The sequence below is a fragment of the Enterobacter sp. IF2SW-B1 genome (assembly GCF_001743375.1).
GTDB lineage: Bacteria > Pseudomonadota > Gammaproteobacteria > Enterobacterales > Enterobacteriaceae > Enterobacter > Enterobacter bugandensis.
In genome coordinates, this window is sequence record NZ_MJAA01000008.1 from 56,500 (window position 1) to 171,842 (window position 115,343).

The following is a 115,343-nucleotide window of genomic DNA, read 5'->3' on the forward strand; positions in this document are numbered from 1 at the left end:
ATTGGGATTGAAGCCGACGGCGATATCGACGACATCATTCAGGCGGCGGGAAGCGTGGCCACCGACACGCTGCCGGGCGATGAGCCGATCGATATCTGTCAGGTGAAAAACGGTGAGAAGGGCATCAGCCATTTTATTACCGAGCACATCACGCCGTTCTACGAGCGTCGCTGGGGCGGCTTCCTGCGCGATCTCAAGACCAACCGCATCATCTGATTACGGCGGGGTGAATGTCACCCCGTTGCCTCCAGCAGCAGTAAATCCATCAGCAGCACCAGATTCGACTCAAACGACGTCACGCCCGCGGCTTCGGCAGCGAAGTGCACCGCCTCGTCATACAGCGCAAAGTGCACGTCCGCCATGCCCGCCAGCGTATTGGCCGAGGCGCGGGTAAAGGCGACGACCGTCATGCCGACGTTTTTGGCAATCCGCGCCTTATCCAGCACCTGTTCCGTTTCGCCGCTGCGGGAGACGGCAATAAATACCTGATAACGCGCAGCGTTGCTAAGAAAAATGTTTCGGCTGTCCCCCGGCCCGGAGATGAACGCCGTTTTGCCCAACACCTGCAGCTTCTTGGTCAGGTATTCGGCAAAGAGATAGGAAAACCCGGCGCCGTAGAGAAAGAAGCTCTCTTTCTGGCGCAGCAGGCTGGCAAACTGCTGGCGTTTGGCCTGGGTGACCCACTGAAAGGTGTGCTGATAGTTAGCGATAAACTGATTAAACAGCGCCGGGAGCTCAGGAAGGGATTGCGCCTGAGCGGCAATATGCGGCGTGTCGGAGAGCAGTTGCTTGCAGTGCCAGATAAACTCGCTAAAGCCGCTAAACCCCAGCTTCTGACACAGCCGCATAATGGTGGCGGTAGAAACAAACGTCGCCTGCGCCAGCTCGCGCACCGTGATGTTGCCCACCAGCAGCGGATGCTCCGTCAGGTGGGCGAGGACGCGATACTCCGCGCGGGTCAGGGACGCCCCGCGCGTTAACAGCGTGGCCAGGCGGTTATCCATTATTTCGCCGGTTCAACTGGCAGATCGTCACGCGCCCCCCATTCGCTCCAGGCGCCGTCGTAGAGCGTAACGTCGTTGACGCCGAGGGTGGCGAGCGCCAGGATCACCACGCAGGCCGTCACGCCGGAGCCGCAGCTGGCAATAATCGGGCGATGTAAATCCACGCCCGCGCGGTCAAAAATGGCACGCAGCTCGTCGGTAGTTTTCAGCTCGCCCTCAAACACCAGGTCGCCCCACGGCACGTTCAGCGCACCTGGAATATGGCCTCGTCTCAGCCCTGGACGTGGTTCATCCGCTTCAGCGTTAAAGCGTGGTGCAGGGCGCGCATCGACGATTTGCGCCGTCTTTTCATGGCTCGCGACCAGTACGTCGGTCAGGCGCTTCACCACGTTGACGTCGAACGTCGCGTCGAACTCGCCTTCCGGCAGCGTCACGTCGCCCTGCTGGAGCGGCAGCTCGTCACGCTTCCAGCCCGCCAGACCGCCCGCCAGAATCGAGACTTTTTCCACGCCAAACTGTTTCAGCATCCACCATGCGCGCGGCGCGGAGAACAGATTGCCTTCATCGTAAACAACAAGATGTTTGTCTTTGCTGACGCCCAGCTCGCGCATCGCCACGGAAAACGCTTCCGGGCGCGGCAGCATGTGCGGCAGGGGAGAGGTATGATCGGAGAGGGCTTCGATATCAAAAAATACCGCGCCAGGCAGATGCCCGGCGCGGTATTCACCGGGAACGTCACGATGTTCCTGGCCCGGCGGGGCCATACGCGCGTCAATAATCTGGACTTCCGGATCGTCGCCGTGCTCAATCAGCCAGTCGGCGGCGACAAAATATGAGGTGGACATGGGTTGCCTCCATTCTTTTCCGTAAAAAAGGATTGTCGGTGTTTTTTCTGACACCGACAAGCAAACCACGTTCAACTCGCGAGCAAGCCCCTATTTTTTCACCGTTTCGCCGTCCTGCCAGGCTTTTTGCAGCGCAGGCCAGTAGTCGCGGTTGGCTTCTATCATCTCATCCAGAATCGCTTTTGCGTGCTCCATGGTGGGCACGGTGCGGTTGAGGGTGAACGCCTGAAGCGCTTTCTCATAGCTGCCTTCGATGGTCGCCTCTACCAGCAGTTGTTCAGACGCCAGCTGCTGTTGCAGCAGGGTCTGGTGGAACAGCGGTACCAGCCCCACGCGCACAGGCTCCGGCCCTTCGGAGGTGATGTAGGCGGGTACTTCCACCACCGCATCGTATGGCAGATTAGTAATCGCCCCACGGTTCTCCACCATTACCAGATGGCGTTGGCGCAGGTTAAAGGCCAGCGAGCAGGCGACATCGACGATAAACTCGCCGTGAACGCCCACGTGGAAGGCATCCGGTAAAATCCCGGTGTGCTTGTACTCTTCGGCGGCGGCGAACAGCTTTTTCTCACGCCCGTTCATCACTTCGTTGGCGCGGGTATAGTCCGGGTTCTGATGCTCCACAATTTGGTTTGGCATCAGGTAGTACTGCAGGTACGGGTTCGGCAGGTACTCCGGGAAGTTATCCATAATCGGCTTGATGTTGCGCCAGGTTTTAACCCACGAAGGATCCGAGTGCTGCGGATCGGTTTTGGCCGCATCTTCCGTCAGCAGGCCAAACTTCGCGATATGTTTACGCAGCTCCGGTAATTTGTCCTCGCCGTCCACCAGCACGCGGGTAAACCAGCCGAAGTGGTTCAGGCCAAAGTAGTCCACCTCCAGTTTGCGACGATCGACACCCAGAATGGCCCCCATATTACGCATCGCCGCGACCGGCATATCGCAGATGTTCAGCACGCGAGCATTTGGTCGCAGGCGTCGCACGCCCTCCGCGACGATCGCCGCCGGGTTGGAGTAGTTCACGATCCAGGCTTTCTCATGCGCGTAGCGATCCACCAGATCGATAAGCTCGACCATCGGCAGGATCGTGCGCAGTCCGTAGGCCAGCCCGCCGGGGCCGCAGGTCTCCTGGCCGACCACGCCGTGACGCAGCGGGATCTTCTCATCCTGCTCGCGCATTTTGTACTGGCCGACGCGCATCTGGGCGAAAACGAAATGCGCGCCGCTGAAGGCCACTTCCGGGTCACTGGTGACGGTAAATTTGATGCTCTGGCTGTGGTCGCGAATCACTTTCTCAACCACCGGCGCAATGGTGTTCTGACGCGCCTCGTCGATGTCATAGAGGCGGATTTCGGCCAGCGGAAAATCCTGCAGGCGCACCATCAGGCTTTTCACAATACCCGGCGTGTAAGTGCTGCCGCCGCCGGCAATCGACAGAATGAATGGGGGTGTAAACATCTTTAGCTCCTTTCAGAGAAACGTCTCAACGGCTTCTCGCATTTTTTTGACGTGCAGCCCGTAGACCACCTGAACGTTGTTACCTTGTTTGATAACCCCTTTCGCGCCGGTCGCCTTCAGGCGCGGCTCGTCGATGATGGCAACATCCTTCACCGTGACGCGTAAGCGGGTGTAGCAGTTATCCACAACCTCAATATTTTCCCGGCCGCCCAGGCCCACCACGATGGACTCGCCCAGCCCGTCGTTATTGCCTTTCGCCTGGTACTCCTGCTTGCTGTAGAGGCGTGTCTCCTGATCTTCATCCTCACGGCCCGGCGTTTTCATGTTGAAACGCAGGATCAGGAAGCGGAACACCACGAAGTAGAGGGCAAACATGATCAGCCCAACCACGATGTACATCGGCCAGTTGGATTTCTCGGTGCCGAGCGGCAGGTTGTAGAGAATGAAATCGATAATCCCGTTGGCGCCGATGGCATGAACGCCCAGCAGCGAGAACAGCATCATGCCAATACCGGTCAGGACCGCATGCACCACGAACAGTAGCGGGGCGACGAACAGGAAGGAGAATTCAATCGGTTCGGTCACGCCGACCAGCAGCGAGGTTAGCGCCGCCGGGATCAGAATGGCTTTCGCAATCGCCTTACGCTCCGGCTTCGCGGTCATGTACATCGCCAGCGCGGCGGCGGGCAGGCCGAACATCTTGCTGATGCCGCGCGCGTCCCACACTACCGTGCTGCTGAGCTGCTTCACGTCCGGGCAGGCCATCTCGGCGAAGTAGATATTGCGCGCCCCCTGGTAAGCCGTGCCGCACACCTCCTGCGTGCCCCCCAGTTCGGTATACAGGAACGGCGTATAAACCAGATGGTGCAGGCCGGTCGGCACCAGAATGCGCTCAAGGAAACCGTAGATCGCCACCCCGAACGGGCCAGAGCCTTTAATTGCCAGCGCCAGCGCGCTAATCCCATGCTGGGCAAACGGCCAGAGTTCGCTCATTACCACGCCGAGCAGCATAGAGACGGGCAACATGACAATCGCCACAAAACAGTGGCCGGAGTAAATTGCCATCGCGCCGTTAAACTGTACGCCGGAGTATTTGTTATACAGGTAACCGGAGAGCGCCCCGGTCAGGATCCCGGCGAAAACGCCCATCTCCAGCACCTGAACGCCCAGCACCATGCTTTGTCCGGCGGCTTTCATCTGCTCAGCAGGGGCCAGCTCGCCCTGCAGCTGCAGCGTCACGTTCATGGCGTTGATAAAGACCACGAAAGTCACCAGACCAATCAGCGCCGCGTAGCCTTTATCGCGCGTCGCCAGACCAATCGGGATCCCGACGGCAAACACCAGCGCTAGGTTGACCAGCACCGACACGGCAGATTTGGCGATCAGCTGGCCGATACTCTGGATAAGCGGATGACCAAGGAACGGCAGGTATTCGGCCAGGTTACCGTTGCCCAGCACATTGCCAAAGGCGATAAACAGACCGACAATCGGTAAGATAAGTACCGGTCCGTATAATGATTTTCCGAAATTTTGTAGGGCGTTCACGGCTCGTTTCATGGCTTTCTCTCTTTTTGAACCGCGCACTCGGGGTGCGTCATGGTCATAAAACTAGCAGGCTCTGAGCGAACATATCCAGCTATCTTCTTGTTTTAAAAACAAATGACGTAAAAGGTAACATGTGACGTTATGCGTTGTGATCGCGGTTCCATCCCGGTGTAGCGGCGTGATGCCATTCTGCGAGGCGCTTTCCAGATTCTTAAAATGGACTTTTTGTATTAACGAAACTTGCGGATAATACTTATCCGGACGACGACCAACAGGCCCCCTCAGGCCAGGGACACAGGATGAAACCGTTTCGCTTAGCCGCGATCTCTCTCGCGCTGCTCACCACCTTTACGCTTGTCGGCTGTGATAACAGCGACGATAAACCTCAGGCTGCGGCTCCCGCAGCATCCACCGCATCAACACCGAAAGCCGCGGAAAAGCCCGACGCTGAAAAGCTGGCTAAAATGGCCGCCCAGAGTCAGGGAAAAGCGCTGACTCTGCTTGATGCGTCTGAAGTGCAACTGGACGGCGCCGCTACGCTGGTGCTGACCTTCTCTGTCCCGCTGGATCCGGAACAGGATTTCGCGAAGACGGTTCACGTCGTGGATAAGAAAAGCGGCAAAGTTGACGGGGCGTGGGAACTTGCGCCTAACCTGAAAGAGCTGCGCCTGCGCCATCTGGAGCCAAACCGTAATCTGGTTATCACCGTGGATCGTGGCCTGGTGGCGCTAAACAAAGCGACCTTTGGCATTGATTATGAAAAAGCCCTCACCACGCGAGATATAGAGCCGTCGGTCGGTTTCGCCAGCCGCGGCTCGCTGCTGCCGGGCAAAGTGGTGGAAGGGCTGCCGGTGATGGCGCTTAACGTCAACAATGTGGACGTCAATTTCTACCGCGTGAAGCCCGAATCGCTGGCCTCGTTTGTCAGCCAGTGGGAGTACCGCAACTCGCTGACCAACTGGGAATCTGACAATCTGCTGAAGATGGCGGAACTGGTCTATACCGGTCGTTTTGACCTCAACCCGGCGCGCAATACGCGTGAAAAACTGCTCCTGCCGCTTAAAGATATCAAGCCGCTTCAGCAGTCCGGCGTTTATATCGCCGTCATGAACCAGGCAGGGCACTACAACTACAGCAATGCCGCAACGCTCTTTACCCTGAGCGATATCGGTTTGTCTGCTCACCGGTATCATAACCGGCTGGACATTTTCACCCAGAGCCTGGAAAACGGTGCGGCGCAGTCCGGCGTCACCGTCACGCTGCTGAATGATAAAGGTCAGACGCTCGCCGAAGCCAGCAGCGACGCCGACGGCCATGCGAAGCTTGAAACAGACAAAGAAGCCGCGCTGATCCTCGCCAGCAAAGACGGCCAGACTACGCTGCTCGATCTCAAGCTCCCAGCGCTCGACCTGGCAGAGTTCGACATCGCCGGTAGCCCCGGCTTCAGCAAGCAATTCTTTATGTTTGGCCCACGCGATCTCTATCGTCCGGGTGAAACGGTGATCCTTAACGGCCTGCTGCGCGACAGCGACGGAAAACCGCTTCCTGATCAGCCCGTGAAGCTTGACGTGCTGCGCCCGGACGGGCAGGTGGCACGCACGATCGTTGTTCAGCCTGAGAACGGCCTCTACCGCTTCAATTACGCGCTGGATAGCGGTGCCCAGACAGGCATGTGGCATATTCGCGCGAATATCGGTGATAACCAGCAGCGCCTGTGGGATTTCCACGTCGAAGATTTTATGCCCGAGCGTATGGCGCTCAATCTGACGGGACAAAAAGCACCGGTTTCCCCACAGGATGAGGTGGACTTCAACATCGTGGGCTATTACCTGTATGGCGCTCCGGCCAACGGCAATTCTCTTCAGGGCCAGCTTTTCCTGCGTCCGCTGCGTGAGGCCGTTGCTGCGCTGCCCGGCTTCCAGTTTGGTGATATTGCGGAAGAAAACCTGAGCCGCAGTCTGGATGAAGTGCAGCTTACGCTGGATGAGCAGGGTCACGGGCAGGTCACCATCGAAAGCCAGTGGAAAGAGGTACACTCGCCTCTGCAGCTGATCCTGCAGGCGAGCCTGCTGGAATCAGGCGGTCGTCCGGTGACGCGCCGCGCGGAGCAGGCTATCTGGCCGGCGGCGCAACTGCCGGGTATCCGTCCGCAGTTCGCCAGTAAGGCGGTCTACGACTACCGTACCGATACCACCGTCAACCAACCGATCGTCGACGAGAACGGCAACGCCAGCTTTGACATCGTCTATGCCGATGCCAGCGGCGCGAAAAAAGCGGTATCCGGCTTACAGGTACGCCTGATCCGTGAACGCCGTGACTATTTCTGGAACTGGTCCGAGAGCGAAGGCTGGCAGTCTCAGTTTGATCAAAAAGAGCTGATTGAGGGCGAGCAGGAGCTTAGCCTTAAGGCCGATGAAACCGGCAAAGTCACCTTCCCGGTGGAGTGGGGCTCATACCGTCTGGAAGTGAAAGCGCCTGATGATGTGGTCAGCAGCGTGCGCTTCTGGGCAGGTTACAGCTGGCAGGATAACAGCGACGGCACCGGGGCCGCGCGCCCTGACCGCGTGACCCTGAAACTGGATAAACCGGCCTATCAGCCAGGCGATACCATCCAGCTGCACATTGCAGCGCCAGCCGCAGGCAAGGGCTATGCGATGATCGAGTCCAGCGAAGGGCCGCTGTGGTGGAAAGAGATCGACGTACCGGCAAACGGGCTCGATCTTTCCATTCCGGTGGATAAAGCCTGGAAACGTCACGATCTCTATCTCAGTACGCTGGTGGTGCGTCCTGGCGATAAATCCAAATCCGCCACGCCGAAGCGCGCGGTTGGTCTGCTGCATCTGCCGATGGGCGACGAAAATCGCCGCCTGAACATAGCACTGGATAACCCGCAGAAAATGCGTCCAAACCAGACGCTCTCCGTGAAGGTGAAGGCCAGCGTGAAAGAGGGGGCGGTTCCGCAGAAAGTGAACGTGCTGGTCTCGGCGGTGGACAGCGGCGTGCTGAACATTACCGATTACGTTACGCCAGATCCATGGCAGGCCTTCTTCGGCCAGAAGCGTTACGGCGCCGATATCTATGATATCTACGGCCAGGTCATTGAAGGGCAGGGCCGCATGGCCGCGCTGCGTTTCGGTGGTGACGGCGATGAACTCAAGCGCGGCGGTAAACCGCCGGTGAACCACGTCACCATTATTGCCCAACAGGCTCAGCCGGTTACGCTGGATGCCAACGGAGAAGGCACCGTTACGCTGCCGATTGGTGATTTCAACGGCGAACTGCGTCTGATGGCGCAGGCGTGGACGGAAGATGATTTCGGCAGCAGCGAAAGCAAGGTTGTGGTGGCCGCGCCGGTTATTACCGAGCTTAATACTCCGCGCTTCCTGGCAAGTGGAGATACCTCACGGCTGACGCTGGATCTCACTAACCTGACCGACAAACCGCAATCGCTGAACGTCGCCTTGAGCGCGACAGGAAAAGTGTCGCTGGAAGGTGCACAGCCGCAGCCGGTTCAGTTGCCGCCGGGCGCGCGCAGTACCCTGTTTATTCCGGTGCGTGCGCTGGAGGGTTATGGTGACGGTGAGGTGACGGCGCAGGTTACCGGCCTGGAGCTTCCGGGCGAAACCTTTGCCCCGCAGCAGAAGAGCTGGAAAATTGGCGTACGTCCGGCATTCCCGGCGCAGACGGTCAATACCGGTGCCATGCTGAACCCCGGCGAGTCCTGGACCGCACCGGCGCAGCACAGCAACGGTTTCTCTCCTGCCACCCTGCAGGGGCAACTGCTGCTGAGCGGCAAACCACCGCTCAACCTGGCGCGCTATATTCGTGAACTGCAGGCGTATCCGTATGGCTGCCTGGAGCAGACCACCAGCGGCCTGTTCCCGTCACTCTATACCAACGCCGCGCAGCTTACCGCGCTTGGTATAAAAGGAGATACCGATGACCAGCGCCGTGCTGCCATTGATATTGGGATCTCCCGTCTGCTGCAGATGCAGCGTGATGATGGCGGTTTTGCCTTGTGGGATAAAAACGGCCCTGAAGAGTACTGGCTGACCGCCTATGTGACTGACTTCCTGGTGCGCGCGGGCGAGCAGGGTTATAGCGTACCTGCCGATGCGGTGAACAACGCCAACAACCGTCTGCTGCGCTACCTGCAGGATCCGGGCATGATGTCTATCCGCTACAGCGACGACGCCAAGGCCAGCAAATTTGCCGTGCAGGCGTATGCCTCGCTGGTGCTGGCGCGTCAGCAAAAAGCCCCGCTGGGCGCGCTGCGTGAAATCTGGGAGCGCCACGGGCAGGCGGCTTCCGGGCTGCCGCTGATGCAGCTGGGCATGGCGCTCAAACTGATGGGCGATGCGCCGCGCAGCCAGCAGGCGCTGGATCTGGCGCTCAAAACACCGCGTAACGACAGAAAAACATGGATGGCCGATTACGGCAGCCCGCTTCGCGATAACGCGCTGATGCTCTCCCTTCTGGAGGAGTATAAATTGCTGCCGGATGCGCAAAATACGCTGCTGAATGCTCTTTCTGAACAGGCATTCAGCCAGCGCTGGCTATCCACCCAGGAGAGCAATGCGCTGTTCCTGGCCGGACGTTCGCTGCAAACCCTGTCAGGTGCATGGCAGGCGAAAACCACGTTGTCTGATACCGCATCAGGCGGCGATAAGGCGCAGGTACAAAACGTAAGCGGCGACCAGCTTGGTGCGCTTCAGGTAACCAATACCGGCACGGCACCGCTGTGGGTACGTCTGGACAGTACCGGCTATCCGGAATATGCGCCTCAGCCGAGTTCCAACGTGCTGCAGGTTGAACGTCATATCCTGGCAACCGATGGCAGCAGCAAATCGCTCTCTTCGCTGAAGAGCGGTGAGCTGGTGCTGGTCTGGCTTGAAGTGAAAGCCAGCCAGAACGTGCCAGATGCGCTGGTTGTGGATCTCCTCCCGGCTGGTCTGGAGCTGGAAAACCAGAACCTGGCGAGCAGCAGCGCAAGCCTGCAGGACAGCGGCAGCGAAGTGCAGAACCTGCTCAGCCAGATGCAGCAGGCGGACATTCAGCACATGGAGTTCCGCGACGACCGCTTTGTGGCCGCCGTGCCGGTAAACGAAGGTCAGCCGGTTACGCTGGTTTATCTGGCCCGTGCCGTAACGCCGGGCACCTACCAGGTGCCGGTTCCGATGGTGGAGTCTATGTACGTTCCGCAGTGGCGGGCAACGGGTGCGGCCAGCGGCCCGCTGATTGTTGTTCCGTAATATGTTGATAGCGCGTCTGACACGCTCCCGCTGGCTTTGGCTGGCGGGAGCGCTTCTCGTTTTAGGGGGGCTGATTGTCGCCGCAGACCGCCTGTGGCCGCTGCCTCTGAAAGAGGTTAACCCCGCACGAGTTGTGGTGGACGAGAAGGGCGCGCCGCTCTGGCGTTTTGCCGACAGCGAAGGCATCTGGCGCTACCCGGTGACCATTGAAGAGGTTTCTCCCCGTTATCTTGAGGCTCTGATCCAGTACGAAGATCGCTGGTTCTGGGAGCATCCGGGCGTAAACCCGCTCTCTGTCCTGCGCGCCGCCTGGCAGGATCTCAGTTCCGGAAGAGTGGTTTCGGGAGGAAGCACGCTTACCATGCAGGTGGCACGCCTGCTGGATCCGCATCCGCGCACCTTTGGCGGCAAAATTCGCCAGCTCTGGCGGGCGATGCAGCTGGAATGGCACCTCTCTAAGCGTGACATTCTTACGCTCTATCTCAATCGTGCTCCGTTTGGCGGCACGCTGCAGGGCGTGGGAGCAGCAAGCTGGACCTACCTTGGGAAACCCCCGTCGCAGCTGAGCTACTCCGACGCGGCGTTGCTGGCGGTACTGCCGCAGGCACCCAGCCGTCTGCGCCCGGATCGCTGGCCCGAGCGGGCCGAAGCGGCACGCAACAAAGTGCTCGATCGCATGATGATTCAGGGCGTCTGGTCAGCAAAGCAGGTGAAGGAGTCCCGTGAAGAGCCTGTATGGCTGGCTCCCCGGCAGATGCCGCAGCTGGCGCCGCTCTTTGCACGCATGATGCTCGGCAAAAGCCGCGACACAAAGATTGTCACTACGCTGGATGCCGGACTGCAACGGCAGCTGGAAGAGCTGGCGATGAACTGGAAATCCCGCCTGCCGGCACGCAGTTCGCTGGCGATGATCGTGGTCGATCATACCGACATGAAGGTGCGCGGCTGGGTCGGCTCGGTGGATATCAATGATGACACGCGTTTCAGCCATGTGGATATGGTTAACGCGATCCGATCCCCGGGTTCGGTATTGAAACCGTTTATCTACGGTATGGCGCTGGATGATGGCCTGATCCATCCCGCCTCGCTGCTTCAGGACGTGCCCAGAAAAACCGGTGATTATCGCCCGGGAAATTTTGACAGCGGGTTCCACGGGCCGGTCAGCATGAGTGAAGCGCTGGTGCGCTCGCTCAACCTGCCAGCCGTCCAGGTGCTGGAAGCCTACGGTCCCAAACGGTTTGCCGGGATGCTGAGTAACGCAGGCCTGCCGCTGATCCTGCCTGCCGGAGCGCAGCCGAATCTGTCGCTGATCCTGGGTGGCGCAGGCGCGAGGCTGGCAGATATCGCCGCCGCGTACAGCGCCTTTGCAAGGCATGGCAAGGCGGGCCGGCTGCGCTTACAGCCGGGCGACCCGCTAACTGAACGCCCGCTGTTATCGCCAGGTTCGGCGTGGATTATTCGCCGTATTCTGGCGAATGAAGCGCAGCCGCTGCCGGACAGTGCGCTGCCGCAAATTGCGCCGCTGGCGTGGAAAACGGGCACCAGCTATGGCTACCGCGATGCCTGGGCCATCGGTCTGAATGCCCGTTACGTCATCGGCATATGGACCGGACGACCTGACGGCACGCCGGTAGCGGGGCAGTTTGGTTTTGCCAGCGCGGTTCCGCTATTAAACCAGGTGAATAACCTGCTTCAGTCACGCTCGACAATAGACGAGGCCCGCCTGCCGCGCGATCCGCGCCCGGAAAGCGTTGGGCGGGGCGTGATCTGCTGGCCGGGCGGCCAGTCGCTGCCGGAAGGCAGTGAAAACTGTCGGCGTCGTCTTTCGACCTGGCTGCTGGAAGGGAGTGAACCACCCACGCTGCTGCTGCCGGAACAGGAAGGCATTCGCGGCATTCGTTTCCCGGTCTGGCTGGATAAAACGGGCAAGCGTGTGGCGGCAGATTGCCCTGATGCCACAGAAAAAGTTCTCGACGTCTGGCCGCTGCCGCTGGAGCCGTGGCTGCCCGCAGCGGAAAAAAGGGCTGCGCGTCTTCCTGCGAGATCGACGCTCTGCCCGCCGCTGGATAATAACAATGCAGCACCGCTTATGATTTCGGGTATCAGAGAGGGGGCTGTTATTAAGCGACTCCCTGGTGAAGGGAACGTGACGCTATCTGTTATTACGACTGGAGGAGAAGGTGGGCGCTGGTGGTTTTTAAATGGAGAACCGTTAGAAGGCCGCAATAATACTCATTCATTAAAATTATATTTGCCTGGCGAATATCAATTACTTGTAATGGATGACTCAGGACAAACGGCGACGGTGAATTTTGAATTAGACCGTTAAGTGTTACCCCCGAAGAGTTAGTTTGATAATTATCAATATTCGTTCCTGAAAAAAAACGAGAATGCGTTTTTATTTTAAGGAACGAGCAATGAAGAAAAATAAAAATCAGGGAGAGGGGCTTATTCCCGCGCTATCCCGGCGTCATTTTATTCAGGCAGGGTCGGCGCTCGCCGCCCTTCCTTTTGTAGCGACAACAGGTAAAGCACAGCCACAGAGTACGGCGGCAACACACGCGACGCCTGAAGAAAAAGTGGTGCAAACCTGCAGCACGTTTGACTGCGGCGGTAAATGTGATATTCGCGCTCACGTCAGTGAGGGCGTAGTCACAAGAATTTCAACGCGTCCGGATAATGAACTGGATCCTCAAATGCCTGTTATGCGCGCCTGCGTTCGTGGCCGCGCTTATCGGAAATTTGTTTATCATCCCGATCGGCTTAAATATCCAATGAAACGCGTGGGTAAACGTGGCGAAGGAAAATTCGAGCGTATTACCTGGGATGAAGCCACCACGCTTATTGCGAATCAATTAAAAACGATTACGCAAAAATACGGCGCTGCCTCACGCTATGTGCATGTGGGCACTGCGGTATCCGGCGGAACGTTTTCCGGCGATAAAATGGTTCGTCGTCTGCTCAACTTAACCGGCGGCTATCTTGAAAGCTATCACTCGGTCAGTATGGGCAACACGGCGGCAGCCACGCCGTATACCTACGGCACCGCCGCCAGCGGCAGCTCTCTGGACACGCTGCTGGATACCAAACTGGTCATTCTCTGGGGACATAACCCGACGGAAACGATCTTTGGTCACAGCAACTACTTCTATCAGAAGATGAAGCAAAACGGCACACGCTTTATCGTTGTCGATCCGCGCTATTCCGATACGGTTTCCTCCCTGGCTGACCAGTGGATCCCGCTGCTTCCCACAACAGACAACGCCCTGATGGACGCCATGATGTACACGATCGTCACGGAGAATCTGCACGATCGCGACTTCATTCAGCGCTATACCCTGGGCTTTGACGAAGCATCCATGCCGGAAGGCGTTCCGGCCAATGAATCCCTGATGGCTTATCTGAGCGGCGCAAAAGATGGCGTGGCGAAAACGCCCGAGTGGGCAGAGAAAATCACCCACGTGCCTGCGCAGACCATTCGTCAGCTGGCGCGCGACTACGCAACCACCAAACCCGCCGCGCTGATTCAGGGCTGGGGACCGCAGCGCCATAACTGCGGCGAGCGCACCGCGCGCGGCTCGACGTTACTGGCAACGCTGACGGGTAACGTTGGGGTGAAGGGCGGCTGGGCGGCAGGCTATGGCGGCTGCGCTAATCGTAAATTTGCTACCGGGCCGGAGATGCCGGATAACCCGGTAAAAGCCAAAATATCGGTGATGAACTGGGTGCAGGCCGCCGATGATGCTTCTAAGGTAACGGCGGAAGACGGCCTGAAGGATGCAGAGAAGCTGGACAGCAATATCCGCATCCTCTTCTCGCTGGCGGGAAATTATCTGGCTAACCAGAACCCGGATCTGCATCAGGCGACGCGCGTGCTGGAAGACGAGTCGAAAATCGAGTTTATCGTGGCAAGCGATCTGTTTATGACGCCGAGCGCCCGATACGCCGATCTTCTCCTGCCGGAAACCAGCTTTATGGAACGCTGGAATATTGGCGAAACCTGGGGTACGGCAAGCTATCTGATCCTGTCGGAAAAGCTGATTGAACCTGAATTCGAACGCCGTTCAGACTACGACTGGCTGCGGGAAGTTGCTGCTAAGCTTGGCGTCGAACCTGCATTCAGCGAGGGCCGTGACGAAAAAGCGTGGATTGAGCACATCTGGGAGCAGACGCGGCTCTCCATGCCAGATGAAAACCTGCCGGACTTCGCGACGCTACAAAAGACGCGCCAGCATCTTTTCAAAAGCGCGCCGTTCGTCGCTTTTGAAGACAATATTCGCGATCCGCAAAATCATCCGTTCCCGACGCCGTCCGGGAAAATTGAGATCTTCTCGAAGCGTCTGTACGACATGCACCATCCGGAGATTCCGGCGCTGTCGCACTACGTGCCCGCCCACGAAGGGCCGGAAGACGAACTGGCGAAAACCTTCCCGCTGCAGCTGATCACCTGGAAAGGGAAAAACCGTGCTAACTCAACCCAGTACGCCAACCCGTGGCTGATTGAGGCGCAGCAGCAAAAGCTGTGGATCAACCCGCAGGACGCGCAAAAGCGCGGCATTTCCCAGGGGGATACCGTGCGCATTCATAACGCGCGCGGCATTTGTGAAATTCCGGCTGAAGTCACGCCGCGCATCATTCCGGGCGTTGTTGCCATGCAGGCAGGCGCCTGGTGGCAGCCGGACGAACAGGGCGTCGATAAAGGCGGCTGCGCGAACGTGCTCAGCTCTGCCCGTATTACCGCGCTTGCGAAAGGGAATTCCCATCAAACCATGCTGGTGGAGGTAGCTAAAGCATGAGTCAGTTTAAACACTACGCGCCGGTGAGCGATAAACAGCTGGGTTTCTATATTGACTCTTCCCGCTGCTCGGGCTGCAAGGCATGCCAGGTGGCGTGCAAAGACAAAAACAACCTTGAGGTCGGACGTCGTTTCCGTCGCGTATACGAAGTCAACGGCGGGAATTTCATCCCAACCGGGCAGGGCGGCGTTAGCAACAACGTTTTTGCCTACACGCTCTCTATTTCCTGTAACCACTGTGCGGACCCGATCTGCACCAAAAACTGTCCGACCACCGCAATGCACAAGCGTCCGGGCGACGGCATCGTGCGCGTTGATACGGACAAGTGCGTTGGCTGCGGCTACTGCGCGTGGTCTTGCCCTTACGGCGCGCCACAGCTCAACGAGCAGACCGGGCAGATGTCCAAATGCGATTTTTGCGTGGATCTGCAGGCGAAGGGCGAGCAGCCCGTCTGCGTGGCAACCTGTCCGCTTGAGGCGATCAAATTTGGGCCTATTGATGAACTTCGGGCGAAATACGGTGCGGTATGCGATGTGAAGGGCTTGCCTGATTCCTCGATTACAAAACCGAACCTGGTGATCAAAGCGCATCAGGGCGCAGAGAAAGAGGGGAAACGTCATGCATGAGTTACCGCTGCTGATTTTTACGCTGTTCCTGCAGGGATCGGTTGGCGTGACGCTCTGGCTGGCGTTCGGAGGGGCGCATACTACACCGCGTAGCGCGCTGCTGCCTGCCGCTGGGGCGTTTGTACTGGCGAGCCTGGGGCTGCTCGCCTCAGCGCTGCATATGGGCTATCCGCTCAACGCCCTGAACGCGCTACGCCACGTCTCCAGCTCATGGCTGAGCCGCGAGATTATCTTCGCCAGCCTTTACCTGGCGGCGCTTGGCCTCGCCGTGCTGCTGATGTTTTCCAATAAGCCTGGCTGGAAGCTGCTTTTGGCCGTGGCGGGTCTTGTCGGGCTGGTGGACGTGTTCTGCATGGCACAAATCTACATGCACGCGTCCGTGGTGACCTGGCAGCACATTAACACGCTGGTACTGTTTATCGGCTCGGTGGGTATCATCGGTTCAGCCTGCATGGCAGTTGGGATGCGTTCCCAGACTACCCTGCGTGCGGCGGTTGTCATTATCACGCTGGTGGTGCTTGTGCGTCTGGTGATGCAGCCCGTCTGGCTGGCAGACATCACTGCCATGGACAATACCGTGGTGACGTTCCCTCACGCCCCGCTACGGATGCTCGAACAGCTGCGCGCGGTACATCTGCTGAGCTGGTGCGTGTCCGTTGCAGGTATGCTCTGCTTTGCTGCGGGCGGCCTGAAAGCGGCGCGCGGCACGCTGCTGCTGGGCAGCGCCTTGCTGATTGTGGGTGAGCTGATGCTGCGCTTCGTTTTCTTCAGTATTGGCTGATGGGCAGATTGACGTTTGCCCCGGCGATGGACGTGACGCATGCGTGCGTCCGTCGCCGTTTTCGCCACGCTTCCTGCTGCGCCTGCGCGGACGTTTGTCCAGCGCAGGCTTTTTCTTTTACGGAAACCGGCGTCTCGGTTGATGAAAATCGCTGTATTGAATGCGGTGACTGCCTGTTCGTCTGCCCCTCCGGGGCCATTACCGGCATCGCGCCGCGAAAGCGATTTCTGCGTGGAGATACCCTTGTTGGGCCTTTTACTGAACGCGCACCTGGGGTGAATGAACTGCTGCTGTGGCACGCGCAACGCCAGGTTCGTTTTATCAGTATCGACGCAGAGCAATACCCTGACTGGCTGCTGGCGCTTGCCCGGCTTAATCTTGCGCTTCGTCGCCGTGGTGAAGCGGAGTGGGGGTTTAAGCTCATACCGATCGGCGAGGTGAATATCGCTCGCCGTGCGCTGATGTACGTTCCCCGCGAGGATGTAAAAGCCTGTCGCGTTTCCCCGGGGCCGCGGGAGCTGCGCAGGGCATTCTCGACGTTTAGCGAGTCAGATATCGCACTCGATATTAATAAGTGCGTGCTGTGTGGTGCGTGCTGGCGAAGCTGCCCGGAAAACGCGATTCGGTTTGAGAACGCCGCGCTGGTGGTGGAGACCGGGCGCTGTACCGGCTGCGGTGGCTGTGAGGCAGTATGTCAGCACGAGGCCATAAACGTCGCAGAAACAGATGGACCGGCAAAAAACGTGTCCACTCCCGCATATAAAGCAGTTTGCCTGACGTGCCAGCGCCAGTTCTGGTCATTTACGCCTGATGAAAAGCAGTGCCCGCTCTGTTTACGCCATCAACACGGTATGCGAAATCCGGCCTGTTGCTAATCTTCGTCTCATTTTAAAAAAATGTTATGCAGAACCATAGGCAATGGCGCTATTGCTCTTTATAATCCGCGCCACACCATACTCAGGTATGCAAAACAACAGAACATTTTACAGAGGTTATCATGGCTATTGAACGTACTTTTTCCATCATCAAACCAAACGCGGTGGCAAAAAACGTTATTGGCAGCATCTTCGCTCGCTTTGAATCAGCAGGGTTTAAGATCGTTGGCACCAAAATGCTGCACCTGACCGTTGAGCAGGCTCGCGGTTTCTACGCTGAGCACGAAGGTCGTCCATTCTTTGACGGCCTGGTGGAGTTCATGACCTCCGGTCCAATCGTGGTCTCCGTGCTGGAAGGCGAAAACGCAGTACAGCGTCACCGCGATCTGCTGGGTGCAACCAACCCGGACAACGCGCTGGCAGGTACCCTGCGCGCTGACTACGCGGACAGCTTCACCGAGAACGGCACCCACGGTTCCGACTCCGTTGAGTCTGCCGCGCGCGAAATCGCGTTCTTCTTCGCTGAAGGCGAAGTGTGCCCGCGCACTCGCTAATAATTTCGTAAATGCCGCGTGCAAACGTGGCATCCCTGCGCCAGACTTTGTACAATGCAACGCCCCGGACGAGCAGACCGCTTTCCGGGGCGTTTCTTTTCAACCCACCAAGGGCCACAACGTGTAACAACGAGGCCGGAAAAAATTATGTCTGAACTAGTGAATACCTCCGAAGTCGCCATTCCTGCGGTTCCCAATAAAAATGGAAAAATTAACCTGCTGGACCTGAACCGTCAGCAGATGCGCGAGTTCTTTAAAGATATGGGTGAGAAGCCGTTTCGTGCCGATCAGGTAATGAAATGGATGTACCACTACTGCAGCGACAACTTTGATGAGATGACCGACATCAACAAAGTGCTGCGCAACAAGCTCAAAGAAGTGGCTGAAATCCGCGCGCCGGAAGTGGTGGAAGAGCAGCGCTCGGCAGACGGCACCATCAAATGGGCGATTGCCGTAGGCGATCAGCGCGTTGAAACCGTCTACATCCCGGAAGACGATCGTGCCACGCTGTGCGTCTCTTCTCAGGTGGGCTGTGCGCTGGAGTGCAAATTCTGCTCTACGGCTCAGCAAGGTTTTAACCGTAACCTTCGCGTGTCTGAAATCATCGGTCAGGTCTGGCGCGCCGCGAAAATCGTGGGTGCAGCAAAAGTGACCGGCACGCGTCCAATCACCAACGTGGTAATGATGGGGATGGGCGAACCGCTGCTGAACCTGACCAACGTGGTGCCGGCGATGGAAATCATGCTGGATGACTTCGGTTTTGGCCTGTCCAAGCGCCGCGTGACGCTGTCTACCTCAGGCGTTGTGCCTGCGCTGGATAAGCTCGGCGACATGATTGACGTTGCGCTGGCTATCTCCCTGCACGCGCCAAACGATGAAATTCGTGACGAAATTGTACCGATTAACAAAAAGTACAATATCGAAACCTTCCTCGCTGCCGTGCGTCGCTACCTGGAGAAATCCAACGCAAACCAGGGCCGCGTCACCATCGAGTACGTGATGCTTGACCACGTCAACGACGGTACTGAGCACGCGCATCAGCTGGCTGAACTGCTGAAGGATACGCCATGCAAAATCAACCTGATCCCATGGAACCCGTTCCCGGGCGCGCCGTATGGCCGTAGCTCGAACAGCCGTATCGACCGTTTCTCCAAGGTGCTGATGGAGTATGGTTTCACCACCATCGTGCGTAAAACCCGCGGTGATGATATTGATGCTGCATGCGGACAGTTGGCCGGTGACGTCATTGACCGTACCAAACGTACCCTGCGTAAACGCATGCAGGGTAAGACCATTGCAGTTAAAGCTGTTTGATTATTATGCATCACGGCGCATTATCTACGCTGTGATGCATAATCTGACTGAATAATCAGTCAGATTCGTGACGTTTGATTAATAATTACGGTGCGTTTCATATGAGTTTCGGGCAGTATGTAACGACGTAACAACAGTTTAGCCACGCGGGCAGAGCTGCACTGTCATCTACCGGCTGACAGTCTTATACTGTCTGTTCAAGGTTAACTGACCTGAAGTTTCGCGGTGCGGGCGGCATTGTGACTCACCGGCACCTGAACCCTTTTTTTCACGTACCAGTAGTTGTAGCGAATGAATACTGAAGCCACTCACGACCAACATGAAGCACTCTCCACTGGCGTTCGTCTTCGCAACGCCCGTGAACAACTCGGACTCAGCCAGCAAGCTGTTGCAGAACGCTTGTGCCTGAAAGTTTCCACGGTTCGCGATATTGAAGAAGATAAGGCGCCTGCCGATCTGGCTTCAACATTTCTGCGCGGCTATATCCGCTCTTACGCAAAACTGGTGCACATCCCCGAAAACGAATTACTGCCAATGATGGAGAAGCAGGCACCGGTTCGTGCAGCAAAAGTTGCCCCGATGCAAACTTTCTCCCTGGGGAAACGTCGGAAAAAACGTGATGGCTGGCTGATGAGCTTTACCTGGCTGGTGCTGTTTGTTGTTGTAGGCCTGACCGGCGCATGGTGGTGGCAAAACCACAAGGCGCAGCAGGAAGAGATCACCACGATGGCCGATCAATCCTCCGCTGAACTCAATCAGGCGAGCAATGGTGGTGCCCAGAGCGTTCCGCTGAACACCGACGGTGCGGCGGCCTCAAGCGAGCCGCAAACAACGGCTCCGGCAACCGATGCAGCACAGGCTCCGGCCGCAACGGCGAACACCGCTGCGCCTCAGGCTCAGGATCAAAACGCGGTCGTCGCCCCTTCTCAGGCAAATGTCGATACTGCGGCGAACGTCCCTGCAGCGACTCAGTCGGCGAACAACGCCGCAGCGTCCCTGCCGACCGACCCGGCGGCAACCGCCGCGCCAGCCGCCGATCCAAATGCGCTGGTGATGAACTTCACGGCTGACTGTTGGCTGGAAGTGACTGACGCGACAGGTAAAAAACTGTTCAGCGGCCTGCAGCGGAAAGATGGCACGTTAAACCTAACGGGTCAGGCACCTTACAAACTTAAAATCGGCGCTCCGGCAGCGGTACAGATCCAGTATCAAGGAAAACCTGTCGACCTGAGCCGCTTTATCAGAACTAACCAGGTTGCACGTCTTACCGTTAATGCCGAACAATCAGCAGCACAGTAACAGACGGGCAACGCGGGAGATTTTTCATGCATAACCAGGCTCCGATTCAACGTAGAAAATCGAAACGGATTTACGTTGGGAATGTGCCAGTCGGCGATGGGGCACCTATCGCCGTCCAGTCGATGACCAATACGCGCACCACGGATGTGGAAGCAACGGTCAACCAAATCAAAGCATTAGAGCGTGTAGGTGCGGACATTGTCCGCGTCTCAGTGCCCACGATGGATGCCGCTGAGGCGTTCAAGCTGATCAAACAGCAGGTCAGCGTGCCGCTGGTTGCAGATATCCACTTCGACTACCGTATCGCGCTGAAAGTTGCTGAATACGGCGTTGATTGCCTGCGTATTAACCCGGGCAACATCGGCAATGAAGAACGCATTCGCATGGTGGTTGACTGCGCCCGCGACAAAAACATTCCAATCCGTATCGGCGTAAACGCCGGCTCTCTGGAAAAAGATCTGCAGGAAAAATATGGCGAGCCAACGCCGCAGGCGCTGCTCGAATCCGCCATGCGTCACGTCGATCATCTGGATCGTCTTAACTTCGATCAGTTCAAGGTCAGCGTAAAAGCCTCTGACGTTTTCCTGGCCGTTGAATCGTATCGCCTGCTGGCAAAACAGATCGATCAGCCTCTGCATCTCGGGATCACCGAAGCGGGCGGCCTGCGTAGCGGTTCGGTGAAGTCTGCGATCGGCCTGGGCCTGCTGCTCTCCGAAGGGATCGGCGACACCCTGCGCGTCTCGCTGGCGGCGGATCCGGTAGAAGAGATCAAGGTCGGTTTCGATATTCTGAAATCGCTGCGTATCCGCTCGCGTGGGATCAACTTCATTGCCTGCCCAACCTGTTCGCGTCAGGAATTTGACGTGATCGGCACGGTGAATGCCCTGGAGCAGCGTCTGGAAGACATCATCACCCCGATGGACGTCTCCATCATCGGCTGTGTCGTGAATGGTCCGGGTGAAGCGCTGGTCTCAACCCTGGGCGTAACCGGCGGTAACAAGAAAAGTGGTCTCTATGAAGATGGCGTTCGTAAAGATCGTCTGGATAATAGTGACATGATTGACCAGCTTGAAGCCCGCATCCGCGCCAAAGCCGCGATGATGGACGAGACACAGCGAATCAGCGTTCAGCAGGTTGAAAAATAACGTGATGGGAAGCGTGCCGCTTCCCATGTATGATTGAACCCATTCTTTGGGTTTTTTTTGTATATAGAAAGAGAATAAACGTGGCAAAAAACATTCAAGCCATCCGCGGCATGAACGATTACCTGCCTGGCGAAACCGCCATCTGGCAGCGCATTGAAGGCACGCTGAAGCAGGTGCTCGGCAGCTACGGTTACAGCGAAATCCGTTTGCCGATTGTAGAGCAGACCCCGTTATTCAAACGCGCGATCGGTGAAGTGACCGACGTGGTTGAAAAAGAGATGTACACCTTTGAGGACCGCAACGGCGACAGCCTGACCCTGCGTCCCGAAGGTACGGCGGGCTGCGTACGCGCCGGCATCGAACATGGTCTTCTGTACAATCAGGAGCAGCGCCTGTGGTATATCGGCCCGATGTTCCGCCACGAACGTCCGCAGAAAGGTCGTTATCGCCAGTTCAACCAGCTGGGTGTGGAAGTCTTTGGCCTGCAGGGCCCGGACATCGATGCCGAACTGATTATGCTGACCGCTCGCTGGTGGCGCGCCCTCGGTATCTCTGAGCACGTTTCGCTGGAACTGAACTCAATCGGTTCTCTGGAAGCGCGCGCTAACTACCGCGATGCGCTGGTGGCGTTCCTGGAGCAGCATAAAGAGAAGCTGGACGAAGACTGCAAACGTCGCATGTACAGCAACCCGCTGCGCGTGCTGGATTCCAAAAACCCTGATGTTCAGGCACTGCTGAACGATGCCCCTGCGCTGGGTGACTACCTGGACGACGAGTCTCGCGAACACTTTACCGGCCTGTGCAAGCTGCTCGAAGCGGCGGGCATTGCCTACACCGTGAACCAGCGTCTGGTGCGCGGTCTGGACTACTACAACCGCACCGTGTTTGAGTGGGTAACCACCAGCCTCGGTTCTCAGGGCACCGTGTGTGCCGGCGGCCGTTATGACGGTCTGGTTGAGCAACTGGGTGGTCGTGCGGCGCCTGCGGTTGGCTTCGCGATGGGTCTTGAGCGACTTGTTTTGCTGGTTCAGGCAGTTAATCCGGAATTTAAAGCAGATTCCGTTGTCGATATATACCTGGTGGCTTCAGGCGCGGAAACGCAGTCTGCGGCGATGCAGCTTGCCGAACGCGTGCGCGATGCGCTGCCGGGCGTTAAGCTGATGACCAACCATGGCGGCGGCAACTTCAAAAAACAGTTTGCTCGTGCCGATAAGTGGGGCGCAAGTATTGCACTGGTGCTGGGCGAGTCCGAAGTGGCTAACGGCGAAGTGGTAGTAAAAGACCTGCGCTCTGGTGAGCAGACAACGGTAACGCAGGACGGCGTTGCGGCGCACTTGCGCACTCTATTGGGCTAAGGAGAAAGACGGCGTGGAAATGTACGAGAACGAACACGATCAGGTCGACGCGATTAAACGCTTCTTTGCTGAAAACGGCAAAGCGCTGGTTGTTGGGGTTATTTTAGGTGTGGGTGCGCTGGTGGGCTGGCGTTACTGGAACAACCATCAGGCGGATTCCGCGCGCGGCGCGTCCCTGTCCTATGAAAATACCGTTAGCGCGATTCGTGCCGACCAGCCGCAAACGCTGGCTGCGGCAGAGAAATTTGCCGCTGACAACAAAAACACCTACGGTGCACTGGCAGCGCTGGAAGTGGCTCAGCAGTACGTTGATAAAAACGAACTGGATAAAGCCGCTGCTCAGCTGTCTCAGGGCCTTGCTGCTGCCAGCGATGAAAACCTGAAAGCGGTGATCAATCTGCGCCTGGCACGTATTCAGGTTCAGCAGAAAAAAGCTGACGACGCGCTGAAAACGCTCGATACCATCAAAGGCGAAGGTTTTGCTGCCATCGTTGCCGATCTGCGCGGTGAAGCACTGCTGAGCAAAGGTGACAAAGCGGGCGCGCGTAAAGCGTGGCAAGCTGGCGTAGAGAGCAAAGCGTCACCTGCGCTGAGCGAAATGATGCAGATGAAAATAAATAATTTGTCCGTCTGAGAGGGACCCGATGCAATTGCGTAAATTACTTCTGCCAGGACTGCTTTCTGTTACGTTATTAAGTGGTTGTTCACTGTTCAGTGGCGAAGAAGACGTTGTGAAAATGTCCCCACTGCCGACGGTTGAAAACCAGTTTACCCCATCCACCGCGTGGGATGTCTCCGTGGGCAGTGGGATTGGTGATTTCTATTCCAACCTTCATCCTGCGTATGCAGACAGCGTTGTCTATGCCGCTGACCGCAAAGGTACCGTGAAAGCGGTGAACGCCGATGACGGGAAAGAAGTGTGGTCCGTTAACCTGGCGGAAAAAGACGGCTGGTTCTCCCGTAAACCTGCACTGCTGTCTGGCGGCCTGACCGTTTCCGGTGGGCATGTCTACGTGGGCAGCGAAAAAGCGCAGGTTTACGCGCTGAATGCCAGCGATGGTTCTGTTGCATGGCAGACCGCCGTAGCCGGTGAATCCTTGTCACGTCCGGTCGTGAGCGATGGCCTGGTGCTGATTCATACCAGCAACGGCCAGCTGCAGGCGCTGAACGAAGCGGACGGCCTGGTAAAATGGACCGTTAACCTGGATATGCCTGCGCTCTCTCTGCGCGGTGAATCCGCACCTGCAACCGCATTTGGCGCTGCCATTGTGGGCGGTGACAACGGTCGCGTGAGTGCCGTGCTGATGCAGCAGGGCCAGATGATCTGGCAGCAGCGTATCTCGCAGGCCACTGGCTCAACGGAAATCGACCGCCTGAGCGACGTAGACACTACTCCGGTTATCGTTGATGGTGTGGTTTACGCCCTGGCCTATAACGGCAACCTGACCGCGCTGGACCTGCGCAGCGGCCAGATCATGTGGAAACGTGAGCTGGGCTCTGTGAATGATTTCATCGTGGACGGTAACCGCATCTATATGGTTGACCAGAACGATCGCCTGCTGGCGCTGAGCACCGAAGGCGGCGTGACGCTGTGGACGCAAAGCGATCTGCTGTACCGTCTGCTGACCGCGCCAGTGCTGTACAACGGTAGCCTGGTGGTTGGCGACAGCGAAGGCTATATGCACTGGGTTGATCCAGAGAATGGCCGCTTCGTGGCGCAGCAGAAAGTGGACGGTTCAGGCTTCCTGACCGACCCGGTTGTGGCTGACGGCAAACTGCTGATTCAGGCAAAAGACGGCACGCTGTACGCGATCACGCGTTAATTACCCGGCGGTTGTAGTATACTAAACGGCTCCTGTTCACTCAGGAGCCGTTTTGACATTTTTAAAAACGCCGCGAATGCGACGTTTATTTGAATTTTATGAGGCTTCAAACATGGTACCTGTGGTCGCGCTTGTCGGGCGCCCTAACGTTGGAAAATCCACTCTTTTTAACCGTTTAACACGCACCCGTGATGCGCTGGTTGCGGATTTCCCGGGGCTGACGCGTGACCGTAAGTACGGTCGTGCAGAGGTGGAAGGACGCGAGTTCATCTGTATTGATACCGGCGGTATTGATGGCACAGAAGACGGCGTTGAAACCCGCATGGCGGAACAGTCCTTGCTGGCGATTGAAGAAGCGGATGTCGTACTGTTCATGGTGGATGCGCGCGCTGGCCTGATGCCGGCGGACTCCGCAATCGCTAAGCACCTGCGTTCTCGCGAAAAGCCAACTTTCCTGGTGGCGAACAAAACTGACGGCATCGATGCCGATCAGGCTATCGCGGACTTCTGGTCTCTGGGCATGGGGGATATCCACCCGATTGCGGCATCGCATGGTCGCGGTGTGACCAGCCTGCTGGAAACCGTTCTGCTGCCGTGGGTGGACGAAGTGAACCCGCCGGAAGAGGTGGACGAAGACGCCGCATACTGGGCGCAGTTCGAAGACGGTGAAGAGGGCGAAGAAGAAGAGCCTGAGGATGACTTCAACCCGCAGGATCTGCCGATCAAGCTGGCTATCGTCGGTCGTCCAAACGTAGGTAAGTCTACGCTTACTAACCGTATTCTGGGTGAAGAGCGCGTGGTGGTTTACGACATGCCGGGCACTACGCGTGACAGCATCTACATCCCGATGCAGCGCGATGAACGTGAGTATGTCCTTATCGACACCGCCGGTGTACGTAAGCGCGGAAAAATCACCGACGTGGTGGAAAAATTCTCCGTTATCAAAACCCTGCAGGCGATTGAAGATGCCAACGTGGTGCTGCTGGTCATCGACGCGCGCGAAGGTATCTCCGATCAGGATCTCTCTCTGCTCGGCTTTATCCTCAATAGTGGGCGCTCACTGGTCATCGTCGTCAACAAGTGGGACGGCCTGAGCAATGAAGTGCGCGAGCAGGTGAAAGAGACCCTGGACTTCCGTCTGGGCTTTATCGACTTTGCCCGCGTGCACTTTATCTCTGCGCTGCACGGCAGCGGCGTCGGTAACCTGTTCGAATCCGTGCGTGAAGCCTACGACAGCTCCACCCGTCGTCAGAGCACCGCCATGCTGACCCGTATCATGAATATGGCTGCAGAAGATCACCAGCCGCCGCTGGTGCGCGGTCGTCGCGTGAAGCTGAAATATGCCCACGCCGGTGGCTATAACCCGCCAATCGTGGTGATTCACGGCAACCAGGTGAAAGACCTGCCGGATTCCTACAAGCGCTACCTGATGAACTACTTCCGTAAATCGCTGGACGTGATGGGCACGCCTATTCGTATCCAGTTCAAGGAAGGGGAAAACCCGTTCGCCAACAAGCGCAACACCCTGACGCCGAACCAGATGCGTAAGCGTAAGCGTTTGATTAAGCACATTAAGAAAAGCAAATAATCATTGCCGATCTCACAAAGGCCCGCGTTTATCGCGGGCTTTTTTTTGGCCCAATCATACCGTCGGTTCTCTCTGTGTGAAGTCAATCACTATTCACTCCCAACCATCTTTAAATCCAGAAAAGTAGACAATCGTCGAATTTTCATCTTAAAGTCCCTGGTCCGGTACTAGACAAAACTAGCGACTGGTTATCAAATGGTTAACTAACTTTTCGCCGCATGTAAAAAATCGGTCAGATACGTAACTGGCCGGCGTACCTGCTGGTGTTTACAAGCACGACACATACCTTTCGGGAGAATTATGCAATCCTCTGTTAATCACAAAGAGAGCCGAACCTTCTTCGGCCATCCTTATCCGCTCGGTTCGCTGTTCTTTACCGAGATGTGGGAGCGTTTCTCGTTCTACGGCATTCGCCCGCTGCTGATCCTGTTTATGGCCGCCACCGTCTATGACGGCGGGATGGGGCTGGCGCGCGAAAACGCCTCGGCGATTGTCGGTATTTTTGCCGGTACCATGTACCTGGCCGCGCTGCCGGGCGGCTGGCTGGCGGATAACTGGCTCGGCCAGCAGAGAGCCGTCTGGTACGGTTCGATTCTGATCGCGCTCGGCCACCTGTCGATTGCGCTGTCGGCCATCATGGGCAACAACCTGTTCTTTATCGGCCTGATGTTCATCGTGCTCGGCTCTGGCCTGTTCAAAACCTGTATCTCGGTGATGGTCGGCACCCTGTATAAAAAAGGCGATGCGCGTCGTGACGGCGGTTTCTCGCTGTTCTACATGGGCATTAATATGGGCTCGTTCATCGCCCCGCTGATTTCCGGCTGGCTGATAAAAACCCACGGCTGGCACTGGGGCTTTGGTATTGGCGGCATCGGGATGCTGGTGGCGCTGATTATCTTCCGCGTGTTTGCGGTTCCGGCGATGAAGCGCTACGACAGCGAAGTCGGTCTGGACTCGACATGGAACAGCCCGGTGGTGAAGCGCAACGGCGTGGGCGTCTGGCTGCTGGCGCTGGCGGCAGGCGTGGCAACGCTCGTGACGCTGATCGCGCAGGGCGTGATTGTCATTAACCCGGTCGCGGTAGCCAGCGTGCTGGTCTACGTAATTGCGGCGTCCGTTGCCCTCTACTTCATTTACCTGTTCATCTTCGCGGGCCTGAACCGTAAAGAGCGCGCCAGGCTGCTGGTCTGCTTTATTCTGCTGGTCTCCGCTGCGTTCTTCTGGTCCGCGTTTGAGCAGAAGCCAACCTCGTTCAACCTGTTTGCCAACGACTACACTAACCGCATGATCGGTGATTTTGAAATTCCGGCGGTATGGTTCCAGTCGATCAACGCCCTGTTCATCATCCTGCTGGCCCCGGTGTTCAGCTGGGCATGGCCAAAGCTCGCGAGCATGAACATTCGCCCGAGCAGCATCACCAAGTTTGTTATCGGTATTCTGTGTGCGGCAGCGGGCTTTGGCCTGATGATGCTGGCGGCACAGAACGTGCTAAGCAACGGCGGGGCGGGCGTGTCGCCGTTCTGGCTGGTGGGCAGTATCTTAATGCTGACGCTGGGTGAGCTGTGCCTGAGCCCGATCGGTCTGGCGACCATGACCCTGCTGGCGCCGGAGAGAATGCGCGGCCAGATGATGGGGCTGTGGTTCTGCGCCAGCGCGCTGGGTAACCTGGCGGCGGGCCTGATTGGCGGTCACGTGAAGGCCGACCAGCTGGATATGCTGCCGGATCTCTTCGCGCGCTGCTCCATCGCGCTGCTGATTTGTGCCGCAGTGCTGATCGTCCTCATTGTTCCGGTGCGCCGCATGCTGGAAAATGCGCAAACTAAACCGGCAGCTAGCGCCTCATAAACCTCAGTGTGCCGGGGCAGGCGTTATGCCCCGGCACTGTACTTCCTGAGGTGAAACCATGCAGTTAGGATTTGTTGGTCTTGGTGCGGTAGTGGAAACAGCGTATCTGCCCGCACTACGTAATCTGTTCGATGGCGCTGTTCGTTGTTTCGGCTTTGATGTTCTCCCCGCAAAGCACCCTGAAGGCGTTACGCGCTGCGCCTCGCTTGCTGCGCTTTTAGCCACCCCGCTGGATACCCTTTTTATTACCACCGCATCGCTGCACCACCTTGAGGTGCTTGAGCTGGCGATTGCCTCGCCGGTTCCGCGGATTGTGATTGAAAAACCGATTGTCGCCACGCTTCCTCAAATCGAAAAACTCAACGCGCTGCTGGCACCGCCCGGCGTGGCGTCCCGCGTGCTGGCGCTCGACCACTGGATGGCGCGCATCGAAACGGTGAAGCGGTCGCTGGTCGGCCATGTATCTGACATTGCCAGAATCGAAGGTTTTTTGCAGGAGCCGAGCGGATATAACGCCGCAGGGGAACCCATCGCGCTCAATTTCGCGACCGGAGAACCGGATACCAGAACGCTTCGCCACCCGGACGGCGTGATTCTGGATATCGGAACGCACGTGCTGGCGATGCTGCGTGAAACGCTGCGCTATCTGGGCGGTCAGGACGATATGACGCTGCAGGTGATAACGGCTAAAGACCGCCTGGGCCACGATATCGCAAAGGGTGACCAGACCACCGCGGAAGGCGAGGCGCACTTGCAGGGAACCATCAGTGGCGTGCCGGTGGGCATCTGGCTTAATAAATACGCGGGACCCGCGGGCGGGCAAAAGGGCCTGCGTCTCTATTTACGCGACGGCCGCATTATCAACTACGACCGACGCGGCGCGGAAGATGTGCTGGAGCTAGTTAAAGGTAAGAATATTCAGCGCTGGCATATCCCCGGCACGATCTACGAACGCTGTCTTGCCGGTCATATTCTTGGCGCATACAGTCTGTTTGAGCGCGATCCGCAGGAGGTGAGCCGCACAACGCGCCGCAGGATCGATGAGGTGGCGCTGCTGCTGACCTTGCAGCAACAGTTGCGTGGCCCGCACTGAAGACGTGGTAAAATTATCGCAGACCTGAACGCCCTGAAGGAGACACCATGACCATTACCTGCCCGGATTGCAAGGCACAGCTTGAACCCCTGAACGGGGCGGCGCACTGCGACAGCTGTAATAAAGATATTGCGCTCGAAGCCCGCTGCCCGGAGTGCCATCAGCCACTCCAGGTCTTAAAGGCCTGCGGGGCGGTGGACTATTTCTGCCAGAACGGCCACGGCTTAATTTCTAAAAAGCGCGTGGAGTTTGTTCCGGCCGAAGATTAATCGCACACGCAGTCTTCGCCTTTTTTCCACAGCTCGACCAGCGACTCGGGCGCTTCCTGCTCGGGTACCAGCACGATGATATCGGCGTAGTGCGCCTGATTTTGGCCGGTCCAGATAATCTGGATGCGGAAATAGCGCTGGTCACCGCTACCGGGTGACGACGTCTGACCCGGCGGCTGACCGCGTGGAAAGGCCTGCTCAAGGATGCTCACCAGGCGCTGGCGCTGGGCCTCATTAAGCGAGGAGAGCGCGATGGTACGCTGGCCGCTCAGCTTAGGAATAAAAGCGACGCCGCCTTCCCGGGCCAGCTCAACCACGGCGTCATCCGTCAGTTCCGGAACCTGCATTTACAGCACTCCCACCTGTTCCCAGGCCTGTTTTATCGCCGCCCCAACGTCGCTACCGGAGCGTTTCTCTCCGTGCGCTATCGTCAGTTTTGCAAAGGCATCAAAATCCGCATCCTGCGCCAGATTGCGATCGCAAACCGTGTCGTACCAGGCATAACCGGCTTTTTCCCAGGCGTAACCGCCGATCGCCGTCGCGGCCAGGTAAAACGCCCGGTTGGGAATGCCGGAGTTAAGATGGACGCCGCCGTTATCCTCGCGCGTTTTGATGAAATCTTTCATGTGCGCGGGCTGCGGGTCTTTGCCGAGCAGGGGATCGTCGTAGGCGGTGCCGGGTTCAGACATGGAGCGCAGCCCTTTGCCGTTAATGCCCGCGGCCAGCAGCCCTTCACCAATCAACCAGTCTGCTTTATCGGCGGTTTGCTTGAGATGGTACTGTTTCACCAGCGAACCAAACACGTCTGACAGGGACTCATTCAGCGCGCCTGACTGTTCGAAATAGATTAGCCCGGCTTCGGTCTCGGTGACGCCGTGGCTCAGCTCGTGCGCCACCACGTCGATGGCAATCGTAAAGCGGTTAAAGATCTCCCCGTCGCCGTCGCCAAACACCATCTGCTGACCGTTCCAGAAGGCGTTCTGATATTCCCGGCCATAGTGAACGGTGCCGGTCAAAATCAGCCCCTTATTATCGAGCGAATCGCGCTGATATTCTTTCCAGAAGAAATCATGGGTGATACCCAAATAATCGTACGCCTCGTCCACGGCCACATCGCCATTCGACGGCTGGCCTTCGTAACGCACCTGGGTACCCGGCAGCTCCTGGGTCTGTTTCGCATCGTAGATATCGCGCTCAAGCTGACCGGCTTTATTCACGTGCGGCGCGGCGGGTTTGCCCGGCATATGCGCCATCAGCGTCTGGACGTGGGTTAAGGTCTGACGGGCATAGCGCTGCTGCGGTTCGGAACCGCTTTCGATAATACGACGAAGAATATAAGGGGGAATAACGCTACGAAGATGGGACATGCTGCTCTCCTTATTAAAAAAGGGAATAGCAGCAGTATAGTAAGTAACCGGCGAAGAATTATCCGGTTTTGCGCTGACGCGTCTTTTTCACCGGTTTAATTGATTTCACTTCGCTTTCCACCCAGCCGTCAGACAGGCGGGTGGTAAGAACGTCACCGGTGTTCACCTGCTTGGTTTGCTTCAGCACTTTGCCGTCCGCTGCTGTCGTTACGCTATAGCCGCGCGCCAGCGTGGAGAGGGGGCTGACGGCTTCCAGATGGGTCACCGCGTTGCCAAAACGCTCACGTGTGGTGCTCAGGCGCGCCCGGAGAGTCTCCGCCAGACGATATTCCAGCTGCTGAATGCGCGTTTGCGCACGATAGATTTTCGGCTGCGGATTCTGCTGGTTCAGGCGCTGGGTCACACGCTGCTGGCGCGTCACCGCGCGCTTAAGCTGATTATCAAGCGCAAAGTTCATGCGCTGACGCAGGCGTTCCAGCACGGTCTGCTGACGCGCCAGACGAAGCTGCGGGTGCTGCTGCTGAAGACGGTGATGAAGCTGGGTAAAGCGGCGGGTACGGTTGGCAAGGAAGTAGTCCATCGCCATCTCAAGACGCTGCTGGCCGTTCTGAAGCTGACGCAGCAGCTCCAGCTGGTTACGGCTCACCACTTCCGCCGCCGCGGACGGCGTAGGCGCACGCAGATCCGCAACAAAATCCGCAATTGTCACGTCCGTTTCATGTCCGACGGCGCTCACCACGGGGATCTCGCTTGCAAAGATTGCCCGCGCCACGCGCTCGTCGTTAAAGCTCCACAGGTCTTCCAGCGAGCCGCCGCCGCGCCCGACGATCAACACGTCACACTCCTTACGCGCATTTGCCAGTTCAATGGCGCGTACAATCTGGCCCGGCGCATCGTCACCCTGAACGGCGGTCGGGTAGATAATGACGGGCAGGGAAGGATCGCGACGCTTCAGTACGTGCAAAATGTCGTGCAGGGCGGCACCGGTTTTCGAGGTGATGACACCCACGCAGTGGGCAGGCGAGGGCAGCGGCTTTTTGAACTGTTGGTCGAAAAGTCCCTCTTCGGAGAGCTTCGCCTTTAACTGCTCATACTTTTGCTGCAGCAGGCCTTCGCCCGCGGGCTGCATGCTCTCAACGATGATTTGATAATCGCCGCGCGGCTCATACAGGGTGATATTGGCGCGAACCAGAACCTGCTGGCCGTGCTGAGGACGAAACGTCACGCGACGGTTGCTGTTACGGAACATCGCGCAGCGCACCTGGGCGGTGTCGTCTTTTAAGGTAAAGTACCAGTGTCCGGAGGAGGGCTGCGTGAAGTTAGAGATTTCACCGCTGATCCAGACCTGCCCCATTTCCTGCTCAAGCAGCAAACGCACCGTCTGATTAAGGCGGCTGACAGTATAAATTGAGGGGGATTGAGAGGATAACATGTGAGCGGGATCAAATTCTAAATCAGCAAGTTATTCAGTCGATAGTAACCTGCTGAGAGGCATTCGCAAGCATTTTTTCAAAAAAGTGTAGATGCAATCGGTTACGCTCTGTATAATGCCACGGCAATATTTAACCACCCAGGTCAGAGATATTGCCCATGCTACGTATCGCTAAAGAAGCACTGACGTTTGACGACGTCCTCCTCGTTCCCGCTCATTCCACCGTTCTGCCGAATACTGCCGACCTCAGCACGCAGTTGACGAAAACCATTCGTCTGAACATTCCTATGCTCTCCGCGGCAATGGACACCGTGACTGAAGCGCGCCTGGCTATCGCCCTGGCACAGGAAGGCGGCATTGGCTTTATCCACAAAAACATGTCTATCGAGCGTCAGGCGGAAGAAGTTCGCCGCGTGAAGAAGCATGAGTCCGGCATCGTGTCCGACCCTCAGACCGTTCTGCCAACCACTACCCTGCACGAAGTGAAAGCCCTGACCGAACGTAACGGCTTTGCCGGCTACCCGGTAGTGACCGAAGACAATGAACTGGTGGGCATCATCACCGGTCGTGACGTGCGCTTCGTGACTGACCTGAACCAGCCTGTCAGCGTCTACATGACGCCAAAAGAGCGTCTGGTGACCGTCCGCGAAGGCGAAACTCGCGACGTGGTACTGGCGAAAATGCACGAAAAACGCGTTGAGAAAGCGCTGGTTGTGGATGCGAACTTCCACCTGCGCGGCATGATCACCGTTAAAGATTTCCAGAAAGCAGAACGTAAACCGAACGCCTGTAAAGACGAGCATGGCCGTCTGCGCGTCGGCGCTGCCGTAGGCGCGGGGGCAGGTAACGAAGAGCGCGTTGACGCGCTGGTGGCGGCGGGCGTTGACGTCCTGCTGATTGACTCCTCTCACGGCCACTCCGAAGGCGTGCTGCAGCGTATTCGCGACACCCGTGCGAAATATCCTGACCTGCAGATCATCGGCGGCAACGTGGCGACGGGCGCAGGCGCTCGCGCACTGGCGGAAGCGGGTTGCAGCGCGGTGAAAGTGGGTATCGGCCCTGGCTCTATCTGTACCACCCGTATCGTGACCGGCGTGGGCGTTCCGCAGATCACTGCGGTTTCTGACGCGGTTGAAGCGCTGGAAGGCACCGGTATTCCGGTTATCGCTGACGGCGGTATCCGCTTCTCTGGCGACATTGCTAAAGCCATCGCCGCGGGCGCTGCTGCCGTAATGGTAGGCTCCATGCTCGCTGGTACCGAAGAATCCCCGGGCGAAATCGAACTCTACCAGGGCCGTTCTTACAAATCTTACCGTGGGATGGGCTCCCTGGGCGCGATGTCCAAAGGTTCCTCTGACCGTTACTTCCAGACCGATAACGCTGCTGACAAACTGGTACCGGAAGGTATCGAAGGCCGCGTGGCCTATAAAGGCCGTCTGAAAGAGATCATTCACCAGCAGATGGGCGGCCTGCGTTCCTGTATGGGTCTGACCGGCTGTGGTACCATTGACCTGCTGCGTACCAAAGCGGAATTCGTACGTATCAGCGGTGCGGGTATCCAGGAGAGCCACGTTCACGACGTGACGATCACCAAAGAGTCCCCGAACTACCGTCTGGGCTCCTGATAAGTTTCCGCGCCCGGCTTCTGCCGGGCGCTTTGTTTTGTTTCACTTGCCTCGGAATTAGCGTCAATGACGGAAAACATTCATAAACATCGCATTCTCATCCTGGACTTCGGTTCTCAGTACACTCAGCTGGTCGCGCGCCGCGTGCGTGAACTGGGCGTTTACTGTGAGCTGTGGGCGTGGGATGTCACGGAAGCACAGATTCGCGAATTCAATCCAAGCGGCATCATTCTGTCCGGCGGCCCTGAAAGCACCACCGAAGAGAACAGCCCGCGCGCGCCGCAGTACGTGTTCGAAGCGGGCGTGCCGGTATTCGGCGTCTGCTACGGCATGCAGACCATGGCGATGCAACTGGGCGGCCACGTAGAAGGCTCTAACGAGCGTGAGTTCGGCTACGCGCAGGTTGAAGTTGTCACCGACAGCGCGCTGGTGCGCGGTATCGAAGACTCCCTGACCGCAGACGGCAAGCCGCTGCTGGACGTGTGGATGAGCCACGGCGACAAAGTCACCGCCATCCCATCTGACTTCGTGACCGTTGCCAGCACCGAAAGCTGCCCGTTTGCGATCATGGCGAACGAAGAAAAGCGCTTCTACGGCGTGCAATTCCACCCGGAAGTGACCCACACCCGTCAGGGTATGCGCATGCTGGAGCGCTTCGTGCGTGACATCTGCCAGTGTGAAGCCCTGTGGACCCCGGCAAAAATCATCGACGACGCCGTTGAGCGTATCCGCCAGCAGGTTGGCGATGACAAAGTGATCCTCGGCCTCTCCGGCGGCGTGGACTCCTCCGTCACCGCGATGCTGCTGCACCGCGCCATCGGCAAAAACCTGACCTGCGTCTTCGTGGACAACGGTCTGCTGCGTCTGAACGAAGCGAAGCAGGTCATGGACATGTTCGGCGACCACTTCGGTCTGAACATCGTTCACGTGGAAGGCGAGCAGCGCTTCCTGGACGCGCTGAAAGGCGAAAACGATCCGGAAGCGAAACGTAAGATCATCGGCCGCGTCTTCGTGGAAGTGTTCGACGAAGAAGCGCTGAAGCTGGAAGACGTGAAGTGGCTGGCGCAGGGTACCATCTATCCGGACGTGATCGAGTCTGCGGCCTCCGCAACTGGTAAAGCGCACGTCATCAAATCTCACCACAACGTGGGCGGCCTGCCGAAAGAGATGAAGATGGGTCTGGTTGAACCGCTGCGCGAGCTGTTCAAAGACGAAGTGCGCAAGATCGGTCTGGAACTGGGTCTGCCGTACGACATGCTCTACCGTCACCCGTTCCCGGGTCCGGGTCTGGGCGTGCGCGTGCTGGGCGAAGTGAAGAAAGAGTACTGCGACCTGCTGCGTCGCGCGGACGCGATCTTCATTGAAGAGCTGCACAAAGCTGACCTGTACAACAAAGTGAGCCAGGCGTTCACCGTGTTCCTGCCGGTTCGCTCCGTCGGCGTCATGGGCGATGGCCGTAAGTACGACTGGGTTGTTTCCCTGCGTGCGGTGGAAACCATCGACTTCATGACCGCGCACTGGGCGCACCTGCCGTATGACTTCTTAGGCCGCGTGTCTAACCGCATCATCAACGAAGTGAACGGTATTTCCCGGGTGGTGTATGACATCAGCGGTAAGCCACCGGCTACGATTGAGTGGGAATGATTTCCCTCTGAATTAACACCCAAACCCTCTGCCTGCGCAGGGGGTTTTTTATTGCCTTATTTCCCTTCACCCAACCGATACGCCAGCGCCACCACCAGCGACTGCACCAGGCACAGCGTCGCCGACTGAGACCGGAACGCATCCACCTGCGCCTCCTTCACCACAAAGCAGAGATCGCTGAACGTTGCCAGGGGGCTTATCTGGCTGTCCGTAATCACGATCTGCCGGGCGCCGACGCTGGCGGCGGTTTCGCTGACCATCACCGTCTCTTCCGCGTACGGCGAGAAGCTGATCGACACCACGATGTCGCGCGCCTTAATGCGGCTGATTTGCTCGCGCAGCATCCCGCCCATGCCGTCGAGCAGGATAGGGCGGCACTCCAGGTGGCTCAGGGCGTAGGTGAGGTAGGCCGCGACGCTAAACGAGCGGCGCAGTCCGGCGATGTAGATAGTGTCGGCGTCGGCCAGCAGCTGTACCGCGCGCTCCAGCATTTCCGGCTCGGCGCGGGCGGCCAGCTGCTGCAGCGCCTGCGCGTTCGAGCGGGCGAACTCCTGCAGAATATCGAGCGGCGTTTCCGGCACGGCCTCGCTCTCCATTTCGCGGAACAGCCGCGCGCGGTCGCTGTAGCTGGCAGTCTCCTCCACCAGGTTCATGCGAAACAGCTGTTTCATTTCGTTGAAGCCGGTGAAGTCAAAGGCGTTAGCAAAGCGGATCAGCGTCGAAGGCGGCACGTCGGCGCGCTCGGCAATGACGGCAACCGTATCAAAGGCCACGCTGTTGGTGTTATCCAGCACGTAGCGGGAGACCTGCTGCAGCCTCTTGCTCAGGCTATCGTAGCGATCGCGGATTTGCTGCTGCAGTTCGTTCAGGCTGGTTGCTGTCGTCATGTTATCCCCCAAATACAGTCTGATGATTCTAAACGCAAAACCGCGTCTTTTAAATGTCGGCCATCCATCTGGCAGCAAAAATGAAACAGAAGCTTCAGTCATTTCCTCGCCCGAAATCCCTTAATAGCGCACGCAGCGTCAGTGTTGCTGGCTGTTAACATAAAAATCCATCCTTGATCACAATAATCATCATTTATTTTATTTCAACTTAAAATGGAATATTTGTTTCATATATAGTGTCCAGTACACAGCGTTCAGGTAACAGTCACGTATCAACAGCGAGAGGTTAAGGATGGAGACGGTAGCGAATTTTATTCACGGCGAATGTGTCACCGGTTCAGGCCAGCGCGTTCAGGCGATCTTCAACCCGGCCACCGGCGAGCAGATCCGCCAGGTGGTGATGAGTACGGCACAGGAAACGGAGCAGGCGATTGCCGCCGCGCAGCAGGCGTTTCCCGCGTGGGCGCGCCAGGCTCCGCTTAAGCGCGCGCGCGTGATGTTCCGCTTCAAGGCGCTGCTGGAAGAGAACATGACGCGCCTGGCCCGCATCATCAGCGAAGAGCACGGCAAGGTCTTCTCCGACGCGGTGGGCGAACTGACCCGCGGCCTGGAAGTGGTGGAATTTGCCTGCGGTATCCCGCATCTGCAAAAGGGTGAACACTCTGCGAACGTCGGTACCGGCGTCGACAGCCACTCCCTGATGCAGCCGCTCGGCGTCTGCGCCGGGATCACGCCGTTTAACTTCCCGGCGATGGTGCCGATGTGGATGTTCCCCATTGCGCTGGCGACCGGGAATACCTTCGTGCTGAAGCCGTCGGAAAAAGACCCTTCTCTCGCGCTCGCGCTGGCGCAGCTGCTAAAAGAGGCAGGCTTGCCGGACGGCGTCTTCAACGTGGTGCAGGGGGATAAAGAGTCCGTTGACGTGCTCCTGACCGACCCGCGCGTGCAGGCGGTGAGCTTTGTCGGCTCCACGCCGATTGCCGAATACATTTACCAGACCGCCTCCGCCCACGGTAAGCGCTGTCAGGCGCTGGGCGGCGCGAAAAACCACTGCATTTTAATGCCGGATGCCGACATGGAGATGGCGACCAACGCCATCATGGGCGCGGCGTACGGCGCGGCGGGGGAACGCTGCATGGCGCTCTCGGTGGTGCTGGCGGTGGGGGATAAAACCGCCGATGACCTCTGCACCAGGCTGGAAAAACAGATTGAAGCGCTGCGCGTCGGGCCGGGGCTGGACCAAACACCGGAAAACGAAATGGGGCCGCTTATCTCCTCCGCGCACCGCAGCAAGGTGCTGGGCTATATCGACAGCGGGGAAGCGCAGGGGGCGAAATTGCGCGTGGACGGGCGCGGCTTCAGCGTGAAGGGCCACGAGCAGGGCTACTTCGTCGGGCCGACGCTGTTCGATAACGTCACACCGGAGATGACCATCTATAAAGAAGAGATTTTTGGCCCGGTGCTTTCTGTGGTGCGCGTAGCAGATTACGCCAGCGCGGTGGACCTCATTAACCGCCATGAATATGGTAATGGCTCGGCGATCTTCACCCGTGACGGCGGCTGCGCGCGCCGCTTCTGCGAAGAGGTGCAGGCGGGCATGGTGGGGGTCAACGTGCCGATCCCGGTGCCGATGGCATTCCACAGTTTCGGTGGCTGGAAGCGTTCCATCTTTGGCGCGCTCAACGTGCACGGCAACGACGGCGTGCGTTTCTACACCCGAATGAAAACCATCACCGCGCGCTGGCCGGAAATGCAGCAGGAGACAGGCGCTGCGTTCTCCATGCCGACGCTGGGCTGACAGGAGGCATTATGCAAACCGAACGTATGACCATGGCCCAGGCGCTGGTCCGGTTCCTGAATCAACAGTACGTCAGCGTTGACGGCAACGAAACGCCCTTCGTGGAGGGCGTGGCGACGATCTTTGGGCACGGCAACGTGCTGGGTATTGGCCAGGCGCTGGAGCAGGAGCCCGGTCATCTGAAAATCATGCAGGGGTGCAACGAGCAGGGCATCGCCCACATGGCGACGGGATTCGCCAAACAGCACCGCCGCCAGCGCATTTTTGCCGTCACCTCCTCGGTCGGGCCGGGCGCCGCCAATATGGTCACGGCAGCGGCCACCGCCACGGCGAACCGCATCCCGCTTTTACTGCTGCCGGGCGATATCTACGCCAGCCGCCAGCCGGACCCGGTGCTGCAGCAGATCGAGCAGTATCACGATCTCAGCATCAGCACCAACGACTGCTTCCGTCCGGTTTCCCGCTACTGGGACCGCATCAACCGCCCCGAGCAGCTCATGAGCGCCATGCTAAGCGCGATGCGAACGCTTACTGACCCCGCAGATACCGGAGCGGTGACCCTCTGTCTGCCGCAGGACGTGCAAGGGGAAGCGTGGGACTACCCGCTAAGCTTCTTCGCGCGTCGGGTGCACCACATCGAACGCCGTCCGCCCGATCCGCAGCGACTGGCGCAGGCGCGGGCGCTGATCGCCCGCAAGCGCCGTCCGCTGGTGGTGTGCGGCGGCGGCGTGCGTTACTCCGGCGCGCATGAGGCGTTTCGCGAATTTGTCGAGACGCTGCAGCTGCCGTTTGCCGAAACGCAGGCCGGGAAGGGGGCGCTGGTAAGTGACCACCCACTTAACCTCGGCGGCGTAGGAGTGACGGGCGGAATGGCCGCCAACCAGCTCGCGCCACAGGCTGACTTAGTGATTGGCGTCGGCACGCGCCTGACCGACTTTACCACCGGCTCCAAGGCGCTCTTTTCCCATCCGGACGTCGAATTCCTGCTGCTTAACGTGGCTGAGTTTGACGCCCTGAAGCTGGACGCCACCGCGCTGATTGCCGATGCCCAAACCGGGCTCCAGGCTTTGACCCACGCGCTCGGCGAGTATCGCAGCGGCTGGGGAGAGGCGATCGCCCAGGCGAAATCCGCGTGGCGCGATGAGTGCCGCCGCCTGTGGGATCGCCAGTGGCATCCGGACGACGCGCCCGAAGTGGCGGGGCATCTGGACGCGCAGCTGGCGGAATACGGCGAGACGCTCAACACCCGCCTGACCCAGACACGGGTGCTGGGGCTGATCAATCAGCATGTGGAAGATAACGCCATCGTGGTGGGCGCGGCCGGTTCGCTGCCGGGAGATTTACAGCGCCTCTGGCAGGTCAAAACGCCGGACAGCTATCACCTTGAGTACGGATACTCCTGCATGGGCTACGAGATTGCGGCGGCCATCGGCGCGAAGCTCGCCCGACCCGGGCAGCCGGTTTACGCCATGGTGGGTGATGGCTCCTACATGATGCTGCACTCCGAGCTGCAAACCGCCGTACAGGAGGGCATTAAGGTCACCGTTCTGCTGTTTGATAACGCCAGCTTCGGCTGCATTAACAACCTGCAGATGGGGCATGGAATGGGCAGCTTTGGCACGGAAAATCGCCATCGCAACCCGGAAACCGGGCGGCTTGACGGGCCGCTGGTGAAAGTCGATTTTGCGCAAAACGCGGAAAGCTACGGCTGTCGCGCGTGGCGGGTGAACGACGAGCAGAGCCTGCTGGCGGCGCTTGAGGCGTCACGCGCCCATCCGGGCCCGACGCTGCTGGACATCAAGGTATTGCCGAAGACCATGACCCATGACTACGCCTCGTGGTGGCGAACCGGTGACGCGCAGGTGGCAGAGTCGTCTGCCGTGCGTGAGGCTGCGGAGCAAACGCAGGCGCAGGTGAAAAAAGCCCGTCAGTATTGAGTTTTCCTGTCTTAACGAAATTTTCATTTCATTTTCCCCTCACCCTAACCCTCTCCCAAAAGTGGAGAGGGGATGGGGTGGTGCACGCTTTTCTCCCTCGCTCCTTTGGGGAGAGGGCCGGGGTGAGGGGTGAGCAGTACCTTCTTTCATGTTGTGAGATTGATAACAAAAATTATCTCATATATCTCAAAAGTGTTAACCCGCACTCAAAAACATAATTTTCACTATTTATAAAAATGAAATAAATGTTTTATTTATAGGGTCGTTAGTTCAGAGCATTCACCAACACCGGGAGCCGTTATGTTTAACATTGCTTTACTGGGCGCTGGCCGAATTGGCCAGGTACATGCAGCTAACATCGCCAGCCACGGCGCGACCACGCTCTGGTCCGTGGTTGACCCGAATCAGGAATTTGCCACCCGTCTCGCCGCACAGTATCAGGCCCGCCAGCAGAGCGTGGATGAGGCGATGACCGACCCTAACGTTCACGCCGTGTTGATCGCCTCCGCCACCGACACCCACGCGGATCTGATTGAAATGGCCGCCCGCCACGGCAAGGCTATCTTCTGCGAAAAGCCGGTACACCTCGACCTCGCCCGCGTGCGCGACTGCCTGAAAGTGGTTAAAGAGTACGACGTGCCGCTGTTCATCGGCTTTAACCGCCGCTTTGACCCGCAGTTCCGCCGCGTGAAAACCGATGCCCAGGCCGGACGCATCGGCAAGCCGGAATCGTTGCTGATCATCTCCCGCGACCCGTCTCCGCCGCCTGCGGAGTACGTGCGCGTCTCCGGCGGCATGTTCCGCGATATGACCATTCACGACTTCGACATGGCCCGTTTCATCATGGGCGAAGAGCCGGTGTCGGTGTATGCCCAGGGCAGTAACCTGGTGGATCCGGCGATTGGCGAGGCGGGGGATATCGATACCGCGTTTATCGTTCTGAAATATGCCTCCGGCGCGATGGCGACCATCGTCAACAGCCGCCGCTCCTCTTACGGTTACGACCAGCGCCTGGAGCTGCACGGCTCCGAAGGGCTGCTGTGCGCTGGCAATATTCTGGAAAACCAGGTGCAGCACTACGGCAAACAGGGCTGCACCAGCGCACTGCCGGAACACTTCTTCCTGCAGCGCTACAAATCCGCTTACGCCGCGGAATGGGAACACTTTGTTGCGGTCCTGCGCGGCGAAGCGGTGCCTGACTGCAGCGGCGATGATGGTGAACGTGCGCTGTACCTCGCGGATAAAGCGCTGGAGTCGCTGCGTAGCCAGCGCGAGATCGTCCTCTAAACACAACAACCCTACACAGAGAGACATAATAATGAAAAAACTGATCTTAGCCGCCCTCATCGCCATGACGTCCGGGGCCGCCCTCGCCGAAAACGAGCAGATTGTTTTCAGTACGCCAAACCTGGCCATGCCGTTTGAGGTTCACATGCAGCGTACGGCGGTGAAAGCCGCGAAAGAGATGGGCGTGAAGCTTCAGGTACTGGACGGGCAGGGCAGTTCACCGAAGCAGGTGGCTGACCTGGAAAACGCCATCACTCGCGGGGCGCAGGGCTTTATCGTCTCCCCGAACGACGTGAACGCGGTCTCCAGCGCGGTGGATGAAATTCAGGATGCGAAGCTGCCGGTGGTCACCCTAGACCGCTCCGTCGACAGCCAGAAGAAAGTGCCCCACTTTGGCGCCAACAACTACAAAGGCGGCCAGGCGATTGGCGACTTCGTCAAAACCAAATTCCCCGACGGGGCAGAGATCATCCTGCTCACCGGCCAGCCGGGTTCCTCTTCCAATATTGAACGCACCAAAGGGATCCGCGACAGCCTGAAGGCGGGCGGGGATAAGTACAAGATCGTCGCCGATCAGACCGGCAACTGGATGCGTTCTGAAGGGATGCGCATCGTCGAAAGCGTTCTGCCTTCGCTACCGAAACGCCCGCAGGTGATCCTCTCCGCCAACGACGATATGGCGCTGGGCGCGATTGAAGCCCTGCAGAGCCAGGGCGTGAAGCCGGGTGAAATCCTCGTGACCGGTTTTGATGCGGTGCCGGAAGCGCTGGCCCGCGTGCGCGACGGCTGGCTGGCGGTAACGGCGGATCAGCGTCCGGGCTTTGCGGTGCAGACGGCGATGAGCCAACTGGTGGCCAACGTGCGCGAGAAGAAAGCCATCACCGGGGCCGACTACCCGCCAACGCTTATCACCAAAGAGAACCTGCAGCAGGCTGAGCGTATCGGTGAGGCCGGTAACTGATATGTCCCGAGCCGCCTCTGGCGGCTCAACATGAGGAGGAGCAGACCGATGTCGCAACCCTTACTGAAAGTGACCGACCTGGCAAAAAGCTTTTCCGGCGTCTGGGCGCTAAGCAGCGCCCAGCTGACCGTCGGCGCGGGGGAGATCCACGCCCTGCTGGGGGAAAACGGAGCGGGAAAATCCACGCTGCTGAAGGCGCTTGCGGGCGCGCAGCCGCAAACCCGCGGGGATATCTGGTTCAACGGCGAAATGCTGCCGGTGGACGACTCCCCGGTGGAACGGCAGAACAAGGGCATTATCACCATCTATCAGGAATTCAACCTGCTGCCCAACATGACCGTCGCGGAAAACATGTTTCTCGGGCGCGAGCCGCGTAAACGGAACCTGATTGTCGACGAAAGGGCGGTAAATCAGGAGGCGCAGGTCATTCTCGATTACCTGCAGCTAAACGTTGCGCCGACCACGCCGGTCGCCCGTCTGAGCGTCGCCCAGCAGCAGATGGTGGAGATCGCCCGGGCGCTGACCCTCAACGCTCGCCTGATCATCATGGACGAACCTTCCGCCGCGCTGAGCGACAGCGAGGTGGAAAGCCTGCACCGCGTGGTGCGGGAGCTTAAAAACCGCGGCGTGAGCATTATTTACGTTACCCACCGCCTGCACGAAGTTTTTCAGCTCTGCGATCGCTTCACCGTATTTCAGGACGGCCGCTTCACCGGCACTGGCGCGGTAGCGGAGACCAACGTCGAACAGCTGATCCGCCTGATGGTCGGGCGCGACGTGGCCTTTAACCGTCGCCCCGCCAGCGAAACCCATCATCAAGACAAACCCGTCCGCCTGGCGGTGAAGGGGCTGAGCCGTGAAAAGCCGCCGCTGGATCCGCACGGCATCGCCCTGCACGACATCAGCTTCCACGTCCATGCCGGGGAAGTTCTGGGCATTGCCGGGCTGGTGGGCGCGGGACGCACCGAGGTGGCTCGCTGCCTGTTTGGCGCAGACGCCTTTACCTCCGGGAGCTTTGAGCTGGACGGCGTGCCGTACCAGCCGCGCGACCCGCTGTATGCCCTCGACCAGGGCGTGGCGCTGGTGCCCGAAGACCGTAAAAAAGAGGGGGCGGTGCTGGGACTGTCGATTCGCGACAACCTGTCGCTCTCGTGCCTCTCCTCGCTGCTGCAGTGGCGCTGGTTCGTGAACACCCGCAAAGAGGACGATCTGATTGAGTCCTATCGCCAGGCCCTGCAGATCAAAATGGTCAACAGCGCGCAGGAGGTGCGCAAGCTCTCCGGCGGTAACCAGCAGAAGGTGATCCTCGCGCGCTGCATGGCGCTCAACCCGCGGGTGCTGATCGTCGATGAGCCGACGCGCGGCATCGACGTGGGGACCAAATCGGAAGTGCACCAGGTGCTGTTTGACATGGCGAAAAAGGGCGTGGCGGTGATCGTGATCTCCTCCGATCTGCCTGAAGTGATGGCGGTGTCTGACCGGATCATCACCCTCAGCGAAGGCCGGGTGACCGGCGAGATCCACGGTGACGACGCTAACGAAGAACGGCTGATGACGATGATGGCCATCAACCACAACGCCCTGAACGCGGCATAACGGAGTTTCTCATGACGCAGATGATTTCTAAAACGCAGGCCCCGGTCAAACGCGCCGGACGCATCGATCCCATCGCCTTCTTCGAGCGCTTCGGGGTGTTGATTTTCATGATCCTGCTGCTGATCTTCTTTCAGTCGCAGAACAGTAACTTTTTCTCTGAACGCAATATTTTCAACATCCTGACCGAAGTCTCCATCTACGGGATCATGGCCGTGGGGATGACCTTCGTCATTCTGACCGCCGGGATCGACCTCTCCGTGGGCTCCATTCTGGCGGTGTGCGCCATGACCGCGGCGTACGTTATTAAGGGCGATAACTTCACCACCGTCGACCCGAACGCCTGGGGCGGCATGAGCTGGCTGATCGGGCTGGGGATTTGTCTGGCGATGGGCACGGCGATTGGCTTCCTGCACGGCCTGGGTGTCACCCGCCTGCGTCTGCCGCCGTTTATCGTCACCCTCGGCGGGATGACCATCTGGCGCGGCCTGACGCTGGTGATCAACGACGGCGCGCCGATTGCCGGTTTTGACCCTGGCTACCGTTGGTGGGGGCGCGGGGAGCTGCTCGGCATCTCCATTCCGATCTGGATCTTCGCCATCGTCGCCGTCGGCGGCTATCTGGCGCTGCATAAAACCCGCTGGGGCCGCTTCGTCTACGCCATCGGCGGCAACCCGGAGGCGGCGCGCCTGGCGGGGGTGAACGTCAAGCGCGTGCTCGTCAGCGTCTACGTGCTGATCGGCTGTCTGGCCGGGCTGGCGGGCTTCATCCTGAGCGCGCGTCTTGGGAGCGCCGAGGCGGTGGCCGGCATCTCCTTTGAGCTGCGCGTCATCGCCTCGGTGGTGATCGGCGGTACCTCGCTGATGGGCGGCTACGGGCGCATCGGCGGCACCATTATCGGCTCCATCATTATGGGTATTCTGATTAACGGTCTGGTGCTGATGAACGTCTCGGCCTACTACCAGCAGATTATCACCGGGTTAATTATCGTTCTGGCGGTGGCGTTCGATACCTACGCCAAGAGCCGTCGCGGCGCACTGTGAGGATCGTGATGAAAGAGGTTCGTATTGGATTGATTGGCACCGGGTATATCGGCAAGGCGCACGCTATCGCCTATGCCCAGGCCCCGACGGTGTTCAACCTGCGCGGCAGGCTGGTGCGCGAGATGGTGGCGGAAGTCACGCCGGAGCTGGCGGCAGAGCGCGCCCGGGCGTTTGGCTTTAACCGTTCAACGGGAGACTGGCGGGCGCTGGTGGCCGACCCGGCCATTGACGTGGTGGATATTTGCTCACCCAACCACCTGCATAAAGAGATGGCGCTGGAGGCGATCCGCCACGGCAAGCACGTCTACTCGGAGAAGCCTCTGGCGCTCAACGCCCATGATGCGCGCGAGATGGTCGACGCCGCGAATCGGGCCGGGGTGAAAACGCTGGTGGGGTTCAACTACATGAAGAACCCGACGGCGCAGTTGGCGAAGGAGATTATCGCCCGCGGCGAGATAGGCGATGTGATCCACTTCTACGGCACCCACAACGAAGACTACATGGCCGACCCGCTGTCGCCCATCCACTGGCACTGCTTTAAAGAGACCGCCGGGCTGGGCGCGCTGGGCGACCTCGCGGCGCATATCGTCAATATGGCTCAGTACCTGGTGGGCGATATCGAGCAGGTCTGCGGCGATCTGAAGATCGTGGTCCCGGCGCGCCCGGCGAAGGCCGGATCGTCAGAGATGATTGCGGTGGAAAACGAGGATCAGGCCCACGCGATGGTGCGCTTCGCGGGCGGGGCGCAGGGTGTCATTGAAACCTCCCGCGTCGCCTGTGGCCGCAAGATGGGGCTCTCGTACGTGATCACCGGGACGAAGGGCGCCATCAGCTTCACCCAGGAGCGCATGGCGGAGCTAAAGCTCTATCTGCATGACGATCCGGTGAACCGTCAGGGATTCCGCACGCTGCTCGTCGGCCCGGCGCACCCGGACTACGCCGCGTTCTGCATGGGCGCAGGCCACGGAATTGGCTTTAACGATCAAAAAACGGTGGAGGTGCGCGACCTGGTGGACGGGATTGCCGCCGACGCGCCGATGTGGCCGGACTTCGAAGAGGGCTGGAAGGTGTCGCGCGTGCTGGACGCGATTGCGCTCTCGCACCTGCAGGGCCGCTGGCTGAACGTGAACGACATTGTCTGATGAGGTATCAACGTGGAAAAGCAGTTTGATGTGATATGCATGGGCCGCGTGGCGGTAGACCTCTATAGTCAGCAGATTGGTGCCCGCCTGGAGGACGTGTCGAGCTTCGCCAAATACCTTGGCGGATCCTCCGGCAACGTGGCGTACGGCACCGCGCGCCAGGGCCTGCGCTCGTCGATGCTGGCGCGCGTCGGCGATGAACATATGGGCCGCTTCCTGCGCGAAGAGCTCAACCAGGTAGGCTGCGATACCAGCCATCTGATTACCGATAAAGAGCGCCTCACGGCGCTGGTGCTACTCGGCATTAAAGACCGGGACACCTTTCCTCTGATTTTTTATCGCGATAACTGCGCGGATATGGCGATTACCGCCAGCGATGTGGATGAAAGCTACATTGCCTCCGCACGTTGTCTTGCCATCACCGGGACCCATCTTTCTCATCCGCAGACCCGTGAGGCGGTGCTGACGGCGCTGGGCTATGCCCGCCGTCACGGCGTGCGCACGGTGCTGGACATCGACTACCGTCCGGTGCTGTGGGGGCTCACCTCCTTAGGCGACGGCGAAACGCGCTTTATCGCCGCCGACCAGGTCACCCGCGAGCTGCAGGAGGTACTGCACCTTTTCGACGTCATTGTCGGCACCGAAGAGGAGTTCCACATTGCGGGCGGCAGCACGGATACGCTGCAGGCGCTGGGGCAAGTGCGCACCGTCAGTGAAGCAACGCTGGTCTGCAAGCGCGGCGCGCTGGGCTGCTCGGTCTATACCGACGCCATTCCGTCCCGGCTGGACGACGGCCTGACGGTGACCGGCGTGCGCGTGGAGGTGCTGAACGTTCTCGGGGCGGGGGACGCGTTTATGTCCGGCCTGCTGCGCGGCTACCTGAACGACGAGGGCTGGGAGCAGGCGTGCCGCTACGCCAACGCCTGCGGCGCGCTGGTGGTCTCGCGCCACGGCTGCGCCCCGGCGATGCCGAGCAAAATCGAGCTGGATGACTATCTCTCCCGCGCTGCGGTTGTGCCGCGCCCGGATCTTGACCCGCGTCTTAACCATCTCCACCGGGTGACCACCCGCCGCCGCGAATGGCCGGAGCTGTGCGTGATGGCCTTCGATCACCGCAGCCAGCTCGAAGATATGGCGATGCAGTGCGGCGCGTCGCTTAAGCGCATTCCGGCGCTGAAGCAGTTGATCCTGCAGGCCAGCCGCGAGGCTGCGAGCCGCGCCGGGCTGGAGGGCAAAGCCGGCCTGCTGTGCGACGGCACCTTTGGTCAGGACGCGCTGAACGCGATCACCGGGGAAGGGTGGTGGATTGGTCGCCCCATTGAGCTGCCGGGTTCCCGCCCGCTGGAGATGGAGCACGGCAATATCGGCACCCAGCTTATCAGCTGGCCGCAGGAGCACGTGGTGAAGTGCCTGGTCTTCTTCCACCCGGAAGACGCCCATGGCCTGCGCCTGGAGCAGGAGCAGAAAATCGCTGAGGTGTACCACGCCTGCTGCCGGTCCGGGCACGAGCTGCTGCTGGAGGTGATCCTGCCCGCCAGCATGCCGCGCAGCGACGAGCTCTACCTGCGCGCCATTTCCCGCTTCTACAACCTGGGCATTTACCCGGACTGGTGGAAGCTGCCGCCGCTTTCCGCCGACGGCTGGACGGCGCTCGGCGAGATTATCGAACGCCGGGACCCGCACTGCCGCGGGGTGGTGATCCTCGGTCTGGACGCTCCGGCGGAACAGCTGCGCGCGGGCTTCAAGGCCGCAGCGGGGCAGCCGCTGGTTAAAGGCTTCGCCGTGGGGCGCACGCTGTTTGGCGACGCCTCCCGCGCGTGGCTGAAGCACGATATTGACGATGCGCAGCTGGTGGCGCGCATCCGGGACAACTACCTGCAGCTTATCGCCTGGTGGCGCGAGCGCGGACACGCATAATGGAGATAACAATGAGTGTGCAATTAGGCATTAACCCGCTGACGTGGACGAACGACGATCTGCCTTCCCTCGGCGCGGAAACCTCGCTGGAGACCTGCCTGAGCGAAGGGAAAGAGGCCGGTTTTGCTGGCTTTGAGCTGGGCAACAAATTCCCGCGTGAAGCGCGCCTGCTTGGCCCGATTTTGCAGCGCCACGACCTGCAGCTGGTCTCCGGCTGGTACTCCGGCCGCCTGCTGGAGCGCAGCGTGGAGGCGGAGATCGCCGCCGTGCAGCCGCACCTGACGCTACTGCGCGAGCTGGGGGCGAAGGTGCTGGTCTTTGCGGAAGTGAGCGGCTGCATTCACGGCGAGCAGCAGACCCCGGTGCATCTGCGTCCGCGCTTCCCTCAGGCGCGCTGGAAGGAGTACGGCGAGAAGCTCACCGAATTTGCCCGCTACACGCAGCAGCAGGGAGTCCAGATTGCTTACCATCATCATATGGGTACGGTGATTGAGTCCGCCGACGACGTGGACAACCTGATGACCCACACCGGAGAGGCGGTGGGACTGCTGCTGGACACCGGTCACCTGACCTTTGCCGGGGCCGATCCGCTGGCGGTGGCGCAGCGCTGGGCGTCGCGCATCAACCACGTTCACTGCAAAGACGTGCGCGCCGACATGCTGGCGGACGTGAAAAACCGCAAAACCAGCTTCCTCGATGCGGTGCTGAGCGGCGTGTTTACCGTGCCGGGCGACGGCTGCGTCGATTACCCGCCGATCATGAGTCTGCTGAAGGCGCAGGACTATCGCGGCTGGCTGGTGGTGGAGGCCGAGCAGGATCCGGCGATTGCCCATCCGCTGACCTACGCTCGTCTGGGGTATAACAACCTGAGCCGCCTGGCGCGCGACGCCGGGCTTATTTGAGGAGGTGACATGTCACGTCTGTTATCACGCTGGCAGCAGCCGAACGCGGAGGGGCGCACTCAGTCCGTCACCCCGGAACGCGCAGGGTGGGGGTACGTCGGGTTTGAGGCGTATGAGCTGCAGGAGGGGCAGACGCTGACGCTGCCCGCCGTCAGGGAAGAGCGCTGCCTGGTGCTGGTCGCCGGGCGCGCCTCTATCACCACTCCTTCCGCGCAGTTTAACGATATCGGCGAGCGGATGAGCCCCTTCGAGCGCATCAAACCGTGGGCAGTGTACGTTACCCCGCAGGAGACGGTGCAGGTGAAGGCGCTGACGGCGCTGGAGCTGGCGGTCTGCGCCGCGCCGGGCAAGGGCTCGTACCCGACGCGGCTGATTGCCCCGCAGGATATCGACGCTGAAGCGCGCGGCAAGGGGCACAACCAGCGCTACGTGCACAACATTCTGCCGGAAGACAAGCCCGCCGACAGCCTGCTGGTGGTGGAGGTCTGGACTAACGAGGGCTGTACCAGCTCGTACCCGAGCCACAAGCATGACACGGATAACCCGCCGCAGGAGACCTACCTGGAGGAGACCTACTACCATCGCCTCAACCCGGAGCAGGGGTTCTGCATGCAGCGCGTCTACACCGACGACAGAACGCTGGATGAATGTATGGCGGTCTACAACCGTGACGTGGTGATGGTGCCGAAGGGGTATCATCCGGTGGCGACGATGGCCGGGTATGACAGCTACTACCTCAACGTGATGGCCGGTCCGGTGCGCAAATGGATGTTCACCTGGGAAGAGGACCACGCGTGGATTAATCGCGATTATCCCGCAGAGAGGGGGGGCTGAGACGGCCTTTCTTGTCGGGTGGCGCTGCGCTTACCCGACCTACGAAATCGTAGGTTCGTGCAAGCGTAGCGCCGCCGGGCGAATTGTCCTCAGTGCGTCCGCCTCGCCTGCTCAATCGTCCGGGCGATGGCTTCCGGCTGACTCACCATCGACACGTGGCTCGCGGCCACCTCGGTGGTTTTCGCATGTATCGCCTTCGCCATCGCACGTTCCAGGTCGGGGTTGATCATCCGGTCATGCTTGCTGACCACAAACCAGCTCGGTTTATCATGCCACGCCGCGTGAGTCACCTTTTCACCAAACGCATCGGCTTTGATCGGCCCCTGCGTGGCCGCGATAGCGTTTTGTTCACCCGGCTTCACGTCAGGCGCGAAGTCCTTCCTGACGGCTTCCGTCGGCAGGTATAAATAGCCGTCCGCCGTTTTAGCGATGCCAGCGCTACCCGGCGGAGGTGGGAAGCTACCTGCCAGATCCGCCGTCGACTGGCCGGAATCCGGCGCGAACGCCGCCACATAGACCAGCGATTTTACCCGTGCATCGTTGCCCGCCTCGCTAATGACGGTTCCGCCCCAGGAGTGGCCTACCAGCACCACGTCGCCGTGCGCCCGGGCGATGGCCCCTTTTGTGGCGGCAACATCATCCTTAAGCGAGGTGAGCGGGAGCTGGACGGCAATGACCTCTGCGTGCTGTTTCTGCAGAAGGGTTATCACCTTATCCCAGCTGCTGCCGTCGGCAAACGCGCCGTGCACCAGCACGACGCTGGTTTTATTTTCCGCGAAGGCGCTGGCAGAAAGCGCCAGCAGGCCCGCCGTCAGTACAGACAGTGCTTTCATGTTCAGACTCCTTAAAAATGGTGGATCGCCGCGTGGGGCGGGACGGTGAATTCAATGGTTTTGTGGTCGAGCGGCTTGTGCGTCGGGTCAGCCAGGATGATCGTTACCTTGTGCTTGCCGGCGGGCAGCCCCACCAGGATCACCGGCTCGCCGCTGGCGTCAGCCCAGTGCCACGGCGCGTCGTCCACCACCACGTGAATGTGTCCGATACGCGGGGTCACCTTGAGCGCCTCGGGGCCGAATACCGGCTCGATGCGCAGGTTTTCGGCCCGGTACTGAATAAACACCGCGCCTTTGCTCAGCGGCCCGGCAAGCGGCGGATCGACGATCAGCCTGGCGGGCGGCTGCGGGTGTTCCAGCGGCGCAACGGCGGCAGGGCCGTTAACGTCCGCGGCGCTCAGGTTGTCCAGCGGCGTGGCTTGGGCATGTGTTACAGAGGCCAGGACGAGCAGGGGTAAAATTGCGTAACGACGAATCATGGTTCTCTCCTCATCAGTTCTGAATGACGACAGGGAAAGAAAACCATTTTTATGTATCGGAGATATTTGCCGGAGGGGGCGTTTTGTACCCGTTTGTCAGCGCGTCGCGCGGGATACAGTGCGATACAGTTTGCCTACCGGGATGTCGCACGATCGCTATCGCCAGCCCGGCAATCACCAGCGTTAACCCCGTCGACACTCCCATTGCACCCGCGATCCCCAGCGTTTTGTTCAGCCACGCATAGGCAAACGGTGCGGCTGCGGCCATCAGTTGGCCCGGGATAAGCAGCATGCCCGTGCGGCGGGCATAGCTTTCCGTGCTAAACAGCTCCAGTGGCAGCGTGGCTTTTACTATGGTGACCAGCCCGTTGATGGCGCCGTAGCCCAGCACAAACCCGGCCGCACACCACGCAAAGAGGGGGCTGCTCATCCCCAGAATAAAGCAGAGCGGCATGGCGAGGGCGGTGAAGAGCGTGAGTTTGAAGGGGGTTAAGCGGCCGCCTGCAAGCACCTCCAGCGAGCGCGCGCCCGTCTGTCCGATCCCCCACAGCATGCCGATGGCGACCGGCAGGCCAAAGTGGGCAATAAACTCCGGCAGATGGGTGGAGGTGCCGTTAGAGACAAAGGTGATAAGGGCGATGAAGGCCGCATAAAGCCAGGCGTTACGCTGCTCGTTGCGCAGGGGCGGCGCGATGGCCTTCGTGTTTTCCGTCAGCCGCTGCCGGGGAAGCGTGCGGATCAGCACTGCGCTCAGCAGGCCAAGCAGGGCATGAATGCGTAACGCGTCCTGCCAGCTCATGATGTGAAGCAGGCAATCGCCCAGCGGCCAGAAGACGGCAGACGCCAGCCCGCCCGCCAGCGTGACGCGTGAGATCGTTCTTCGCGCCTGCTGCCCGTAGAGGTTGACCAGCGCGGCGAACAGCGCATCGTACAGCGACAGACGCATCCCGATGCCGCACAGTAGCCAGGCGCCGTACCAGCCAGACAGCGTCCGGGTATACGCCATACCGGCGCAGCTTGCGGCGATCAGCAGCGTTCCGACCATCACCACTTTCTGCCCGCCAAAGCGTGCCAGCAGGCGGGCGACAAAAGGTGATACCGCCGCCATCACCAGCATCGCCAGCGTCAGGCCGAGGTAAATCTGCGGCGCTGACCATCCCCGGTCGGCTGAAATGGTCCGCGCAAAGGTGCCGGGCAGATAAAACGAGATCCCCCAGTTGATAAGCTGATTACATCCGGCAGTAAGGGCAAGGCGACGAGGCAGGGTAGGTGTTTCCATTGTTTTTCATTCCGTTATGCAGTTGTCCTGAGCATAGCGAGCGCGGTATTGTGCTGGCAGGCCTGCAACCTTATGCGCTGTATAAGAGAAACTTTGAATGACGACGCTTAACCTTGGCTATCTCGCGACGTTCCGTCTGGTGATCCAGCGCGGCAGCTTTTCGGCGGCGGCGGATCTGCTGGGCATTTCCCAGCCCGCCGTTAGTCTGCAAATACGTCAGCTGGAGCAGTTTCTGCAAACGCGGCTGGTGGAGCGTACCGGGCGGGGCATTAAGGCCACGGCGGCAGGAGAGTCACTGCTGGTTCACGGAGAGCGCATTCAGCAGGTTGTGGACGAAACCCTGCGGTCCGTGAGCGCGTTCAGCCACGATGTCAGCGGGACCATTACTCTTGGTACGGGGGCGACGGCCTGTATCCACCTTCTGCCGCCCCTGCTGGAGCAGCTGCGCCGCGACTATCCGCTCCTGCGGGTGGGCGTAACAACGGGCAACACCCTCGATATCGTCAGGGCCATCGAAGAGAACCGTCTCGATATGGGGCTGGTGACGCTGCCGGTCAGCGGCAGAGCGCTGGACGTTATGCCGGTGATGGACGAGGAGTTTGTTTTTATCGCGTCGCGGGAACAGCAGGATGCTTTCAGGGAGTTAACCCCGGAGGCGCTCCATGCTCAGCCGCTAATCGCCTTTGAGTCTGGCAGCGGTACCCGGGCGCTCATTGATGGCTGGTTTGCGGCCAATGGGTTAGCGATCGCGCCGGTGATGCAGCTTGGCAGCATTGAGGCGATTAAGCGTATGGTTCGGGTGGGGCTCGGCTACAGTATCGTTCCGCGAATGGCGGTTGAGCATGACGCTGACCGTGAAGGGCTCTGCGTCATGTCGCTCACGCCCGTGCTGCAGCGCCAGCTCGCCATCGTGATGCGGCAGGACAAGATCCTCAGCAAAGGGATCGCGGGGATTATTCGGCTGGTGCAAAACCCATCGCAGGGCTAGCGGTCAGCGGCGTCGACGTTCAGGCTGGACTGCTGCGACTGGATTTTGTCCTGATGGTGATACCAGGCGCCGATGGAAGAGTAAACGAAGCGGCCAAAGAAAAACAGAAAGCTGATTAGCAGTATAATGCGGGTCATCCGGGTGTTAAAACGGTGTCGTTTGCGCATACGCGTGGCCTGACTCACTCTTCTTTTTCCTGGGCATGCCCTTCTGGGCGACGGGGATATTAAGGCACAGCGGAAAGAGAGGGTCAATTCCGTCATGTGTAAATAACCGTCAACGTTTACATTAATTATTGTTATTGAAATTAATATTTGCATTTACCATATTGATAATATGAAGAAAATTATTTCAAAAAAAAGCGGTGCAAAGCTTATTTGCGTAAAATAGTTTGATTTATGTCAACGGATTCCCGGCCCTGATATTTAAAATCCCTCCTCCATACCGTTCGCCCCGCACGTGGCCGGGCGGCGCCAGGTCAGGTTGGATGCCTGTCATTATTTTCCTTCTGGAGAAAAAGGGGTTTAACCGGGCATCTATGAACATTTTTGCTTTCCTGAAAAAGAATCAACACCGCTGGTGGGTATTGCCGCTTATTTTACCGGTGGTTTTACTTCCCGTACTGAGCGTGGCGAATACGTTTACGCACCTGGGCGACGGGATAGCGGCACTTTATTATTTACCGCTCTCGTTTTTGCTTTCGCTGATGATGTTTTTTGGTCTGGAAGCCCTTCCCGGGATCGTGTTGTCGCTGTTTATCCGCTATTACCCGTCGGTCGGGATGTTTGAAACCGTCGCCGGCGTGCTCCATTTTATTGTCCCTATAGTGCTTAGCTGGGGCGGCTACCGGGTGTTTGCGCCCAGACGCAATATGACGGCGTATGGCGACGTACGGCTGATGGCGCAGCGCATCTTCTGGCAGGCCTTCTGCCCCGCGACGCTGTTTCTGCTGTTGTTCCAGTTTGCGGTGTATTTGGGAGTGTATGAGAGTCGCCAGAGCCTGGCAGGGCTTAACCCCCTCAACATTCGCACGCTGATCAACTATCAGGCCTTGCTGGTCAGCGGTCTGACGGGCGTGCCGTTAAGTTATCTGCTGATCCGCTTGATTCGTCATCCGCGCTATCTCAAAAGCCTCATCTCGCAGATCCGTACCCAGATAGACAAAAAGGTGACGCGCGCTGAGTTTCTGATTTGGGCCATTGCGCTTGCCGGGCTGCTTTCGCTCCTGCTGCTGCCGATGAATGAAAACAGTTCGATTTTCACCACTAACTACACCCTGTCGCTGCTGATGCCGGTGATGCTCTGGGGGGCGATGCGCTTTGGCTATAAGCTGATTTCGCTTATCTGGATCCCGATACTGCTGGTGTCTATTCACTATTTTTACCGCTATATTCCCGTGAACCAGGGGTACGACATTCAGCTGGCAATCACCTCATCCAGCTATCTGGTCTTCTCGTTTGTGGTGATTTACATGTCGATGCTGGCGACCCGGCAGCGGGCGGTGAACAAACGCTCCCGCAGGCTGGCGCTGCTCGACCCGGTTCTGCATATGCCTAACCTGCGGGCGCTTTCGCGAGATCTGGCGAAAAATCCTTGGTCGGCGCTCTGTTTACTCCGCGTTCCGGAGCTTGAAATTCTGGGCCGTAACTATGGCGTGTTACTGCGCATTCAGTACAAACAGCAGCTGGCGCAATGGATTAACGGCACGCTCCAGCCCAATGAACTGGTCTATCACCTGACGGGCTGTGACATGGCGGTTCGCCTTAACGCCGAATCGCACCAGCAGCGGATTGAAACCCTGGACGAGCACATCAAGCAGTTCCGCTTTGTCTGGGACGGCATGCCGCTGCAGCCGCAGGTGGGGGTGAGCTACTGCTATGTGCGTTCGCCGGTTAACCACCTCTATCTGGTGCTGGGTGAGCTGGGGGTGGTGGCCGATCTGTCGCTCTCCTCTAACCACCCGGAAAATCTTCAGCAGCGCGGCGCCGTCCATCTGCAGCGTAGCCTGAAGGATAAAGTCGCGGTGATGAGTCGCCTGCAGCGTGCGCTGGATAACAACGCATTCACGCTGCTCGTTCAGCCCGTACGCGGCCTGCGTGGCGATAGGTTTCATGAAGTCTTGCTGCGGATGACTGATGCAAACGGGCTGTTGATCTCCCCTGAACAATTCCTGCCGATAGCCCAGGAGTTTGGCCTCTCTTCGCGGGTAGATTTGTGGGTGCTGGAGCATACGCTGCGCTTCCTCGCCGCGCATCGCGAACGGCTGCCCGGCCAGCGCTTTGCCATTAATCTGGCCCCTTCAACGGTGTGTCGGGTGCAGTTCCCGCTTGAGGTGAGTCGCCTGCTGGCGAAATATGCCATTGAGCCGTGGCAGCTGATCTTTGAAGTGACGGAGTGCAGCACCTTCTGCAACGCGGAGCAGGGGCTCCACATCCTTCGGCAGCTGCAGAAAATGGGGGTACGCATTGCGATCGATGATTTTGGTACCGGCTATGCGAGCTATGCGCGGCTGAAAAGCGTGGATGCGGACATTCTCAAAATCGACGGCGATTTCATCCGCAATATCGTCAACAACAGTCTGGATTACCAGATTGTGGCCTCTATCTGTCATCTGGCGCGCATGAAGAAGATGCTGGTGGTGGCGGAATATGTCGAGACCGAAGAGATACGTAGCGCGGTGCACGCGCTAGGCATTGATTATGTGCAGGGCTATCTGATTGGCAGACCGGCACCGCTTGAGTCACTGCTGGAAGCAGAGGCGTCCACGGCGGACGCCTGAGCCGTTACGCGGCGACGTCGGCGCTATCTTCCTCGATTTTGAGCATCCAGCCGGTGACCGCTTCCCAGTACTGCTGCTCTTTTTCCAGGTCCAGCAGGACCAGCGCGTTCTGGCTGAACCAGTCGTGCGGGAAGCTCAGCGTCCAGTGGTGATCGTCGGTTTTCAGCTTCAGCGTCGGCGGTGTGGTGGTGGCCTGACGCTGATTGTTCAGCAGCACGCCCAGGCGCAGCAGCTGAATAAGCGGCAGGAACTGCTTTTTCTTAAACAGCGTGAAGCGCGGCAGATCGTCGAGCTTGATGGCTTTACGGTGATAGCGCACCAGGGTCGCCATCATGGTTTGCTGCTCCTGGTTGAAGCCGGGCAGATCGCTGTTTTGCAGAATATACGCTGAATGGCGGTGCATCCCGCTGTGGTTGATGTTCAGCCCTACCTCGTGCAGCATCGCGGCCCATTTCAGCAGCGCGGCAAGCTGCGGGTGCGCCAGCTTGGGGTTCTGCTCCTGCCACTGCTCGTACATCTGCACCGTGGTTTCCAGCACGCGCTTCGCCTGCTCGCGGTCGATGTTGTACTGGTTGGCCAGGCTCTGCGCGGTGCGGCTGCGAATGTCCTGATGGCGGAAGCGGCCCTCCATCTCATACAGCACCCCCTCACGCAGCGCGCCGTCGGAAAGGCGCAGCTCTTTAATCGCCAGGGCGTCAAACACGCCGCAGAGAATAGCCAGGCCCGGCACGAAGACTGCCTTACGCTCGTCGGAAAGCCCCGGCAGGCTTAGGGCGTCAAAACTTTTATGCTTCAGCACCTCTTCGGTCAGCAGGGTCAGGCGTTCAGGCGTGATAAAACCGTCTTTTTCACCCATCGCCAGCAGCACTTCATGCGCCGCCTTGATGGTGCCCGACGCGCCCAGCGCCACGTTCCAGCCCTGAATGCGGTACTGCCAGGCCAGATTCTCCAGCTTCTGGATCGCAGCCATTTTCGCCCGCTGGAAGTTTTCACGGGTAATGGTGCCGCCGGGGAAGTACATCTGCGCGAAGCTGACGCAGCCCATGCGACGGCTCTCCACCAGGCGCGGCTCAAAGTCTTCGCCGATCACCAGCTCCGTAGAACCACCGCCGATGTCGATCACCAGCTTGCGCCCTTTTTCCGGCTGGGTATGTTCAACGCCCATGAAAATCAGACGCGCCTCCTCGTTACCGGAGATGATCTCAATCGGGTAGGGGATCACTTTTTCGGCCCGCTTGAGGAACTCCGGCGCGTTCAGCGCCTGGCGCAGCGTGTGGGTGCCCACGATGCAAACGCTGGAGGGCGAGAAGCCCTGCAGGCGTTCGGCAAACAGCGACAGGCAGTTTAAACCACGCTCCATCGCCTCTTCGCTGAGCATGCTGCGCTCATCAAGCCCATCCGCCAGGTGTACGCGCTGCTTCAGACGACCGATGATCTGCAGCGCGCCATCCACCTCACGGGCGATGACCATGTGAAAACTGTTAGAGCCAAGATCGACCGCGGCGTATTCCTGCGGGCGTGGGGTCTTATCATTTATCGGCATAGGTTAATCGGGTTGCTCGAGTGATTTGATATAGTCGTAAATCGCCAGCTGTGACCGCACTTTACGGCGGTTGCCGCGCGGTACGTAGCGGTTACTGAGTTCTTTGTCGATATAGCGCGCCTTCACCGTATCGCTGAACAGGATCTCGATAATGTCGAGGATACGCTGTTTCAGACGCGGATCCAGCAGCGGCGTCGCGACTTCAATTCGATAGTCAATATTGCGCGTCATCCAGTCTGCCGAAGAGAGATAGACCTGTTTATCGCCCGCATTATCGAAAATATAGACCCGATCGTGCTCCAGGTAGCGGTCAACGATGCTGATAACGCGAATATTGTCGCTGATGCCTTCCAATTCCGGAATAAGCGAGCACATGCCGCGGATCAGCAGGTTAACCGGCACGCCGGAGCTGGACGCCGCATACAGCCTGTCCACCAGCCCTTTATCGACCAGGTTGTTAAGCTTCAGCGTGATGCCGGACGACAAGCCTTTCTGGGCATTGGCGATCTCTTTATCGATCATATCGTATAGCAGGCGGCGCGAGTTCTGCGGTGAGACCAGCAGATAGTCGAAGCTGACCGGGCGGTAAGGGTTTTCGATAAAGTTAAAGACCCGGCGCACTTCGTTGGTAATGCGGGCGTCAGCGGTTAAGAGCGAGTAGTCGGTATAAATCCGCGCGGTTTTTTCGTTAAAGTTCCCGGTGCCGATGTGGGCATAGCGCACCACGTCATCACCCTCTTTACGCGAGATCAGGAACAGTTTGGCGTGAATTTTCAGACCCGGCGCGGAGAAGATCACGTGCACGCCCGCTTCCGTCAGGCGGCGCGCCCAGTGAATGTTCGCCTCTTCGTCGAAGCGCGCCTGCAGCTCAACCACCACGGTGACTTTTTTGCCGTTGTGTGCCGCGTGGATCATCGCGTCGATGATGCGGGAATCTTTTGCCACGCGGTAGATGTTGATTTTGATCGCCAGCACGTTCGGGTCGAACGAGGCCTGACGCAGCAGCTCCAGCACGTGTTCAAAGGTGTGGTACGGGTAGTAGAGCAGCACGTCGCGCTCGCGGATGGCGTCGAATCCGTTGCGGAATTTATCGAACCAGATATGACGCAGGCGCGGCAGCGGTTTGTTCACCAGATTGGCTTTGCCAACGTTCGGGAAGCCAATGAAGTCTTTAAAGTTGTGGTAACGGCCACCCGGCACGATGGAGTCATAGCGCGAAATGGTCAGCTTCTCGCGCAGCATCTCCACCATGGCGTCCGGCATGTCGCGCTGATAGACAAAGCGCACCGGCTCGGCCGTCAGGCGCTGTTTCAGGCTGGAGGACATCAGCTCCATCAGGCTGGCCTCCATCTCGTGCACCAGGTCATATTCGGCGTCACGGGTCATCTTCATCGAGTAGGCGTTTAACGCATCGTAATCGAAGAAGCCTTTGAAAATGTCGTCCAGGCAGTAGCGCAGGATGTTATCCAGCAGGATCATCGGCTTGCGTCTGCGCGGGGTTTCCGGCGGCAGGTTCACAAAGCGCGGCACCTTGTCGGACGGGATCTCCAGCAGGGCATAACGGATGGATTCACCGCGAATAATTTCCACCGCCAGGTAGGTGTAGTCATCCTTCAGGAATTGCACCAGATCGGTTTCGCGGTTGATGAGAATCGGGGTAATGTGCTGGCGCAGGTACTGTTTAAAGTAGTGGCGCAGCCAGTTTTGTTGGTTAACGGAAAGCTGACGTTCGTTAATCAGGAAGATTTGATTGCGCGCCATCTCCAGCAGCAGTTCGTTATACAGGCCGTCAAATTCCTGATCGGCTTTCAGCACGCGGGACTGGATTTTGCCCAGCAGATGCCGCGAGTGCGAGTTTAAGCCCTGTTCTTCGCTGATGATGATGCGTCTTTTCAGCTCGGCAAAGCGAACCTTGTAGAACTCATCCAGGTTGTTGGAATAAATGCCTAAAAAACGCATGCGTTCGATTAGCGGGTTACTTTTGTCTGCCGCTTCCTGGAGTACACGTTCGTTAAATGCTAACCAGCTTAGCTCTTTCTCGATATATAACTTTTCCTGACCCATTACAGCTCACACTCCAGTTCAATCACAGGACGTGGTAAATCCGTCTCGTCCTTATTATGGCGAGCATTTCCACGATATGTCCAACAGTGCCAGAAAAGTATGACAGTTATTTTTTTTTGTTGGGGAATTTAGCGGGTTGGGGGAGGGAATATCGGGTAGCGAAGCGCCACCCGACATAGCAAACTACTCTTCGGCCGCATAACCCTGCGGGGGCAACTTCACGCCGTCCAGCCAGGCTGCGCCGTCGCGCATCTCCAGACGCCCGTCGACAAACCAGCTTACCACCAGCGGGTAAATGGCGTGCTCCTGCGTCTGCACGCGTTCGGTCACGTCGTCTTCGTTGTCGCCGTCAAAGACCGGGACTTTCGCCTGCAGGATCACCGGGCCACCGTCCAGCTCGTCGGTCACGAAATGGACGGAGGTACCGTGCTCCTCGTCACCGTTTTCCAGCACCTGACGATGGGTATGCAGGCCGGGATATTTTGGCAACAGGGAAGGGTGAATATTCAGCAGTCGACCGGCGTAGTGTTCGACGAAGGCCGGGCTCAGAATACGCATATAGCCCGCCAGCACTACGAGGTCGGGCGCGTAGGCGTCAATCTCCTGCACCAGCTCGCGGTCAAAGGCTTCACGTCCGGCGAACTGGCTGGCTTCCAGCGCGTGAGCGGGAATGTTCGCTTCCCGCGCGCGCTCAAGGCCGAACGCGTCGGCCTTGTTGCTGAAAACTGCCCGAATGGTGCCATTGATTTTCTTCTGTTTGCAGGCGTCTATGATGGCCTGCAAATTGCTTCCGTTGCCGGAAATGAGCACCACGATGTTTTTCATTCAATGACCACACGCTGTTCGGAATCGGAGGCTTTAATCGTACCGATTTTCCACGCGTTTTCACCTTTCTCGGTCAGCAGCTTAACCGCTTTATCCGCTTCGCTTGCCGGCAGGGCGATAACCATGCCCACGCCGCAGTTAAAGGTGCGGTACATTTCGTGAGAGCTGACGTTGCCTGCAGTCTGCAGCCAGTTAAAGACGGCTGGCCACTGCCATGAGGATTCGTCGATCACCGCCTGGGTGTTGTCCGGTAGCACGCGCGGGATGTTTTCCCAGAAGCCGCCGCCGGTCAGGTGAGCAATAGCGTGAACGTCAACGTTCTCGATAAGCTCCAGCACGTTTTTCACGTAGATGCGGGTTGGGGCCAGCAGGTGGTCGGCCAGCGGTTTACCGTCCAGCTCGGTGGTCAGCGGATCGCAGCCGCTTACTTCGAGGATTTTACGCACCAGAGAGTAGCCGTTAGAGTGCGGGCCGCTGGAGGCCAGCGCGATCAGCACATCGCCATCGGCCACTTTGCTGCCGTCGATAATTTCTGATTTTTCTACTACGCCGACGCAGAAGCCCGCGACGTCATAATCTTCGCCGTGGTACATGCCCGGCATTTCAGCGGTTTCACCGCCCACCAGCGCACAGCCGGACTGCAGACAGCCTTCGGCGATACCGTTAATGACGCTGGCTGCGGTATCCACATCCAGTTTGCCGGTCGCGTAGTAATCGAGGAAGAACAGCGGCTCTGCGCCCTGAACCACCAGGTCGTTCACACACATCGCAACCAGATCGATACCGATCGTGTCGTGACGTTTTAAATCCATCGCCAGGCGCAGCTTGGTGCCTACGCCGTCAGTACCCGAGACCAGAACAGGTTCACGATATTTTTGCGGCAGCGCGCACAGTGCGCCGAATCCACCCAGACCACCCATCACTTCCGGGCGGCGGGTTTTCTTCACCACACCTTTGATTCGGTCAACCAGCGCATTACCTGCGTCAATATCAACACCGGCATCTTTGTAGCTGAGAGAAGTTTTGTTGGTCACGGCTTAAATCCCCACGCGATTGCATAGCTAGTAAGAAAAATCGGCGCAATTCTAACAGTCCAGGCAAACGTTTGCGAGCCTATTCTGGACGTGGGGATCTTTTTTTCTGTATAGCCCGTAAATGCAGCCAAACTTGACTCCGTTCACGAAAATGAAACCGGTTTCGGCGATCTGCTTGCAACGAATATCCCCTTTGCACATCATCGAACTGAAACCGGTTTCTGTAATTGTTTTTGCAGAAAATAACGCAGAATGAGGGAAAGCGAATGTCAGGATTCAAAGCAGATTTTCTGTGGGGTGGGGCCGTTGCGGCGCACCAGCTTGAGGGCGGCTGGAAAGAGGGCGGTAAGGGCGTAAGCGTTGCCGACGTCATGACCGCGGGCGCCCACGGCGTGCCGCGTGAAATCACCAACGGCGTGCTGGAGGGGAAAAACTACCCTAACCATGAGGCTATCGATTTCTACCACCGTTATAAAGAAGACATCAAACTCTTTGCCGAGATGGGGTTCAAATGCTTCCGTACCTCCATCGCCTGGACGCGTATCTTCCCGAAAGGCGACGAGCTGGAGCCGAACGAGGCAGGCCTGAAATTCTATGACGATCTGTTCGACGAATGCCTGAAGTACGGCATTGAACCGGTTATCACGCTTTCCCACTTTGAGATGCCGTTCCACCTGGTGACGGAATACGGCGGCTGGCGCAACCGTAAGCTGATCGACTTCTTCGTGCGTTTTGCAAAGGTCGTTTTTGAGCGTTACCAGCACAAGGTGAAGTACTGGATGACCTTTAACGAGATCAACAACCAGGCTAACTTCCACGAAGACTTTGCGCCATTTACCAACTCCGGGCTGAAGTACGCGCCTGGTGAAGACCGCGAGCCGGTGATGTTCCAGGCGGCGCACTACGAACTGGTGGCCAGCGCCCTGGCGGTGAAGGCGGGCCGCGAGATTAACCCGTCGCTGCAGATCGGCTGCATGATTGCCATGTGCCCCATCTACCCGCTGACCTGTGCGCCGGACGACATGATGATGGCGATGAACGCCATGCACCGTCGCTACTGGTTTACCGACGTTCACGTGCGCGGCAAATATCCGCAGCATCTGCTCAACTACTTCGAACGTCGCGGCTTCGCGCTGGATATCACCGAAGAAGATAAGGCGGCGCTCACGCAGGGCTGCGTGGATTACATCGGGTTCAGCTACTACATGTCTTTCGCCACCAAAGCGACGGCAGATAACCCGGCGCTGGACTACGACGAGAGCAAGAGCCTGGTCTCCAACCCGTACGTGCAGAAATCCGACTGGGGCTGGCAGATTGATCCGGTCGGGCTGCGCTACTCTCTGAACTGGTTCTGGGATCACTACCAGCTGCCGCTGTTTATCGTTGAGAACGGCTTTGGCGCGATCGACGTGCAGGAGAGCGACGGCACGGTGAACGACCAGTACCGCATCGATTACCTTTCCGCACACATCCGCGAGATGAAAAAAGCGGTGGTGGAAGACGGCGTGGATCTGATGGGCTATACCCCGTGGGGCTGTATCGACCTGGTGTCTGCCGGAACGGGCGAAATGAAAAAACGCTACGGCTTTATCTTTGTCGATAAAGATAACGAAGGTAACGGCACCCTGAACCGCAGCAAGAAGAAATCGTTCGACTGGTATAAGCAGGTGATTGCGAGCAACGGCGATAACCTCTAATTGTCGGGTGGCACTAACGCTTACCCGACCTACAATACACGTAGGCCCGCGTAAGCGCAGCGCCACCGGGCAAGACCCCGCACCCAAGCCGGAGCCCAGCCTCCGGTTTTTTTGTTTTTGATTGATATACGTCAAGCAAGTTGGGTATGGCGCAATCCGAAAAAAGCGGTATAATCCCGCGATTTTTTTGCGGATGCCACCTCAGAGGAGAAAGAGAATGAAGATTGTGGAAGTGAAACACCCACTCGTTAAACACAAGTTGGGCCTGATGCGTGAGCATGACATCAGCACGAAGCGTTTTCGCGAACTGGCTTCTGAAGTGGGCAGCCTGCTGACCTACGAAGCAACCTCCGATCTGGAAACGGAAAAAGTGACCATCGAAGGCTGGAACGGCCCGGTGCAGGTTGAGCAGATCAAAGGTAAGAAAATTACCGTAGTGCCTATCCTGCGTGCCGGTCTTGGCATGATGGAAGGCGTGCTGGAGCACGTACCGAGCGCGCGCATCAGCGTGGTCGGTATCTACCGTAACGAAGAGACGCTGGAGCCGGTACCTTACTTCCAGAAGCTGGTCTCTAACATCGACGAGCGCATGGCGCTGGTGGTTGACCCAATGCTGGCAACCGGCGGTTCAATGATCGCCACCATCGATCTGCTGAAAAAAGCGGGCTGCAGCAGCATTAAGGTGCTGGTTCTGGTTGCTGCTCCGGAAGGGATCGCGGCGCTGGAAAAAGCGCACCCGGACGTTGAGCTGTACACCGCCTCTATCGACCAGGGGCTGAACGAGCACGGGTACATCATCCCGGGGCTCGGCGATGCCGGCGATAAGATCTTTGGTACGAAATAATCGAATAACGATAAATAAGCCGACTTTGATAGTCGGCTTTTTTTTGAATAAAAACCAACAATACTACACAGAGGAAAACACTATGACGCGCCGTGCTATCGGGGTGAGTGAAAGACCGCCGCTTTTACAGACTATCCCGCTTAGTTTGCAGCACCTGTTCGCTATGTTTGGCGCAACCGTGCTGGTGCCAATCCTGTTTCACATTAACCCGGCTACCGTGCTGCTGTTCAACGGCATCGGTACGCTGCTGTACCTCTTTATCTGTAAAGGCAAAATCCCGGCGTATCTGGGGTCGAGCTTTGCTTTTATCTCGCCGGTGCTGTTGCTGCTGCCGCTGGGTTATGAGGTCGCGCTGGGCGGCTTTATCATGTGTGGTGTGCTGTTCTGCCTGGTTTCCTTCATTGTGAAGAAAGCCGGTACCGGCTGGCTGGACGTGATGTTCCCGCCTGCGGCGATGGGCGCCATCGTTGCCGTTATCGGCCTGGAGCTGGCGGGCGTGGCGGCGAATATGGCCGGCCTGCTGCCTGCGGACGGCCAGTCACCGGACTCCAAAACCATTATCATCTCGCTGGTGACGCTGGGCGTGACGGTATTTGGCTCCGTGCTGTTCCGCGGTTTTATGGCGATTATCCCGATCCTGATCGGCGTGCTGGCGGGCTACGCGCTCTCCTTCGTCATGGGCGTTGTGGATACCACCCCGATTGCCGAGGCGCACTGGTTCGCGCTGCCAACTTTCTACACCCCACGCTTTGAATGGTTCGCCATTTTCACCATTCTGCCTGCCGCGCTGGTGGTAATTGCGGAGCACGTTGGCCACCTGGTGGTGACGGCGAACATTGTGAAGCGCGACCTGATCCGCGACCCGGGTCTGCACCGCTCCATGTTTGCCAACGGTTTCTCCACCATCATCTCCGGTTTCTTCGGCTCCACGCCAAACACCACCTACGGTGAAAACATCGGCGTGATGGCGATTACCCGCGTCTACAGTACCTGGGTTATCGGCGGCGCGGCGATCATCGCCATTCTGCTCTCCTGCGTGGGCAAGCTGGCGGCAGCGATTCAGATCATTCCTGTGCCGGTGATGGGCGGCGTTTCTCTGCTGCTGTACGGGGTGATCGGTGCCTCCGGTATTCGCGTGCTGATTGAATCCAAAGTGGATTACAGCAAGGCGCAAAACCTGATCCTGACCTCCGTTATCCTGATCATCGGCGTGAGCGGCGCGAAGGTGCACATCGGTGCGGCCGAGCTGAAGGGCATGGCGCTGGCGACCATCGTGGGCGTGGGCCTGAGCCTGATTTTCAAGCTGATCTCGGTGATCCGCCCGGAAGAGGTGGTCCTGGACGCTGACGAAAGCGAAAAAGCCCCACACTGATCCATTAACTGGGCGAAGGATCGCCCGGTTCTCTCCTGGCGGGTTCCGTGTTAAACTCATCGCCGATTTTATGTAAGATCTCTGGTTGAGGTATTTCTGAACGGACCGGCACAGCTCTCTCTGCCACTCTATCTCCCTGACGACGAAACTTTTGCGAGTTTCTGGCCGGGTGATAACCCCTCTTTACTGGCTGCACTGCAAAACGTGCTGCGTCAGGATCACAGCGGATACATCTATATCTGGTCACGCGAAGGCGCGGGGCGCAGCCACCTGCTGCATGCCGCCTGTGCCGAGCTTTCGGCGCGCGGCGATGCGGTCGGCTATGTGCCGCTGGATAAACGTACCTGGTTTGTGCCTGAAGTGCTTGAGGGCATGGAACATCTCTCGCTGGTCTGCATCGATAATATCGAATGCGTGGCGGGGGACGAGCCGTGGGAAATGGCGATCTTTAACCTCTACAACCGCATTCTGGAGTCGGGCAAAACCCGGCTGCTGATCACCGGCGATCGTCCGCCGCGCCAGCTTAACCTTGGGCTGCCGGATCTGGCGTCTCGTCTGGACTGGGGGCAAATCTACAAGCTCCAGCCGCTGTCGGATGAAGATAAGCTGCAGGCGTTACAGCTGCGAGCAAAGCAGCGCGGCTTTGAGCTGCCGGAAGACGTGGGCCGTTTCCTGCTCAAGCGTCTGGACCGCGAGATGCGCACCCTGTTTGATACGCTCGATCAGCTCGATCGCGCCTCCATTACCGCCCAGCGCAAGCTGACCATTCCGTTTGTGAAAGATATTCTTAAGCTGTAGTTATGCCGGGTGGCGGCTGCGCCTTACCCGGCCTGCGTATGGTGCCCGTAGGCCCGGTAAGCGCAGCGCCACCGGGCTAAAGATCCCCCAGCAAGTGCTCCACCAGCAGCGGAATCGGCCTTCCCGACGCCACGCTCCTGGCATTCTCGCGCCACAGCGCCGTGCCGCTGATGTCCAGATGCGCCCACGGGATCGTCTGCGGGCAAAAATGGTGCAGCAGCCACGCCGCAGAGGCGCTGATTGCCGCATTGTTGGTTGGCGTGTTGCACAGATCGGCAATCGCGCTGTCGGTCTGCTTTTTCAGCCGCGCGTCCAGCGGCAGAGACCACACTTCGTCGCCGCTCCGCTTACCCGCCTGCGTCAGCGCGGCGCGCAGCGGCTCGTCCTGCGTCATCAGCCCGCTCAGCTCATACCCCAGCGCTTTCACCACCGCACCGGTTAAGGTCGCCATATCAATGATATAGCGTGCCTGCGGATGGCGCTGGCTGGCCCAGGCGATGGCGTCCGCCAGCACCAGTCGGCCTTCGGCATCGGTGTTGTTGATTTCAACCGTCATGCCGTTGCAGGCCGTTGCTACCGAGCCGGGTTGCATGGCGTCCGGTCCGATGGCGTTTTCCGCCAGCGCCAGCACGCCCATGATGCGTACGGGCAGCGCCAGCTCTGCTACGGTCAGCATCAGCCCCAGCACGTTGGCCGCACCGCACATGTCGTATTTCATGGTGTACATGCCTGCGCCTTCCTTCAGCCACAGGCCGCCGGTATCGAAGGTAATGCCTTTACCTACGTAGCAGCGCACCGGGCCGTCAGAAATGCCGTCGTAATGAATAGCCAGCAGACGTGGCGGGCAGGTCGCCCCTTTGCCGACGGCGTTCAGCAGCCCAAGACCCTGCTCAACAATAGCCTTTTCGTTCAGCACCTCGCAGCGCAGGGCAGGGTAGGCGGCACACAGTTTTTGCGCCTCTTCGACCATAAACTGCGGCGTACAGCGATCGGACGGTATATCCGCCAGGCGACGCGCTGCGACCATGCCGTGAGCGATGGCCTGCTGCTGGCGGAAAATAGTTTCCAGCTTCGCCTGCAGTTCCGGCAGGCAGAGGGCGGTGATGTGCTTAATACGAACGCACTCACTGGTTTTTTTCAGCTGTAAATCGCTCAGCCTGTGCGCCTGATTAAAGAGAAAACGCAGCACCTGCGCCAGCACCACCTCGTCGATATCCGTCACGTCCAGCACGATATCTGCGCTGACGGGAGAGGCAATCAGCGGTCGCAGGGCGGTAAGCAGGCCTTCAGTGAGCGCGTCATGCCAGAGCGCATCCGGCAGCAGGGTGATGCGCGCAAAGGGCGCGCAGCCAAAGCGGGTGTCCGCGATGCCGTCAGAGTCACGCATTTCCGCAACAAGCGCGGTTTGCGGCAACTGCGCACAGGAGACGCGGGCGATTAAATGGCTTCGTGGCTTCGCGTCAGAAAGCGCGGTGATAAACTGATACGCGATCATCATGACTCCTCAATCGGTGCGCGGATCCGCGCGGCATAGGCCTGCATCCACTCTTCGTCCACGGCGTGATAGTGCGTTTTCTCCCGCTGGCGCTCGGTACGAAAAACGGTGAGGGGCTGACGGGCCGTCGCCACCACAAACGAGAAGGTTTTGATGTTAGTGGCGGCGCCAAATTCGCCTCTGTTGTTCATGCACACCACGGAGAGATCGCCCACGCGACCGAAGCGCGACATCAGCTTGTCTTCCAGCTCGAACACCACGGAGTCTGCCGCCTGCTGCGGCGTCATACCCTGCGCCATGCGACGAACAATTTCGTAGCTCGTGCAGCCCTTCATTAGATCTTCACCGACGCCCGTAGCGGTGGCCGCGCCGGTTTCGCTGTCGCAGTAAAAGCCGGAGCCGATAATCGGCGAATCCCCAATGCGGCCGCGTTTTTTCATAAACAGGCCGCTGGTGGAGGTGGCAACGCTCATCGACCCCTGCTTATCGAGGCCGATAATGCCGACGGTGTCGTGTCCGTCGTACGGGCTTAAGCCTTTATCCAGCGTCTCGCGGCAGCGTTTGCGGTAGTGCTGCATAGCCCGTTCGGTGAGCATGCTTTTGTCGGCAAAGCCCTGACTTAGCGCCCATTCACGCGCGCCCTGGCCGACCAGCAGGCTGTTGTAGCGCTGGCGGCTGAGCGCGTGCGCCACGCGCACCGGGTTGGCGATATCCACCAGGTTCCCCACGGCACCGAACGCCAGCGTGTCGCCGTCCATGAATGCCGCGTCCAGCTCGACTTCGCCGTTTTCGGTCGGCAGCCCGCCGTAGCCGACGGATTTATAAAACGGAAAGTCTTCGACGGCGGCGACGGCATCAACCACCGCCGTAGCGACCGGTTTTCCCGCCGCCAGGGCAGACGCAGATTCCGTTACCCCTTCAAGCGCCATTCGCCAGGTTGCGATAATTCCCCACATGCTTTACTCCTGTTTTGCAAGGGTGGTGTCGGTTTGCGTAACGGTGGCAATTTCCGCCGCGTGGTACTGTTTGTCCACGATACGCATGAAAGGCAGGTACAGCATGGCGCCAATCAGCAGGTTGATCAGCTGCATCACGCTGCCGCTCAGGTGTCCGGTGACGATAAAACCGCTGATCACCGGCGGCAGCGTCCAGGGGATAAACACCCCGGTGGTGACGGCGACCGCGCCAACCTTCATCGCCGCATACTGCACGGTGACCAGCACCAGCGGCACCAGGTTGAACGGAATAAGCATGATCGGGTTCATGATCACCGGCAGGCCAAACAGAATCGGCTCGTTGATGTTAAACACCGACGCCCCGGCGCCGAGGCGCGCCACTTCGCGCATGTTTTTACTGCGGGCGAAAATCAGCATCGCAATTACCAGCGACAGCGTAGCACCCGCGCCGCCCATCCAGATCATGTCAAAAAACTGTTCCGTGATAATGTGCGGCGGCGTCGTTCCCGCCTGGATCGCGGCGATATTGTCGGTCTGGTTTTCCATCCACAGCGGACGAATGATGCCGTTAATCATCGAGCCGGAGTTAATGCCCACTGACCAGAGAATGGTGATGCTGAATACCGTCATCAGCGCACCGAAATAGGAGGTACCGTAGTGGCGCACCGGGGTAGCAACCACTTCATAAATAAACTGGTGGATGGTGTTGTAGTGAGTGTTCTCGAAGACGATGCGGATACCCAGTACCAGAATCATCACCAGCAGGGCGGGGATCAGCGCCGCGAACGACTCCTGCACCGCAGGAGGCACGCCGTCCGGCATTTTAATGACCAGATTTTTGCGCTTCAGCCAGCAGAACAGCTCCGTCCAGAGCAGCGAACCGATCATCGCCACGAACAATCCTTTGCTGCCAATCCACTCCACCGGCATCACGGTAATACCGCCGTTTTCCGCCACCTTAATAAACGGCGTCAGGATCAGAAACGCGACCAGCGCCAGAATGCCGCAGGAGATGCGGTCCTCGCCGTAGTGTTCCGCCAGGCGGAAGGCGACCAGGAAGCTGATGAATAGCGACATGGTGGAGAACACCGCGTTGAATGGAATTTCAATAATCGCGCTCCAGCTCTCACCAAAGGCCTGAGACATAAACTGCTGATAGGCCTGGTTAGGGAAGGAGGAGATAACCAGCAGAATGGAGCCGACGATAATAAATGGCATGAATGACACGTAGGCACCGCGAATGGCCCCGAGATGACGCTGCTGGGCCGTTTTCGCCGCCAGGGGCATCAGTTTTGCTTCAAGAAATCCCAGAACATTGTTCATTGTGAACTCCGTACAAGATTGAGGGGTGTTGTTTATGTTATGTCTGTGGATTATCAGTGAAGCGCGGCGAGCGAAAGGTGAAACCGGTCACAAAGCAATCGCCTGTGTTATATAAATCTCATATGATTAGTTAACGGAATTGTTGCGATGGAAATTAAACTTCACGCCAATGCGACCACCACGCCGCGCATCCGCCGCTATCTGCAACAGTCAGATAAAAGCGACAGAGAGCTTGCTGTTGAGCTGGGGATCTCGGTCACGACCGTCAGGCGCTGGCGCAACCGCGACCAGGTTTCGGATAACCACACCACGCCAAAAGTGATACACAAAGCGTTGAGACAGGAACAGATTGCGCTGGTGAATGCGCTGCGCGACATCTCAGGTGCGCCGTTAGATGAACTGCTGCAGATGGTTAACGACGTGCTGGGGATCCGCGTTTCAAGGGCAACGCTGAATCGCTATCTCAAACCGGCCTCCGCGAAGCTAAAAGGGGGGCCATTGCAGGGAATAAAAGCGCTGAAGGCTGGCATGCGGCCGCATACGCTGATGCTCCATCATCTGCCTCTATCCCTGCACATGGACGATGGGGGTGAACAACACCTGCTCTGGGCGCGCGAACCGGTGAGCGGTTGGTGTTATGCCCGGCTCTATGCGGGACTGTCGCCCCAGTTGCTCAATACCTGGACGCGGGCGCTGCTTGATGACTGTCCGGCTAATATACAATCTATTGAGACTTTTGGTTTTGAGCTGACGGAGGCTGCAAAAGATGTGGCTGTCAAAACGCATCCCCAAAAACACAACGCGCTTCAGGTAGCGGTGCCATTAGGCGATGTTATTCCTCGCGTGAATGATGAACCGGCGGGAGAGGTATTGATCGCGCTGTGCGAGTTTTATAACCGGGGCAAAACGCAGAAAAAGCTGGGAGAGAGTACGCCGCAGGCGTTTCTGGAAGCGCTGCGGCGTAGGGACTAGAGAATTTCGAGCACATCTTCCGGCGGACGGCCAATGCGCGCCTTGCCGTTCGCCACCACAATCGGGCGCTCAATCAGCTTTGGATTGTCGACCATCGCCTGTACCAGCTCAGCCTCGGTGAGGCGGCTGTCATCCAGATTAAGCGATTTATACAGATCCTCTTTCTGACGCATCAGTTCGCGCGTGCTGCCCATCCCCAGCATGTGCAGCAGCTCGCGGATCGTCTGCGCGTCCGGCGGCGTCTCCAGATACAGCACCACTTCCGGGTCGATGCCGTTAGATTTCAGTAGGCTGAGGGTGTCGCGGCTCTTGGAGCAGCGAGGGTTATGGTAAATTTTTACCGCGTCTGTCATGACTTCTCCTTTATTACATCTTCTCGTACGGCTTAAAGCGTTGTTGCAGGCCGCGCAGCTGGTCGATACGCGCGTCGTAGCGGGCCTGCTGCAGGCTGCCGAGCTTCACCTGCGAGCTGGCGCTGCTGAGCAGGGAAATAGCCTGATCGAGACGGCCCGCCAGCGCCAGCCCTTCAGCACGCGCCGCCAGTTCCTGATCGCGGTTACCCAGTTGCCCCTGCGCCTGAGCGAGCAGTTCCCAGCCGTTCTGGTCGTCTTTATTGTTAAACGTGTAGCGGTTCAGAATGGTTACGGCCTGCGCAGGCTGACCGCCCTGCAAGTAAGCGTTCGCCAGGTTAAGCTGCAGCACCGGGTTGGTCCGAATGTCTTTCGCCCCTTTCAGGCGGTTAATCGCATCAGTGGCTTTTTTCTGCCCCAGATCGATATCCGTCGAGAGATCGAGATACCACGGATTGTTCGGGTCGGCTGCCAGCAGCGGCTGCAGCGCTTTACGCGCCTCGTCGTATTTACTGGCTTCCATCGCCTGTAGCGCCTGACCATACTGCGCGGCATTTTTTTCCCGCACGTTGCCTTTCGCCAGGGTATCCAGCAGATCGCTGGTGAGCTGGTTACGTCCGGAGTTGTACATGCCGAGCGTTCTTACTTTCGCCATGTAGAAGTCCTGCGAAGACTGCACGACCACCGGGCGCATCTGGTTGGCACGGTTGCGTGCGTCCGAGAGACGGCTTTCCGGCAGCGGGTGGGTGAGCAAAATTTCCGGCGGACGGGAAGAATACCGTGCCTGGTCGAGCAGTTTTTCCAGGAAGCTCGGCATGGCCTGCGGGTCAAAGCCGGAGCGCTGTAAAACCTGAATGCCGATGCGGTCAGCTTCCTGCTCGTTTTGCTGGGTGAAGCTGATCATCCCCTGACGCGTTCCCGCAAGCGTACCGGTCAGGGCCGCCATCCCGGCCTGCGGGCTGGCCATCGCCAGCAGAATAGAGCCCAGTGCGCCCACCCAGGTGAGCGGGGCGTTACGTTTCTGGTCTTCCATTGCACGCGCGAGGTGGCGCTGGGTAACGTGCGAAATTTCGTGCGCCATTACCGAAGCCAGCTGGCTTTCGTTGTCTGAGTAACGGAATAACGCCGAATGCAGCACCACGTTTCCGCCGAAGAAGGCGAAGGCGTTGATTTCGTCGTTATTAATCAAATAGAAGTGGAAGGGCGTTTTTACCGAATCGGCGTGCGCCACCAGGCGCATCCCCAGCCCGTTAATGTACTGCACCAGCAAAGGGTCGTTGATCAGCGGGGCGCTGCCGCGCAGCTGGCGCACATAGTAATCACCCATCTGCATCTCTTGCCCGATAGAGAGCGTGCTTCCTGCCGTGGTGCCCATGTCCGGCAATGAATCGGACGAGTCAGCGAAAGCGGGCAACACCTGACCGACCGTCACTGCGGCAATCAGTGTTGCAACCAGTGTTTTTCTCAACTGCCTGAACATAACCACTGTCCTGTATGTTGGAGGTGCTAATTTGACCGATGAACCGGCATATCGTTCATCTCTGCTGCCCTGCGAGTGTAGCCGTGTTACCGCATGAAGAAAATCCCATTCATCAGGCTTTTGCGGATTGTGACAGGGATACAAAAAGCGAAAGTCTTTTTTGTGACAGTTAGATACAATTCACCGTCTCACTCCCGCCAATCGATTCAGGGAAGGGTTGTATGCTCGAAATGTTAATGCAGTGGTATCGGCGTCGGTTCAGTGACCCGGAAGCCATTGCTTTGCTGGTTATTCTGGTTGCCGGGTTCGGTATTCTGTTCTTCTTCAGCGGCCTGCTCGCCCCTCTGCTGGTGGCGATTGTGCTCGCGTACCTGCTGGAGTGGCCAACGGCGCGCCTGGAACATATCGGCTGTTCGCGCCGCTGGGCAACGAGTATCGTGCTGGTGCTGTTTGTCGGCATTCTGCTGCTGATGGCATTTGTGGTGATGCCGGTTGCCTGGCAGCAGGGGATCTACCTGATCCGCGATATGCCCGGCATGTTGAACAAGCTGTCTGATTTCGCCGCCACGCTGCCGCGTCGTTACCCCGCGCTGATGGATGCGGGGATCATAGATGCGATGGCCGAAAACATGCGCGCCCGCATCATGACGATGGGCGATTCGGTGGTGAAATACTCTCTGGCCTCGCTGGTGGGTCTGCTGACGCTGGCCGTCTATCTTGTGCTCGTGCCGCTAATGGTGTTCTTCCTGGTCAAGGACAAAGAGCAAATGCTGAACGCGGTACGCCGCGTGCTGCCGCGCAATCGCGGGCTGGCAGGGCAGGTCTGGCAGGAGATGAACCAGCAGATCACCAACTACATTCGCGGCAAGGTGCTGGAGATGATAGTCGTGGGAGTCGCCACCTGGATTGGCTTCCTGATCTTCGGCCTGAACTACTCGCTGCTGCTGGCGGTGCTGGTCGGATTTTCGGTTCTGATCCCGTATATCGGCGCGTTTGTGGTAACCATTCCGGTGGTGGGCGTTGCGCTGTTCCAGTATGGTCTGGGTACCGAGTTCTGGAGCTGCTTTGCGGTATACCTGATTATTCAGGGGCTGGACGGTAACCTGCTGGTGCCGGTGCTGTTCTCCGAGGCCGTGAACCTGCATCCGCTGGTGATTATCCTGTCGGTGGTGATTTTCGGCGGGCTGTGGGGGTTCTGGGGCGTGTTCTTTGCCATTCCGCTGGCGACGCTGATTAAAGCGGTGGTGCACGCGTGGCCGGATGTGCCTGCGGTGGAGGAGAAGTAGTTTTTGTGCGGCCTGATGCCCTCACCCCGACCCTCTCCCTGTGGGAGAGGGGGAAAACACTAAAAACGGCAACCTGGGTTGCCGTTTTGCTGCTTATCAGGCGCTTTGTTTCAGCCAGTTCAACACCACGTCGTGGTGGTTGCTGGTTTTGAAGTCGTCAAACACATGTTCAACTTTACCGTCAGCGTCAATCAGGAAGCTGATGCGGTGAATGCCGTCGTAGGTTTTACCCATAAAGGTCTTTTCACCCCAGACGCCGAACTGCTCGCAGACCTGGTGATCTTCGTCGGATAGCAGCGTGAAGTTCAGCAGCTCTTTTTCCGCAAATCGTGACAGCTTTTCTGGTTTATCCGTGCTGATTCCCAGCACTTCCACGCCGACTTTCTTCAACTCGTCCATGTTGTCGCGTAAGCCGCAGGCCTGTACGGTGCAGCCGGGGGTCATGGCTTTCGGGTAGAAATAGACCAGAACACGCTGTCCCTGGAAGTCGGTCAAATTTACTTGCTCACCGTCTTGATCCGGTAAGCTAAATTTCGGTGCGATGTCACCGGCTTTCAGTGGATTCATTACTCAACTCCATCCTGTTCGTGCTGCGAATAATTGACGACGCTTATACTGCCCTGCGCGTTTAATTCTGTACAGAGGGCTTTGAACGCTTGCTCGATATTTGACGCATCCTGCGAGGCAGGGCTGTGTGCGGTAATTTGAATAAAGAGCGTGGGAACGGTGCTTTCGTCGCCCGGCTGCGTGCGGGAGACGAGTTCGGCAATGTTCATCTGATGGCTGTCGAACAGCGCGGTAAAGCGCTCAATCAGATGCGGAGAATCAGGGACTTCAACCTGCACCCAGACGGTCGCGGGCATGGCCGGACGCGGGCGCGCGGTGGTGCGCTTCATGACGATCAGCAAATCCAGCTCCGCGCCTTTCAGCGGCAAAGTGGATTCGATAAGGGTAATGGCATTCCATGTTCCGGACAGCAGCATGATAAACGTGAACTCTTCGCCGAGCATCGCCAGGCGGCTGTCTTCGATGTTACAGCCGCAGCTGCTCACGTGACGGGTGATGGTGTTCACGATACCCGGCCTGTCGGCACCCAGCGCGGTGATAACCAGGTAATGTTGTGATGAGGTTGTCAAACCTGTTCTTCCTTTGCATGGTTAAGTCTTCCTAAGGAAAGCATAAAAAAAACGTGCATACAACCGCCAGAGGGCCTCAGGTCGCTTGCTTTTATTACAGTTCCAAACGTACCATTGAGGCTCTTGTTCGCACAGAGGATGGCTCATGTTCACGGGAAGTATTGTCGCGCTTGTTACACCGATGGATGAAAAAGGTAATGTCTGCCGGTCCAGCATGAAAAAGCTGATTGATTACCATGTCGCCAATGGAACCTCGGCGATCGTTTCGGTAGGGACTACCGGTGAATCTGCAACGCTGAGCCACGAAGAGCACGGCGATGTGGTTATGCTGACCCTGGAACTGGCTGACGGACGTATTCCGGTCATTGCGGGGACAGGTGCTAATGCGACCGCAGAAGCGATCAGCCTGACCAAACGTTTTAACGACAGCGGCATCGTGGGCTGTCTGACGGTAACCCCTTACTACAACCGTCCTACTCAGGAAGGTTTGTTCCAGCACTTCAAAGCCATCGCTGAACATACTGACTTGCCACAAATTCTGTATAATGTGCCGTCCCGTACCGGCTGCGATATGCTGCCGGAAACCGTTGGTCGTCTCTCGGAAGTAAAAAATATTATCGGTATTAAAGAGGCGACAGGGAACTTAAGCCGCGTTCATCAGATCAAAGAGCTGGTTTCAGACGACTTTATCCTGTTGAGTGGTGATGATGCGACCTCGCTGGACTTTATGCAGCTTGGTGGTCATGGCGTGATCTCCGTAACGGCGAACGTTGCGGCGCGCGATATGGCTGAAATGTGCAAACTGGCCGCAGCCGGTCACTATAATGAAGCGCGTGTCATTAATCAGCGTCTGATGCCGTTGCACAATAAATTATTTGTCGAACCCAATCCGATCCCAGTGAAATGGGCGTGTAAGGAGTTGGGGCTTGTAGCATCCGATACGCTGCGTTTGCCAATGACACCGATTACCGACCACGGTCGCGACATCGTCAGGGCAGCGCTGAAGCATGCCGGTTTGCTGTAAAGTTTAGGGAGATTTGATGGCTTATTCAGTACAGAAGTCGCGCCTGGCGAAGGTTGCGAGTGTTTCGCTTGTTATGCTGCTCGCTGCCTGTAGTTCAGACTCGCGCTACAAGCGCCAGGTGAGCGGTGATGAATCCTATCTGGATGCGACCCCGCTTGCTGAACTTCATGCACCGGCTGGTATGATCCTGCCGATTCAAAACGGCGATTATAATATTCCCGTGACCAACGGCAGCGGCCTGGTTGGTAAAGCGCTTGATATTCGTCCGCCAGCACAGCCTCTGGCGCTGGTAAGCGGGGCGCGTACCCAGTTCACCGGTGATACGGCGTCTCTGCTGGTTGAAAGCGCGCGCGGAAGCAATCTGTGGCCACAGGTCGTCAGCGTTATTCAGGCGAAGAATTACACCATTGATAAGCGCGATGATGCCAGCCAGACGTTAACCACCGACTGGATCGAGTGGAACCGTCTTGATGAAGATCAGCAGTACCGTGGACGCTATCAGGTCTCCGTGAAACCACAGGGTTACCAGCAGGCAGTTAACGTTAAGCTGTTGAACCTGGAGCAGGCGGGTAAACCGGTTGCGGATGCCGCCTCTATGCAGCGTTACAGCACTGAAATGCTGAACGTGATCGCCGCAGGTCTGGATAAGACCGCTACCGATGCCGCGAACGCCGCGCAGAACCGTAACGGCGTCACTTACGACGTTCAGAGCGGCGCGGATGACACCGGCCTGCCAATGCTGGTGGTGCGTGCACCGTTTAACCAGACCTGGCAGCGCCTGCCAGCGACGCTGGAAAAAGTGGGCATGAAAGTGACCGACAGCACCCGTTCAACCGGCAGCATGACGGCGACCTATAAGCCGCTGTCCGACAGCGCGTGGCAGGAACTGGGCGCCAAAGATCCTCAGCTTGCCTCCGGTGATTACAAGATTCAGGTAGGTGACCTCGATAACCGCAGCAGCCTGCAGTTTATCGATCCAAAAGGTCACACGCTGACCCAGGCGCAGAACGATGCGCTGGTCGCTGTCTTCCAGGCAGCATTCAGCAAATAAATACGAGGGCGGGTTAATCCCGCCCTTTTTATTTTCGTGCTACGCAAACGTGTGCGTGGCATAATATACCCCGTTTTGAACGCAAATTATCACACCAGGAGTAATGAAGATGCAGAAGCAAGCTGAGTTGTATCGTGGCAAAGCGAAGACCGTATACAGCACGGATAACCCGGATCTGTTGGTGCTCGAGTTCCGCAATGATACGTCAGCAGGGGATGGCGCCCGCATTGAGCAGTTCGATCGTAAAGGCATGGTGAACAACAAGTTCAACCACTTCATTATGACTAAACTGGCCGAAGCGGGTATCCCGACCCAGATGGAAGCGTTGCTGTCCGATACGGAATGTCTGGTGAAAAAACTGGATATGGTTCCGGTTGAGTGCGTGATTCGTAACCGTGCGGCAGGCTCCCTGGTGAAGCGTCTGGGCATTGAAGAAGGTATCGAGCTGAATCCACCGCTGTTCGACCTGTTCCTGAAAAACGATGCCATGCACGACCCAATGGTCAACGAATCCTACTGCGAAACCTTCGGCTGGGTGAGCAAAGAGAACCTGGCGCGCATGCAGGAACTGACCTACAAAGCCAACGACGTGCTGAAAAAGCTGTTTGATGACGCGGGCCTGATCCTCGTCGACTTCAAGCTGGAGTTTGGTCTGTTCAAAGGTGAAGTGGTGCTGGGCGACGAGTTCTCCCCGGACGGCAGCCGCCTGTGGGATAAAGAAACCCTGGATAAAATGGACAAAGACCGTTTCCGTCAGAGCCTGGGTGGCCTGATTGAAGCGTACGAGGCGGTAGCTCACCGTTTAGGCGTTAAGCTCGACTAAGTCCCTCAGTTGCCAAAGGATGTTCGCATCCTTTGGCGTCTTACCTTTGTTTCCTATGGTAATCTTGCCGTTAACCGCCTACGATCATAGCTATTATTAATGGAATAGTTCGAGGTGGTTATGCGCTGGCAAGGGCGTCGTGAAAGTGACAATGTAGAAGACAGACGCAGTGATGGTGGCGGCGGTCCTTCAATGGGCGGGCCCGGCTTCCGCTTACCCAGCGGCAAGGGCGGTATCATCCTGCTGATTGTGGTGCTGGTCGCAGGGTATTACGGCGTCGACCTCACCGGTCTGATGACCGGTCAACCGCTGCAGCAGCAACAGTCTCAGCACTCCATCAGCCCGAATGAAGATGAAGCGGCCAAATTTACCTCCGTTATTCTCGCCACAACTGAAGACACCTGGAGTCAGCAGTTCGAGAAGATGGGGCGCACCTACCAGCAGCCGAAGCTGGTGATGTACCGGGGCGCAACCCGCACCGGATGCGGTACCGGGCAATCTGTTATGGGGCCGTTCTATTGCCCGGCAGACGGCACCGTCTATATCGATCTCTCTTTTTACGATGACATGAAACGCAAGCTTGGCGCTGACGGTGATTTTGCCCAGGGCTACGTTATCGCGCATGAAGTCGGCCATCACGTGCAAAAGCTGCTGGGGATTGAGCCCAAAGTGCGCCAGCTGCAGCAGAACGCGTCTCAGGCCGAAGTGAACCGCCTTTCCGTCAAAATGGAACTGCAGGCGGACTGCTTCGCGGGCGTCTGGGGCCATAGCATGCAGCAGCAGGGCGTGCTGGAATCCGGGGATCTTGAAGAGGCATTAAACGCGGCTGAGGCCATCGGCGATGACCGTTTGCAGCAGCAGAGCCAGGGTCATGTCGTGCCGGACAGTTTCACTCACGGTACGTCGCAGCAGCGCTACAGCTGGTTCAAGCGCGGCTTTGACAGCGGCGATCCGGCCCAGTGTAATACCTTCGGCAAAGCCATGTGATGGTGTCGTTTGAACATCTGACGCGCGAGCTTGAGCGTACCGGGCACCGCCGTCTGGTGGTGCTCACTGGCGATGAACAATGGACGTTGAGCCAGGCGGCTGGCCTGCGTGATGCCTTGCCGGGAGACTGGCTGTGGCTGGAGGAGAATCCCTCAAAAGCCGTTAGCGGGCTGCTGGGACGCGAATACCTGCACGCCGTTTTTGATGCGCGTGTCGGGTTTGATGTTTCAGCCTTTGCCGCACTCAGCGGGACGCTGCGCGCCGGAAGCCTGCTGGTGCTGCTGGTGCCGCCTCTCGCTGACTGGGCCGACAAGCCCGACGGCGATTCCGTGCGCTGGAGCGACAGCGCGGAACCGATCGCCACCCCGCGCTTCGTTCACCATTTTTGCCGGACGCTTGCCGCCGATGCGGATGCGATCGTCTGGCAACAGCATCGTCCTCTCTCTCTTCCCGCTGCGCCGGATTCGCCCGCCTGGCAGCCAGCCAGCGGCGAGCCGCAGCGCGAGCAGGCGGAGATCCTCGACGCGCTTCTGACCATGCCTGCAGGCGTCGCTGCCGTGACGGCACCGCGGGGGCGCGGAAAGTCAGCCCTGGCGGGGATGCTGCTCAACAGCATTCAGGGGAGTGCGGTGGTCACTGCACCGGCCAAAGGGGCAACGGATGTCATTGCGAGCTTCGCTGGCGAGCGTTTTCACTTTATGGCCCCGGATGCGCTGCTGGCCTCCACGACAGAAGCCGACTGGCTGATTGTTGATGAAGCCGCAGCCATCCCCGGCCCGCTGCTGGACAAGCTGGTGTCGCGCTTTCCCCGCGTGTTGCTGACCACCACGGTCCAGGGTTATGAAGGCACTGGCAGGGGGTTTCTGCTTAAGTTCTGCGCCCGGTTCAGCGGGCTGCGGCGCTATACCTTAACCACCCCCATTCGCTGGGCGGCCGGGTGTCCGCTTGAGCGGATAGTGGCGAATACGCTGCTGTTTGACGACGCGCTTATTGACCGCAAACCGGAAGGTGACGTGCGTATACGGTTGCTGGAGCCGCGGATGTGGGAGAGCGACCCGGCGCGCGTGGCAAGCGTGTATGAACTGCTGTGTGCCGCGCACTACCGGACGTCCCCGCTCGATTTACGCCGGATGATGGACGCCCCCGGCCAGCACTTTGCGGTTGCACACGCGGGGGCGGATATGGCGGGCGCGCTCTGGCTGGTGGAAGAGGGGGGATTGCCCCCCGAACTGAGCCGCGCGGTGTGGGCGGGCTTTCGTCGTCCTCGCGGGAACCTTGTGGCGCAGTCACTGGCGGCGCACGGCGGATCGCCTCTCGCGGCGACGCTGAAGGGGCGGCGGATTAGCCGCATTGCGGTGCATCCCCACCGTCAACGGGAAGGCATCGGCCAGCGGCTTATTCGCAGCGTCAGCGGTGAAGATTATCTCTCGGTAAGCTTTGGCTATACCGACGAGCTGTGGCGTTTCTGGCGGCAGTGCGGCTTTGTGCTGGTGCGAATGGGCAGCCATCGGGAAGCCAGCAGCGGGTGCTACACGGCGATGGCCTTACTGCCGCATAGCGAGGCCGGGCACCGCCTGTGCGCGCAGGAGCACCAGCGCCTGTGTCGCGATATGCGCGTTCTTTCGGCCTGGAACGGCGAAAAGATCCCGGTGACCGATGCCTGGGAAGCTACCCTTAATAGTGACGACTGGCTGGAGCTGGCGGGGTTTGCCTTTGCGCACCGGGCATTTTCAACCTCGGTTGCTGCCCTGACGCGGCTGGTGTTAGCTACAGACATGCCGCTTCCGGCGCTGCGCGGGAAAATAGAGGGTAAGACGGAGGAGATGGGGCGAAAAGCGCTGCTGGCTAAACTGCGGAGTGAAACCGCGCAAGCGCTTGAGAGCCTTGATTATTCCCGCTGCCAGCAGCTGAAAGCCGACATTTTGCAATGGCAATTTTTTCAATGACTTCTTCAGTAAAGTGGCATGGTCATTACCCCGCAGAGGCGTAAAATCCTGCTCATCAATTAAGGAGACCGCCATGAAACACGACCATTTTGTTGTTCAAAGCCCTGACAAACCGGCTAAACAGTTACTGCTCCTGTTTCATGGCGTGGGTGATAATGCCGTCAATATGGGACAGATTGGCCGCTGGTTTGCGCCCGTTTTTCCGGAAGCACTGATCGTCAGCATCGGCGGCGTGGAGCCGTGCGGTCCAGACGGACGGCAGTGGTTCCCGGTTCAGGGCGTGACGGAGGAGAACCGTCAGGCGCGCATTGATGCGATCATGCCCACGTTTATCGACATCGTGCGCTACTGGCAGCAGCAGAGCGGCGTAGGCGCTGACGCAACGGCGCTGATTGGCTTCTCGCAGGGGTCAATCATGTCGCTGGAAAGCGTAAAAGCGCAGCCCGGCCTGGCTTCACGCGTCATCGCCTTTAACGGGCGTTATGCAACGCTACCGACAAGCGCGACCACGCAGACCACCATCCATCTGATTCACGGTGGTGAAGATCGGGTGATTGAGCTTTCGCATGCGGTAGCTGCCCAGGAAGCGCTGGTGCGTGAGGGCGGGGATGTGACGCTGGATATTGTTGACGATCTGGGCCACGCGATCGACGACCGCAGCATGCAGTTTGCGCTCGACCATCTGCGCTATACCGTGCCGAAGCACTACTTTGATGAAGCGCTCAGCGGCGGTAAGCCGAATGATGATGATATTGTTGAGTTTATGTGAGGTTATCCCCTCTCCACAGGAGAGGGGATACAGACCGATTACTTCTTCTGGTCCTTCTTCGGCCAGTCGTCGTCATCGTCCCACTTGTCGTTAAAATCACGGTGCGGCGGGAGATCCGGCTTATTCGCGAGAAACTTTTTGTGGTCAACGCGCTTAAGGTCTTTAATCACGTTAAGCAATACACCCACCAGAAACACCAGCACCAGAATCCACCAGTACTTTGCAAGCCAATCCATTCGCTATTCCTCTCTGAGCGCTCGTCAGGCGACGAGTTGCTCCATAATACGTTGATACATGCGGGCCAGCAGTTGTAAATCGGCTGCGTTCACACACTCGTTGATTTTGTGAATCGTCGCGTTAACCGGACCCAGTTCGACAACTTGTGCACCCATGCGGGCGATAAAGCGTCCGTCTGAGGTGCCGCCCGTCGTCAGCAGCTGCGGCTTAATTTCATTATAGTGCTCAATGGCGTTCACCACCGCATCCACCAGCTTGCCGCGCTGCGTCAGGAACGGCTGGCCGGAAAGCCACCAGTCAACGGTGTAGCGCAGGTTGTATTTTTCCAGCAGAGCGACAACGCGCGCTTTGATCGTCTCGTCGGTCAGTTCGGTACTGAAGCGGAAGTTGAACTGGACGAAGAAATCTCCCGGGATGACGTTGTTACTGCCGGTTCCGGCCTTGACGTTGGCGATCTGCATGCTGGTCGGCGGGAAGAACTCGTTGCCTTTATCCCACTCGATGCCTACCAGTTCGTTCAGCATTGGCGCGGCGCGGTGGACCGGGTTATCGGCCAGATGCGGGTAGGCCACATGCCCCTGAACCCCATGTATGGTCAGGTTACAGGTCAGCGAGCCGCGGCGACCATTTTTGACGACATCACCCACCACTTCGGTACTGGACGGCTCGCCGACCAGACAGTAGTCAAGACGTTCATTGCGCGCCATCAGCGCCTCAACGACCTTCACGGTACCGTTATGGGCGCTGGCTTCTTCATCGGAGGTGATCAAGAACGCGAGACGGTTTTTGTGGTTCGGATGCTGAGCCACAAAGCGCTCTGCCGCCACAACCATCGCCGCCAGCGAGCCTTTCATGTCTGCCGCGCCGCGGCCGAAGAGCATGCCATCGCGGATGGTCGGCTCAAACGGCGGATTAATCCAGCGATCAGCGTCACCCGCGGGAACGACGTCAGTGTGCCCGGCAAAGGCCAGCGTTTCGCCCTGGCCACGCCACGCCCAGAAGTTCTGGGTGTCGCCAAAATCCATGCGCTCAACGGTAAAACCGATGGCGCGCAGGCGCTCAATCATTAATGCCTGACAACCTGCGTCGTCCGGGCTAAGGGAGGGACGGCGAATAAGCTGTTGAGTCAGCTCAATGACCGGGCATGACATACACTACACCTCTACGAAAAAGTCAGAATAAAGGGTTTCACTGAAACCCAGCAGCATAGGCTGACCTGGCTTGCAGAGCAATGGGCGTTTGATAATTGCCGGCATGTCGAGCATCAACTTTGCCGCGCTGTCAGCGTCAACGATGCTGGCGCGCACGGATTCGTCCAGCTTACGCCAGGTGGTGCCGCGGGTGTTCAGCAGCGCTTCCCATCCCAGTTCGTTAATGGCGGTATGCAGAAATTCTGCATCAAGCCCGTCGGCACGATAATCGTGGAAGCGGTACTCGACGTTATTAGTTTCCAGCCAGCGGCGTGCTTTTTTGATGGTGTCGCAATTTTTAATGCCGTACATCACAACCATGTTGAATCCTTTTGCTCTTATGGCGATTAAACGTTCAGTAAATTCGAAGATATATCTTTAGGTGGAATATAACACACTCAGGAATGCTCTGGATTTACACTTCTTCTTAATTCAACTCACACTTGTACGCTGAATATACTTTCACCATTTAAGCATAGATGTCCACCGTGTTTAAATTCTGAATAAACTCAGCGCGTAAAATAAAACTCACCCGTTCGTAGGGTTATTTCAAAATATTGCTGGCCGTCACACAAAATTTAAACTCCTCCGTTCATATTTATCATAAATCCCCAACGGTGGCGGGGTACAATCACAGCGATTGGTTAAACAGTCTTCACAATGATGATACGTTTTCGTAGAATGCGCATAATAATAAGAGAGGTTGTTATGATTGAACGTGAACTGGGGAACTGGAAAGATTTTATCGAAGGCATGCTTCGTAAATGACATTCAGTAAGAATTGCAAGAGCACTAAAATAAGTAAAATAATCATAGTGTGAATTAATCACACAATAAAAAGGCGGCCGATTAAGCCGCCTTTTTTATTACTGCGGGTTATTCCTGTCGCTCCCGGAGCGGGAAGCGACGACGCACCAGCACAAAGAACAGCGGCACAAAATAAATCGCCAGGATGGTGGCCGAAATCATCCCACCCATGACGCCGGTACCCACCGCATGCTGGCTGCTTGAGCCTGCACCCGTGCTGGTTGCCATCGGCAGTACGCCAAAAATAAACGCCAGTGAGGTCATCAGGATCGGACGTAGGCGCTGGCGGCAGGCGTGCAGCGTGGCGGCCATCAGCTCGTGGCCTTTGGCATTCATCTCGTTGGCAAACTCAACGATCAGAATGGCGTTTTTCGCCGACAAGCCGATCACCGTAAGTAGCCCCACCTGGAAGTAAACATCGTTCTCCAGGCCGCGCAGCCAGGTCGCCAGCAGCGCACCGATAACCCCAAGCGGCACCACCAGCATGACCGAGAACGGAACCGACCAGCTCTCATACAGCGCGGCAAGGCAGAGGAAGACCACCAGCAAAGAAAGCGCATAGAGGGCAGGGGCCTGCGCCCCGGAGAGGCGCTCCTGGTAAGACATGGCCGTCCATTCCAGACCAAAACCGGCGGGCAACTGCTGCACCAGTTTTTCCATCGTGTCCATGGCGGTACCGGTGCTGACGCCCGGAGCGGCTTCCCCGACGATTTCAACTGCCGAATAGCCGTTATAGCGCTCCAGGCGCGGCGAACCGCTCTCCCAGCGCGACGTGGCAAAGGCGGAGAAGGGGACCATCCCGCCAGAATTATTGCGTACAAACCAGCGGTTAATATCATCCGGCAACATGCGGAACGGCGCGGCTGCCTGGACATACACTTTTTTCACGCGGCCGCGATCCATAAAGTCATTTACGTAGCTTGAGCCCCATGCGGTTTGCAGGGTGTCGTTGATATCGTCGATCGACACGCCCAGCGCCTGAGCTTTACGCTGGTCGATATCCACCTGAAGCTGCGGGCTGTCGTCAAGACCGTTGTGACGAACGCGGGTCAGGCCGGGATCTTTCCCTGCTAGTTCTAGCAGCTTATCGCGCGCGGCCATCAGGGCCGAGTGGCCCGCGCCGGCGTGATCCTGTAGCTCCATATCAAAACCGGCGGAACTGCCCAGGCCGCTGATCGCGGGCGGGCTGCTGGCAAAGACGCGCGCCTCTTTAATGCGGGCAAACGCTTTGGTCGCGCGTTCGATGATGGCGAACGAGGTTCCCGTTCTGGCGTCGCGTTCGTCCCAGTCTTTCAGGCGGACAAACATGCGGGCGACGTTCTGCCCGTTCCCGCCCGGGCCGGAGCCGACGGTAGAGAAGACCGAAACAACGTTATTTTTCTCTTTGGTGAAGAAGTACTGCTCAACGTTCTGAACCACCTTCAGCGTCTGCTGCTGGGTGGATCCGCTCGGGAGCTGCACCGAGGTGATGAACATCCCCCGGTCTTCCTGCGGCAGGAACGAGGTGGGAAGATGCAGGAACAGCCACACCATGCCGCCCAGCAGCACAACGTAAATCATCATCCAGCGCAGGCTGCGGTGTAGCACTTTACCGATGGCAGATTCATACCGCTCGGCGTTGCGGTTGAACATGCGGTTAAACCATCCGAAGAACCCTTTCTGGCCGTGATGTTCCCCTTTGTGCAGCGGCTTAAGGAGGGTGGCGCAGAGCGCAGGGGTGAGGATCAGCGCCACCAGTACGGAGAGCACCATCGCCGAGACGATGGTGATTGAGAACTGACGGTAAATCGCCCCGGTTGTACCGCCAAAGAAGGCCATCGGGATAAAGACCGCCGACAGCACCATCGCGATACCGACCAACGCCCCCTGAATTTGTCCCATCGATTTACGCGTCGCCTGACGCGGGGAAAGCCCCTCTTCGCTCATGATGCGCTCGACGTTTTCGACCACCACGATAGCATCGTCCACCAGCAGGCCAATCGCCAACACCATAGCAAACATCGTCAGGGTGTTGATGCTGTAGCCGAACGCGTAAAGCACCGCAAAGGTGCCCAGCAGCACCACCGGGACGGCAATGGTGGGGATCAGCGTGGCGCGGAAGTTTTGCAGGAACAGGTACATGACCAGGAACACCAGGGCGATCGCTTCCAGCAGGGTTTTGACTACGTCCTCAATCGAGGCTTTAACGAAGGAGGTGGTTTCATAGGCGACTTTGTACTCCAGCCCGTGCGGGAAATACTGCGACAGCTCATCCAGACGGTCCAATACCAGCTTCGCCGTCGCCATTTCGTTTGCGCCGGAGGCCAGCTTAATACCCAGTCCAGAGGCCGGGTTGCCGTTAAAGCGGCTCAGGTAATCGTATTTCTCCGCACCCATTTCCACCTTAGCAACGTCGCCCAGACGCACTTCTGAGCCATCCTGATTCACGCGCAAGGTGATGTTGCGGAACTGGTCCGGGGTCTGAAGCAGAGATTGCGAATTAATGGTGGCGTTCAGGGCCTGTTTATCGACGGAAGGCGTGCCTCCCAGTTGCCCCACGGCAATTTGGGCGTTCTGGGCTTTGATGGCGTCCGTCACGTCGGTCGCCGTCATCTGATAGCTGTTCAGCTTGTTGGGATCGAGCCAGATACGCATCGAGTACTGTGAGCCGTAGGCGTCGATATCCCCCACGCCGTTAATACGGCTGAGCGGGTCCTGAATATTACTGGCGACGTAGTCCGCAATGTCCTGTTTATCCATTGAGCCATCGGTGGAGACAAACGCGATGGTCAGAATGTTGGTATCACCGGTTTTACGCACGGTGACGCCCTGGTTCTGCACGGCCTGGGGCAATTTACGCATGGCCGACTGCAGCTGGTTTTGTACCTGCTGTACCGCTTCGTCCGGGTCGGTGCCCGCCTCAAAGCTCAGGGTAACCGTGGCCTGTCCCGTGGCGCTGCTTTGGGAGGACATGTACATCAGATTATCCAGACCCGTCATGTTCTGCTCGATAACCTGCGTCACGGTATTTTCCAGCGTTTGTGCGGACGCGCCGGGGTAGTTTGCTGTGACACGCACGTTAGGCGGTGCCAGATCGGGATATTGCTCAACGGGAAGAGAAGTAATCGCCAGGACACCTGTCAGACACAACAGGATGGCAAGCACCCAGGCAAAAATGGGGCGATCGATGAAAAAATTCGCCATGAAAGTGTGACCTCGTTTTGCTGCACGTCATTATTGTTTATTGCCCGCATCACTTTAGCGGTAAGGCCCAGGCCAAACGTGGAGAAATAAAGGAGATAATGTAAATTATCATGCGCTTTTCCCGGCGCTTCCCCCTTTACCGTTATTTACCTGTTAACGGCGCGGGTGCGGGGAACGTCACGCTGACCTGCGTGCCGCCGTTTTGCGGCTGCGAGAAGTGCAGCATTCCGCCGAGCCGTTGCGCGCGTTCTCGCATAATGTTCAGCCCGTAGTGTCCCGGCGGCTCGCTGGCCTCGCCAATCCCGATGCCGTTGTCGCGAATGCTGACGCTGTGCGTGCCGTCCACGGCGGTCACGCAGCTGACGGTGATCTCGCTGGCCTGCGCGTGCTTAATCGCATTCAGGACGGCCTCCCGCACGATCTGCAGCAAATGCACCTGCTTCTGCGCGTCAAGCGCCAGGGTGGAGAGGCGGCAGTCGAGGTGCAGCTTCGCCTGCGTCTGGCTCTGCAGGGCATCGAGGGACTCCTGCAGCGCCGCGGGTAAATTCGCATGGTTTAGCGTCAGGCGGAAGGTGGTCAGCAGCTCGCGCAGTTGCTGCCAGGCGTTGTTCAGCTCGCGGGAGAAGTCGGTGATGATCGTCTGCGCGGAGGCATTTTCCGCCGGCACGGCGTGTTTAAGCAGCGTGAGCTGGATCCGCAGATAGGAGAGTACCTGCGCCAGCGAATCATGCAGCTCGCGGGCGATGGTGGCGCGCTCCTCCATCAGCAGCAGTTGCTGGTAATGCTTCTGCGCCTGGTTAAAGTACAGCCCACGTCCGAGCATGGTCGCCACGCTTCTCATCAGCGGAAGAGGAACGCTGCCCGTCTCGCTTTGCCAGCGCAGCTCGCCGTAGAGGGTATCCTGCATCAGCACCGGCAGGGTTTGCAGTGAAATGCCGCTCACCTCTGTTCCTTCACACAGCCGCCAGTCGTCGCTGGTGCGTAGCTCCAGGTAATTCATCTGCGTGTATTCATGCACAATCTGCAAAATATGCCGGAAGCACAGGCTGTCTATCTGCCCGGTATTCAGCGCCTGGGAGCATTTGAACAGCATGTCGAGCTGCTGGTGGGCTTCATGCAAATGCCGCGTCTTTTCCGCGACGGAGGCTTCGAGCGACCGATAGAGAGTATGTAGCTCGCCCGACATATGGTTGAAGGCGCGGGAGAGCTGGCCCAGCTCGTTGGGGAGCGCGGTGTCCGGCGCCGGGGTGGTAAATTCCCCTCGCTCAATGCGTTCGCTGGCGGCCACCAGGTTGTTCAGCGGCAACACCACCTGGCGACGGATGCGCCGCAGGGTAAACAGCGTCAGCAGCAGGATCCCGAGCGCGCCAGCCAGAGAGAGGAGGGTCACCGTCTGGATTTTATTTTCGGTGTAGTGCTGGAGGGCGAGCACAAAGGCATCAATGCGGCCGACAAAATCCTCAATGTGAGCGTCATACCATGCGCTGTCGCCGCGGGCGATGTGCTTGTCCATGTCCAGCCAGGCCACATGCAGCTGCTGATAGCGCGCCTTGACGTTGTCCGGGACGTACCAGCGGTTCAGCTTCTCCAGGGAAGGCGCGCTTAACGTTCGCTGCCAGTTCTCACGATGCGCCATAAGGGAGGGGCTGTTGCGCTGCATCTCGTAGCCGAGGCGGTAGCTCTGCATGCGCAGCGATCCCGCAATGTTGATAGCTTCGGCGTCACGCTGGCTGCTGGCAAGCGTCAGCAGCGCGACGGTGCTGGTCAGCACGGACAGGGCAATGATCGAAAAGAAAGCCCAGGCAAGGCTTCCGGAAACGGGGCGTTTAACGGTCACGGGACGGATCTCTGCATAAAATGGCTCAGCCACAGGTCATGGGCAGTTGTACATTGCCTGATAACGCGGTAGCGAGCAAATAGCTTATTCATACTAAAGATAAGGTTATTGATCCAAAAGCCGCTTTGGGCATTAACCTGAAATCTGGCGAGAAGTAACGCGCCGCCTGAGCCGACGGACGACAAAGCGGGCTTCACGGAGTAGTATAAACAGACTCATTTAGCCGTGGAGCCCGTATGTCCCTGAACATTACCGTTATCAAAGACAAAATCCTTTCTGAAAATTACTTTGTCCTGCGTAACATCACTTACGATTTAACCCGTAAGAACGGTGACGTGATTCGCCACAAACGCGAAGTCTACGACCGGGGCAATGGCGCAACCATTCTGCTGTATAACCGTGAAAAGCAAAGCGTGGTGCTGATTCGCCAGTTTCGGGTCGCGACCTGGGTCAACGGCAATGCGGACGGGCGCCTGATTGAAACCTGCGCCGGCCTGCTTGATGACGATGAGCCGGAAGTCTGCATCCGCAAGGAGGCCGTTGAGGAGACCGGTTTTGAAGTGGGCGAGGTGCAAAAAGTCTTTGAGCTTTTCATGTCCCCTGGCGGGGTGACCGAGCTGGTCCATTTCTTCATTGCGGAATACACCGATGCCCAGCGCACGCATCGCGGCGGCGGCGTGGAGGATGAAGACATTGAAGTGCTGGAAATGCCTTTCACCCAGGCCGTTGAGATGGTGAAAAGCGGCGAGATTCGCGACGGTAAAGCGGTGATCCTGTTACAGTATCTGCAAACCAGCGGCTTAATGAACCCTAAACCGATGTCGTGATAACGTGTATTTCAGATAAATCTATCCGATAAATCCGATTGAGCCCGCCCGCCCTGGGCACGAAGATACGCCCCAGATTGACCTTTTCGTTTCCGGGGCTGTGCCATTCATGCGCTACTGCGTTTTGCTTCTCTTCTTTTTCTGCGTGCTACCCGCACCTCTGGTGTGGGCTGCGCCCGCGCAGCAGTCTTTTTCAGACTGGCAGGTTACCTGCAATAACCAGAATTTTTGTGTTGCCCGGAATACCGGCGAGCATCGCGGTCTGGTCATGACGCTGAGCCGTAGCGCAGGCGCGAAAACGGACGCCAGCCTGCGCATCGATCTCGGCGGGCTTTCGGCCCCGCCGGTTAAAGAGCCTGACATTGCCCCGCGCCTGCTGCTCGACAACGTTCCGTTAAAGCTCAATTCGCAGCACTGGCAGTTAACCCCCTGGCATCTCAAAACTGACGATGCGGGTACCATCACCACGTTTCTGAAAAACATTCAGGAAGGGCAGGCGCTGACCCTGCGCGGGGGGAAGCAGACGATCTCGCTGGTCGGTCTGAAGGCGGCGCTGCTGTTTATCGACGCCCAGCAGAAGCGCGTTGGCAGCGAAACGGCATGGATTAAAAAAGGAGATAGCCCGCCGCTGAGCGTGCCTCCTGCACCGGCATTAAAAAAGGTGGCAGTGGTGAACCCGACGCCGACGCCGCTGACGCATAGCGAGCTGAACGATCTGCTGGATTATGGGACGTGGCGGATGAACAACAGCCAGTGCTCGCTGGATCCTAACCGTCGTGAAGTGCGCGTCACTGCATTAACGGATGACAAAGCGCTGTTGATCGTCAGCTGTGAAGCGGGGGCCTATAACACGGTCGATCTGGCGTGGCAGGTCTCACGTAAAAAACCGTTCGCCGCCCGTAGCGTCAGGTTACGTCTGCCGTTCACCCCCTCCAGCCAGAGCAGCGATATGGAGCTGATGAACGCCCGCTTTGATGAGAAAACGCGCGAGCTGACGACGCTGGCGCTGGGACGCGGTATTGGAGACTGCGGGATCCAGACGCGCTGGCGTTTTGACGGCCAGCGTTTTCGCCTGGTACGCTACGCGGAAGAGCCAAGCTGCGATAGCTGGAATGGGCCAGACGCCTGGCCCACGCTGTGGATCACTCGCTAGTTTTGCCGGATGGCGCTGTCGCACTACAACACGCTCAGCGCTTTCTCCACCACATTCTCAACGGTAAAGCCGAAATACGGGAACAGCTTGTCGGCAGGAGCGGATTCACCGTAACCCCGCATGCCCACAATAGCCCCTTTCAGCCCCACGTACTTATACCAGTAGTCGGCAATACCCGCTTCCACCGCCACGCGCGCCGCAACGCTGGAAGGCAGCACCGATTCCCGATACGCCTCGTCCTGGGCGTCAAAAATATCCGTTGAAGGCAGAGATACCACGCGCACCGCGTGACCTTCGGCGGTCAGCTTCTCCGCCGCTTTCACCGTGATTTCCACCTCGGAACCGGTGGCAATCAGGATCACGTCCGGCTTGCCGCCGCTGTCTTTCAGGATGTACCCGCCGCGGGCAATGTTTTTTACCTGCTCCGGCGTGCGCTCGATCTGCGCCAGGTTCTGGCGCGACAGGATCAGCGCCGTAGGTCCGTTATGACGCTCAACGGCCAGCTTCCAGCCCACCGCGGCTTCGACCTGATCGCACGGACGCCAGGTGCTGAAGTTTGGCGTCAGGCGCAGGCTTGCCAGCTGCTCTACCGCCTGGTGCGTCGGACCATCCTCACCCAGCCCGATGGAGTCATGGGTGTAGACCATGATCTGCCGGGCCTTCATCAGCGCCGCCATACGCGCCGCGTTTCGGGCGTACTCGACGAACATCAGGAAGGTGGCAGTGTAGGGCACGAAGCCGCCGTGATGGGCGATGCCGTTAGCAATCGCGGTCATCCCGAACTCGCGCACGCCGTAGTGGATGTAGTTCCCGGCAATGTCTTCCTTCAGGGATTTAGAGCCTGACCAGATGGTCAGGTTGCTTGGCGCCAGATCCGCTGAGCCGCCGAGCAGCTCAGGCAGGAGAGGGCCAATCGCGTTCAGGGTGTTTTGCGACGCTTTACGGGTAGCGATTTTTGCCGGGTTGGACTGCAGATTTTCTATCAGCGCCTGGGTTTTATCGTCCCAGTCTTCCGGCAGGCCGCCGCTCATGCGGCGGGAAAACTCGGCGGCCAGCTCCGGGTGCGCTTTTTTGTAGGCGGCAAATTTTTCGTTCCAGGCCTGCTGCGCTTTTTCACCCGCTTCGCGCGCATCCCATGCTCTGTAGATCTCTTTCGGGATCTCAAACGGCGGATATTTCCAGCCCAGTTTCTGGCGGGTTAACGCCACTTCCTCTTCGCCCAGCGCAGCGCCGTGCGCCTCTTCTTTGCCCGCTTTGTTCGGCGAGCCGAAGCCAATGGTGGTACGGCAGATAATCAGTGACGGTTTGTCCTTCACGCTCTGCGCTTCCTGAATCGCTTTTTTTACCGCTTCCGGATCGTGGCCGTCAATCTCGTGCACCACGTGCCAGTGATAGGCCTCAAAGCGTTTTGCCGTGTCGTCGGTAAACCAGCCCTCGGTTTCTCCGTCGATGGAGATGCCGTTGTGGTCATAGAAGCCAATCAGCTTGCCGAGCCCCAGCGTGCCCGCCAGCGAGCAGACCTCGTGGGAGATCCCCTCCATCAGGCAGCCGTCGCCCATAAAGACATAGGTGTAGTGGTCGACAATCTCGTGATCGGGCTGGTTGAACTGCGCGGCCAGCGTACGCTCGGCAATTGCCAGGCCGACGGCATTCGCCAGCCCCTGGCCCAGCGGGCCGGTGGTCGTTTCCACGCCCGGCGTATAGCCGATCTCCGGGTGGCCCGGCGTTTTGGAGTGCAGCTGGCGGAAGTTTTTTAACTCCTCAAGCGGCAGGTCGTAGCCGGAAAGGTGCAGCAGGCTGTAGAGCAGCATCGAGGCGTGGCCGTTGGAGAGAATAAAACGGTCGCGGTCGTACCAGGTCGGGTCAGTGGGGTTGTGCTTCAGGAAGTCGTTCCACAGCACTTCGGCAATATCGGCCATCCCCATCGGGGCGCCAGGGTGGCCGGAATTGGCTTTTTGTACGGCATCCATGCTGAGGGCGCGAATGGCGTTAGCGAGCTCTTTACGGGACATAGTTCACTCCGTGGCAAGGTTAAAGTTTGGCGGCGAGAAGATCTTCGAGTTTTCGCTGGTCGACGGCGAACTGGCGGATGCCGTCCGCCAGTTTTTCCACGGCCATAGGGTCCTGATTATGCTCCCAGCGGAACTCCGCTTCGGTCATGGCTTTCGGTTTTGGCAGGACGGTAGAGGTCGGCACCAGCTTGCGGATCACCGTTTCGTCGCTCTCCTGCAGCTTTTTCAGCAGGTCAGGGGAGATGGTCAGACGGTCACACCCTGCGAGCGCGAGGATCTGCTCGGTGCGGCGGAAGCTGGCGCCCATCACGATGGTTTCGTAGCGGTGTTGCTTGTAATAGTCGTAGATATTACGCACCGACTTCACGCCCGGATCCTCTTCCACCACGTACGGGTCCATCGGCTGTTTCGCCTGATACCAGTCGTAGATGCGCCCGACAAACGGCGAGATCAGGAACACGCCCGCTTCGGCACAGGCGCGCGCCTGGGCAAAGGAGAACAGCAGCGTCAGGTTGCAGTGGATCCCCTCTTTTTCCAGAACCTCTGCCGCGCGGATGCCTTCCCATGTGGACGCGAGCTTGATCAGAATGCGTGACTTATCGATCCCCTGTTCCTGGTAGAGCTCCACCAGGCGGCGCGCTTTGTTAATACTCTTTTCCTGATCGAATGAGAGGCGGGCATCCACTTCGGTCGACACGCGCCCCGGAATGCTTTTCAGAATTTCCGCACCAAAATTAACCGCCAGCTTGTCGCTGGCTTCAGCAACCTGCTGCTCCTGCGTTTTCCCGCGCTGTTTACCGTAGGTAATCGCGTCGTCAATCAGATGACTAAAGTGGGCAAGCCCCGCCGCTTTCAGAAGCAGCGAAGGGTTGGTGGTCGCGTCCTCTGGCTGATAGTGGCGAATCGACTCGATATCGCCGCTGTCTGCAACCACGGTGGTGAATTGTTTGATGCCGTCTAGCTGGTTCATAAATAATTACTCCTTGGAAATAAAAGAGTTAGATGAGTGCGTTAGTTCACACTTCTGAGAAAATCATGATGGACTTAACAAAAAAGCATAGCAGACGGGGCAGGCATTGCTTTTGAGACGGGTAACATGGCTGTTATAAATTGATAACAATTTTTAATGTGTGATGGTGAGAGTTTGGCAGCCTTCAAAGTTTATGCGCTGCTCAGCGGCGATACTATCTGACCGATACGTAAAAGGAATAACAAGATGGACGATCAGTTAAAACAGAGTGCCCTCGATTTTCACGAGTTCCCTGTCCCCGGTAAAATTCAGGTCTCCCCAACCAAGCCGCTGGCGACCCAGCGCGATCTGGCGCTGGCCTACTCGCCGGGCGTGGCTGCGCCGTGTCTGGAGATCGAAAAAGATCCGCTGGCGGCCTATAAATACACCGCGCGCGGCAACCTTGTCGCCGTTATCTCTAACGGTACGGCAGTGCTGGGCCTGGGCAACATTGGTGCCCTGGCCGGTAAACCGGTGATGGAAGGGAAGGGCGTACTGTTTAAGAAATTCGCCGGTATCGACGTGTTCGATATCGAAGTGGACGAACTTGATCCCGATAAGTTCATCAACGTGGTGGCCGCGCTGGAGCCGACCTTCGGCGGGATCAACCTGGAAGACATCAAAGCGCCGGAATGTTTCTATATCGAGCAGAAGTTGCGCGAGCGTATGAACATTCCCGTGTTCCATGACGACCAGCACGGCACGGCGATTATCAGTACCGCTGCCATTCTCAACGGCCTGCGCGTGGTGGAGAAAAATCTCTCCGACGTGCGCATGGTGGTCTCCGGTGCGGGCGCGGCGGCCATCGCCTGTATGAACCTGCTGGTGGCGTTGGGTATGCAGAAACACAATATCGTGGTCTGCGACTCTAAGGGCGTGATCTACAAAGACCGCGAGCCGAACATGGCGGAAACCAAAGCGGCGTATGCCGTGGAAGATGACGGCAAGCGCACGCTTGAGGACGTGATTGACGGCGCGGATATCTTCCTCGGCTGTTCAGGCCCGAAAGTGCTGACCCAGGAAATGGTGCAGAAAATGGCGCGCGCGCCGATGATCCTGGCGCTGGCGAACCCGGAACCGGAAATCCTGCCGCCGCTGGCGAAGGCGGTGCGCGAAGACGCCATTATCTGTACCGGCCGTTCGGACTACCCGAACCAGGTGAACAACGTGCTCTGCTTCCCGTTCATCTTCCGCGGGGCGCTGGACGTTGGCGCGACGGCGATCAACGAAGAGATGAAGCTGGCCGCCGTTCACGCCATCGCCGAGCTGGCGCACGCTGAGCAGAGCGAAGTGGTCGCCTCCGCGTACGGGGATCAGGATCTGAGCTTTGGCCCGGACTACATCATTCCAAAACCGTTCGATCCGCGCCTGATTGTCAAAATTGCGCCAGCCGTTGCCAAAGCGGCGATGGACTCCGGCGTGGCGACGCGTCCGATTCAGGATTTCGACGCGTACGTCGATAAGCTCACCGAGTTCGTCTACAAAACTAACCTGTTTATGAAGCCGATCTTCTCTCAGGCTCGCGCAGACGCGAAGCGTGTGGTGCTGGCGGAAGGGGAAGAGGCGCGCGTGCTGCACGCCACGCAGGAACTGATCACCTTAGGGCTGGCGAAGCCGATCCTGATTGGTCGTCCGAGCGTGATCGAGATGCGCATTCAGAAGCTGGGCCTGCAGATTAAGCCGGGCGTGGACTTCGAGATCGTTAACAACGAATCCGATCCGCGCTTCAAGGAGTACTGGAACGAATATTACGCGATCATGAAGCGTCGCGGGATCACCCAGGAGCAGGCGCAGCGGGCGGTGATCAGCAATACTACGGTCATCGGCGCGATCATGGTCCATCGCGGCGAGGCGGATGCGCTGATCTGCGGCACCATCGGCGATTACCACGAGCATTTCAGCGTGGTGCAGGAGATCTTCGGCTATCGCGACGGCGTGCACACCGCCGGGGCGATGAACGCGCTGCTGCTGCCGAGCGGCAACACCTTTATTGCCGATACCTACGTGAACGACGATCCAACCCCGGACGAGCTGGCGGAGATCACCGTGATGGCCGCCGAGACCGTGCGTCGCTTTGGTATTGAGCCGAAGGTGGCGCTGCTGTCGCACTCAAACTTTGGTTCGTCTAAATCCGCGGCGGCGTGCAAAATGCGCCAGACTCTGGAACTGGTGCGCGAGCGTGCGCCGGAGCTGATGATTGACGGGGAAATGCACGGTGATGCCGCGCTGGTGGAGAGCATCCGCAACGAACGTATGCCGGACAGCCCGCTGAAGGGGTCGGCGAACATCCTGATTATGCCGAACGTGGAAGCGGCGCGTATCAGCTACAACCTGCTGCGCGTCTCCAGCTCTGAAGGGGTGACCGTAGGACCGGTGCTGATGGGCGTGGCGAAGCCGGTGCATGTGTTAACGCCGATTGCCTCCGTGCGCCGTATCGTGAACATGGTGGCGCTGGCGGTGGTTGAGGCGCAGACGCAGCCGCTGTAAGGGCGCGTGTGCTTACCCGACCTGGGGATTGAGTAGGCCGGATAAGCGCAGCGCCATCCGGCAGTTAAATCCAGTCGCGTACTTTAAGGAACTCACTCAAGGCAGCCTCCGGGCTGCCTTCTTTTGGCTCGTAGCTGTACTCCCAGCGCACCAGCGGCGGCATCGACATCAGAATCGACTCCGTGCGTCCGCCGGTCTGCAGGCCGAACAGCGTCCCGCGATCCCACACCAGGTTGAACTCCACGTACCGCCCGCGACGATAAAGCTGGAACTCACGCTCGCGCACGCCGTAGTCGGTGTTTTTACGGCGTTCGACAATCGGCAGGTACGCGTCGGTGAACCCTTCACCCACCGCGCGCATAAAGCTAAATGCCGTATCAAAATCCGGCGTGTTGAGATCGTCAAAGAACAGCCCGCCGATGCCGCGCTGCTCGTCGCGGTGCTTCAGGTAAAAGTAGTCGTCGCACCACTTTTTATATTTCGGGTAAACGTCTTCGCCAAACGGCAGGCAAAGGTCCCGCGCGGTGGTGTGCCAGTGCACGGCATCCTCTTCGAAGCCGTAGTAGGGCGTCATGTCGAAACCGCCGCCAAACCACCAGACCGGATCGGCTCCTGGCTTCTCCGCGATGAAAAAGCGCACGTTGGCGTGGCTGGTCGGAACAAACGGGTTATGCGGGTGGATCACCAGCGAGACGCCCATCGCTTCGAAGCTGCGGCCCGCCAGCTCAGGGCGGTGCGCGGTAGCGGACGCGGGCATGGCGTCGCCGTGAACGTGGGAAAAATTCACGCCCGCCTGTTCGAAGATGCCGCCGTTACGCAGCACGCGGCTGCGCCCGCCACCGCCCGCTTCGCGCTGCCAGCTATCTTCCTGGAATTCACCGCCGTCTGCGGCGGCCAGTTTCTGGCAAATCTCATCCTGCAGCTGCAGCAGGAACGTTTTGACCAACTGTGCATTGGGTTTCATCAGCGTTTCCTGGAGTGCGCTTTCTGGTTATCGAACCAGTTGAAGTAACTGATAATGCCGGAGGCGATGGCGTTGGCGATCTTCTGGCGAAACGCCGTGGTGCCGAGCAGGCGCTCTTCTTCCGGATTGGTAATAAAGGACGTTTCCACCAGCACGGACGGGATGGACGGTGACTTCAGCACCACAAACGCCGCCTGTTCCGTGCTTTTACTGTGCAGACGGTGCACCGGCTTAATCCGCTTGAGGATATGCGAGCCGAGCGTCAGGCTGTTTTTGATGGTGTCCGTTTGCACGAGATCGAACAGCACCTGCTGCAAGAGATGATCTTTATCCGTGGCCTTCTTCCCGGCCACTTCATCCGCCCGGTTTTCGCGATCGGAAAGGTATTTCGCCATGGCGCTACTGGCGCCGCGGTTGGAGAGGGCAAACACCGACGCGCCCGCGGCGGAAGGGTTTGTGAAGCCATCCGCGTGGATCGACATAAACAGATCCGCGCCGTGCTTGTGGGCGATCTCGACGCGGTCATACAGCGGAATAAACGTGTCGCCCGTGCGCGTCAGGCGGGCGTCAATGCCGTTGCTGCGTAAAATTGCGCGCACATTTTTTGCAATTGCCAGCACGACGTGTTTTTCTTTCGAACCGTTTCTGCCGATGGCGCCGGTATCAATACCGCCGTGGCCCGGATCGAGCATCACCAGACGCTTTGCGCCCGGCTTTTTGGTTTTCGGTTTGCTGTGTCCGTTACTGGTTTTGAGCGTGCTCTCGTCTTTTGCCTGAGCCTGCTTAGCGATGCCCGTTAACGTTAAGGCCGCCAGCCCCGCTTTGAGAACCTGACGACGCGATGTGAGTGCTTTTAATGGTTTGAATGTGCTCATGCGGCCTGAATACTGAAAAATGGGGTCCTGGTGTTATATCGTATCGTGTTTCCCGTTACGACAGTCCTTATTGAGAATTGTTTTACTTTTCATTTCAATACGTGACAAAGTGACATTATGCCAAATTTTGGCGAGATTTTCCCCGGTTATTGGCTAAACGCCCCGTTCACGCCATAATCACTGTTTTTAAACCCGGAAAGGCGGTTAATACCATGGAGATACGCGTTTTTCGCCAGGAAGATTTCGAAGAGGTGATCACCCTTTGGGAGCGCTGCGATCTGCTGCGTCCGTGGAACGATCCGGAAATGGATATCGAACGTAAGGTGAATCACGACGTTAGCCTGTTTCTGGTCGCGGAAGTGAACGGCGAGGTGGTCGGGACGGTAATGGGTGGGTATGACGGCCACCGCGGCTCGGCCTATTATCTGGGCGTGCACCCGGAATATCGGGCGCGTGGCATCGCCAACGCGCTGCTCAATCGTCTGGAAAAGAAACTCATCGCCCGCGGCTGCCCGAAAATCCAGATCATGGTGCGGGAAGATAACGACGTGGTGCTGGGCATGTATGAGCGTCTGGGCTACGAGCACGCCGACGTGCTGACGCTGGGTAAGCGCCTGATCGAAGATGAAGAGTACTGAGATCCACCCGGCTGACTATGACGCGCAGGGCCGCGTCAGGCTGCCGTTTTTATTCTGGTGCGTTTTGCTCCTCCAGGCCCGTACCTGGGTACTGTTTGTGATGGCCGGTGCGTCGCGCGGGCAGGGCGATACGCTGCTGAATCTCTTTTATCCCGACCACGATGCCTTCTGGCTCGGCTTACTGCCGGGCGTACCGGCGGTGGTGGCTTTTTTGTGCAGCGGTCGACGGCATGTAATCCCGCGTCTGTGGCGTGCGCTTCGCTGGCTGCTGATCCTCGCCCAGATTGCGCTGCTGTTCTGGCAACCCGTGCTCTGGTGGCTGGGTGAACCGCTTTCCGGTATCGGCATCGCGCTGGTGGTGGCGGATATTGTGGCGCTGATGTGGCTGCTGACGAATCCCCGCTTACGCGCCTGTTTTACGCAAGAGTCAGATTAGCGCGGCACTTTTTGCCGATGCCGCACTCCAACAAGCGTTGATTTAATTAGAAAGGACGTTTCAATGAAATCGCTGCGTTTACTTTTATGCGCTCTCCCGCTGGCGTTAACCGGCTGTTCGACGCTCTCCTCCATTAACTGGTCCGCCGCGTATCCGTGGAACTGGTTTGGCTCTTCCACCGAAGTGACCGAGCAGGGCGTGGGAAAAATTACCGCGTCAACGGCGCTCGATCAGGACGCTATTCAGGATGCCTTGAGCAGTGACTATCGCCTGCGTAGCGGGATGAAAACCGAGAATGGCAACATTGTGCGTTACTTTGAAGCGCTAAAGGGCGACAAGCTGGCGCTGGTGATTAACGGTGATAAAGGGACGGTGAACCGCATTGCCGTGATGGACGAAGATATTCCGACCGCCAGCGGCGTAAAGGTGGGCACCCCGTTTAGCGATCTTTATAAACAGGCCTTTGGCAACTGCAGCAGCGCCCCTTCAGACGATGGCGTGGCGGTGGAATGTAAGGCGGAAGGCAGCCAGCACATCAGCTATGTCTTCACCGGAACCTGGAGCGGTCCGGAAGGATTGATGCCCTCTGACGACACGCTGAAGAGCTGGAAAGTGAGCAAAATACTCTGGAAGCAGTAATTTGCGCCTGAACAAACCGCCTCGCTGAAATCCGGGTATAATAGCCGCCATCAATGCCACGCTGACGTGGCATCTTTATTTCAGGAGGAGCGATGTCTCAGGTTCAGAGTGGCATTTTGCCAGAACATTGCCGCGCGGCGATTTGGATTGAAGCCAATGTTAAAGGGGACGTGGATGCCCTGCGCGCGGCCAGCAAAGTTTTCGTTGATAAACTGGCCACCTTCCAGGCCAAATTCCCGGACGCCCATCTGGGTGCCGTTGTCGCTTTCGGCAATAACGTCTGGCGTCACCTGAGCGGCGGCGAAGGCGCGGAAGAGCTGAAGGACTTTATCCCTTACGGCAAAGGCCTGGCGCCAGCCACCCAATACGACGTGCTGATCCACATCCTCTCTCTGCGCCACGACGTGAACTTCTCCGTTGCTCAGGCGGCGGTTGAAGCGTTTGGCGACAGCATCGACGTGCAGGAAGAGGTTCACGGCTTCCGCTGGGTGGAAGAGCGCGATCTGAGCGGCTTCGTTGACGGCACCGAAAACCCGGCGGGTGAAGAGGTTCGTCGCGACGTGGCGGTCATCAAAGACGGCGTGGACGCGGGCGGCAGCTACGTGTTCGTCCAGCGCTGGGAGCACAACCTCAAGCAGCTTAACCGCATGAGCGTGCACGACCAGGAGATGATGATTGGCCGCACCAAAGAAGCCAACGAAGAGATCGACGGCGATGCGCGCCCGGTGACCTCGCACCTGTCCCGCGTTGACCTTAAGGAAGACGGCAAGGGGCTCAAAATTGTTCGTCAGAGCCTGCCGTACGGCACGGCAAGCGGCACGCACGGCCTCTACTTCTGCGCCTACTGCGCGCGGCTGCACAATATTGAGCAGCAGCTGCTGAGCATGTTCGGTGACACTGACGGCAAGCGCGACGCCATGCTGCGCTTCACCCGCCCGGTAACCGGCGGCTACTATTTTGCGCCGTCCGTTGAGCGCCTGCTGGCGCTGTAAAACGCTCCCCATACGTAGGCCGGGTAAGCGTTAGCGCCACCCGGCAATTTTCCCCGCACCCTTATTCCCTTTTCTGCTTGTAAATCACCAAACGGTATATAAAACCGTTACTCCTTTCATCCCCGTTATAAATATTATGACTATAAGATAGTCATCACATTTATAAGGGTGCGCAATGGCCGTTACTGTACTGAAAAAAGGAACTCTGGCGCTGGCAGGTTTACTGCTGGTGGCCCAGGCGCAGGCGACCGAGCTGCTGAACAGCTCGTATGATGTCTCCCGCGAGCTGTTTGCCGCCCTTAACCCACCGTTCGAGCAGCAGTGGGCGAAAGAAAACAATGGCGATAAGCTGACCATCAAGCAATCCCACGCCGGTTCATCCAAGCAGGCGCTGGCGATTTTGCAGGGGCTGAAAGCAGATGTCGTGACCTATAACCAGGTGACTGACGTGCAGATCCTGCACGACAAGGGCAAACTGCTCCCGGCTGACTGGCAGAGCCGCTTGCCAAACAATAGCTCGCCGTTCTACTCCACCATGGGCTTCCTGGTGCGTAAGGGCAACCCGAAGAACATCCACGACTGGAGCGACCTGGTGCGTTCCGACGTGAAGCTGATTTTCCCGAACCCAAAAACTTCAGGTAACGCGCGCTACACCTATTTAGCCGCGTGGGGCGCGGCAGACAAGGCTGACGGTAATGATAAAGCGAAGACCGAGCAGTTCATGACCCAGTTCCTGAAAAACGTCGAAGTGTTTGATACCGGCGGCCGCGGCGCGACCACGACCTTCGCCGAGCGTGGTCTGGGCGACGTGCTGATCAGCTTTGAATCCGAAGTGAACAATATTCGCAAGCAGTACGAAGCGCAGGGCTTCGAGGTGGTTATTCCGAAAACCAACATCCTGGCCGAGTTCCCGGTGGCGTGGGTGGATAAAAACGTGCAGGCGAACGGCACCGAGAAAGCGGCAAAAGCCTATCTCAACTACCTGTACAGCCCGCAGGCGCAGACCATCATTACCGACTACTACTACCGCGTGAACAATCCGGACGTGATGAACAAGCTGAAAGATAAATTCCCCCAGACCGCGCTGTTCCGGGTGGAAGATCATTTCGGCTCCTGGCCTGAGGTGATGAAAACGCACTTTGCCAGCGGCGGTGAGTTAGACAAACTGCTGGCGGCGGGGCGTAAGTAATGTTTGCAGTCTCGACTAAACGCGTGCTGCCGGGCTTTACCTTAAGCCTCGGGACCAGCCTGCTGTTCGTCTGCCTGATCCTGCTGTTGCCGCTCAGCGCGCTGGTGATGCAGCTTGCGCAGATGAGCTGGGCGCAGTACTGGGACGTGGTCACCAACCCGCAGGTGGTGGCGGCCTATAAGGTGACGCTGCTGTCGGCGTTTGTTGCCTCCATTTTTAACGGCGTGTTTGGCCTGCTGATGGCGTGGATCTTAACCCGCTATCGTTTCCCGGGCCGTACGCTGCTTGATGCCCTGATGGATCTGCCGTTTGCGCTGCCGACGGCGGTTGCGGGCTTAACCCTCGCGTCGCTCTTCTCCGTGAACGGGCTGTACGGCGAGTGGCTGGCGAAATTTGACATCAAGGTGACCTATACCTGGCTCGGGATCGCGGTGGCGATGGCCTTTACCAGCATCCCGTTTGTGGTGCGTACCGTGCAGCCGGTACTGGAAGAGCTGGGTCCGGAATACGAAGAAGCGGCGGAAACGCTGGGCGCCACGCGCTGGCAGAGCTTCCGCAAAGTGGTTCTGCCGGAGCTCTCTCCGGCGCTGATGGCGGGCGTCGCGCTGTCGTTTACCCGCAGCCTCGGCGAGTTCGGCGCGGTGATATTTATCGCCGGGAACATCGCCTGGAAAACGGAAGTCACCTCGCTGATGATTTTCATTCGCCTGCAGGAGTTTGATTATCCGGCGGCGAGTGCGATTGCCTCGGTGATCCTGGCGGCCTCGCTGCTGCTGCTGTATTCGATTAACACTCTGCAAAGTCGCTTTGGTCGACGTGTGGTAGGTCACTGATGGCGGAAGTTACGCAATTGAAGCGATACGATGCGCCCCGCATCAACTGGGGTAAATGGTTTCTGATTGGCGTGGGCGTGCTGGTTTCCGCCCTCATTCTCGTCGTGCCGACGATTTATATCTTCGTCCAGGCGTTCAGCAAGGGGCTGATGCCCGCGCTGGAGAACCTGGCGAACCCGGACATGCTGCACGCCATCTGGCTGACGGTGCTGATTGCGCTGATCACCGTGCCGGTGAACCTTGTCTTCGGTACGCTGCTGGCCTGGCTGGTGACGCGCTTTAACTTCCCGGGACGTCAGCTGCTGCTGACCCTGCTGGATATTCCGTTTGCCGTGTCGCCTGTTGTTGCCGGTCTGGTTTACCTGCTCTTTTACGGCTCCAACGGCCCGCTGGGCGGCTGGCTGGATGAACATAACCTGCAGATCATGTTCGCCTGGCCGGGCATGGTGCTGGTGACCATCTTCGTGACCTGTCCGTTCGTGGTACGTGAGCTGGTGCCGGTGATGTTAAGCCAGGGCAGCAATGAAGACGAAGCGGCCGTTCTGCTTGGCGCATCCGGCTGGCAGATGTTCCGCCGCGTGACGTTGCCGAATATCCGCTGGGCGCTGCTTTACGGCGTGGTGCTGACCAACGCCCGCGCCATCGGTGAGTTTGGTGCGGTGTCGGTGGTTTCCGGCTCGATTCGCGGTGAAACGCTGTCGCTGCCGCTGCAGATTGAACTCCTGCAGCAGGACTACAACACCATCGGCTCGTTTACTGCCGCAGCGTTGCTGACGCTGATGGCGATTTTGACCCTGTTTTTGAAGAGTGTGGTGCAGTGGCGTTTAGAGAATCAGGAAAAACGTCAGCATCAGGAGGGAAATCATGAGCATTGAGATTGCCAATATTAAGAAGTCTTTTGGTCGCACCCAGGTGCTGAATGATATCTCACTGGATATCCCTTCCGGACAAATGGTGGCGCTGCTGGGGCCGTCTGGCTCGGGCAAAACGACGCTGCTGCGGATCATCGCCGGGCTTGAGCATCAGACCAGCGGGCACATCCGCTTCCACGGCACCGACGTGAGCCGCCTGCACGCCCGCGATCGTAAAGTGGGTTTTGTCTTCCAGCATTACGCGCTGTTCCGCCACATGACCGTTTTCGACAATATCGCCTTTGGCCTGACGGTGCTGCCGCGTCGTGAACGCCCGGATGCAGCAACCATTAAGGCGAAAGTAACCAAACTGCTGGAGATGGTGCAGCTGGCGCATCTGGCGGACCGTTTCCCGGCGCAGCTTTCCGGCGGGCAGAAGCAGCGCGTGGCGCTGGCGCGCGCGCTGGCCGTTGAGCCGCAAATACTGCTGCTGGATGAACCCTTCGGCGCGCTGGATGCGCAGGTGCGCAAAGAGCTGCGTCGCTGGCTGCGCCAACTGCATGAAGAGCTGAAATTCACCAGCGTCTTCGTGACCCACGATCAGGAAGAGGCGATGGAAGTCGCGGACCGCGTGGTGGTCATGAGCCAGGGCAACATCGAGCAGGTTGACGAGCCGGAACAGCTCTGGCGCGAGCCGGCGACCCGCTTCGTGCTGGAGTTTATGGGCGAGGTGAACCGCCTGCAGGGCACCATCCGCGGCGGTCAGTTCCACGTGGGCGCGCACCGCTGGCCGCTGGGCTACACCTCCGCGCATCAGGGGCCGGTCGATCTGTTCCTGCGCCCGTGGGAAGTGGACGTCAGCCGCCGCACCAGCCTGGATTCCCCGCTGCCGGTGCAGGTGCTGGAAGCTAGCCCTAAAGGACACTACACCCAATTGGTGGTACAGCCGCTGGGCTGGTATACCGAGCCGCTGACCGTGGTCATGCGCGACGACGTTCCGCCGCACCGGGGTGAGCGCCTGTTTGTCGGGCTGCAGCATGCGCGCATCTATCACGGTAAGGAGCGGATTGAGACGCGCGAGGATATTGCTCTGGCGGAGTCAGCCTGATAGGTTATTGAGTATGTTTTTCGCCCGGTGGCGTGATGCTTACCGGGCTTTTTATTGAGTAAAAATCGTGAATACACTCGAACACACCATCGGCAACACCCCTCTGGTCAAGCTTCAGCGCATGGGATGTGCCAACGGCAGCGAAATCTGGGTCAAACTCGAAGGCAACAACCCGGCAGGGTCGGTGAAAGACCGCGCGGCGCTGTCGATGATTGTCCAGGCCGAGAAACGCGGTGAAATTAAGCCAGGCGATGTGCTGATTGAAGCCACCAGCGGCAACACCGGTATCGCGCTGGCAATGATTGCGGCGCTGAAAGGCTACCGCATGAAGCTGCTGATGCCGGACAACATGAGCCAGGAGCGCCGCGCCGCGATGCGCGCCTACGGGGCCGAGCTGATTCTGGTGACCAAAGAGCAGGGGATGGAAGGGGCGCGAGACTTAGCGTTAGCGATGGCCGAGCGCGGAGAAGGTAAACTGCTCGATCAGTTCAATAACCCGGACAACCCGTACGCGCACTACACCACCACCGGGCCGGAAATCTGGCAGCAAACCGGCGGGCGCATCACCCATTTTGTCTCCAGCATGGGCACCACCGGCACCATTACCGGCGTGTCCCGTTTTTTGCGCGAGCAGGAGAAACCGGTCACCATTGTTGGTCTGCAGCCGGAAGAGGGGAGCAGCATTCCGGGCATTCGCCGCTGGCCTGCGGAGTATATGCCGGGCATTTTTAATGCGCAGCTGGTGGATCGGGTGCTGGATATTCATCAGCGCGAGGCGGAGAATACCATGCGTGAACTGGCCGTGCGTGAAGGCATCTTCTGCGGGGTCAGCTCGGGGGGCGCGGTAGCGGGGGCGTTGCGCGTGGCGCAGGCAAATCCCGGTGCGGTCGTGGTGGCGATTATCTGCGATCGCGGCGATCGCTATTTGTCTACCGGCGTCTTTGGTGAAGAGAGTTATTCGCAGGGGGCGGGGATTTAAGCGTCATGGAGATGATTCTATTCCGGGATAACACCCGGGCGCAGCAAACCGACATTGTCGCGGTGCAGTCGCAGGTGGTTTACGGCAGCGTGGGGAACAGCATTGCTGTGCCGAACATTCGAACCCACAGGCTGAACGTGACCGCCGTGCCGACGGTGCTGTTTAGCAACACGCCGCATTACGACACCTTCTACGGCGGGGTGATCCCCGACGAGTGGTTCAGCGGCTACCTGAAGGCGCTGGAAGAGCGCGAGATCCTGCGCGAGCTTAAAGCGGTCACTACCGGCTATATGGGCAGCGCCAGCCAGATCGCGCTGCTGGCGCAGTGGCTGAGGGCGGTCAAAGCGCAGCATCCTGACCTGCTGGTGCTGGTCGACCCGGTTATCGGCGATATCGACAGCGGAATGTACGTGAAGCCGGATATCCCGGAAGCCTACCGGGAACACCTGCTGCCGCTGGCGCAGGGGATTACGCCAAACGTCTATGAGCTGGAAGTATTGAGCGGTAAGCCGTGCCGGACGCCGGAAAGCGCTATTGCCGCCGCGCAGGGGTTGCTTTCTGACACTCTGAAATGGGTGGCGATCACCAGCGCGCCGGTCGCTGACGACCCGCAAAACATCCACGTGGTGCTGGTGACGCGTGAGGGCGTGACCGTCAGCGCGCATCCGCGCGTAGAAACCGATCTGAAAGGGACGGGGGATCTGTTCTGTTCAGAACTGGTGAGCGGAATTGTTGAGGGGAAAACCGTTGCTGATGCCATTCGCATGGCCGGCGATCGGGTGACTGATGTGATGCTTTATACCCAGTCGAAAGGCTACGACGAGCTTATCCTCCCTGCATAAACAAAAATGGCGCCCGAAGGCGCCATTTTTCTGTGCGGCAAGAATTACTTCTTGATGCGGATAACCGGGGTTTCGCCCACGGTGACGCTGCCAGACAGTTTGATCAGTTCTTTGATTTCGTCCATGTTGGAGATAACAACCGGCGTCAGGGTAGACTTGGCTTTTTCTTCCAGCAGTGGCAGATCGAATTCAATCACCGGGTCGCCAACTTTAACACGCTGGCCTTCTTCCGCGATACGCTTGAAGCCTTCGCCTTTCAGTTCAACGGTGTCGATACCGAAGTGAACGAACAGTTCGATACCGCTATCAGATTCGATAGAGAACGCATGGTTGGTTTCAAAAATTTTACCGATGGTGCCGTCAACTGGAGCAACCATTTTGTTGCCAGTTGGTTTGATAGCAATGCCATCACCAACGATTTTCTCAGCAAACACTACATCCGGCACGTCTTCGATGTTGACGATCTCGCCGGAGAGCGGAGCAACAATCTCAATAGTTCCGGAGTCTTTCTTATCATCAGAAACCAGAGATTTCAGTTTATCGAACAAACCCATGATCTTCTCCTAAGCAGTAATTTGGGCCGCATCTCGTGGATTAGCAGATTGTTTTTTCTTCAATGAACTTGTTAACCAGCGTCATTAACTCGTCCGTTGTCGGTTGAGCAAGAGCCTGCTCTGCTAACACCTTCGCATCTTCGAAGTTCGTGTTACGGATAATCTTCTTAATGCGCGGGATGGAAATGGCGCTCATAGAGAATTCGTCCAGACCCATACCCAGCAACAGAAGTGTAGCACGTTCGTCGCCTGCAAGCTCACCACACATGCCAGTCCATTTACCTTCTGCATGAGAAGCATCAATAACTTGCTTGATCAAGTTCAGTACGGACGGTGACATTGGCTGGTAGAGATGTGAAATCATATCATTACCACGGTCAACTGCCAGGGTGTACTGCGTTAAATCATTGGTGCCGATACTAAAGAAATCAACTTCTTTGGCTAAATGACGCGCAATGGTCGCCGCCGCTGGTGTTTCCACCATCACGCCGATCTCAATTGACTCGTCAAATGCTTTACCTTCGTCGCGCAGTTCCTGTTTGTAGATTTCGATCTCTTTCTTCAGTGCACGCACTTCTTCAACAGAGATGATCATCGGGAACATGATGCGCAGCTTACCGAAAGCGGAGGCACGCAGGATAGCGCGAACCTGGTCACGCAGGATCTCTTTACGATCCATCGCGATACGCACGGCACGCCAGCCCAGGAACGGGTTCTCTTCTTTCGGGAAGTTCATGTACGGCAGCTCTTTGTCGCCACCGATGTCCATGGTACGGACGATAACCGCCTGTGAGCCACACGCTTCTGCGACGGCTTTATACGCAGCAAACTGCTCTTCTTCCGTTGGCAGCGCGTCGCGGTCCATGAACAGGAATTCTGTACGATAGAGACCAACACCTTCCGCACCGTTGCGCTCAGCGCCATCAACGTCGCGTACGGTACCGATGTTTGCGCACACTTCTACCTGATGGCCGTCCAGGGTGATGGCTGGCAGGTCTTTCAGCTTAGCGAGTTCCGCTTTTTCAGTCGCAACCTGCTCCTGAACCGCGCGCAGTTTTTCGATCTCTTCGTTAGTTGGATTGACGTAAACCAGATTGTTTACGGCATCCAGAATCAGATAGTCGCCGTTTTTCACCTGAGAGGTGACGCTACCGGTGCCCACGATCGCAGGCAGTTCCAGAGAACGCGCCATGATTGAGGTGTGGGAGGTACGGCCACCCGCGTCGGTGATGAAACCGAGAACCTTTTTCAGGTTCAGCTGTGCGGTTTCAGACGGGGTGAGGTCAGCGGCAACCAGGATCACTTCATCCTGAATCGCGCTCAGGTCGATAATGGCCAGGCCCAGGATGTTGCGCAGCAGGCGCTTACCGATGTCACGTACGTCAGCCGCACGCTCTTTCAGGTATTCATCATCCAGCTCTTCCAGGGCAGTTGCCTGACCTTCGATAACTTCATGCGCAGCCGCGTCGGCCGTCATGCCTTTATCTTTAATCAGGGCTATGATTTCCTGCTCCAGCTCCTCATCTTCGAGCAGCATGATGTGCCCTTCGAAGATGGCTTCTTTTTCTTCACCGAAAGTTTCGCCAGCTTTAGTTTTGATCGCTTCCAGTTGCGCAGATGCCTTGGCACGACCGCTCAGAAAACGTTCAACTTCCTGATCAACCTTGTCGGCAGAAATTTTTTTCCGGTCGATGACGATCTCGTCTTCTTTCAGCAGCAGTGCTTTGCCGAAAGCGATACCCGGGGATGCTAAAATGCCTGAAATCATAACCCTACCTTACTTGTGACTGATATTTAAAAGAACCCGGAAACTTACTCGAGCTCAGCCATCAGTTTAACCAGATGCTCAACTGCTTTCTGCTCGTCTTCACCTTCAGCAGAGATGGTAACAACGGTGCCCTGAGTCAGGCCCAGAGTCTGCAGTTTGAACAGGCTTTTTGCGCTAGCGCTTTTGCCGTTGGAAGTTACAGTGATTTCAGAAGTGAAGCCTTTCGCTTCTTTAACAAACTGAGCAGCAGGGCGGGTGTGCAGACCGTTCGGAGCGGTAATGGTAACTTCTTGCTGGAACATTGTATTTCCCCAACTTATAGGTTTAGTGTTGTGGAACTAAAGTCTAGCCTGGCGGCTTAACTTTAGCCTGTATTGTTAGCGCTGACGTTTCAATCGTCATTAAACATTATGCAGCGAAAGGAAGACTTGAACCAAATCATAAAATCGATTCAGCAAGGGTATTTCGTTCACTGATTAATTTCACGCTTCAAAATAATTGCTGGTTTAAATACCAGACACATCGGGGTGAAGCAATGCCAGGAGGGGCAAAAGTTTGAAGCAGGCCACAAAAAAGCACCCGAAAAGGTGCTTTTTTACGCGTTATTAACATACTGGCACTACTGTTGCAGCTCTTTTTCCGTGAACAGATCGGCAAACAGTGCGGTGCTCAAGTAACGCTCACCCGAGGAAGGAAGGATAACCACAATATTCTTATTGGTAAAGGCTTCATCTTCCTGAAGTTTGAGCGCTGCCGCAACGGCCGCACCGGAAGAGATACCCGCCAGAATGCCTTCTTCATCCATCAGACGACGCGCGGTAGAGATGGCTTCTTCGTTCGTGATGGCAACGACTTTATCGATCAGCTTCAGATCCAGGTTACCCGGAATGAAGCCCGCGCCGATGCCCTGAATTTTATGCGGGCCAGGCTTAAGCTCTTCACCCGCCAGCGCCTGAGCGATAACCGGGGAGTCGGTAGGTTCAACGGCAACGGTAATCAGCTCTTTTTTACCTTTTGTGCCTTTAATATAGCGAGACACGCCGGTCAGCGTGCCGCCGGTGCCGACGCCGGAGATAAATACGTCAACCTGGCCGTCAGTATCTTCCCAGATTTCCGGGCCGGTGGTCTTCTCGTGAATTTCAGGGTTAGCCGGGTTGCTGAACTGCTGCAGCAGAAGATATTTCGCCGGATCGCTGGCCACGATCTCTTCCGCTTTCTGAATGGCACCTTTCATGCCCTTCGCGCCTTCGGTCAGGACCAGGTTCGCCCCCAGCGCTTTGAGCAGTTTGCGACGTTCGATGCTCATGGTTTCCGGCATGGTCAGGGTCAGCTTGTAGCCGCGTGCGGCAGCAACATAGGCCAGAGCGATACCGGTGTTACCGCTGGTCGGTTCCACCAGCTCAACGCCTGGCTTCAGCACGCCGCGTTTTTCAGCATCCCAAATCATGTTTGCACCGATGCGGCATTTTACGCTGAAGCTCGGGTTGCGTGATTCGACCTTCGCCAGAATGCGTCCATTACCGATACGGTTCAGTCGAACCAGGGGCGTATGACCGATAGTCAGCGAGTTGTCTTCATAAATCTTACTCATGGCCTGTCCTTAACTGTATGAAATTGGGATACCGACCCAGCATACCTGCTAAGCAGGTAGGGGGAAGTAAGGAATTCGCATATCTATATACTGCAAGGAAATAATGGGGATCAGTATGGAATAAGGGGCGGCATAAGCCACCCCTGCTTTACACATTTTTGCATTATTTCCATAACGCGTGCTTAGCACGATAGCAGTCCACCCACATCGCCGTCGCGCCGCAAACCGCAACCGGCATGATGAACAAGTTAAGGAAGGGAATCATGGTGAACAGGCTGGTCAGCGCGCCGAACTGCATATTGGCGACCTTCCGGGTGCGCAGGGCGGTGCGCATCGCTTTAAACGGCACCTTGTGGTTATCGAACGGATAGTCGCAGTACTGGATGGCCAGCATCCAGGCGCTGAACAGAAACCACAGCACCGGCGCAACCGTCTGGCCAATGCCGGGGACAAAGTAGAGGGCAAGCAGTACAACCGCGCGGGGGAGGTACCAGGCAAACTTCTGCCACTCGCGCTTCATAATGCGCGGGATATCTTTCACGATCCCCAGCACGCCCGTGTCCGGTGGCGTCGCGCCGGTAAGCCGCGCCTCCAGCTGTTCCGCCAGCAGGCCGTTAAACGGCGCGGCTATCCAGTTCGCGATCGTTGAGAATAAATAGCCGAATACCAGCAGCACGGAGATGACCGCCACCGGCCAGAGCAGGTAGTTAAGCCACTGCAGCCAGTCCGGCACGTAGCTCATCAGCGACGGGATCCAGCTTTCGAGCTTTGTGAACAGCCACCAGAACGCGCCGCCCATCAGAATAATGTTGATCAGCAGCGGCAGAATGACGAAGCGACGGATACCTGGCAGTGAGACCAGCTTCCAGCCCTGAGAAAAATACCAGACGCCGCTGCGCGGGGGAGAAGACGATGTTGAAACCATAACCAGGCTGTACTCCTTTTTTCACAACCAGTGGAATTGCCCGCCTATATTATCCACTTGCGGACCAATGACCAGTTCGGAAATGTTCGAAAAACCAGCAAAAAGCACGATTTACTTCATCTTTATGCTGCGAATGCTCTGCACACACTTGCACTTGACGTAAACGGCAAATACTCTTAGTGAGTAAATGTTTGCCGTGGTGGCAAGGTGTTAGAACAACAGAGAATATAATGATGCAGGATTTGCGTCTGATATTAATCATTGTTGGCGCGATCGCCATAATCGCTTTACTGGTACATGGTTTCTGGACCAGCCGTAAAGAGCGTTCCTCGATGTTTCGCGATCGCCCACTGAAGCGCATGAAGTCCAGTCGTGATGATGATGACACTGAAGATGACATCACCGGTAGCGACGACGACGGCGTGGGTGAAGTTCGTGTTCATCGGGTCAATACTGCGCCCGGCGCGGCTCATGGGGAGCATGAAGCCCCCCGCGCTCCGCAGCACCAGTATCAACCGCCGTATGCCTCTGCCCAGCCGCGCCAGCCAGCGCCGCAGCCAGTGGAAGAACCTGTACGTCAGCCGCCGCAACCGCCTGTACAACAGCAGCAGCCCGCTGCGCCACAGCCGGTTCAACAGCAACCTGTGCAGCAGCCCGTGCAACAGCAACCTGCGCAGCAGCCGCAGCAGCCGCCTGTTCATGTACAGCCTGCGCCGCAGCCCGCTCCGGCTCCGCACGTTGAGCCAGAGCCGGTCGCTGAGCCTGAACCGGTTGTTGAAAAGCCGCAGCGTAAAGAAGCGGTGATCATCATGAACGTGGCCGCGCATCACGGCAGCCATCTCAACGGTGACGTGTTGCTCAACAGTATTCAACAGGCAGGCTTCAAGTTTGGCGATATGAATATTTTCCATCGCCACCTGAGCCCTGACGGTAGTGGTCCGGCGCTGTTTAGCCTGGCCAATATGGTCAACCCAGGCACCTTTGACCCGGAAATGACTGGTGATTTCGTGACGCCGGGAGTCACTATCTTTATGCAGGTGCCGTCCTACGGCGACGAGCTGCAAAACTTCAAGCTGATGCTGCAGTCCGCTCAGCACATCGCTGATGAAGTGGGTGGTGTGGTGCTCGACGATCAGCGTCGAATGATGACCCCGCAGAAGCTGCGCGAGTATCAGGACCGCATCCGCGAAGTGAAGGAAGCCAACGCGTAATTGTCGCGTTTACTTCAACTCCTCCTCAACCCCCGCCTGTCGGGGGTTTTTTCTCATTGATGGTGCGATATGGACTCAATCGAACAACAACTCACTGAACTGCGAACCACGCTTCGCCATCATGAATATCTCTATCATGTTATGGACGCACCGGAAGTGCCTGATGCGGAGTATGACCGGCTGATGCGCGAGCTGCGCGAGCTGGAGGCGCAGCACCCGGAACTGATTACGCCAGATTCTCCGACCCAGCGCGTCGGCGCCGAGCCGCTGGGGGCTTTCAGCCAGGTGCGTCACGAAGTGCCGATGCTGTCGCTGGACAATGTCTTTGATGAAGAGAGCTTCCTCGCGTTTAACAAGCGCGTGCAGGACCGTCTGAAAAGCAGCGATTCCCTCACCTGGTGCTGCGAGTTGAAGCTCGACGGCCTGGCGGTCAGTCTTCTCTATGAAAACGGCGTGCTGGTGCGTGCCGCCACGCGTGGCGACGGTACGACGGGTGAAGACATCACCACTAACGTACGAACCATCCGCGCGATCCCGCTGAAGCTGCAGGGAGACAACATTCCCGCGCGTCTGGAAGTGCGCGGCGAGGTGTTCCTGCCGCAGGCGGGATTCGAGAAAATTAACGAAGAGGCGCGTCGCACCGGCGGGAAAGTGTTTGCTAACCCACGTAACGCGGCGGCAGGCTCTCTGCGCCAGCTTGACCCGCGCATCACCGCGAAGCGACCGCTTACTTTCTTCTGCTACGGCGTCGGTATTCTGGAAGGTGGTGAGTTACCGGATACGCACCTCGGGCGTCTGCTGCAGTTTAAAGCCTGGGGCCTGCCGGTGAGCAACCGCGTTCAGCTCTGCGACTCGCCGGAAGCGGTGCTGGCGTTCTACCACAAAGTGGAAGAGGACCGTCCGACGCTCGGCTTTGATATTGATGGCGTTGTCATCAAGGTCAATTCGCTGGCGCTGCAGGAGCAGCTGGGCTTTGTAGCGCGTGCGCCGCGCTGGGCGGTGGCGTTTAAATTCCCTGCCCAGGAGCAGATGACCTTCGTTCGCGACGTGGAATTTCAGGTGGGCCGTACGGGCGCTATTACTCCGGTCGCTCGACTGGAGCCGGTGCAGGTCGCAGGCGTGCTGGTGAGTAACGCTACGCTGCACAACGCCGATGAAATCGAACGCCTCGGCCTGCGCATCGGTGACAAAGTGGTGATTCGCCGCGCGGGCGATGTTATCCCGCAGGTGGTGAACGTTGTTGAGTCAGAACGTCCTGATGATACGCGCGAGGTCGTTTTCCCGACCCACTGCCCGGTATGCGGCTCTGACGTAGAGCGTGTGGAAGGCGAAGCGGTGGCCCGCTGTACGGGCGGCCTGATCTGCGGCGCGCAGCGTAAAGAGTCGCTTAAGCACTTTGTTTCCCGTCGCGCAATGGACGTTGACGGCATGGGCGACAAGATTATCGATCAGCTGGTTGAGAAAGAGTATGTCCATACGCCAGCGGATCTGTTCAGGCTCACGGCGGGCAAACTGACCGGTCTGGATCGCATGGGGCCGAAGTCAGCCCAGAACGTGGTTAACGCGCTGGAAGCAGCGAAAGAGACGACCTTCGCCCGCTTCCTGTACGCGCTGGGCATTCGTGAAGTCGGCGAAGCGACGGCGGCAGGTTTAGCCGCGTACTTTGGTACGCTGGAGGCGCTGGAAAAGGCAAGCATCGACGAGCTGCAGAAAGTGCCGGACGTCGGCATCGTCGTCGCCACGCACGTCTTTAACTTCTTTGCCGAAGAGAGCAACCGCGAGGTCATCGGGAAGCTGCTGGAAGAGGGCATTAAATGGCCCGCGCCGGTGGTGGTCAACGCCGAAGAAATTGATAGTCCATTTGCCGGTAAAACCGTGGTGCTAACCGGTAGCCTTAGCCAGCTTTCACGCGACGATGCAAAAGCGCGTCTGGTGGCGCTGGGGGCCAAAGTGGCGGGCAGCGTGTCGAAGAAAACCGACCTGGTGATTGCCGGCGAAGCTGCGGGTTCGAAGCTGGCGAAAGCCCAGGAGCTCGGCATTGAGGTTATCGACGAAGCAGAAATGATGCGCCTGTTAGGAGAGTAACGTGGAGAAAGAGCAGCTCGTTGAGATCGCCAATACGGAAATGCCGTTCGGTAAATATAAGGGCCGCAGGCTGATCGATTTGCCGGAGGAGTACCTGCTGTGGTTCGCCCGCAAGGACGAATTCCCCGCCGGGCGCCTGGGCGAGCTGATGG

At 58.0% G+C, this 115,343-nt stretch carries 98 protein-coding genes (2 of these 98 only partly in view); 61 read left to right on the forward strand and 37 right to left on the reverse strand.

Annotation, left to right across the window (positions count from 1 at the left end):
- Positions 1-216 carry the 3' portion of an enhanced serine sensitivity protein SseB gene (gene sseB, locus A6013_RS16235; protein ID WP_045260181.1) on the forward strand. Its footprint begins 561 nt before the window's first position, so only the last 216 of its 777 coding nucleotides appear in the window; its start codon lies off the left edge, out of view; its stop codon occupies positions 214-216.
- A 17-nt stretch (positions 217-233) separates the two neighbouring features.
- Here the strand turns inward: sseB and A6013_RS16240 are convergent, their stop codons facing one another.
- The 4 genes from A6013_RS16240 to A6013_RS16255 all read right to left on the reverse strand — a co-directional run bounded on the left by A6013_RS16240 (position 234) and on the right by A6013_RS16255 (position 4,864).
- A complete protein-coding gene (locus tag A6013_RS16240) occupies positions 234-1,004 on the reverse strand; it encodes a MurR/RpiR family transcriptional regulator (RefSeq protein WP_063943559.1) in 771 nt (256 codons plus the stop codon).
- Entirely contained in the window at positions 1,004-1,849 is an 846-nt protein-coding gene (gene sseA / locus A6013_RS16245) for a 3-mercaptopyruvate sulfurtransferase (protein WP_069733425.1), read from the reverse strand. Before sseA ends, A6013_RS16240 begins: the two co-directional genes overlap by 1 nt.
- A 90-nt stretch (positions 1,850-1,939) precedes the next feature.
- Positions 1,940-3,307 (reverse strand): 6-phospho-alpha-glucosidase, encoded by a 1,368-nt coding sequence (locus tag A6013_RS16250; RefSeq protein ID WP_047364170.1) that lies wholly within the window; start codon positions 3,305-3,307, stop codon positions 1,940-1,942.
- Positions 3,308-3,319: 12 nt separating this feature from the next.
- A complete protein-coding gene (locus A6013_RS16255) occupies positions 3,320-4,864 on the reverse strand; it encodes a PTS transporter subunit EIIC (protein ID WP_069733426.1) in 1,545 nt (514 codons plus the stop codon).
- Between the two features lie 287 nt (positions 4,865-5,151).
- On the opposite strand from A6013_RS16255, the gene A6013_RS16260 reads away from it, so the two are divergent.
- The 17 genes from A6013_RS16260 to A6013_RS16340 all read left to right on the forward strand — a co-directional run bounded on the left by A6013_RS16260 (position 5,152) and on the right by A6013_RS16340 (position 29,467).
- Positions 5,152-10,104 carry an alpha-2-macroglobulin gene (locus A6013_RS16260; protein WP_069733427.1) on the forward strand — a complete coding sequence of 1,651 codons (4,953 nt, stop codon included), beginning with the start codon at positions 5,152-5,154 and terminating at the stop codon, positions 10,102-10,104.
- 1 nt (position 10,105) lies between these two features.
- Complete coding sequence (pbpC, locus tag A6013_RS16265; protein ID WP_045630989.1) at positions 10,106-12,433, forward strand: peptidoglycan glycosyltransferase PbpC; 2,328 nt, start codon at positions 10,106-10,108, stop codon at positions 12,431-12,433.
- Between the two features lie 88 nt (positions 12,434-12,521).
- Positions 12,522-14,900: a DMSO/selenate family reductase complex A subunit gene (locus A6013_RS16270; RefSeq protein WP_069733428.1), complete on the forward strand. Its 2,379-nt coding sequence runs from the start codon at positions 12,522-12,524 to the stop codon at positions 14,898-14,900.
- Positions 14,897-15,526 (forward strand): DMSO/selenate family reductase complex B subunit, encoded by a 630-nt coding sequence (locus tag A6013_RS16275; protein ID WP_003860631.1) that lies wholly within the window; start codon positions 14,897-14,899, stop codon positions 15,524-15,526. Before A6013_RS16270 ends, A6013_RS16275 begins: the two co-directional genes overlap by 4 nt.
- Positions 15,519-16,307: a DmsC/YnfH family molybdoenzyme membrane anchor subunit gene (locus tag A6013_RS16280; RefSeq protein WP_028014064.1), complete on the forward strand. Its 789-nt coding sequence runs from the start codon at positions 15,519-15,521 to the stop codon at positions 16,305-16,307. The genes A6013_RS16275 and A6013_RS16280 overlap by 8 nt, the downstream gene beginning before the upstream one ends.
- Entirely contained in the window at positions 16,307-17,182 is an 876-nt protein-coding gene (locus tag A6013_RS16285) for a 4Fe-4S dicluster domain-containing protein (protein ID WP_069733429.1), read from the forward strand. Before A6013_RS16280 ends, A6013_RS16285 begins: the two co-directional genes overlap by 1 nt.
- Positions 17,183-17,304: 122 nt before the next feature.
- Positions 17,305-17,736 (forward strand): nucleoside-diphosphate kinase, encoded by a 432-nt coding sequence (gene ndk, locus A6013_RS16290; RefSeq protein ID WP_003860625.1) that lies wholly within the window; start codon positions 17,305-17,307, stop codon positions 17,734-17,736.
- A gap of 147 nt (positions 17,737-17,883) precedes the next feature.
- Positions 17,884-19,050: a bifunctional tRNA (adenosine(37)-C2)-methyltransferase TrmG/ribosomal RNA large subunit methyltransferase RlmN gene (locus A6013_RS16295; RefSeq protein WP_069733430.1), complete on the forward strand. Its 1,167-nt coding sequence runs from the start codon at positions 17,884-17,886 to the stop codon at positions 19,048-19,050.
- A 291-nt stretch (positions 19,051-19,341) separates the two neighbouring features.
- Positions 19,342-20,349 carry a cytoskeleton protein RodZ gene (rodZ, locus tag A6013_RS16300; RefSeq protein ID WP_069733431.1) on the forward strand — a complete coding sequence of 336 codons (1,008 nt, stop codon included), beginning with the start codon at positions 19,342-19,344 and terminating at the stop codon, positions 20,347-20,349.
- A 26-nt stretch (positions 20,350-20,375) separates the two neighbouring features.
- On the forward strand, positions 20,376-21,494 hold the full coding sequence (ispG, locus tag A6013_RS16305; RefSeq protein WP_025757688.1) for a flavodoxin-dependent (E)-4-hydroxy-3-methylbut-2-enyl-diphosphate synthase: 1,119 nt from the start codon (positions 20,376-20,378) through the stop codon (positions 21,492-21,494).
- A gap of 80 nt (positions 21,495-21,574) precedes the next feature.
- Positions 21,575-22,849: a histidine--tRNA ligase gene (gene hisS / locus A6013_RS16310; protein ID WP_028014060.1), complete on the forward strand. Its 1,275-nt coding sequence runs from the start codon at positions 21,575-21,577 to the stop codon at positions 22,847-22,849.
- Between the two features lie 13 nt (positions 22,850-22,862).
- Positions 22,863-23,483: a YfgM family protein gene (locus tag A6013_RS16315; protein ID WP_028014059.1), complete on the forward strand. Its 621-nt coding sequence runs from the start codon at positions 22,863-22,865 to the stop codon at positions 23,481-23,483.
- A 10-nt stretch (positions 23,484-23,493) separates the two neighbouring features.
- The gene (bamB, locus tag A6013_RS16320) at positions 23,494-24,672 is read left to right on the forward strand and encodes an outer membrane protein assembly factor BamB (protein ID WP_069733432.1); all 1,179 of its coding nucleotides are present in this window, start codon (positions 23,494-23,496) and stop codon (positions 24,670-24,672) included.
- Between the two features lie 112 nt (positions 24,673-24,784).
- On the forward strand, positions 24,785-26,260 hold the full coding sequence (gene der / locus A6013_RS16325; RefSeq protein WP_028014057.1) for a ribosome biogenesis GTPase Der: 1,476 nt from the start codon (positions 24,785-24,787) through the stop codon (positions 26,258-26,260).
- A 300-nt stretch (positions 26,261-26,560) separates the two neighbouring features.
- Positions 26,561-28,105 (forward strand): peptide MFS transporter, encoded by a 1,545-nt coding sequence (locus A6013_RS16330; protein ID WP_045630992.1) that lies wholly within the window; start codon positions 26,561-26,563, stop codon positions 28,103-28,105.
- A gap of 58 nt (positions 28,106-28,163) precedes the next feature.
- The gene (locus A6013_RS16335) at positions 28,164-29,198 is read left to right on the forward strand and encodes an oxidoreductase (protein ID WP_069733433.1); all 1,035 of its coding nucleotides are present in this window, start codon (positions 28,164-28,166) and stop codon (positions 29,196-29,198) included.
- Between the two features lie 47 nt (positions 29,199-29,245).
- A complete protein-coding gene (locus A6013_RS16340; RefSeq protein ID WP_069733434.1) occupies positions 29,246-29,467 on the forward strand; it encodes a zinc ribbon domain-containing protein in 222 nt (73 codons plus the stop codon).
- Here the strand turns inward: A6013_RS16340 and A6013_RS16345 are convergent.
- The 3 genes from A6013_RS16345 to xseA are packed head-to-tail and all read right to left on the reverse strand — an operon-like array spanning position 29,464 to position 32,266.
- On the reverse strand, positions 29,464-29,814 hold the full coding sequence (locus A6013_RS16345; RefSeq protein ID WP_028014053.1) for a protealysin inhibitor emfourin: 351 nt from the start codon (positions 29,812-29,814) through the stop codon (positions 29,464-29,466). The two genes, A6013_RS16340 and A6013_RS16345, sit on opposite strands and share 4 nt — an antisense overlap.
- Entirely contained in the window at positions 29,815-30,834 is a 1,020-nt protein-coding gene (locus tag A6013_RS16350) for a M4 family metallopeptidase (RefSeq protein ID WP_028014052.1), read from the reverse strand.
- 58 nt (positions 30,835-30,892) lie between these two features.
- The gene (gene xseA, locus A6013_RS16355) at positions 30,893-32,266 is read right to left on the reverse strand and encodes an exodeoxyribonuclease VII large subunit (RefSeq protein WP_047368089.1); all 1,374 of its coding nucleotides are present in this window, start codon (positions 32,264-32,266) and stop codon (positions 30,893-30,895) included.
- A gap of 158 nt (positions 32,267-32,424) precedes the next feature.
- On the opposite strand from xseA, the gene guaB reads away from it, so the two are divergent.
- Together guaB and guaA are read left to right on the forward strand one after the other, a co-directional pair.
- A complete protein-coding gene (gene guaB / locus A6013_RS16360; protein ID WP_069733435.1) occupies positions 32,425-33,891 on the forward strand; it encodes an IMP dehydrogenase in 1,467 nt (488 codons plus the stop codon).
- 66 nt (positions 33,892-33,957) lie between these two features.
- Positions 33,958-35,535 (forward strand): glutamine-hydrolyzing GMP synthase, encoded by a 1,578-nt coding sequence (gene guaA, locus A6013_RS16365; protein ID WP_003860599.1) that lies wholly within the window; start codon positions 33,958-33,960, stop codon positions 35,533-35,535.
- Between the two features lie 56 nt (positions 35,536-35,591).
- Here the strand turns inward: guaA and A6013_RS16370 are convergent, their stop codons facing one another.
- The gene (locus tag A6013_RS16370; protein WP_008502123.1) at positions 35,592-36,422 is read right to left on the reverse strand and encodes a MurR/RpiR family transcriptional regulator; all 831 of its coding nucleotides are present in this window, start codon (positions 36,420-36,422) and stop codon (positions 35,592-35,594) included.
- A gap of 292 nt (positions 36,423-36,714) precedes the next feature.
- On the opposite strand from A6013_RS16370, the gene A6013_RS16375 reads away from it, so the two are divergent.
- From A6013_RS16375 to iolB, 10 genes are all read left to right on the forward strand, one after another.
- The gene (locus A6013_RS16375) at positions 36,715-38,220 is read left to right on the forward strand and encodes a CoA-acylating methylmalonate-semialdehyde dehydrogenase (RefSeq protein WP_045630997.1); all 1,506 of its coding nucleotides are present in this window, start codon (positions 36,715-36,717) and stop codon (positions 38,218-38,220) included.
- A gap of 11 nt (positions 38,221-38,231) precedes the next feature.
- Entirely contained in the window at positions 38,232-40,157 is a 1,926-nt protein-coding gene (iolD, locus tag A6013_RS16380) for a 3D-(3,5/4)-trihydroxycyclohexane-1,2-dione acylhydrolase (decyclizing) (RefSeq protein ID WP_069733436.1), read from the forward strand.
- Between the two features lie 300 nt (positions 40,158-40,457).
- Complete coding sequence (iolG, locus tag A6013_RS16385; RefSeq protein ID WP_047368086.1) at positions 40,458-41,444, forward strand: inositol 2-dehydrogenase; 987 nt, start codon at positions 40,458-40,460, stop codon at positions 41,442-41,444.
- 31 nt (positions 41,445-41,475) lie between these two features.
- Positions 41,476-42,405, forward strand: a complete 930-nt coding sequence (locus A6013_RS16390) for a sugar ABC transporter substrate-binding protein (RefSeq protein ID WP_041908742.1) — start codon at positions 41,476-41,478, stop codon at positions 42,403-42,405.
- A gap of 48 nt (positions 42,406-42,453) precedes the next feature.
- Positions 42,454-44,001: a sugar ABC transporter ATP-binding protein gene (locus tag A6013_RS16395; protein ID WP_028014046.1), complete on the forward strand. Its 1,548-nt coding sequence runs from the start codon at positions 42,454-42,456 to the stop codon at positions 43,999-44,001.
- An 11-nt stretch (positions 44,002-44,012) separates the two neighbouring features.
- The gene (locus tag A6013_RS16400; RefSeq protein ID WP_028014045.1) at positions 44,013-45,041 is read left to right on the forward strand and encodes an ABC transporter permease; all 1,029 of its coding nucleotides are present in this window, start codon (positions 44,013-44,015) and stop codon (positions 45,039-45,041) included.
- Positions 45,042-45,049: 8 nt separating this feature from the next.
- Positions 45,050-46,183 (forward strand): Gfo/Idh/MocA family protein, encoded by a 1,134-nt coding sequence (locus tag A6013_RS16405; protein ID WP_069733437.1) that lies wholly within the window; start codon positions 45,050-45,052, stop codon positions 46,181-46,183.
- Between the two features lie 12 nt (positions 46,184-46,195).
- Positions 46,196-48,100, forward strand: a complete 1,905-nt coding sequence (iolC, locus tag A6013_RS16410) for a 5-dehydro-2-deoxygluconokinase (RefSeq protein WP_069733438.1) — start codon at positions 46,196-46,198, stop codon at positions 48,098-48,100.
- An 11-nt stretch (positions 48,101-48,111) separates the two neighbouring features.
- Positions 48,112-49,002 carry a myo-inosose-2 dehydratase gene (gene iolE, locus A6013_RS16415; RefSeq protein WP_048959923.1) on the forward strand — a complete coding sequence of 297 codons (891 nt, stop codon included), beginning with the start codon at positions 48,112-48,114 and terminating at the stop codon, positions 49,000-49,002.
- Positions 49,003-49,011: 9 nt separating this feature from the next.
- Positions 49,012-49,836, forward strand: a complete 825-nt coding sequence (gene iolB, locus A6013_RS16420) for a 5-deoxy-glucuronate isomerase (RefSeq protein WP_048959922.1) — start codon at positions 49,012-49,014, stop codon at positions 49,834-49,836.
- 89 nt (positions 49,837-49,925) lie between these two features.
- On the opposite strand, the gene A6013_RS16425 is transcribed toward iolB, so the two are convergent.
- From A6013_RS16425 to A6013_RS16435, 3 genes are read right to left on the reverse strand one after another with little or no spacing between them, the layout of a single operon-like run.
- Positions 49,926-50,669, reverse strand: coding sequence for an alpha/beta fold hydrolase (locus tag A6013_RS16425; protein ID WP_069733439.1), 744 nt, complete (start codon positions 50,667-50,669; stop codon positions 49,926-49,928).
- Positions 50,670-50,680: 11 nt separating this feature from the next.
- A complete protein-coding gene (locus A6013_RS16430; protein WP_069733440.1) occupies positions 50,681-51,148 on the reverse strand; it encodes a DUF6130 family protein in 468 nt (155 codons plus the stop codon).
- A 49-nt stretch (positions 51,149-51,197) separates the two neighbouring features.
- Positions 51,198-52,427 (reverse strand): MFS transporter, encoded by a 1,230-nt coding sequence (locus A6013_RS16435; protein ID WP_069733441.1) that lies wholly within the window; start codon positions 52,425-52,427, stop codon positions 51,198-51,200.
- A 97-nt stretch (positions 52,428-52,524) separates the two neighbouring features.
- Here A6013_RS16435 and A6013_RS16440 point away from each other — a divergent pair, with 97 nt between their 5' ends.
- Positions 52,525-53,415, forward strand: coding sequence for a LysR family transcriptional regulator (locus A6013_RS16440; protein WP_045631007.1), 891 nt, complete (start codon positions 52,525-52,527; stop codon positions 53,413-53,415).
- Here A6013_RS16440 and A6013_RS16445 read toward each other — a convergent pair.
- Entirely contained in the window at positions 53,412-53,582 is a 171-nt protein-coding gene (locus A6013_RS16445; protein WP_023337595.1) for a YfgG family protein, read from the reverse strand. The two genes, A6013_RS16440 and A6013_RS16445, sit on opposite strands and share 4 nt — an antisense overlap.
- Positions 53,583-53,953: 371 nt before the next feature.
- Between A6013_RS16445 and A6013_RS16450 the strand changes: the two genes are divergently transcribed.
- Positions 53,954-56,194, forward strand: a complete 2,241-nt coding sequence (locus tag A6013_RS16450) for an EAL domain-containing protein (RefSeq protein ID WP_069733442.1) — start codon at positions 53,954-53,956, stop codon at positions 56,192-56,194.
- Between the two features lie 4 nt (positions 56,195-56,198).
- Here A6013_RS16450 and ppx read toward each other — a convergent pair whose 3' ends face one another.
- From ppx to purM, 4 genes are all read right to left on the reverse strand, one after another.
- Positions 56,199-57,737, reverse strand: coding sequence for an exopolyphosphatase (ppx, locus tag A6013_RS16455; protein WP_028014034.1), 1,539 nt, complete (start codon positions 57,735-57,737; stop codon positions 56,199-56,201).
- A gap of 3 nt (positions 57,738-57,740) precedes the next feature.
- Positions 57,741-59,801 (reverse strand): polyphosphate kinase 1, encoded by a 2,061-nt coding sequence (gene ppk1 / locus A6013_RS16460; protein WP_028014033.1) that lies wholly within the window; start codon positions 59,799-59,801, stop codon positions 57,741-57,743.
- Positions 59,802-59,984: 183 nt separating this feature from the next.
- Positions 59,985-60,626 (reverse strand): phosphoribosylglycinamide formyltransferase, encoded by a 642-nt coding sequence (gene purN / locus A6013_RS16465; RefSeq protein WP_028014032.1) that lies wholly within the window; start codon positions 60,624-60,626, stop codon positions 59,985-59,987.
- Positions 60,623-61,660, reverse strand: a complete 1,038-nt coding sequence (gene purM, locus A6013_RS16470; protein ID WP_008501643.1) for a phosphoribosylformylglycinamidine cyclo-ligase — start codon at positions 61,658-61,660, stop codon at positions 60,623-60,625. Before purM ends, purN begins: the two co-directional genes overlap by 4 nt.
- A 266-nt stretch (positions 61,661-61,926) precedes the next feature.
- Between purM and A6013_RS16475 the strand changes: the two genes are divergently transcribed.
- The 4 genes from A6013_RS16475 (at position 61,927) to A6013_RS16490 (ending at position 66,371) form a co-directional block, all read left to right on the forward strand.
- Positions 61,927-63,357, forward strand: a complete 1,431-nt coding sequence (locus tag A6013_RS16475; protein ID WP_028014031.1) for a 6-phospho-beta-glucosidase — start codon at positions 61,927-61,929, stop codon at positions 63,355-63,357.
- Positions 63,358-63,574: 217 nt separating this feature from the next.
- Positions 63,575-64,201, forward strand: a complete 627-nt coding sequence (upp, locus tag A6013_RS16480) for a uracil phosphoribosyltransferase (RefSeq protein WP_008501641.1) — start codon at positions 63,575-63,577, stop codon at positions 64,199-64,201.
- 82 nt (positions 64,202-64,283) lie between these two features.
- The gene (gene uraA / locus A6013_RS16485) at positions 64,284-65,573 is read left to right on the forward strand and encodes a uracil permease (protein WP_017692944.1); all 1,290 of its coding nucleotides are present in this window, start codon (positions 64,284-64,286) and stop codon (positions 65,571-65,573) included.
- A gap of 96 nt (positions 65,574-65,669) precedes the next feature.
- Positions 65,670-66,371: a DnaA inactivator Hda gene (locus tag A6013_RS16490; protein ID WP_211438414.1), complete on the forward strand. Its 702-nt coding sequence runs from the start codon at positions 65,670-65,672 to the stop codon at positions 66,369-66,371.
- A gap of 76 nt (positions 66,372-66,447) precedes the next feature.
- Here the strand turns inward: A6013_RS16490 and A6013_RS16495 are convergent, their stop codons facing one another.
- The 3 genes from A6013_RS16495 to celB are packed head-to-tail and all read right to left on the reverse strand — an operon-like array spanning position 66,448 to position 70,145.
- Positions 66,448-67,866 (reverse strand): M17 family metallopeptidase, encoded by a 1,419-nt coding sequence (locus A6013_RS16495; RefSeq protein WP_069733443.1) that lies wholly within the window; start codon positions 67,864-67,866, stop codon positions 66,448-66,450.
- A complete protein-coding gene (locus A6013_RS16500) occupies positions 67,866-68,822 on the reverse strand; it encodes a N(4)-(beta-N-acetylglucosaminyl)-L-asparaginase (protein WP_045631012.1) in 957 nt (318 codons plus the stop codon). Before A6013_RS16500 ends, A6013_RS16495 begins: the two co-directional genes overlap by 1 nt.
- A 3-nt stretch (positions 68,823-68,825) precedes the next feature.
- Positions 68,826-70,145, reverse strand: coding sequence for a PTS cellobiose transporter subunit IIC (celB, locus tag A6013_RS16505; RefSeq protein ID WP_069733444.1), 1,320 nt, complete (start codon positions 70,143-70,145; stop codon positions 68,826-68,828).
- Between the two features lie 147 nt (positions 70,146-70,292).
- Between celB and A6013_RS16510 the strand changes: the two genes are divergently transcribed.
- Positions 70,293-71,117: a hypothetical protein gene (locus tag A6013_RS16510; protein WP_069733445.1), complete on the forward strand. Its 825-nt coding sequence runs from the start codon at positions 70,293-70,295 to the stop codon at positions 71,115-71,117.
- On the opposite strand, the gene arsC is transcribed toward A6013_RS16510, so the two are convergent.
- Positions 71,114-71,470, reverse strand: coding sequence for an arsenate reductase (glutaredoxin) (gene arsC, locus A6013_RS16515; protein ID WP_069733446.1), 357 nt, complete (start codon positions 71,468-71,470; stop codon positions 71,114-71,116). The genes A6013_RS16510 and arsC overlap by 4 nt on opposite strands.
- A gap of 13 nt (positions 71,471-71,483) precedes the next feature.
- Positions 71,484-72,947, reverse strand: a complete 1,464-nt coding sequence (gene bepA / locus A6013_RS16520) for a beta-barrel assembly-enhancing protease (protein ID WP_041908772.1) — start codon at positions 72,945-72,947, stop codon at positions 71,484-71,486.
- A 221-nt stretch (positions 72,948-73,168) separates the two neighbouring features.
- On the opposite strand from bepA, the gene A6013_RS16525 reads away from it, so the two are divergent.
- Positions 73,169-74,233, forward strand: a complete 1,065-nt coding sequence (locus A6013_RS16525) for an AI-2E family transporter (RefSeq protein ID WP_069733447.1) — start codon at positions 73,169-73,171, stop codon at positions 74,231-74,233.
- A 96-nt stretch (positions 74,234-74,329) separates the two neighbouring features.
- Here A6013_RS16525 and bcp read toward each other — a convergent pair whose 3' ends face one another.
- Positions 74,330-74,800: a thioredoxin-dependent thiol peroxidase gene (bcp, locus tag A6013_RS16530; RefSeq protein ID WP_014171119.1), complete on the reverse strand. Its 471-nt coding sequence runs from the start codon at positions 74,798-74,800 to the stop codon at positions 74,330-74,332.
- A complete protein-coding gene (locus A6013_RS16535; RefSeq protein ID WP_028014022.1) occupies positions 74,800-75,369 on the reverse strand; it encodes a glycine cleavage system transcriptional repressor in 570 nt (189 codons plus the stop codon). Before A6013_RS16535 ends, bcp begins: the two co-directional genes overlap by 1 nt.
- 145 nt (positions 75,370-75,514) lie before the next feature.
- On the opposite strand from A6013_RS16535, the gene dapA reads away from it, so the two are divergent.
- The 6 genes from dapA to ypfH all read left to right on the forward strand — a co-directional run bounded on the left by dapA (position 75,515) and on the right by ypfH (position 81,969).
- Positions 75,515-76,393, forward strand: coding sequence for a 4-hydroxy-tetrahydrodipicolinate synthase (gene dapA / locus A6013_RS16540; protein ID WP_028014021.1), 879 nt, complete (start codon positions 75,515-75,517; stop codon positions 76,391-76,393).
- A 16-nt stretch (positions 76,394-76,409) separates the two neighbouring features.
- The gene (bamC, locus tag A6013_RS16545; protein ID WP_028014020.1) at positions 76,410-77,444 is read left to right on the forward strand and encodes an outer membrane protein assembly factor BamC; all 1,035 of its coding nucleotides are present in this window, start codon (positions 76,410-76,412) and stop codon (positions 77,442-77,444) included.
- A gap of 109 nt (positions 77,445-77,553) precedes the next feature.
- Positions 77,554-78,267, forward strand: coding sequence for a phosphoribosylaminoimidazolesuccinocarboxamide synthase (gene purC / locus A6013_RS16550; protein WP_048959912.1), 714 nt, complete (start codon positions 77,554-77,556; stop codon positions 78,265-78,267).
- A gap of 120 nt (positions 78,268-78,387) precedes the next feature.
- The gene (locus tag A6013_RS16555) at positions 78,388-79,254 is read left to right on the forward strand and encodes a neutral zinc metallopeptidase (RefSeq protein ID WP_028014019.1); all 867 of its coding nucleotides are present in this window, start codon (positions 78,388-78,390) and stop codon (positions 79,252-79,254) included.
- Positions 79,254-81,200: a tRNA(Met) cytidine acetyltransferase TmcA gene (locus A6013_RS16560; protein ID WP_069733448.1), complete on the forward strand. Its 1,947-nt coding sequence runs from the start codon at positions 79,254-79,256 to the stop codon at positions 81,198-81,200. The genes A6013_RS16555 and A6013_RS16560 overlap by 1 nt, the downstream gene beginning before the upstream one ends.
- Before the next feature lie 73 nt (positions 81,201-81,273).
- Entirely contained in the window at positions 81,274-81,969 is a 696-nt protein-coding gene (gene ypfH / locus A6013_RS16565) for an esterase (RefSeq protein WP_028014017.1), read from the forward strand.
- Between the two features lie 38 nt (positions 81,970-82,007).
- Here ypfH and A6013_RS16570 read toward each other — a convergent pair whose 3' ends face one another.
- From A6013_RS16570 to A6013_RS16580, 3 genes are read right to left on the reverse strand one after another with little or no spacing between them, the layout of a single operon-like run.
- Positions 82,008-82,205: a YpfN family protein gene (locus A6013_RS16570; RefSeq protein WP_013098222.1), complete on the reverse strand. Its 198-nt coding sequence runs from the start codon at positions 82,203-82,205 to the stop codon at positions 82,008-82,010.
- 24 nt (positions 82,206-82,229) lie between these two features.
- Positions 82,230-83,357 (reverse strand): succinyl-diaminopimelate desuccinylase, encoded by a 1,128-nt coding sequence (gene dapE, locus A6013_RS16575; protein WP_028014016.1) that lies wholly within the window; start codon positions 83,355-83,357, stop codon positions 82,230-82,232.
- Between the two features lie 3 nt (positions 83,358-83,360).
- A complete protein-coding gene (locus tag A6013_RS16580; RefSeq protein WP_045261161.1) occupies positions 83,361-83,717 on the reverse strand; it encodes an ArsC family reductase in 357 nt (118 codons plus the stop codon).
- A 387-nt stretch (positions 83,718-84,104) separates the two neighbouring features.
- On the opposite strand from A6013_RS16580, the gene ypfM reads away from it, so the two are divergent.
- A complete protein-coding gene (ypfM, locus tag A6013_RS26890) occupies positions 84,105-84,164 on the forward strand; it encodes a protein YpfM (protein WP_015572204.1) in 60 nt (19 codons plus the stop codon).
- A gap of 108 nt (positions 84,165-84,272) precedes the next feature.
- On the opposite strand, the gene acrD is transcribed toward ypfM, so the two are convergent.
- Together acrD and narQ are read right to left on the reverse strand one after the other, a co-directional pair.
- Positions 84,273-87,386, reverse strand: coding sequence for a multidrug efflux RND transporter permease AcrD (acrD, locus tag A6013_RS16585; RefSeq protein ID WP_069733449.1), 3,114 nt, complete (start codon positions 87,384-87,386; stop codon positions 84,273-84,275).
- A gap of 142 nt (positions 87,387-87,528) precedes the next feature.
- Complete coding sequence (narQ, locus tag A6013_RS16590; protein WP_028014013.1) at positions 87,529-89,223, reverse strand: nitrate/nitrite two-component system sensor histidine kinase NarQ; 1,695 nt, start codon at positions 89,221-89,223, stop codon at positions 87,529-87,531.
- A gap of 236 nt (positions 89,224-89,459) precedes the next feature.
- On the opposite strand from narQ, the gene nudK reads away from it, so the two are divergent.
- A complete protein-coding gene (gene nudK / locus A6013_RS16595; protein ID WP_041908784.1) occupies positions 89,460-90,050 on the forward strand; it encodes a GDP-mannose pyrophosphatase NudK in 591 nt (196 codons plus the stop codon).
- A 109-nt stretch (positions 90,051-90,159) separates the two neighbouring features.
- A complete protein-coding gene (locus tag A6013_RS16600; RefSeq protein ID WP_047364145.1) occupies positions 90,160-91,203 on the forward strand; it encodes a DUF1176 domain-containing protein in 1,044 nt (347 codons plus the stop codon).
- Between the two features lie 23 nt (positions 91,204-91,226).
- On the opposite strand, the gene tkt is transcribed toward A6013_RS16600, so the two are convergent.
- Entirely contained in the window at positions 91,227-93,215 is a 1,989-nt protein-coding gene (gene tkt / locus A6013_RS16605; RefSeq protein WP_028014010.1) for a transketolase, read from the reverse strand.
- 19 nt (positions 93,216-93,234) lie between these two features.
- The gene (tal, locus tag A6013_RS16610; protein WP_047368066.1) at positions 93,235-94,185 is read right to left on the reverse strand and encodes a transaldolase; all 951 of its coding nucleotides are present in this window, start codon (positions 94,183-94,185) and stop codon (positions 93,235-93,237) included.
- Between the two features lie 246 nt (positions 94,186-94,431).
- Here tal and maeB point away from each other — a divergent pair, with 246 nt between their 5' ends.
- Entirely contained in the window at positions 94,432-96,711 is a 2,280-nt protein-coding gene (maeB, locus tag A6013_RS16615; protein WP_028014008.1) for an NADP-dependent oxaloacetate-decarboxylating malate dehydrogenase, read from the forward strand.
- 64 nt (positions 96,712-96,775) lie between these two features.
- Here the strand turns inward: maeB and hemF are convergent, their stop codons facing one another.
- Complete coding sequence (gene hemF, locus A6013_RS16620; RefSeq protein ID WP_063155455.1) at positions 96,776-97,675, reverse strand: oxygen-dependent coproporphyrinogen oxidase; 900 nt, start codon at positions 97,673-97,675, stop codon at positions 96,776-96,778.
- A complete protein-coding gene (gene amiA / locus A6013_RS16625) occupies positions 97,675-98,550 on the reverse strand; it encodes an N-acetylmuramoyl-L-alanine amidase AmiA (RefSeq protein ID WP_045261156.1) in 876 nt (291 codons plus the stop codon). Before amiA ends, hemF begins: the two co-directional genes overlap by 1 nt.
- 212 nt (positions 98,551-98,762) lie before the next feature.
- Between amiA and A6013_RS16630 the strand changes: the two genes are divergently transcribed.
- The 10 genes from A6013_RS16630 (at position 98,763) to pdxK (ending at position 107,057) form a co-directional block, all read left to right on the forward strand.
- A complete protein-coding gene (locus A6013_RS16630; protein ID WP_003861292.1) occupies positions 98,763-99,188 on the forward strand; it encodes a GNAT family acetyltransferase in 426 nt (141 codons plus the stop codon).
- On the forward strand, positions 99,175-99,624 hold the full coding sequence (locus A6013_RS16635; RefSeq protein WP_041908792.1) for a DUF2919 domain-containing protein: 450 nt from the start codon (positions 99,175-99,177) through the stop codon (positions 99,622-99,624). Before A6013_RS16630 ends, A6013_RS16635 begins: the two co-directional genes overlap by 14 nt.
- A 63-nt stretch (positions 99,625-99,687) precedes the next feature.
- Positions 99,688-100,263, forward strand: coding sequence for an RpoE-regulated lipoprotein (locus tag A6013_RS16640; RefSeq protein ID WP_028014004.1), 576 nt, complete (start codon positions 99,688-99,690; stop codon positions 100,261-100,263).
- Between the two features lie 92 nt (positions 100,264-100,355).
- The gene (locus A6013_RS16645) at positions 100,356-101,255 is read left to right on the forward strand and encodes a Dyp-type peroxidase (protein ID WP_069733450.1); all 900 of its coding nucleotides are present in this window, start codon (positions 100,356-100,358) and stop codon (positions 101,253-101,255) included.
- A gap of 175 nt (positions 101,256-101,430) precedes the next feature.
- Positions 101,431-102,444, forward strand: coding sequence for a sulfate ABC transporter substrate-binding protein (locus A6013_RS16650; protein WP_069733451.1), 1,014 nt, complete (start codon positions 101,431-101,433; stop codon positions 102,442-102,444).
- Entirely contained in the window at positions 102,444-103,277 is an 834-nt protein-coding gene (gene cysT / locus A6013_RS16655) for a sulfate/thiosulfate ABC transporter permease CysT (protein ID WP_004123378.1), read from the forward strand. The genes A6013_RS16650 and cysT overlap by 1 nt, the downstream gene beginning before the upstream one ends.
- Positions 103,277-104,152, forward strand: coding sequence for a sulfate/thiosulfate ABC transporter permease CysW (gene cysW, locus A6013_RS16660; protein WP_063155457.1), 876 nt, complete (start codon positions 103,277-103,279; stop codon positions 104,150-104,152). The genes cysT and cysW overlap by 1 nt, the downstream gene beginning before the upstream one ends.
- Positions 104,142-105,236 carry a sulfate/thiosulfate ABC transporter ATP-binding protein CysA gene (gene cysA / locus A6013_RS16665; RefSeq protein WP_008501607.1) on the forward strand — a complete coding sequence of 365 codons (1,095 nt, stop codon included), beginning with the start codon at positions 104,142-104,144 and terminating at the stop codon, positions 105,234-105,236. Before cysW ends, cysA begins: the two co-directional genes overlap by 11 nt.
- A gap of 67 nt (positions 105,237-105,303) precedes the next feature.
- On the forward strand, positions 105,304-106,215 hold the full coding sequence (cysM, locus tag A6013_RS16670) for a cysteine synthase CysM (protein ID WP_028013998.1): 912 nt from the start codon (positions 105,304-105,306) through the stop codon (positions 106,213-106,215).
- A 5-nt stretch (positions 106,216-106,220) separates the two neighbouring features.
- Positions 106,221-107,057 carry a pyridoxine/pyridoxal/pyridoxamine kinase gene (gene pdxK, locus A6013_RS16675; RefSeq protein WP_028013997.1) on the forward strand — a complete coding sequence of 279 codons (837 nt, stop codon included), beginning with the start codon at positions 106,221-106,223 and terminating at the stop codon, positions 107,055-107,057.
- 44 nt (positions 107,058-107,101) lie between these two features.
- On the opposite strand, the gene crr is transcribed toward pdxK, so the two are convergent.
- From crr to cysZ, 5 genes are all read right to left on the reverse strand, one after another.
- Positions 107,102-107,611, reverse strand: coding sequence for a PTS glucose transporter subunit IIA (crr, locus tag A6013_RS16680; RefSeq protein WP_003861316.1), 510 nt, complete (start codon positions 107,609-107,611; stop codon positions 107,102-107,104).
- A gap of 40 nt (positions 107,612-107,651) precedes the next feature.
- Positions 107,652-109,379 carry a phosphoenolpyruvate-protein phosphotransferase PtsI gene (ptsI, locus tag A6013_RS16685; RefSeq protein ID WP_008501604.1) on the reverse strand — a complete coding sequence of 576 codons (1,728 nt, stop codon included), beginning with the start codon at positions 109,377-109,379 and terminating at the stop codon, positions 107,652-107,654.
- Positions 109,380-109,423: 44 nt separating this feature from the next.
- Positions 109,424-109,681: a phosphocarrier protein Hpr gene (gene ptsH / locus A6013_RS16690; protein ID WP_000487600.1), complete on the reverse strand. Its 258-nt coding sequence runs from the start codon at positions 109,679-109,681 to the stop codon at positions 109,424-109,426.
- Between the two features lie 317 nt (positions 109,682-109,998).
- Positions 109,999-110,970, reverse strand: a complete 972-nt coding sequence (gene cysK / locus A6013_RS16695) for a cysteine synthase A (protein ID WP_028013996.1) — start codon at positions 110,968-110,970, stop codon at positions 109,999-110,001.
- A gap of 163 nt (positions 110,971-111,133) precedes the next feature.
- Positions 111,134-111,895 carry a sulfate transporter CysZ gene (gene cysZ / locus A6013_RS16700; RefSeq protein WP_028013995.1) on the reverse strand — a complete coding sequence of 254 codons (762 nt, stop codon included), beginning with the start codon at positions 111,893-111,895 and terminating at the stop codon, positions 111,134-111,136.
- 230 nt (positions 111,896-112,125) lie between these two features.
- Between cysZ and zipA the strand changes: the two genes are divergently transcribed.
- The 3 genes from zipA to A6013_RS16715 all read left to right on the forward strand — a co-directional run.
- Positions 112,126-113,106, forward strand: a complete 981-nt coding sequence (gene zipA / locus A6013_RS16705; protein WP_069733452.1) for a cell division protein ZipA — start codon at positions 112,126-112,128, stop codon at positions 113,104-113,106.
- Between the two features lie 69 nt (positions 113,107-113,175).
- Complete coding sequence (gene ligA, locus A6013_RS16710; RefSeq protein ID WP_028013993.1) at positions 113,176-115,191, forward strand: NAD-dependent DNA ligase LigA; 2,016 nt, start codon at positions 113,176-113,178, stop codon at positions 115,189-115,191.
- 1 nt (position 115,192) lies between these two features.
- Positions 115,193-115,343, forward strand: partial view of a DUF3820 family protein gene (locus tag A6013_RS16715; protein ID WP_003861328.1) — the 5' portion only. It continues 65 nt past the right edge of the window; the window shows 151 of its 216 coding nt (coding positions 1-151); the start codon lies at positions 115,193-115,195; its stop codon lies off the right edge, out of view.

Bases quoted from the DNA above. Each gene is read 5' to 3' on its own strand.
- crr (WP_003861316.1), bottom strand. From the start codon at position 107,611: ATGGGTTTGTTCGATAAACTGAAATCTCTGGTTTCTGATGATAAGAAA.
- xseA (WP_047368089.1), bottom strand. From the start codon at position 32,266: ATGTTATCCTCTCAATCCCCCTCAATTTATACTGTCAGCCGCCTTAAT.
- ppk1 (WP_028014033.1), bottom strand. From the start codon at position 59,801: ATGGGTCAGGAAAAGTTATATATCGAGAAAGAGCTAAGCTGGTTAGCA.
- ligA (WP_028013993.1), top strand. From the start codon at position 113,176: ATGGACTCAATCGAACAACAACTCACTGAACTGCGAACCACGCTTCGC.
- upp (WP_008501641.1), top strand. From the start codon at position 63,575: ATGAAGATTGTGGAAGTGAAACACCCACTCGTTAAACACAAGTTGGGC.
- A6013_RS16495 (WP_069733443.1), bottom strand. From the start codon at position 67,866: ATGATCGCGTATCAGTTTATCACCGCGCTTTCTGACGCGAAGCCACGA.
- A6013_RS16630 (WP_003861292.1), top strand. From the start codon at position 98,763: ATGGAGATACGCGTTTTTCGCCAGGAAGATTTCGAAGAGGTGATCACC.
- A6013_RS16475 (WP_028014031.1), top strand. From the start codon at position 61,927: ATGTCAGGATTCAAAGCAGATTTTCTGTGGGGTGGGGCCGTTGCGGCG.
- purN (WP_028014032.1), bottom strand. From the start codon at position 60,626: ATGAAAAACATCGTGGTGCTCATTTCCGGCAACGGAAGCAATTTGCAG.
- A6013_RS16280 (WP_028014064.1), top strand. From the start codon at position 15,519: ATGCATGAGTTACCGCTGCTGATTTTTACGCTGTTCCTGCAGGGATCG.
- A6013_RS16345 (WP_028014053.1), bottom strand. From the start codon at position 29,814: ATGCAGGTTCCGGAACTGACGGATGACGCCGTGGTTGAGCTGGCCCGG.
- ypfH (WP_028014017.1), top strand. From the start codon at position 81,274: ATGAAACACGACCATTTTGTTGTTCAAAGCCCTGACAAACCGGCTAAA.
- ppx (WP_028014034.1), bottom strand. From the start codon at position 57,737: ATGCCGATAAATGATAAGACCCCACGCCCGCAGGAATACGCCGCGGTC.
- A6013_RS16450 (WP_069733442.1), top strand. From the start codon at position 53,954: ATGAACATTTTTGCTTTCCTGAAAAAGAATCAACACCGCTGGTGGGTA.
- A6013_RS16395 (WP_028014046.1), top strand. From the start codon at position 42,454: ATGTCGCAACCCTTACTGAAAGTGACCGACCTGGCAAAAAGCTTTTCC.
- A6013_RS16425 (WP_069733439.1), bottom strand. From the start codon at position 50,669: ATGAAAGCACTGTCTGTACTGACGGCGGGCCTGCTGGCGCTTTCTGCC.
- A6013_RS16270 (WP_069733428.1), top strand. From the start codon at position 12,522: ATGAAGAAAAATAAAAATCAGGGAGAGGGGCTTATTCCCGCGCTATCC.
- A6013_RS16260 (WP_069733427.1), top strand. From the start codon at position 5,152: ATGAAACCGTTTCGCTTAGCCGCGATCTCTCTCGCGCTGCTCACCACC.
- pdxK (WP_028013997.1), top strand. From the start codon at position 106,221: ATGGAGATGATTCTATTCCGGGATAACACCCGGGCGCAGCAAACCGAC.
- hemF (WP_063155455.1), bottom strand. From the start codon at position 97,675: ATGAAACCCAATGCACAGTTGGTCAAAACGTTCCTGCTGCAGCTGCAG.
- iolB (WP_048959922.1), top strand. From the start codon at position 49,012: ATGTCACGTCTGTTATCACGCTGGCAGCAGCCGAACGCGGAGGGGCGC.
- A6013_RS16645 (WP_069733450.1), top strand. From the start codon at position 100,356: ATGTCTCAGGTTCAGAGTGGCATTTTGCCAGAACATTGCCGCGCGGCG.
- A6013_RS16370 (WP_008502123.1), bottom strand. From the start codon at position 36,422: ATGACGACAGCAACCAGCCTGAACGAACTGCAGCAGCAAATCCGCGAT.
- purC (WP_048959912.1), top strand. From the start codon at position 77,554: ATGCAGAAGCAAGCTGAGTTGTATCGTGGCAAAGCGAAGACCGTATAC.
- zipA (WP_069733452.1), top strand. From the start codon at position 112,126: ATGATGCAGGATTTGCGTCTGATATTAATCATTGTTGGCGCGATCGCC.
- A6013_RS16330 (WP_045630992.1), top strand. From the start codon at position 26,561: ATGCAATCCTCTGTTAATCACAAAGAGAGCCGAACCTTCTTCGGCCAT.
- A6013_RS16635 (WP_041908792.1), top strand. From the start codon at position 99,175: ATGAAGAGTACTGAGATCCACCCGGCTGACTATGACGCGCAGGGCCGC.
- iolD (WP_069733436.1), top strand. From the start codon at position 38,232: ATGCAAACCGAACGTATGACCATGGCCCAGGCGCTGGTCCGGTTCCTG.
- iolG (WP_047368086.1), top strand. From the start codon at position 40,458: ATGTTTAACATTGCTTTACTGGGCGCTGGCCGAATTGGCCAGGTACAT.
- cysT (WP_004123378.1), top strand. From the start codon at position 102,444: ATGTTTGCAGTCTCGACTAAACGCGTGCTGCCGGGCTTTACCTTAAGC.
- A6013_RS16560 (WP_069733448.1), top strand. From the start codon at position 79,254: ATGGTGTCGTTTGAACATCTGACGCGCGAGCTTGAGCGTACCGGGCAC.
- cysW (WP_063155457.1), top strand. From the start codon at position 103,277: ATGGCGGAAGTTACGCAATTGAAGCGATACGATGCGCCCCGCATCAAC.
- tkt (WP_028014010.1), bottom strand. From the start codon at position 93,215: ATGTCCCGTAAAGAGCTCGCTAACGCCATTCGCGCCCTCAGCATGGAT.
- dapE (WP_028014016.1), bottom strand. From the start codon at position 83,357: ATGTCATGCCCGGTCATTGAGCTGACTCAACAGCTTATTCGCCGTCCC.
- A6013_RS16250 (WP_047364170.1), bottom strand. From the start codon at position 3,307: ATGTTTACACCCCCATTCATTCTGTCGATTGCCGGCGGCGGCAGCACT.
- ndk (WP_003860625.1), top strand. From the start codon at position 17,305: ATGGCTATTGAACGTACTTTTTCCATCATCAAACCAAACGCGGTGGCA.
- cysK (WP_028013996.1), bottom strand. From the start codon at position 110,970: ATGAGTAAGATTTATGAAGACAACTCGCTGACTATCGGTCATACGCCC.
- A6013_RS16400 (WP_028014045.1), top strand. From the start codon at position 44,013: ATGACGCAGATGATTTCTAAAACGCAGGCCCCGGTCAAACGCGCCGGA.
- A6013_RS16500 (WP_045631012.1), bottom strand. From the start codon at position 68,822: ATGTGGGGAATTATCGCAACCTGGCGAATGGCGCTTGAAGGGGTAACG.
- A6013_RS16445 (WP_023337595.1), bottom strand. From the start codon at position 53,582: ATGCGCAAACGACACCGTTTTAACACCCGGATGACCCGCATTATACTG.
- ptsI (WP_008501604.1), bottom strand. From the start codon at position 109,379: ATGATTTCAGGCATTTTAGCATCCCCGGGTATCGCTTTCGGCAAAGCA.
- bamC (WP_028014020.1), top strand. From the start codon at position 76,410: ATGGCTTATTCAGTACAGAAGTCGCGCCTGGCGAAGGTTGCGAGTGTT.
- nudK (WP_041908784.1), top strand. From the start codon at position 89,460: ATGTCCCTGAACATTACCGTTATCAAAGACAAAATCCTTTCTGAAAAT.
- A6013_RS16640 (WP_028014004.1), top strand. From the start codon at position 99,688: ATGAAATCGCTGCGTTTACTTTTATGCGCTCTCCCGCTGGCGTTAACC.
- A6013_RS16405 (WP_069733437.1), top strand. From the start codon at position 45,050: ATGAAAGAGGTTCGTATTGGATTGATTGGCACCGGGTATATCGGCAAG.
- bcp (WP_014171119.1), bottom strand. From the start codon at position 74,800: ATGAATCCACTGAAAGCCGGTGACATCGCACCGAAATTTAGCTTACCG.
- A6013_RS16390 (WP_041908742.1), top strand. From the start codon at position 41,476: ATGAAAAAACTGATCTTAGCCGCCCTCATCGCCATGACGTCCGGGGCC.
- A6013_RS16240 (WP_063943559.1), bottom strand. From the start codon at position 1,004: ATGGATAACCGCCTGGCCACGCTGTTAACGCGCGGGGCGTCCCTGACC.
- A6013_RS16275 (WP_003860631.1), top strand. From the start codon at position 14,897: ATGAGTCAGTTTAAACACTACGCGCCGGTGAGCGATAAACAGCTGGGT.
- A6013_RS16650 (WP_069733451.1), top strand. From the start codon at position 101,431: ATGGCCGTTACTGTACTGAAAAAAGGAACTCTGGCGCTGGCAGGTTTA.
- A6013_RS16375 (WP_045630997.1), top strand. From the start codon at position 36,715: ATGGAGACGGTAGCGAATTTTATTCACGGCGAATGTGTCACCGGTTCA.
- A6013_RS16580 (WP_045261161.1), bottom strand. From the start codon at position 83,717: ATGGTTGTGATGTACGGCATTAAAAATTGCGACACCATCAAAAAAGCA.
- pbpC (WP_045630989.1), top strand. From the start codon at position 10,106: ATGTTGATAGCGCGTCTGACACGCTCCCGCTGGCTTTGGCTGGCGGGA.
- cysZ (WP_028013995.1), bottom strand. From the start codon at position 111,895: ATGGTTTCAACATCGTCTTCTCCCCCGCGCAGCGGCGTCTGGTATTTT.
- A6013_RS16555 (WP_028014019.1), top strand. From the start codon at position 78,388: ATGCGCTGGCAAGGGCGTCGTGAAAGTGACAATGTAGAAGACAGACGC.
- A6013_RS16510 (WP_069733445.1), top strand. From the start codon at position 70,293: ATGGAAATTAAACTTCACGCCAATGCGACCACCACGCCGCGCATCCGC.
- A6013_RS16335 (WP_069733433.1), top strand. From the start codon at position 28,164: ATGCAGTTAGGATTTGTTGGTCTTGGTGCGGTAGTGGAAACAGCGTAT.
- A6013_RS16440 (WP_045631007.1), top strand. From the start codon at position 52,525: ATGACGACGCTTAACCTTGGCTATCTCGCGACGTTCCGTCTGGTGATC.
- A6013_RS16430 (WP_069733440.1), bottom strand. From the start codon at position 51,148: ATGATTCGTCGTTACGCAATTTTACCCCTGCTCGTCCTGGCCTCTGTA.
- ptsH (WP_000487600.1), bottom strand. From the start codon at position 109,681: ATGTTCCAGCAAGAAGTTACCATTACCGCTCCGAACGGTCTGCACACC.
- arsC (WP_069733446.1), bottom strand. From the start codon at position 71,470: ATGACAGACGCGGTAAAAATTTACCATAACCCTCGCTGCTCCAAGAGC.
- tal (WP_047368066.1), bottom strand. From the start codon at position 94,185: ATGAACCAGCTAGACGGCATCAAACAATTCACCACCGTGGTTGCAGAC.
- maeB (WP_028014008.1), top strand. From the start codon at position 94,432: ATGGACGATCAGTTAAAACAGAGTGCCCTCGATTTTCACGAGTTCCCT.
- A6013_RS16295 (WP_069733430.1), top strand. From the start codon at position 17,884: ATGTCTGAACTAGTGAATACCTCCGAAGTCGCCATTCCTGCGGTTCCC.
- A6013_RS16255 (WP_069733426.1), bottom strand. From the start codon at position 4,864: ATGAAACGAGCCGTGAACGCCCTACAAAATTTCGGAAAATCATTATAC.
- sseA (WP_069733425.1), bottom strand. From the start codon at position 1,849: ATGTCCACCTCATATTTTGTCGCCGCCGACTGGCTGATTGAGCACGGC.
- A6013_RS16525 (WP_069733447.1), top strand. From the start codon at position 73,169: ATGCTCGAAATGTTAATGCAGTGGTATCGGCGTCGGTTCAGTGACCCG.
- rodZ (WP_069733431.1), top strand. From the start codon at position 19,342: ATGAATACTGAAGCCACTCACGACCAACATGAAGCACTCTCCACTGGC.
- bepA (WP_041908772.1), bottom strand. From the start codon at position 72,947: ATGTTCAGGCAGTTGAGAAAAACACTGGTTGCAACACTGATTGCCGCA.
- acrD (WP_069733449.1), bottom strand. From the start codon at position 87,386: ATGGCGAATTTTTTCATCGATCGCCCCATTTTTGCCTGGGTGCTTGCC.
- A6013_RS16600 (WP_047364145.1), top strand. From the start codon at position 90,160: ATGCGCTACTGCGTTTTGCTTCTCTTCTTTTTCTGCGTGCTACCCGCA.
- bamB (WP_069733432.1), top strand. From the start codon at position 23,494: ATGCAATTGCGTAAATTACTTCTGCCAGGACTGCTTTCTGTTACGTTA.
- celB (WP_069733444.1), bottom strand. From the start codon at position 70,145: ATGAACAATGTTCTGGGATTTCTTGAAGCAAAACTGATGCCCCTGGCG.
- A6013_RS16435 (WP_069733441.1), bottom strand. From the start codon at position 52,427: ATGGAAACACCTACCCTGCCTCGTCGCCTTGCCCTTACTGCCGGATGT.
- guaB (WP_069733435.1), top strand. From the start codon at position 32,425: ATGCTACGTATCGCTAAAGAAGCACTGACGTTTGACGACGTCCTCCTC.
- A6013_RS16285 (WP_069733429.1), top strand. From the start codon at position 16,307: ATGGGCAGATTGACGTTTGCCCCGGCGATGGACGTGACGCATGCGTGC.
- uraA (WP_017692944.1), top strand. From the start codon at position 64,284: ATGACGCGCCGTGCTATCGGGGTGAGTGAAAGACCGCCGCTTTTACAG.
- iolE (WP_048959923.1), top strand. From the start codon at position 48,112: ATGAGTGTGCAATTAGGCATTAACCCGCTGACGTGGACGAACGACGAT.
- guaA (WP_003860599.1), top strand. From the start codon at position 33,958: ATGACGGAAAACATTCATAAACATCGCATTCTCATCCTGGACTTCGGT.
- cysA (WP_008501607.1), top strand. From the start codon at position 104,142: ATGAGCATTGAGATTGCCAATATTAAGAAGTCTTTTGGTCGCACCCAG.
- amiA (WP_045261156.1), bottom strand. From the start codon at position 98,550: ATGAGCACATTCAAACCATTAAAAGCACTCACATCGCGTCGTCAGGTT.
- A6013_RS16570 (WP_013098222.1), bottom strand. From the start codon at position 82,205: ATGGATTGGCTTGCAAAGTACTGGTGGATTCTGGTGCTGGTGTTTCTG.
- A6013_RS16350 (WP_028014052.1), bottom strand. From the start codon at position 30,834: ATGTCCCATCTTCGTAGCGTTATTCCCCCTTATATTCTTCGTCGTATT.
- dapA (WP_028014021.1), top strand. From the start codon at position 75,515: ATGTTCACGGGAAGTATTGTCGCGCTTGTTACACCGATGGATGAAAAA.
- A6013_RS16340 (WP_069733434.1), top strand. From the start codon at position 29,246: ATGACCATTACCTGCCCGGATTGCAAGGCACAGCTTGAACCCCTGAAC.
- der (WP_028014057.1), top strand. From the start codon at position 24,785: ATGGTACCTGTGGTCGCGCTTGTCGGGCGCCCTAACGTTGGAAAATCC.
- ispG (WP_025757688.1), top strand. From the start codon at position 20,376: ATGCATAACCAGGCTCCGATTCAACGTAGAAAATCGAAACGGATTTAC.